This window comes from Burkholderia sp. FERM BP-3421 (assembly GCF_028657905.1).
Taxonomy (GTDB): domain Bacteria; phylum Pseudomonadota; class Gammaproteobacteria; order Burkholderiales; family Burkholderiaceae; genus Burkholderia.
The window spans coordinates 3687758-3798580 of sequence record NZ_CP117782.1; the positions used below are offsets into that span (position 1 = coordinate 3687758).

General features: G+C 69.4%; 100 protein-coding genes, 1 other RNA gene and 3 pseudogenes (2 of these 104 only partly in view). 46 read left to right on the plus strand and 58 right to left on the minus strand.

Annotation, left to right across the window (positions count from 1 at the left end):
• The 4 genes from Bsp3421_RS32870 to Bsp3421_RS32885 all read left to right on the plus strand — a co-directional run.
• Positions 1-59, plus strand: partial view of a glutamate/aspartate ABC transporter substrate-binding protein gene (locus Bsp3421_RS32870; protein WP_274001162.1) — the final stretch only. The gene continues 835 nt to the left of window position 1, outside the view; the window shows 59 of its 894 coding nt (coding positions 836-894); its start codon lies beyond the left edge, outside the window; it ends in the stop codon at positions 57-59.
• An 83-nt stretch (positions 60-142) separates the two neighbouring features.
• On the plus strand, positions 143-883 hold the full coding sequence (locus Bsp3421_RS32875) for an amino acid ABC transporter permease (RefSeq protein ID WP_274001163.1): 741 nt from the start codon (positions 143-145) through the stop codon (positions 881-883).
• The gene (gltK, locus tag Bsp3421_RS32880) at positions 883-1560 is read left to right on the plus strand and encodes a glutamate/aspartate ABC transporter permease GltK (RefSeq protein ID WP_274001165.1); all 678 of its coding nucleotides are present in this window, start codon (positions 883-885) and stop codon (positions 1558-1560) included. The genes Bsp3421_RS32875 and gltK overlap by 1 nt, the downstream gene beginning before the upstream one ends.
• Entirely contained in the window at positions 1557-2282 is a 726-nt protein-coding gene (locus Bsp3421_RS32885; RefSeq protein WP_252982107.1) for an amino acid ABC transporter ATP-binding protein, read from the plus strand. The genes gltK and Bsp3421_RS32885 overlap by 4 nt, the downstream gene beginning before the upstream one ends.
• A gap of 100 nt (positions 2283-2382) precedes the next feature.
• Here Bsp3421_RS32885 and Bsp3421_RS32890 read toward each other — a convergent pair whose 3' ends face one another.
• Positions 2383-3285, minus strand: coding sequence for a class II glutamine amidotransferase (locus Bsp3421_RS32890; RefSeq protein WP_274001166.1), 903 nt, complete (start codon positions 3283-3285; stop codon positions 2383-2385).
• A gap of 193 nt (positions 3286-3478) precedes the next feature.
• Between Bsp3421_RS32890 and pyrC the strand changes: the two genes are divergently transcribed.
• From pyrC to rnpB, 3 genes are all read left to right on the plus strand, one after another.
• Entirely contained in the window at positions 3479-4546 is a 1068-nt protein-coding gene (pyrC, locus tag Bsp3421_RS32895; protein ID WP_274001167.1) for a dihydroorotase, read from the plus strand.
• On the plus strand, positions 4543-5424 hold the full coding sequence (locus tag Bsp3421_RS32900; protein WP_274001168.1) for a DUF3025 domain-containing protein: 882 nt from the start codon (positions 4543-4545) through the stop codon (positions 5422-5424). The genes pyrC and Bsp3421_RS32900 overlap by 4 nt, the downstream gene beginning before the upstream one ends.
• Before the next feature lie 36 nt (positions 5425-5460).
• Positions 5461-5874, plus strand: an RNA gene (rnpB, locus tag Bsp3421_RS32905) — RNase P RNA component class A.
• 68 nt (positions 5875-5942) lie between these two features.
• Here rnpB and Bsp3421_RS32910 read toward each other — a convergent pair.
• Entirely contained in the window at positions 5943-6365 is a 423-nt protein-coding gene (locus tag Bsp3421_RS32910; RefSeq protein WP_252982103.1) for an OsmC family protein, read from the minus strand.
• Positions 6366-6985: 620 nt separating this feature from the next.
• Between Bsp3421_RS32910 and rplM the strand changes: the two genes are divergently transcribed.
• The 3 genes from rplM to erpA all read left to right on the plus strand — a co-directional run bounded on the left by rplM (position 6986) and on the right by erpA (position 8451).
• Complete coding sequence (gene rplM / locus Bsp3421_RS32915) at positions 6986-7414, plus strand: 50S ribosomal protein L13 (protein ID WP_004522094.1); 429 nt, start codon at positions 6986-6988, stop codon at positions 7412-7414.
• Between the two features lie 11 nt (positions 7415-7425).
• Positions 7426-7818, plus strand: a complete 393-nt coding sequence (gene rpsI, locus Bsp3421_RS32920) for a 30S ribosomal protein S9 (protein WP_274001170.1) — start codon at positions 7426-7428, stop codon at positions 7816-7818.
• A 264-nt stretch (positions 7819-8082) separates the two neighbouring features.
• Positions 8083-8451 carry an iron-sulfur cluster insertion protein ErpA gene (gene erpA / locus Bsp3421_RS32925; protein WP_252982101.1) on the plus strand — a complete coding sequence of 123 codons (369 nt, stop codon included), beginning with the start codon at positions 8083-8085 and terminating at the stop codon, positions 8449-8451.
• A 296-nt stretch (positions 8452-8747) separates the two neighbouring features.
• Here the strand turns inward: erpA and Bsp3421_RS32930 are convergent, their stop codons facing one another.
• On the minus strand, positions 8748-9842 hold the full coding sequence (locus Bsp3421_RS32930; protein ID WP_274004436.1) for an anhydro-N-acetylmuramic acid kinase: 1095 nt from the start codon (positions 9840-9842) through the stop codon (positions 8748-8750).
• Between the two features lie 219 nt (positions 9843-10061).
• Here Bsp3421_RS32930 and tyrS point away from each other — a divergent pair, with 219 nt between their 5' ends.
• Genes tyrS through Bsp3421_RS32945 form a run of 3 tightly spaced genes read left to right on the plus strand, consistent with a single transcriptional unit; the run spans position 10062 to position 12479 of the window.
• Positions 10062-11303, plus strand: coding sequence for a tyrosine--tRNA ligase (tyrS, locus tag Bsp3421_RS32935; protein WP_274001173.1), 1242 nt, complete (start codon positions 10062-10064; stop codon positions 11301-11303).
• Positions 11304-11343: 40 nt separating this feature from the next.
• Positions 11344-11802 carry a D-aminoacyl-tRNA deacylase gene (dtd, locus tag Bsp3421_RS32940; protein ID WP_274001175.1) on the plus strand — a complete coding sequence of 153 codons (459 nt, stop codon included), beginning with the start codon at positions 11344-11346 and terminating at the stop codon, positions 11800-11802.
• Positions 11803-11816: 14 nt separating this feature from the next.
• Positions 11817-12479, plus strand: coding sequence for a histidine phosphatase family protein (locus Bsp3421_RS32945; protein WP_274001176.1), 663 nt, complete (start codon positions 11817-11819; stop codon positions 12477-12479).
• A gap of 45 nt (positions 12480-12524) precedes the next feature.
• Here Bsp3421_RS32945 and Bsp3421_RS32950 read toward each other — a convergent pair whose 3' ends face one another.
• From Bsp3421_RS32950 to Bsp3421_RS32995, 10 genes are all read right to left on the minus strand, one after another.
• The gene (locus Bsp3421_RS32950; protein WP_274001178.1) at positions 12525-13643 is read right to left on the minus strand and encodes a ParB/Srx family N-terminal domain-containing protein; all 1119 of its coding nucleotides are present in this window, start codon (positions 13641-13643) and stop codon (positions 12525-12527) included.
• A gap of 111 nt (positions 13644-13754) precedes the next feature.
• The gene (locus Bsp3421_RS32955) at positions 13755-14690 is read right to left on the minus strand and encodes an oxygenase MpaB family protein (protein WP_274001180.1); all 936 of its coding nucleotides are present in this window, start codon (positions 14688-14690) and stop codon (positions 13755-13757) included.
• A gap of 23 nt (positions 14691-14713) precedes the next feature.
• The gene (gene ruvB / locus Bsp3421_RS32960) at positions 14714-15784 is read right to left on the minus strand and encodes a Holliday junction branch migration DNA helicase RuvB (RefSeq protein ID WP_274001182.1); all 1071 of its coding nucleotides are present in this window, start codon (positions 15782-15784) and stop codon (positions 14714-14716) included.
• A 453-nt stretch (positions 15785-16237) separates the two neighbouring features.
• A complete protein-coding gene (gene ruvA, locus Bsp3421_RS32965) occupies positions 16238-16819 on the minus strand; it encodes a Holliday junction branch migration protein RuvA (RefSeq protein WP_274001185.1) in 582 nt (193 codons plus the stop codon).
• A 198-nt stretch (positions 16820-17017) separates the two neighbouring features.
• Entirely contained in the window at positions 17018-17560 is a 543-nt protein-coding gene (ruvC, locus tag Bsp3421_RS32970; RefSeq protein ID WP_274001187.1) for a crossover junction endodeoxyribonuclease RuvC, read from the minus strand.
• A gap of 145 nt (positions 17561-17705) precedes the next feature.
• On the minus strand, positions 17706-19271 hold the full coding sequence (purH, locus tag Bsp3421_RS32975) for a bifunctional phosphoribosylaminoimidazolecarboxamide formyltransferase/IMP cyclohydrolase (protein WP_274001190.1): 1566 nt from the start codon (positions 19269-19271) through the stop codon (positions 17706-17708).
• Positions 19272-19315: 44 nt separating this feature from the next.
• On the minus strand, positions 19316-19549 hold the full coding sequence (locus Bsp3421_RS32980; RefSeq protein WP_252982092.1) for a Fis family transcriptional regulator: 234 nt from the start codon (positions 19547-19549) through the stop codon (positions 19316-19318).
• Complete coding sequence (gene dusB / locus Bsp3421_RS32985) at positions 19546-20610, minus strand: tRNA dihydrouridine synthase DusB (protein WP_274001191.1); 1065 nt, start codon at positions 20608-20610, stop codon at positions 19546-19548. Before dusB ends, Bsp3421_RS32980 begins: the two co-directional genes overlap by 4 nt.
• Positions 20611-20844: 234 nt before the next feature.
• Positions 20845-22035 (minus strand): UbiH/UbiF/VisC/COQ6 family ubiquinone biosynthesis hydroxylase, encoded by a 1191-nt coding sequence (locus tag Bsp3421_RS32990; protein WP_274001193.1) that lies wholly within the window; start codon positions 22033-22035, stop codon positions 20845-20847.
• Between the two features lie 38 nt (positions 22036-22073).
• Positions 22074-23459, minus strand: a complete 1386-nt coding sequence (locus Bsp3421_RS32995; RefSeq protein WP_274001195.1) for an aminopeptidase P N-terminal domain-containing protein — start codon at positions 23457-23459, stop codon at positions 22074-22076.
• 167 nt (positions 23460-23626) lie between these two features.
• Here Bsp3421_RS32995 and Bsp3421_RS33000 point away from each other — a divergent pair, with 167 nt between their 5' ends.
• Together Bsp3421_RS33000 and Bsp3421_RS33005 are read left to right on the plus strand one after the other, a co-directional pair.
• The gene (locus Bsp3421_RS33000) at positions 23627-24238 is read left to right on the plus strand and encodes a glutathione S-transferase family protein (protein ID WP_274001197.1); all 612 of its coding nucleotides are present in this window, start codon (positions 23627-23629) and stop codon (positions 24236-24238) included.
• A gap of 155 nt (positions 24239-24393) precedes the next feature.
• Positions 24394-24726, plus strand: a pseudogene (locus tag Bsp3421_RS33005) (IS4 family transposase); the annotation flags it as partial.
• 44 nt (positions 24727-24770) lie between these two features.
• Here Bsp3421_RS33005 and Bsp3421_RS33010 read toward each other — a convergent pair.
• Positions 24771-26393 (minus strand): FMN-binding glutamate synthase family protein, encoded by a 1623-nt coding sequence (locus Bsp3421_RS33010; RefSeq protein ID WP_274001199.1) that lies wholly within the window; start codon positions 26391-26393, stop codon positions 24771-24773.
• A 20-nt stretch (positions 26394-26413) separates the two neighbouring features.
• Positions 26414-27274, minus strand: a complete 861-nt coding sequence (locus Bsp3421_RS33015) for an NAD(P)H-dependent oxidoreductase (RefSeq protein ID WP_274001201.1) — start codon at positions 27272-27274, stop codon at positions 26414-26416.
• A 74-nt stretch (positions 27275-27348) separates the two neighbouring features.
• Here Bsp3421_RS33015 and Bsp3421_RS33020 point away from each other — a divergent pair, with 74 nt between their 5' ends.
• Positions 27349-27729, plus strand: a complete 381-nt coding sequence (locus Bsp3421_RS33020) for a winged helix-turn-helix transcriptional regulator (protein WP_274001203.1) — start codon at positions 27349-27351, stop codon at positions 27727-27729.
• An 803-nt stretch (positions 27730-28532) separates the two neighbouring features.
• Here the strand turns inward: Bsp3421_RS33020 and mnmA are convergent.
• Positions 28533-29675 carry a tRNA 2-thiouridine(34) synthase MnmA gene (mnmA, locus tag Bsp3421_RS33025; RefSeq protein ID WP_274001206.1) on the minus strand — a complete coding sequence of 381 codons (1143 nt, stop codon included), beginning with the start codon at positions 29673-29675 and terminating at the stop codon, positions 28533-28535.
• Positions 29672-30184: an NUDIX hydrolase gene (locus Bsp3421_RS33030; RefSeq protein WP_274001208.1), complete on the minus strand. Its 513-nt coding sequence runs from the start codon at positions 30182-30184 to the stop codon at positions 29672-29674. Before Bsp3421_RS33030 ends, mnmA begins: the two co-directional genes overlap by 4 nt.
• A gap of 262 nt (positions 30185-30446) precedes the next feature.
• On the opposite strand from Bsp3421_RS33030, the gene Bsp3421_RS33035 reads away from it, so the two are divergent.
• The 3 genes from Bsp3421_RS33035 to Bsp3421_RS33045 are packed head-to-tail and all read left to right on the plus strand — an operon-like array spanning position 30447 to position 33368.
• Positions 30447-31586: a Re/Si-specific NAD(P)(+) transhydrogenase subunit alpha gene (locus Bsp3421_RS33035; RefSeq protein WP_274001209.1), complete on the plus strand. Its 1140-nt coding sequence runs from the start codon at positions 30447-30449 to the stop codon at positions 31584-31586.
• A gap of 13 nt (positions 31587-31599) precedes the next feature.
• The gene (locus tag Bsp3421_RS33040; RefSeq protein ID WP_274001212.1) at positions 31600-31917 is read left to right on the plus strand and encodes an NAD(P) transhydrogenase subunit alpha; all 318 of its coding nucleotides are present in this window, start codon (positions 31600-31602) and stop codon (positions 31915-31917) included.
• The gene (locus tag Bsp3421_RS33045) at positions 31914-33368 is read left to right on the plus strand and encodes an NAD(P)(+) transhydrogenase (Re/Si-specific) subunit beta (protein ID WP_274001214.1); all 1455 of its coding nucleotides are present in this window, start codon (positions 31914-31916) and stop codon (positions 33366-33368) included. Before Bsp3421_RS33040 ends, Bsp3421_RS33045 begins: the two co-directional genes overlap by 4 nt.
• A 14-nt stretch (positions 33369-33382) precedes the next feature.
• On the opposite strand, the gene Bsp3421_RS33050 is transcribed toward Bsp3421_RS33045, so the two are convergent.
• The 9 genes and pseudogenes from Bsp3421_RS33050 to Bsp3421_RS33090 all read right to left on the minus strand — a co-directional run bounded on the left by Bsp3421_RS33050 (position 33383) and on the right by Bsp3421_RS33090 (position 43102).
• Positions 33383-33880: a hypothetical protein gene (locus Bsp3421_RS33050; RefSeq protein WP_274001215.1), complete on the minus strand. Its 498-nt coding sequence runs from the start codon at positions 33878-33880 to the stop codon at positions 33383-33385.
• Positions 33881-34177: 297 nt separating this feature from the next.
• Positions 34178-34939 (minus strand): annotated as a pseudogene (locus Bsp3421_RS33055) (helix-turn-helix transcriptional regulator); the annotation flags it as partial.
• A complete protein-coding gene (locus Bsp3421_RS33060) occupies positions 34929-35321 on the minus strand; it encodes a VOC family protein (RefSeq protein ID WP_274001219.1) in 393 nt (130 codons plus the stop codon). The gene Bsp3421_RS33060 and the pseudogene Bsp3421_RS33055, both read right to left, overlap by 11 nt.
• Positions 35322-35753: 432 nt before the next feature.
• Entirely contained in the window at positions 35754-37049 is a 1296-nt protein-coding gene (locus tag Bsp3421_RS33065; RefSeq protein WP_274001220.1) for a THUMP domain-containing class I SAM-dependent RNA methyltransferase, read from the minus strand.
• Positions 37050-37128: 79 nt separating this feature from the next.
• Positions 37129-39249, minus strand: coding sequence for a site-specific recombinase (locus tag Bsp3421_RS33070; RefSeq protein WP_274001223.1), 2121 nt, complete (start codon positions 39247-39249; stop codon positions 37129-37131).
• Between the two features lie 248 nt (positions 39250-39497).
• Positions 39498-40190: a PqiC family protein gene (locus tag Bsp3421_RS33075; RefSeq protein ID WP_274001226.1), complete on the minus strand. Its 693-nt coding sequence runs from the start codon at positions 40188-40190 to the stop codon at positions 39498-39500.
• On the minus strand, positions 40187-41827 hold the full coding sequence (locus Bsp3421_RS33080) for a PqiB family protein (RefSeq protein WP_274001228.1): 1641 nt from the start codon (positions 41825-41827) through the stop codon (positions 40187-40189). The genes Bsp3421_RS33075 and Bsp3421_RS33080 overlap by 4 nt, the downstream gene beginning before the upstream one ends.
• Entirely contained in the window at positions 41820-42452 is a 633-nt protein-coding gene (locus Bsp3421_RS33085) for a paraquat-inducible protein A (RefSeq protein WP_274001229.1), read from the minus strand. Before Bsp3421_RS33085 ends, Bsp3421_RS33080 begins: the two co-directional genes overlap by 8 nt.
• Positions 42449-43102, minus strand: a complete 654-nt coding sequence (locus Bsp3421_RS33090) for a paraquat-inducible protein A (RefSeq protein ID WP_274001230.1) — start codon at positions 43100-43102, stop codon at positions 42449-42451. Before Bsp3421_RS33090 ends, Bsp3421_RS33085 begins: the two co-directional genes overlap by 4 nt.
• 250 nt (positions 43103-43352) lie before the next feature.
• On the opposite strand from Bsp3421_RS33090, the gene Bsp3421_RS33095 reads away from it, so the two are divergent.
• From Bsp3421_RS33095 to Bsp3421_RS33110, 4 genes are all read left to right on the plus strand, one after another.
• Positions 43353-43910 carry a cytochrome b gene (locus Bsp3421_RS33095; protein WP_274001231.1) on the plus strand — a complete coding sequence of 186 codons (558 nt, stop codon included), beginning with the start codon at positions 43353-43355 and terminating at the stop codon, positions 43908-43910.
• A 9-nt stretch (positions 43911-43919) separates the two neighbouring features.
• Positions 43920-44480 (plus strand): YceI family protein, encoded by a 561-nt coding sequence (locus Bsp3421_RS33100; RefSeq protein ID WP_274001232.1) that lies wholly within the window; start codon positions 43920-43922, stop codon positions 44478-44480.
• A 68-nt stretch (positions 44481-44548) separates the two neighbouring features.
• Positions 44549-45127, plus strand: coding sequence for a YceI family protein (locus tag Bsp3421_RS33105; RefSeq protein WP_252986390.1), 579 nt, complete (start codon positions 44549-44551; stop codon positions 45125-45127).
• A gap of 172 nt (positions 45128-45299) precedes the next feature.
• Positions 45300-46583: an MFS transporter gene (locus tag Bsp3421_RS33110; protein ID WP_274001235.1), complete on the plus strand. Its 1284-nt coding sequence runs from the start codon at positions 45300-45302 to the stop codon at positions 46581-46583.
• Positions 46584-46655: 72 nt separating this feature from the next.
• Here the strand turns inward: Bsp3421_RS33110 and secF are convergent, their stop codons facing one another.
• The 5 genes from secF to queA form a co-directional block, all read right to left on the minus strand.
• A complete protein-coding gene (gene secF / locus Bsp3421_RS33115) occupies positions 46656-47606 on the minus strand; it encodes a protein translocase subunit SecF (protein WP_274001237.1) in 951 nt (316 codons plus the stop codon).
• Positions 47607-47621: 15 nt separating this feature from the next.
• A complete protein-coding gene (gene secD, locus Bsp3421_RS33120) occupies positions 47622-49649 on the minus strand; it encodes a protein translocase subunit SecD (protein WP_274001240.1) in 2028 nt (675 codons plus the stop codon).
• Between the two features lie 93 nt (positions 49650-49742).
• Positions 49743-50069: a preprotein translocase subunit YajC gene (yajC, locus tag Bsp3421_RS33125; protein ID WP_274004438.1), complete on the minus strand. Its 327-nt coding sequence runs from the start codon at positions 50067-50069 to the stop codon at positions 49743-49745.
• Between the two features lie 528 nt (positions 50070-50597).
• Positions 50598-51779 carry a tRNA guanosine(34) transglycosylase Tgt gene (gene tgt / locus Bsp3421_RS33130; protein ID WP_274001241.1) on the minus strand — a complete coding sequence of 394 codons (1182 nt, stop codon included), beginning with the start codon at positions 51777-51779 and terminating at the stop codon, positions 50598-50600.
• A gap of 174 nt (positions 51780-51953) precedes the next feature.
• A complete protein-coding gene (queA, locus tag Bsp3421_RS33135) occupies positions 51954-52994 on the minus strand; it encodes a tRNA preQ1(34) S-adenosylmethionine ribosyltransferase-isomerase QueA (RefSeq protein WP_274001242.1) in 1041 nt (346 codons plus the stop codon).
• Positions 52995-53138: 144 nt separating this feature from the next.
• Here queA and recG point away from each other — a divergent pair, with 144 nt between their 5' ends.
• From recG to ubiA, 8 genes are all read left to right on the plus strand, one after another.
• Positions 53139-55424 carry an ATP-dependent DNA helicase RecG gene (recG, locus tag Bsp3421_RS33140; protein WP_274001243.1) on the plus strand — a complete coding sequence of 762 codons (2286 nt, stop codon included), beginning with the start codon at positions 53139-53141 and terminating at the stop codon, positions 55422-55424.
• Between the two features lie 106 nt (positions 55425-55530).
• Complete coding sequence (locus Bsp3421_RS33145) at positions 55531-56490, plus strand: hydrogen peroxide-inducible genes activator (RefSeq protein ID WP_274001244.1); 960 nt, start codon at positions 55531-55533, stop codon at positions 56488-56490.
• A 165-nt stretch (positions 56491-56655) separates the two neighbouring features.
• A complete protein-coding gene (locus Bsp3421_RS33150; protein ID WP_274001245.1) occupies positions 56656-56793 on the plus strand; it encodes a hypothetical protein in 138 nt (45 codons plus the stop codon).
• Between the two features lie 64 nt (positions 56794-56857).
• Entirely contained in the window at positions 56858-58300 is a 1443-nt protein-coding gene (locus tag Bsp3421_RS33155) for a catalase (RefSeq protein ID WP_274001247.1), read from the plus strand.
• A 68-nt stretch (positions 58301-58368) separates the two neighbouring features.
• The gene (locus tag Bsp3421_RS33160) at positions 58369-58515 is read left to right on the plus strand and encodes a hypothetical protein (protein WP_274001249.1); all 147 of its coding nucleotides are present in this window, start codon (positions 58369-58371) and stop codon (positions 58513-58515) included.
• A gap of 139 nt (positions 58516-58654) precedes the next feature.
• On the plus strand, positions 58655-59143 hold the full coding sequence (dpsA, locus tag Bsp3421_RS33165) for a non-specific DNA-binding protein DpsA (protein ID WP_274001250.1): 489 nt from the start codon (positions 58655-58657) through the stop codon (positions 59141-59143).
• A 176-nt stretch (positions 59144-59319) separates the two neighbouring features.
• Positions 59320-59784, plus strand: coding sequence for a winged helix-turn-helix transcriptional regulator (locus Bsp3421_RS33170; protein ID WP_274001253.1), 465 nt, complete (start codon positions 59320-59322; stop codon positions 59782-59784).
• Between the two features lie 83 nt (positions 59785-59867).
• Positions 59868-60734, plus strand: a complete 867-nt coding sequence (ubiA, locus tag Bsp3421_RS33175) for a 4-hydroxybenzoate octaprenyltransferase (protein ID WP_274001254.1) — start codon at positions 59868-59870, stop codon at positions 60732-60734.
• A gap of 142 nt (positions 60735-60876) precedes the next feature.
• Here ubiA and proC read toward each other — a convergent pair whose 3' ends face one another.
• The 6 genes from proC to Bsp3421_RS33205 form a co-directional block, all read right to left on the minus strand.
• Positions 60877-61689, minus strand: a complete 813-nt coding sequence (gene proC, locus Bsp3421_RS33180; protein ID WP_274001255.1) for a pyrroline-5-carboxylate reductase — start codon at positions 61687-61689, stop codon at positions 60877-60879.
• A gap of 40 nt (positions 61690-61729) precedes the next feature.
• Positions 61730-62428: a YggS family pyridoxal phosphate-dependent enzyme gene (locus Bsp3421_RS33185; protein ID WP_274001257.1), complete on the minus strand. Its 699-nt coding sequence runs from the start codon at positions 62426-62428 to the stop codon at positions 61730-61732.
• A gap of 80 nt (positions 62429-62508) precedes the next feature.
• Positions 62509-63735, minus strand: coding sequence for a glycolate oxidase subunit GlcF (glcF, locus tag Bsp3421_RS33190; protein ID WP_274001260.1), 1227 nt, complete (start codon positions 63733-63735; stop codon positions 62509-62511).
• A gap of 7 nt (positions 63736-63742) precedes the next feature.
• On the minus strand, positions 63743-64831 hold the full coding sequence (gene glcE, locus Bsp3421_RS33195) for a glycolate oxidase subunit GlcE (RefSeq protein ID WP_274001263.1): 1089 nt from the start codon (positions 64829-64831) through the stop codon (positions 63743-63745).
• 290 nt (positions 64832-65121) lie between these two features.
• Complete coding sequence (locus tag Bsp3421_RS33200) at positions 65122-66615, minus strand: FAD-linked oxidase C-terminal domain-containing protein (protein ID WP_274001265.1); 1494 nt, start codon at positions 66613-66615, stop codon at positions 65122-65124.
• 38 nt (positions 66616-66653) lie between these two features.
• On the minus strand, positions 66654-68063 hold the full coding sequence (locus tag Bsp3421_RS33205; protein ID WP_274004439.1) for an FAD-binding oxidoreductase: 1410 nt from the start codon (positions 68061-68063) through the stop codon (positions 66654-66656).
• A 173-nt stretch (positions 68064-68236) separates the two neighbouring features.
• On the opposite strand from Bsp3421_RS33205, the gene Bsp3421_RS33210 reads away from it, so the two are divergent.
• Both Bsp3421_RS33210 and hmpA read left to right on the plus strand, forming a co-directional pair.
• Entirely contained in the window at positions 68237-68788 is a 552-nt protein-coding gene (locus Bsp3421_RS33210) for a cob(I)yrinic acid a,c-diamide adenosyltransferase (RefSeq protein ID WP_274001267.1), read from the plus strand.
• A gap of 109 nt (positions 68789-68897) precedes the next feature.
• Positions 68898-70106, plus strand: a complete 1209-nt coding sequence (hmpA, locus tag Bsp3421_RS33215; RefSeq protein ID WP_274001269.1) for an NO-inducible flavohemoprotein — start codon at positions 68898-68900, stop codon at positions 70104-70106.
• 16 nt (positions 70107-70122) lie between these two features.
• Here hmpA and Bsp3421_RS33220 read toward each other — a convergent pair whose 3' ends face one another.
• The 6 genes and pseudogenes from Bsp3421_RS33220 to Bsp3421_RS33245 form a co-directional block, all read right to left on the minus strand.
• Positions 70123-70389 carry a hypothetical protein gene (locus Bsp3421_RS33220; protein ID WP_274001270.1) on the minus strand — a complete coding sequence of 89 codons (267 nt, stop codon included), beginning with the start codon at positions 70387-70389 and terminating at the stop codon, positions 70123-70125.
• A pseudogene (locus Bsp3421_RS33225) lies at positions 70386-70867 on the minus strand (DUF2778 domain-containing protein). The gene Bsp3421_RS33220 and the pseudogene Bsp3421_RS33225 overlap by 4 nt, the downstream one beginning before the upstream one ends.
• Positions 70868-71168: 301 nt before the next feature.
• Positions 71169-72242 carry a 3-deoxy-7-phosphoheptulonate synthase AroG gene (gene aroG, locus Bsp3421_RS33230; protein ID WP_274001271.1) on the minus strand — a complete coding sequence of 358 codons (1074 nt, stop codon included), beginning with the start codon at positions 72240-72242 and terminating at the stop codon, positions 71169-71171.
• 380 nt (positions 72243-72622) lie between these two features.
• Positions 72623-74089, minus strand: a complete 1467-nt coding sequence (tldD, locus tag Bsp3421_RS33235) for a metalloprotease TldD (protein WP_274001272.1) — start codon at positions 74087-74089, stop codon at positions 72623-72625.
• A gap of 103 nt (positions 74090-74192) precedes the next feature.
• Positions 74193-75020 carry a carbon-nitrogen hydrolase family protein gene (locus tag Bsp3421_RS33240; RefSeq protein ID WP_274001273.1) on the minus strand — a complete coding sequence of 276 codons (828 nt, stop codon included), beginning with the start codon at positions 75018-75020 and terminating at the stop codon, positions 74193-74195.
• Positions 75021-75069: 49 nt separating this feature from the next.
• Positions 75070-79269 carry a YhdP family protein gene (locus Bsp3421_RS33245; RefSeq protein ID WP_274001275.1) on the minus strand — a complete coding sequence of 1400 codons (4200 nt, stop codon included), beginning with the start codon at positions 79267-79269 and terminating at the stop codon, positions 75070-75072.
• Between the two features lie 157 nt (positions 79270-79426).
• Between Bsp3421_RS33245 and glnE the strand changes: the two genes are divergently transcribed.
• Both glnE and Bsp3421_RS33255 read left to right on the plus strand, forming a co-directional pair.
• Positions 79427-82216, plus strand: a complete 2790-nt coding sequence (gene glnE, locus Bsp3421_RS33250) for a bifunctional [glutamate--ammonia ligase]-adenylyl-L-tyrosine phosphorylase/[glutamate--ammonia-ligase] adenylyltransferase (RefSeq protein ID WP_274001276.1) — start codon at positions 79427-79429, stop codon at positions 82214-82216.
• 145 nt (positions 82217-82361) lie between these two features.
• Positions 82362-84608, plus strand: a complete 2247-nt coding sequence (locus Bsp3421_RS33255) for a carbohydrate-binding protein (RefSeq protein ID WP_274001279.1) — start codon at positions 82362-82364, stop codon at positions 84606-84608.
• A 162-nt stretch (positions 84609-84770) separates the two neighbouring features.
• Here Bsp3421_RS33255 and recN read toward each other — a convergent pair whose 3' ends face one another.
• Positions 84771-86420, minus strand: a complete 1650-nt coding sequence (gene recN / locus Bsp3421_RS33260) for a DNA repair protein RecN (protein ID WP_274001280.1) — start codon at positions 86418-86420, stop codon at positions 84771-84773.
• A gap of 23 nt (positions 86421-86443) precedes the next feature.
• A complete protein-coding gene (locus Bsp3421_RS33265; RefSeq protein ID WP_274001281.1) occupies positions 86444-87346 on the minus strand; it encodes an NAD kinase in 903 nt (300 codons plus the stop codon).
• A 116-nt stretch (positions 87347-87462) separates the two neighbouring features.
• On the opposite strand from Bsp3421_RS33265, the gene hrcA reads away from it, so the two are divergent.
• The 3 genes from hrcA (at position 87463) to Bsp3421_RS33280 (ending at position 90023) form a co-directional block, all read left to right on the plus strand.
• The gene (hrcA, locus tag Bsp3421_RS33270; RefSeq protein ID WP_274001284.1) at positions 87463-88473 is read left to right on the plus strand and encodes a heat-inducible transcriptional repressor HrcA; all 1011 of its coding nucleotides are present in this window, start codon (positions 87463-87465) and stop codon (positions 88471-88473) included.
• Positions 88474-88543: 70 nt separating this feature from the next.
• Complete coding sequence (hemH, locus tag Bsp3421_RS33275; protein WP_274001286.1) at positions 88544-89611, plus strand: ferrochelatase; 1068 nt, start codon at positions 88544-88546, stop codon at positions 89609-89611.
• A 4-nt stretch (positions 89612-89615) separates the two neighbouring features.
• The gene (locus Bsp3421_RS33280; protein WP_274001288.1) at positions 89616-90023 is read left to right on the plus strand and encodes an RNA-binding S4 domain-containing protein; all 408 of its coding nucleotides are present in this window, start codon (positions 89616-89618) and stop codon (positions 90021-90023) included.
• On the opposite strand, the gene Bsp3421_RS33285 is transcribed toward Bsp3421_RS33280, so the two are convergent.
• Positions 89995-90156: a hypothetical protein gene (locus Bsp3421_RS33285; RefSeq protein WP_274001289.1), complete on the minus strand. Its 162-nt coding sequence runs from the start codon at positions 90154-90156 to the stop codon at positions 89995-89997. The genes Bsp3421_RS33280 and Bsp3421_RS33285 overlap by 29 nt on opposite strands.
• 367 nt (positions 90157-90523) lie before the next feature.
• On the opposite strand from Bsp3421_RS33285, the gene grpE reads away from it, so the two are divergent.
• From grpE to pabB, 5 genes are all read left to right on the plus strand, one after another.
• Positions 90524-91075, plus strand: coding sequence for a nucleotide exchange factor GrpE (gene grpE / locus Bsp3421_RS33290; RefSeq protein WP_274001291.1), 552 nt, complete (start codon positions 90524-90526; stop codon positions 91073-91075).
• Between the two features lie 11 nt (positions 91076-91086).
• Positions 91087-91479: a thioredoxin domain-containing protein gene (locus Bsp3421_RS33295; protein WP_274001292.1), complete on the plus strand. Its 393-nt coding sequence runs from the start codon at positions 91087-91089 to the stop codon at positions 91477-91479.
• A 143-nt stretch (positions 91480-91622) separates the two neighbouring features.
• Entirely contained in the window at positions 91623-93578 is a 1956-nt protein-coding gene (gene dnaK, locus Bsp3421_RS33300) for a molecular chaperone DnaK (protein ID WP_274001295.1), read from the plus strand.
• 243 nt (positions 93579-93821) lie between these two features.
• Positions 93822-94958: a molecular chaperone DnaJ gene (dnaJ, locus tag Bsp3421_RS33305; protein ID WP_274001298.1), complete on the plus strand. Its 1137-nt coding sequence runs from the start codon at positions 93822-93824 to the stop codon at positions 94956-94958.
• Between the two features lie 22 nt (positions 94959-94980).
• Positions 94981-96846, plus strand: a complete 1866-nt coding sequence (gene pabB / locus Bsp3421_RS33310; protein WP_274001299.1) for an aminodeoxychorismate synthase component I — start codon at positions 94981-94983, stop codon at positions 96844-96846.
• 121 nt (positions 96847-96967) lie between these two features.
• On the opposite strand, the gene panB is transcribed toward pabB, so the two are convergent.
• The 6 genes from panB to hda are packed head-to-tail and all read right to left on the minus strand — an operon-like array spanning position 96968 to position 102024.
• Complete coding sequence (gene panB, locus Bsp3421_RS33315; RefSeq protein ID WP_274001302.1) at positions 96968-97786, minus strand: 3-methyl-2-oxobutanoate hydroxymethyltransferase; 819 nt, start codon at positions 97784-97786, stop codon at positions 96968-96970.
• Positions 97787-97827: 41 nt separating this feature from the next.
• Positions 97828-98511, minus strand: a complete 684-nt coding sequence (locus tag Bsp3421_RS33320) for a deoxynucleoside kinase (protein ID WP_274001305.1) — start codon at positions 98509-98511, stop codon at positions 97828-97830.
• A complete protein-coding gene (gene folK / locus Bsp3421_RS33325) occupies positions 98508-99056 on the minus strand; it encodes a 2-amino-4-hydroxy-6-hydroxymethyldihydropteridine diphosphokinase (protein ID WP_274001306.1) in 549 nt (182 codons plus the stop codon). The genes Bsp3421_RS33320 and folK overlap by 4 nt, the downstream gene beginning before the upstream one ends.
• Positions 99057-99091: 35 nt before the next feature.
• On the minus strand, positions 99092-100594 hold the full coding sequence (pcnB, locus tag Bsp3421_RS33330; protein WP_274001308.1) for a polynucleotide adenylyltransferase PcnB: 1503 nt from the start codon (positions 100592-100594) through the stop codon (positions 99092-99094).
• Positions 100591-101277 (minus strand): HAD family hydrolase, encoded by a 687-nt coding sequence (locus Bsp3421_RS33335; RefSeq protein WP_274001311.1) that lies wholly within the window; start codon positions 101275-101277, stop codon positions 100591-100593. The genes pcnB and Bsp3421_RS33335 overlap by 4 nt, the downstream gene beginning before the upstream one ends.
• 21 nt (positions 101278-101298) lie before the next feature.
• On the minus strand, positions 101299-102024 hold the full coding sequence (hda, locus tag Bsp3421_RS33340) for a DnaA regulatory inactivator Hda (protein ID WP_274001313.1): 726 nt from the start codon (positions 102022-102024) through the stop codon (positions 101299-101301).
• Positions 102025-102244: 220 nt separating this feature from the next.
• On the opposite strand from hda, the gene purM reads away from it, so the two are divergent.
• Entirely contained in the window at positions 102245-103300 is a 1056-nt protein-coding gene (gene purM / locus Bsp3421_RS33345) for a phosphoribosylformylglycinamidine cyclo-ligase (protein WP_274001314.1), read from the plus strand.
• 90 nt (positions 103301-103390) lie between these two features.
• Here the strand turns inward: purM and miaA are convergent, their stop codons facing one another.
• The gene (gene miaA, locus Bsp3421_RS33350) at positions 103391-104371 is read right to left on the minus strand and encodes a tRNA (adenosine(37)-N6)-dimethylallyltransferase MiaA (RefSeq protein WP_274001317.1); all 981 of its coding nucleotides are present in this window, start codon (positions 104369-104371) and stop codon (positions 103391-103393) included.
• The gene (gene mutL / locus Bsp3421_RS33355) at positions 104368-106368 is read right to left on the minus strand and encodes a DNA mismatch repair endonuclease MutL (RefSeq protein ID WP_274001319.1); all 2001 of its coding nucleotides are present in this window, start codon (positions 106366-106368) and stop codon (positions 104368-104370) included. Before mutL ends, miaA begins: the two co-directional genes overlap by 4 nt.
• 178 nt (positions 106369-106546) lie before the next feature.
• Between mutL and Bsp3421_RS33360 the strand changes: the two genes are divergently transcribed.
• On the plus strand, positions 106547-107224 hold the full coding sequence (locus Bsp3421_RS33360) for a DedA family protein (RefSeq protein WP_274001320.1): 678 nt from the start codon (positions 106547-106549) through the stop codon (positions 107222-107224).
• An 84-nt stretch (positions 107225-107308) separates the two neighbouring features.
• Here Bsp3421_RS33360 and Bsp3421_RS33365 read toward each other — a convergent pair whose 3' ends face one another.
• Positions 107309-108124, minus strand: a complete 816-nt coding sequence (locus tag Bsp3421_RS33365) for a mechanosensitive ion channel family protein (protein WP_274004440.1) — start codon at positions 108122-108124, stop codon at positions 107309-107311.
• A gap of 126 nt (positions 108125-108250) precedes the next feature.
• On the minus strand, positions 108251-109087 hold the full coding sequence (locus Bsp3421_RS33370) for a class II glutamine amidotransferase (RefSeq protein ID WP_274001323.1): 837 nt from the start codon (positions 109085-109087) through the stop codon (positions 108251-108253).
• A 668-nt stretch (positions 109088-109755) separates the two neighbouring features.
• Between Bsp3421_RS33370 and Bsp3421_RS33375 the strand changes: the two genes are divergently transcribed.
• The gene (locus tag Bsp3421_RS33375; protein WP_274001325.1) at positions 109756-110082 is read left to right on the plus strand and encodes an H-NS histone family protein; all 327 of its coding nucleotides are present in this window, start codon (positions 109756-109758) and stop codon (positions 110080-110082) included.
• Positions 110083-110155: 73 nt separating this feature from the next.
• On the opposite strand, the gene Bsp3421_RS33380 is transcribed toward Bsp3421_RS33375, so the two are convergent.
• Entirely contained in the window at positions 110156-110584 is a 429-nt protein-coding gene (locus tag Bsp3421_RS33380; RefSeq protein WP_274001326.1) for a hypothetical protein, read from the minus strand.
• 117 nt (positions 110585-110701) lie between these two features.
• A protein-coding gene (locus tag Bsp3421_RS33385) for a hypothetical protein (protein WP_274001327.1) crosses the window boundary here: on the minus strand, positions 110702-110823 show its 3' portion. 172 nt of this gene lie beyond the right edge of the window; only the last 122 of its 294 coding nucleotides appear in the window; the start codon falls outside the window, past its right edge; its stop codon occupies positions 110702-110704.

The following is a 110823-nucleotide window of genomic DNA, read 5'->3' on the forward strand; positions in this document are numbered from 1 at the left end:
CGCTGTCCGATGCGATGAAGAAGCTGTACGCGAACCCGAACGACAAGGCGCTCGACTGATTCCGCGTCCATCCATGCACTGAAAGCGCTGACGAAACGGAAGAGGCACGGCTTCTTCCGTTTCTTTTTGTTGGAGTCTTGCTATGTCTTACCACTGGAACTGGGGCATCTTTCTGAGTCCCGTTTCGACGGGCGAGCCGGCCACCTACCTCGGCTGGCTGATGTCGGGGTTCTGGGTGACGATCAAGGTATCGCTCGTCGCGTGGGTGATCGCGCTGATCGTCGGCTCGCTGTTCGGCGTGCTGCGCACCGTCCCGAACAAATGGCTGTCCGCGCTCGGCACGCTGTACGTGTCGATCTTCCGGAACATCCCGCTGATCGTGCAGTTCTTCATCTGGTACTTCGTGATCCCGGAGCTGCTGCCGAAGGCGATCGGCGACTGGATCAAGCAGCTGCCGCCCGGCACGCAGTTCTTCACCGCCTCGATCGTCTGCCTGGGCCTGTTCACCGGCGCGCGCGTCTGCGAGCAGGTGCGCTCGGGCATCAATGCGCTGCCCAAGGGCCAGCGCGCGGCCGGTCTCGCGATGGGCTTCACGCAATGGCAGACCTACCGGTACGTGCTGTTGCCGGTGGCCTACCGGATCATCGTGCCGCCGCTGACGTCGGAATTCCTGAATATCTTCAAGAATTCGGCGGTCGCGTCGACGATCGGCCTGCTCGACCTGTCCGCGCAGGCCCGGCAGCTCGTCGACTACACCGCGCAGACCTATGAGTCGTTCATCGCGGTGACGCTCGCGTACGTGGTCATCAACCTGGTCGTCATGACGCTGATGCGCTGGATCGAAAGCCGCTCGCGTCTGCCCGGCTACATCGGAGGCAAATGATGCATCAGTTCGACTGGAGTAGTATCCCCGGCGCGCTGCCTACCCTGTGGACGGGCGCCGTGGTGACCTTCAAGATCACGGTGCTCGCGATCGTGATCGGGATTCTGTGGGGCACGCTGCTCGCGCTGATGCGGCTGTCGGGCGTCAAGCCGCTGCAGTGGTTCGCGCAGGGCTACGTCACGGTGTTCCGCTCGATCCCGCTCGTGATGGTGCTGCTGTGGTTCTTCCTGATCGTGCCGCAGGTGCTGCAGGGCGTGCTCGGTCTCGCGCCGACCGCCGACATCCGGCTCGTGTCCGCGATGGTCGCGTTCTCGCTGTTCGAGGCCGCGTACTATTCGGAAATCATCCGCGCCGGGATCCAGGCGGTGCCGCGCGGCCAGGTGAACGCGTCGTTCGCGCTCGGCATGAACTACGCGCAGGCGATGCGCCTCGTGATCCTGCCGCAGGCGTTTCGCGCGATGGTGCCGCTCCTGCTCACGCAGGCGATCGTGCTGTTCCAGGACACCTCGCTCGTGTACGTGATCAGTCTCGCGGACTTCTTCCGCACGGCCGCCAACATCGGCGACCGCGACGGCACCAACATCGAGATGATCCTGTTCGCCGGCGCCTGCTATTTCGTGGTGTGCGTGATGGCTTCCGCATTGGTCAAAGGTCTCCAGAAAAAGGTCACAAGATGATTTCCATTAAGAACGTGTCGAAGTGGTACGGCCAGTTTCAGGTGCTGACCGATTGCACGACGGAAGTGAAGAAGGGCGAGGTGGTCGTGGTGTGCGGTCCGTCGGGGTCCGGCAAGTCGACGCTGATCAAGACGGTCAACGGTCTCGAACCGTTCCAGCAGGGCGAGATCCTGGTCGACGGCCAGTCGGTCGGCGATCGCAAGACCAACCTGTCGAAGCTGCGCTCGAAGGTCGGCATGGTGTTCCAGCATTTCGAGCTGTTCCCGCACCTGTCGATCACCGAGAACCTCACGCTCGCGCAGATCAAGGTGCTCGGCCGCAGCAAGGACGAGGCGAACGACAAGGGCCTCAAGCTGCTCGACCGCGTCGGCCTGAAGGCGCACGCGCACAAGTATCCGGGGCAGCTGTCGGGCGGCCAGCAGCAGCGTGTCGCGATCGCGCGCGCGCTGTCGATGGACCCGATCGCGATGCTGTTCGACGAGCCGACCTCGGCGCTCGATCCCGAGATGATCAACGAGGTGCTCGACGTGATGGTCGAGCTGGCGCAGGAAGGCATGACGATGATGTGCGTGACCCACGAGATGGGCTTCGCGCGCAAGGTCGCCCATCGCGTGATCTTCATGGACAAGGGCGCGATCGTCGAGGACGACCGCAAGGAAGACTTCTTCGCGAATCCGAAATCGGACCGCGCGAAGGACTTCCTCGCGAAGATCCTGCACTGAACATCGGGTGCGCCGCCGCTTCGCGCGGCTGCCCAAGCGCCTGAAGCCTGAATGAAAAACGCCCGGCTTGCCGGGCGTTTGGCGTTGGAGCGGGGCGCGCTCAGTCGCCGAGCGTGTCGTCGGCCAGCTCGATCACGGGCAGCGGCGCCGCGCGGCACGGCGCCGACGCGGAAGGATCGAGCGTGGGATTGCGCAGCTTTTCCAGCACGATCTCGGGCACCGGGAGACGCGTCTTCGCGGCGACCTCGCCGCACTGGAACATCAGCAGCTCGCCGGGCTCGAACGCGGTCCAGACCTCGTCGTCGGTGAGCGGCTGCGTGGCGATCACGGCGACCCGGTCTTCCGGCGTGGTGTACTTCGCGAAGTCGATCGACAGGTCTTCGTCGATCAGGTGCGCGGTCGAGAACGGCCAGCGCCGCACGAGATAGTGCAGGCGCGTCGAGCAGTGCGCGAACAGCGCCTGGCCGTTCGACATCAGGAAATTGAACACGCCGTGCGCGGTGATGTCCGCCGCCAGCTCGCCGACCCGCTCGAACAGCTCGGGCAGCGGCGGCTGCGCACCGGGGAAGGTGCTGCGCAGCCCGTGCATGAGCGCGCAGAACGCGGCTTCGCTGTCGGTGTTGCCGACCGGCTGGTAGACGCTGCCCGAGAGGTCGGGCGCGTAGTGCGGCAGGTCGCCGTTGTGCGCGAAGATCCAGTGCCGCCCCCACAGCTCGCGCAGGAACGGGTGGCTGTTCTCGAGCAGGATGCGCCCTTGAGTCGCCTTGCGGATGTGCGCGATGGTGTTCTTCGACTTGATCGGATAGCGCTTCACCATCTCGGCGATCGGCGAGGTGGCGGACGCCTGGTGATCGATGAACAGCCGGCAGGCCTTGTCCTCGAAGAACGCGATCCCCCAGCCGTCGGCGTGGTGGTCGGTGAGCCCGCCGCGGGCCGCGAAGCCGGTGAACGAGAACGTGACGTCCGTCGGCTCGGCGCAGTTCATTCCGAAGAGTTGGCACATGTTGCTGGAGCAGCGGAGCTGGCAAGGGAACAGACCGGGCGGACCCGGTACAATGACGGCTTCAAGCATATCACCTAGCCCTGAGCGGCAAAAAGCGGAATCCGCGCGTACGCGGCCCCGTGTTGCGGTTTGCCGTCACCGGGCGCCGCGCCGGCGTTCCGCCGCAGCCGCCGCCATCCTCACGATGCCCGCCATGACCGCTTCGAACGCCTCTTCCCCCGCTTCGCTCACGCTCGCCCGCCCCGACGACTGGCACCTGCACGTCCGCGACGGCGACATGCTGGGCGCGGTGCTGCCGCATACGGCCCGCCAGTTCGGCCGCGCGATCATCATGCCGAACCTGAAGCCGCCCGTGACGACCACCGAGCAGGCGCGCGCGTACCGTGGGCGGATTCTCGCCGCGCTGCCGGCGGGCATGACGTTCGAGCCGCTGATGACGCTCTACCTGACCGACAACACGCCGCCCGACGAGATCCGCCGCGCGCGCGAGAGCGGTTTCGTGCATGGCGTGAAGCTGTATCCGGCGGGGGCGACGACCAACTCCGACGCGGGCGTCACCGACCTGCTCGGGCGCTGCGCGAAGACGCTCGAGACGATGCAGGAAGTCGGCATGCCGCTCCTCGTGCACGGCGAGGTCACCGACGCGGCGATCGACCTGTTCGACCGCGAGAAGGTGTTCATCGACCAGGTGATGACGCCGCTGCGCCGCGCGTTCCCGGCGCTGAAGGTGGTGTTCGAGCACATCACGACGAAGGACGCGGCCGACTACGTGCGCGACGCCGACGCGGCGCCGGGCCTGCTGGGCGCGACGATCACCGCGCATCACCTGCTGTACAACCGCAACGCGCTCTTCGTCGGCGGGATCCGGCCGCATTACTACTGCCTGCCGGTGCTCAAGCGCGAGACCCACCGCGTCGCGCTGGTCGAGGCGGCGACCTCGGGCAATCCGCGCTTTTTCCTCGGCACCGACAGCGCGCCGCACGCGAAGGACGCGAAGGAGACCGCATGCGGCTGCGCGGGCTGCTACACGGCGCTGCACGCGCTCGAACTGTACGCGGAAGCGTTCGATCAGGCGGGCGCGCTCGGCCGGCTGGAGGGTTTCGCGAGCTTCTTCGGCGCCGATTTCTACGGCCTGCCGCGCAGCGCCGAGACCGTCACGCTCCAGCGCGAGACCTGGGAGCTGCCGCGCGAGATCTACGCGGGCGACACGCCCGTGGTGCCGCTGCGCGGCGGCGAGCCGATCGGCTGGCGACTCGCGTGAGCGGGCCCGGGCCGGCGCGCGGCGCGTCAGCCGGCCGGGCCGGCGAGGCGTCGGACGGCGGCGCGGCATTTGCGCGGATCGACTGGTCCGCGCGCTGGCTGGCGAGCTTGGCCGAACCCGGGCGGCGCTGGCAGGCGGCCGCGGAGCAGGGTGACGCCGCGTTTGTCGCGGCGCTCGATGCGCACGCCTCTGCCGCGCCCGTGCCGACCGGCCGGGGCCGGCCGCTGCGCTTCGTCGCACAGGCGGCGCTGCCCGCGGGCGTCGCCTACGAAACCCACATCGCCGCGACAGGCGAGGTACCGACCCGGCACAACCTGCACGATTTCTTCAATGCGCTGGTCTGGTGCGCGTATCCGCGCATCAAGGCCGCGCTCAACGCGCGCCAGGCCGCGGCGATCGATGCGCTGGGGGTGGGCGCGGTGCGCGGCGGCGTGCGTGACGCCCTGACCCTGCTCGACGAGAGCGGGGCAGTGTTCGCCACCGCCGATCCGGCGCTCGCCGCCGCGCTGCGCGGTTTCGACTGGCCCGCGCTGATGCTGGCCGGGCGCGCCGCGTGGGGGCGCCGCTGCGAAGCGCGGCTCGTCGGGCATGCGCTGTTCGAGAAACTGGTCGACCCTTACAAGGCTTGCACCGCGCACGCGTGGATCGTCGAGGTGCCCGCCGTCTATTTTGATTGGCCGGACGACGCGCGCCGGGTCTGGCTCGACGCGACGCTGGCGGAGCGCCTCGCGGCGCGGCTGGCCGACGCCGCGTCGGCCAGCCGCGGCTTCTCGCCGTTGCCGGTGCTGGGCGTGCCGGGCTGGTGGCCGGAGAACGAGGATCCGGCGTTTTACGCGGATCCGCGCGTGTTTCGCGCGGGCCGCCGACGAGCGGACTGACGGCGGCGCGCGCGGCGGTGCTAGAATGACGGCCGCAAAGCGGGCCAGGCAGTCGCGGCTTCGCCGGTTCGCGCCGGCGGGGGCGAGGAAAGTCCGGACTCCACCAGGGCAGGGTGATGGCTAACGGCCATCCGTGGCGACACGCGGAACAGGGCAACAGAAAGCAAACCGCCGATGGCCCGGCGCAAGCCGGGATCAGGTAAGGGTGAAACGGTGCGGTAAGAGCGCACCGCGGCTGCGGCGACGCAGACCGGCACGGTAACCTCCACCCGGAGCAATTCCAAGTAGGCAGGCGCGCATCCTCGGATGCAGGACGGTGCCCCCGTCTCGTCTGCGGGTAGGAAGCTTGAGCGCGTCAGCAATGGCGCGCCTAGAGGAATGGCTGCCACGCGCCGCGCGTCTTCGGATGCGCGGCGCGCACAGAATCCGGCTTATCGGCCCGCTTTGCCGCTCCGATCAAGAACAAAGGCCCGCGCCGAACCGGCGCGGGCCTTTTTCGTTCCGGCCGTGCGTGGGCGTCAGACCGCGACGATCTCGAACGAGTGGGTGAGTTCGGCCGTCTTCGCCAGCATGATCGACGCCGAGCAGTACTTGTCGTGCGACAGGTTGATCGCACGCTCGACGGTCGCGGGGTTCAGGTTGCGGCCCGTCACCGTGAAGTGGAAATGGACCTGCGTGAAGACCTTCGGATCTTCGCTCGCGCGCTCGGCCTTGAGCGCGACCGTGCAGCCGACCACTTCCTGACGGCTTTTCTTGAGGATCAGCACGACGTCGTACGCGGTGCAGCCGCCCGTGCCGAGCAGCACCATTTCCATCGGGCGCGGTGCGAGGTTGTGGCCGCCGCCTTCGGGCGCGCCGTCCATCGTGACGAGGTGGCCGCTGCCGGTCTCGGCGGCGAACGCCATGCCGTCCTGCCCCATCCAGCTGACTTTGCATTCCATGCTTGTGCTCCAGCGTTGCCTGATTCAATAGCGAACCGGCATTGTAGCCCGCCGCGCCGGACCCGGCTGATGCGGCGCATGATGCCGCGCGGCGGATACGGGGCGCGCGACGATTCGACCCGCAAATCCGCATCGGCTTTAGGGGTTTCCCTCTAGTCAAGCAAGCGAATTGATTCGGTCGATGATGCTATGCAATTGATTCGTAAAGAAAAATCTCATTTCGAGACATATGTCTCGAAATTTCATATGGTGGTGTGATGTTTCGTAATGCAGTTTTTCTTGTGTGGGCGAGGGCGGGTTCGTATAATCAGCTTCATTGGTTGTCGCGGTGCGGCAACCTCCGCATGTCTCCTCCACCCTCCTCCTTTGGTGGATTAAGCCCGAACAAATGGTTCGGGCTTTTTTTCGTCCCATGCAAGCCCGGACATGCCCGCGCGGCGGCCCCCGCCGCGTTCCAAGCGAAAATTTTGACCGGGTACCCCGAATTCCTTTATAATTCAGGGTTTTCCGCATTCATGCCCGCGGGAAGAAACCAGGGAGAGCCTGCACCGCGCCTTGAAGCGCACATAGCCAAGCAGGAAAAAATACAGGGCACTGAGCATTTCATTTTTGGATCGATCATGAAGACGTTTTCCGCAAAAGCCCATGAGGTGACGCGTGAATGGTACGTGATTGACGCGACGGATAAGGTTCTCGGACGTGTCGCCAGCGAAGTGGCACGCCGTCTGCGCGGCAAGCACAAGCCCGAGTTCACCCCGCACGTCGACACCGGTGATTTCATCATCGTTATCAACGCGAGCAAGCTGAAGGTCACGGGCAACAAGACGCTGGACAAGAAGTACTACCGTCACTCGGGCTACCCGGGCGGTATCTATGAAACGACGTTCGGCAAGATGCAAGAACGCTTCCCGGGCCGCGCGCTCGAGAAGGCGGTCAAGGGCATGCTGCCGAAGGGCCCGCTCGGCTACGCAATGATCAAGAAGCTGAAGGTCTACGCTGAAGCCACGCATCCGCATTCGGCCCAACAGCCGAAGGCGCTCGAGATCTAAGGGGAGCCCACATGATCGGTAACTGGAACTACGGTACGGGCCGCCGCAAGAGCGCAGTCGCTCGTGTCTTCATCAAGGCAGGCAAGGGCGATATCATCGTCAACGGCAAGCCCATCGCTGACTACTTCTCGCGCGAAACGTCGCTGATGATCGTGCGTCAACCGCTGGAACTCACGAACCACGGCCAGACGTTCGACATCAAGGTGAACGTGACGGGCGGCGGCGAAACGGGTCAGGCAGGCGCAGTGCGCCACGGCATCACCCGTGCGCTGATCGACTACGACGCGACCCTGAAGCCGACCCTGTCGAGCGCAGGCTTCGTCACGCGCGATGCGCGTGAAGTCGAGCGTAAGAAGGTTGGTCTGCGCAAGGCACGCCGCGCGAAGCAGTTCTCGAAGCGTTAAGCATTACCGGCCGCTCCGCCTGGCGGAGCCCGGCCGCGAAAAACCGCCAGTGTCCGCACTGGCGGTTTTTTTATGGGCGCGTGGATGATCGCGGCCGGCCCTGGATAGGCCGCCCGGGCGCGTGGGTTTTCCACGGAGTTTCCCCAGGTCTGCTACCATGAGCGGGTTAATTGCCGTTTATTTGCTCGAGATCATGCGGCGCGACTGCCGGTGTGCACGTCCTCCGCTTCGGGCAAGGCCGGCCAAGGCTATTGGAGAGTTCGAATGAACGCAGTCACCGAATCCCCCGTGACGACTGAAATGCCGGTTCCGTTCGTCTTCACCGACGCGGCTGCCGACAAGGTCAAGCAACTGATCGAAGAAGAAGGCAATCCCGAGCTGAAGCTCCGCGTGTTCGTGCAAGGCGGCGGCTGCTCGGGCTTCCAGTATGGGTTCACGTTCGACGAAGAGGTCAACGAGGACGACACCGTGATGGACAAGAACGGCGTCCAGCTCCTGATCGATTCGATGAGCTACCAGTATCTGGTGGGCGCCGAGATCGACTACAAGGACGATCTCAACGGCGCGCAATTCGTGATCAAGAATCCGAACGCATCGACCACCTGCGGCTGCGGGTCGTCGTTCTCGGTCTGATCCCGAACTAGCGGAAGCATCTGGCTGAAAGCCGCCCGGTCATCGACCGGGCGGCTTTTTGTTTTTCCGACCCGACCCGACCCGACCCGACCCGACCCGACCCGACCCGACCCGACCCGACCCGACCCGACCCGACCCGACCCGACCGACCCGACCTGACCCGACCCGACCCGACCCGACCCGACCCGACCCGACCGACCTGACCCGACCCGACCCGACCCGACCCGACCCGACCCGACCCGACCTGGCGGGCTGTGCGACCCGGACTCGCGGATGGGTCCCGCGCGCGGCCGCGCTCAGCGCGGATACAGCGCGCCCAGCACCCGCTCGCCCGCCGCGCCCGTGACCGTCGCGAGGTTGCCCGGCGCGCGCGCGTTGAAGCGGTGCGCGAGCCAGGCGAACGCCAGCGCCTCGACCTGCTGCGGCGGCACGCCGAGCGCGGCCGTGGTGGCGACGCTCGCGCGGCTGCCGTGGCCCGCGAGCGCCGCGCCGAGCGCGTCGAGCAGCACCGGGTTGCGCGCGCCGCCGCCGCATGCGAACACCCGCGTGCAGTCGGGCGCATGCCGCGCCACGTCGCGCGCAACCGTGACGGCGGTCAGCGCGACGAGCGTCGCCTGCACGTCCTCCGGCGCGAGCGCCGCGAAGCCCGCGAGCTTCGCATCGAGCCATTCAGGATTGAACAGGTCGCGGCCGGTGCTTTTCGGCGGCGGCAGGCGGAAGTAGGGTTCGTCGAGCAGCGCGTCGAGCAGCGTGTCGTGCGCCTTGCCGCGCGCGGCGAAGCGGCCGTCGTCGTCGTAGGGCTTGTTCAGGTGGCGATGCACCCAGGCGTCGAGCAGCGCGTTGGCCGGCCCGCAGTCGAAGCCGTGCACCGGCGCGTCCGCGCGGGCGGGCAGGATCGTGATGTTGCTGATGCCGCCCAGGTTGCAGACCACCCGCGTCTCGCCGGGCACGCCGAACACGGTCGCGTGGAAGCCGGGCGCAAGCGGCGCGCCCTGGCCGCCCGCCGCGACGTCGCGGCTGCGGAAGTCCGCGATCACGTCGACGCGCGTGAGTTCGGCGAGCAGGGCCGGATTGTTGATCTGCCGCGTATAGCCGCGCTCCGGGCGATGCCGCACGGTCTGCCCGTGCACGCCGATCGCGCGGACGTGGTCCGGCGCGAGCCGGGCGCTGCGCAGCAGTTCGTGACAGCACACCGCATAGCGCGCGGCGAGCCCGTTCGCGGCGAGCGCCTCGCGCTCGATCTCGTTGTCGCCCGGCTGCTGCAGCGCGAACAGCGCCTCGCGCAGCGTGTCGGCGAAGCCGACGAACGCCTCCGCGAGCACGACGGGCGGCTTGCCGGTCTCGAAACGGGCGGCGATGCCGTCGACGCCGTCCATGCTGGTGCCCGACATCAGGCCGAAGTACACGCCATCCGCGGGATGGCCGGGTTGCGTGCGTTGTGGCGCCACGGGTTCGCTCCGTCAGGTCGGGGTTGGGGCGCCGGCCAGGGTCCGCCGGCGTCATCGCGCCTGATTATCCGCGCAAGCGCGCGCGCCGTTAAGCCCATTGAACGGCTCGCGCGCAACTTATGGGAAAATCGCTCTTTTCGCGACATTCTCCCTTCCGCACCGATGAGCACCGAACCCACCGCCCAGCCCGCTTTCCCGATCACCGACGAAGTCCGGCATGCGCTCGCCGTCACGAAGCGCGGCGTCGACGAGCTGCTGGTCGAGGAGGAATTCGCGCAGAAGCTCGCGAAGAGCGCGGCCACCGGCACGCCGCTGCGCATCAAGCTCGGCCTCGATCCGACCGCGCCCGACATCCACCTCGGCCATACCGTCGTGCTGAACAAGATGCGTCAGCTGCAGGACCTCGGCCACACGGTGATCTTCCTGATTGGCGATTTCACGTCGCTGATCGGCGACCCGTCGGGCCGCAATGCGACCCGTCCGCCCCTCACGCGCGAGCAGATCGAGAGCAACGCGAAGACCTATTTCGAGCAGGCCGCGCTCGTGCTCGACCGCGACAAGACCGAGATCCGCTACAACAGCGAGTGGTCGCTGCCGCTCGGCGCGGACGGCATGATCAAGCTCGCGTCGCGTTACACGGTCGCGCGGATCCTCGAGCGCGAGGACTTCACGAAGCGCTTCCAGGGCGGCGTGCCGATCTCGATCCACGAGTTCCTGTACCCGCTCATGCAGGGCTACGATTCGGTCGCGCTCAATGCCGACCTCGAACTCGGCGGCACCGACCAGAAGTTCAACCTGCTGGTCGGCCGTGAACTGCAGAAGCAGTACGGGCAGGATCAGCAGTGCATCCTGACGATGCCGCTGCTCGAAGGCCTCGACGGCGTCGAGAAGATGTCGAAGTCGAAGGGCAACTACATCGGCATCAGCGAGAAGCCGACCGAGATGTTCGGCAAGCTGATGAGCATCTCCGACACGCTCATGTGGCGCTACTTCGAGCTGCTGTCGTTCCGCAGCCTCGAGGAGATCGCGCAGTTCCGCGGCGAGACCGAGGGCGGCCGCAATCCGCGCGACTTCAAGGTGCTGCTCGCGCAGGAGATCGTCACGCGCTTCCATTCGCAGGCCGGCGCCGAGCGCGCGCTGGAGGATTTCAATCACCGCGCGAAGGGCGGCGTGCCGGACGACATCCCGGCCGTCGCGCTCGCGGGCGCGCCGCTCGCGATCGGCCAGCTGCTGAAGCAGGCGGGGCTCGTGCCGTCGACCAGCGAGGCGCTGCGCAACATCGAGCAGGGCGGCGTGAAGATCGACGGTGCGACCGTGTCCGACAAGGGGCTCAAGGTCGAGGCCGGCGAATTCGTCGTGCAGGTCGGCAAGCGCCGCTTCGCGCGCGTGACGCTGAGCGCATGACGGCCCGCGCCACGCACCGCGCCTGTCCGGCGGGGGCGCGATGATCGCATTGATCCAGCGGGTCCGGCGCGCCGACGTGCGGGTCGGCGAGCGGGTGACGGGCGAGATCGGCCCCGGGCTGCTCGCGCTCGTCTGCGCGGAGCGCGGCGACACCGAGGTGGCGGCCGACAAGCTGCTCGCCAAGGTGCTCGGCTACCGCGTATTCAGCGACGCGGCGGGCAAGATGAACCTGTCCGTGTCGAATCTCGACGGCGAAGGCCGCGCGGGCGGCCTGCTGCTCGTGTCGCAGTTCACGCTCGCGGCCGACACCCAGAGCGGCCTGCGGCCGAGCTTCACGCCGGCCGCGCCGCCCGACGAGGGGCAGCGCCTGTTCGACCACTTCGTGCGCGCGGCGCGCGAGCGGCACCCGATCGTCGCGACCGGCGAATTCGGCGCGGACATGCAGGTGTCGCTCGTCAACGACGGCCCCGTGACGTTCTGGCTCCAGACCAAGCCCTGACTTCGACCGACGCGATGACGACAACCGAAATCCTGTTCATCCGGCACGGCGAGACCGCGTGGAATCAAATCAAGCGGATCCAGGGCCATATCGATATCGCGCTCGCCGACAGCGGCGTCGCGCAGGCGCGGCAACTCGCGGCGCGGCTCGCTCGCGAGGCGCGCGACGGATTGCGCATCGATGCGATCTATTCGAGCGACCTGCAGCGCGCGCAGCAGACCGCGCAGCCGATCGCGGACGCGCTCGGCCTGCCGCTGCACCTGCGCGATGGGCTGCGCGAGCGCGCATACGGCGTGTTCCAGGGGCATGACAGCGCCCAGATCGAGGCGCGCTTTCCGGACGCCTATGCGCACTGGCAGACCCGCGACCCCGGCTTCGCGCCCGAGGGCGGCGAATCGCAGCGGGCGTTCTATCACCGCGTGCTGCATGCATTGGAGCCGATCGTCGCCGCGCATCCGGGCGGCCGCATCGCCTGCGTCGCGCACGGCGGCGTGCTCGACTGCGTGTATCGCTACGCGACCGGTCTCGAACTGGCCGCGCCGCGCCAGTACGTGCTGCTCAACACGAGCATCAACGTGGTCGAGTTCGAGGCGGGCGCGGCGCGCGTGGTGCGCTGGGCCGACATCGATCACCTGAGCGGGACGAGCGACGACGACGGCTACCGCAAGGTGCTGTAAGCGGATATGGAGCGCGGCTCGATCGGGCCGCGCCCCGTCTCCATCTCAGCGCAGGCCGTGACGCGCCTTGTAGTCGAGCGCGTAGGCGAGCTTGCCGGGCTTGTCCGCATCGATGGGCTGGCGCAGCTTGTCGAACTCCCCCTTGCTGTATTTCCTGCCGGCATTGAGCGCGTCGAGGCGGCCCAGGTCGGCGCCCGTCTTGCCGTCGATGATCGGATCGGTGGCCGCGACCATCCGCGTCGAGGCGTTCCAGACTGCGTTCAGGTAGCCCGCATCCGCTTTCGCCGGATCGGGATCGGTCGCGCCGGCGCGCGCCAGGTCGTAGCGCGCGAGGTCGAAGCCCGCCGGCTTCCGGCGCAGCCAGTCGGCCCAGTAGAACTCCAGGTAGTCGGTGGCCTGCGCCGGCTTGCTGTAGCCGATGTCGCGCGTGAAATAGACGAGCGCGCGGAACCGGTCGTCCTGCATCCCGTGTTTCAGCCCGAGTCCGGCCGGCAGCTGCGCCGCGCTGATCGGCCGTCCCTCGCCGTCCTTCAGGCGCGTGTAGCCGCGGCTCTGCATCTGCTGCCAGAACGCGGCGCCCGAGTAATCGCTGAGGTTGTCCTTTACCACCACGTGCACGTGCAGCGCGGCGCCGCCGTCGGGCGTCTCGTAGTAGGTCGACAGCCCGTGATGGCCGTCCGTCACGTACAACGTGTCGCCGTTCGGCCCGATCACCACCGGATTCAGCACGCTGCGGTCGCGCGCGGCCGGATCCGTGGTCGTGCAGGCATAGCTGGTCGGGTCGCCGAGCCGCGAGCGCGGGCCCGAGCCGTTCGGCGCGAGGCCGCCGAGCCCTTCGTCCGCACAGAAGTCGTCGAATTTCTTGTCCGGCTGCAGTTCGTAGCGGCCGAGCTTGTAATAGATCTGGTCGTAGCCGAGCGCGCCCTGGGTCGGATGCAGGTCGCCCAGGGTGATGTCGAGCAGTTCGCCCGTGCGCACGGCGCGCCATTTGCCGGGCGCAGGCGTGGCGGGCGGCGCCGGTTCGGCCGCGATGGGCGTGCTCGCGCCCGGCGCGGGGGCGGCCCCGCGCAGATCCAGGGCGACGGGCGCGGTGCCGTCGCCGCCGCAGGCGGCGAGCAGCGTGAGCAGGCAGGCGGCGGTTAGGCGGGCGAACGGGGTCGGCATCGGGCAGGCGCTCCGGAACGAGAGGGCGATGGGCGCGGCAAGCGCGCCCGCTGATGCGTCAGCTTAGCGAATTCGTATGACAGCCGGTTGAAAGTATTGCCGGCGCGCGGCTCAGCGCTGATCCGGATCGGCGGGGGCGGCCGCGCGCCGGCGCGCGCGCTTCGACGCGCCGTTGACGAGCGCCCAGCGCAGCACCGGCGCGACGGCGCGCACGCTGGGCCGCACCAGCGCGCGGCGCAGCGGCGCGAACGTGGCGACGCCGAGCATCTGCTGCGCCCAGGGCGGCAGCAGGTCGAGGCCGGCGTTCAGGATCAGCGACGCGGCCGGGCGCAGCGCGGGCCTCGGCACGGGCGCGTCGAACAGCACGCGGATCACTTCATGGGTGCGCTCGCTCGCGACCAGCTCGGTGCGCATCGCGCCGAAATAGGCGGCGACTTCCGCGCGCGACGCGGGCACCACGGTCGCGCCGAGCAGCTGCGCGATCCGGGCCGTCTCGGCGTAGTAGCGGTCCTGTTCGGCGCCCGGCAGGCGTGGGTTCACGTAGCGCAGGTGCGCGGCCAGGAAGCTCGACACTTCCGCGACGTGCACCCAGGTCAGCAGGGCCGGGTCGCTCGCGCGGTAGGCGCGCCCGTCCGGGGCGACGCCCGTCACGCCCGCGTGGATCGCGCGGACCCGCTCGATCAGCCGCAGCGCGTCGGCGCGGCTGCCGAACGTGGTGCCGGCGATGAAGGTGGAGGTGCGCCGCAGCCGGCCGAGAATATCGGTGCGAAACGTGGAATGGTCCCACACGCCGGCGAGTGCGAGCGGATGCAGCGCCTGCAGCAGCAGCGCCGAGATGCCGCCCGCCATCATCGAGGTGAAATCGGCATGGACCTTCCAGCACACCGCGTCCGGCCCGAACAGGCCCGGATCGCCCGGCGGAGAGGCAAAGTCGAGGGTCGGGCCGCCGCCGCCCGACGTCAGGTGCGTGATGCCGCCCGCGATGCGGGCGCGCAGGCGGGCGAGGCGGGTCGCCTGCGCGGAAGGGGTATCGGGCGAGGCGGACATCGGTGCGGCGGGCGTCGGTCGGATCAGCGCGGCGGATCCGACGTGTCCCACATGCCGCGCACCGGGCTGGCCGCGTCCGGCGCCGCGAGCCCGAAGTGGCGGTAGGTGAGCAGCGTCGCGACGCGGCCGCGCGGCGTGCGCTGCAGGAAGCCCTGCTGGATCAGGTACGGTTCGAGCACGTCCTCGATCGTGTCGCGCTCCTCGCCGATCGCGGCGGCGAGGTTGTCGACGCCGACCGGGCCGCCGTCGAACTTGTACAGGATCGCTTCGAGCAGCTTACGGTCCATCAGGTCGAAGCCGACCGGGTCGACGTCGAGCATCGCGAGCGCGGCGTCCGCGACCGCGGCGGTGATGTTGCCGTCCGCCTTCACCTCCGCGTAGTCGCGCACGCGGCGCAACAGGCGGTTCGCGATCCGCGGCGTGCCGCGCGAGCGCTTGGCGATCTCGAGCGCGCCGCTCGGGTCGATCTGCGCGTTCAGCAGCGAGGCGGAGCGGCGCACGATGCGCGCCAGTTGCTCCGCGTCGTAGAACTCGAGGCGCGCGACGATCCCGAAGCGGTCGCGCAGCGGGTTCGTGAGCATCCCGGCGCGGGTGGTCGCGCCGACCAGCGTGAACGGCTGCAGGTCGAGCTTCACGCTGCGCGCGGCCGGCCCCTCGCCGATCATGATGTCGATCTGGTAGTCCTCGAGCGCCGGATACAGGATTTCCTCGACGACCGGCGAGAGCCGATGGATTTCGTCGATGAACAGCACGTCGTTGGCTTCGAGGTTGGTGAGCAGCGCGGCGAGGTCGCCCGCGCGTTCGAGCACCGGGCCGGAGGTCTGACGCAGGCTCACGCCCATCTCGCGCGCGATGATGTGCGCGAGCGTGGTCTTGCCGAGGCCGGGCGGCCCGAACAACAGCACGTGGTCGAGCGCTTCCGAGCGGCGCTTGGCCGCCTCGATGAAGATTTCGAGCTGGCCGCGCACCTTTTCCTGGCCGACGTATTCGTCGAGCTGGCGCGGTCGCAGCGCGCGTTCGAACGCTTCCTCGTGCGACGAGGCGGGCGTGGCGGCAATGATCCGCTCGGCGGCGAGTTTGTCGGTTTCGATCATGCGGGCATTGTACCGCGCGCCGGTCGCGCGGCCCGCATGCGCCACCGGGGTGTGGCGCGCTTCGGGGCGGCGGGCGGGGCGATCGTCCGGGCCGTGCTTCGTGCGGTGGAGGCGTGCCCGGCGGACCGGAGAGAGGCCGGAAGCGAGGCGGATCGAGGTGAGGCGGCCTGAGGCGGCCTGATCAAGGCAAGGCGGATCGAGGTAAGGCAGACCGAGGCAAGGCAGACCGAGGCAAGGCAGACCGAGGCAAGGCAGACCGAGGCAAGGCAGACCGAGGCAAGGCAGACCGAGGCAAGGCAGACCGAGGCAAGGCAGACCGAGGCAAGGCAGACCGAGGCAAGGCAGACCGAGGCAAGGCAGACCGAGGCAAGGCGGATCGAGGCAAGGCAGACCGGGGCGCGATAGACGGGACCGCAGCCGATCGGGCGCCCCGGTCTTGGACGGCGCCGCCCGTCAGGCCTTCGACAGCGCCTTCAGCGACAGCTTGATGCCCTCGGACACGCCGGTGCCGGCCGGCACGTTCTTGATCGCGGCGAGCGCTTCCTTCTCCGAATAGCCGAGCGCGAGCAATGCGTTGAGGATGTCCGACGCATGGTCGGACGGCGAGGCGGCACCCGCGAGCGGGCCGAGGTCCGCGCCGAGCTTGCCCTTGAGTTCGAGCAGCAGGCGCTCGGCGGTCTTCTTGCCGATCCCGGGCACGCGCGTCAGGCGCGCGGCGTCCTGCAGCGTGACCGCCTGCGCCAGATCCTGCACGCTCATCCCGGACAGCACCGCGAGCGCCATCCGCGCCCCGACGCCGGTGATCTTCAGCAACTCGCGGAAGGTCGAGCGTTCCTGCGGCGTGAGGAATCCATACAGCAGGTGGGCGTCCTCGCGGACGATCAGCTGGGTCAGCAGCACGACCTGCTCGCCCGTGTGCGGCAGGTTGTAGAACGTGCTCATCGGCACGTCGATCTCGTAACCGACGCCGTTGCAGTCGACGAGGAGGTGGGGCGGGTTCTTTTCGAGCAGGGTGCCCGCGATGCGACCGATCATGGAGGAGCGGAATACGTGACGGAAAGCGCGAGTGTAGCGCACGCCGGCCGACCGGCGCGGCGGCGCGGGCGTGCTCCCCTGCACCCGGCGGGGCGCGCCTGGGCCGGCCGGGTCAGAGCCTCCATGCCGGAGCGGCCGCACCAGGGTTCGTCGAGGCGAGCCGGCTGCGTCCGAGCCGGGCCCAGGTCGCGGCCGCGTCTACCCGACGAGCCGGCCGCGCCGCACGCGCAGCCCGCGCCTGGCGAGCGCCGGCGCGAGTTCGCCCAGCGTGCCGAGCGTGGTGCCGCCGTGCGCATGGCAGATCGCCATGCCGAGCGCGTCGGCCGCGTCCGTGCCCGGCAGGCCGGACAGGCACAGCAGCCGCGCGACCATCTGCTGCATCTGCTCCTTGGTCGCGCGGCCGTAGCCGACCACCGCCTGCTTGAGCTGCAGCGCGGTGTACTCGGCGACCGGCAGGCCGCCCGACACCAGCCCGCAGATCGCGGCGCCGCGCGCCTGGCCGAGCAGCAGCGTCGACTGCGGATTGACGTTGACGAACACCTTCTCGATCGCCGCCTGGTCGGGCGCGTGCTGGCGGACCAGCGTCGATACGCCGTCATAGATCGTGCCGAGCCGGGTGGGGAGGTCGGCGGTGGCGGTCTTGATCACGCCGCTCGCGACGTAGGCGAGCTGATGGCCGCTCACGTCGATCACGCCGAAGCCCGTGACGCGCAAGCCGGGGTCGATGCCGAGGATTCGCATGGAAAAGCCGGAAGAACTGCGTGTTAGCGATACTACAACGATTGCGGCGTGCCGCACGGCACTGCGCCGCCGCCTGCGCGGGCCAATAAAAAACCCGGCAGCGCGGCGGCGGCCGGGTTTCGCAGTGCGCGACGCCGCGCCGGGATCAGTGACGGAAGTGGCGTACGCCCGTCAGGACCATCGCGATGCCGTGCTCGTCGGCGGCGGCGATCACTTCGTCGTCGCGCATCGAGCCGCCCGGCTGGATCACGCAGGTCGCGCCCGCCGCGACCACCACGTCGAGGCCGTCGCGGAACGGGAAGAACGCGTCCGACGCGACCGCCGAGCCGGCCAGCGCGAGGCCGGCGTTCTGCGCCTTGATGCTCGCGATGCGCGCCGAATCGACGCGGCTCATCTGGCCTGCGCCGACGCCGAGCGTCATGCCGTTGCCGCAGAACACGATCGCATTCGACTTCACGAACTTCGCGACGCGCCACGCGAACAGCAGGTCGTCCATTTCCTTCGCCGTCGGCTGGCGCTTCGTGACCACGCGCAGCTCGTCCGGCTGCACGTTCTTCGCGTCGAGCGACTGCACCAGCAGGCCGCCGCCGACCCGCTTCAGGTCGAATGCGTTATGGCCTTCGCCCAGGGCGATTTCCAGCAGACGCACGTTCTGCTTGGCGGCGAACAGCTGCTTGGCGGCGTCGCTGAACGACGGCGCGATCAGCACCTCGACGAACTGCTTCGCGACCGCCTGCGCGGCAGCCTCGTCGACTTCGCGGTTGAACGCGATGATGCCGCCGAACGCGGAGGTCGGATCGGTCTGGAACGCCTTCGCGTACGCGTCGGCCGCATCGGCGCCCACCGCCACGCCGCACGGGTTCGCGTGCTTGACGATCACGCAGGCCGGCGCGTCGAAGGTCTTCACGCATTCCCACGCTGCGTCGGAATCGGCGATGTTGTTGTACGACAGTTCCTTGCCTTGCAGCTGGCGATAGCTCGACAGCGCGCCCGCGGGCGCCGCGAGGTCGCGGTAGAACGCCGCGCTCTGGTGCGGATTCTCGCCGTAGCGCAGGTCCTGCACCTTGTCGAACGCGAGGTTCAGCGTAGCCGGGTAGGGCTTGCGCGACGCGTGCTGCAGCTCGTCGGTCAGGCTCGTCAGGTAGTTCGTGATCGCGCCGTCGTACTGCGCGGTGTGCGCGAACACCTTGGTCGCGAGGCGGAAGTTGGTCGCGTAGCCGACCGTGTTGCCGTTCGCCTTCATCTCGTCCAGCACGACCGCGTAGTCGGCCGGGTCGACGACGACCGTGACGTCGCGATGGTTCTTCGCGGCCGAGCGCAGCATGGTCGGGCCGCCGATGTCGATGTTCTCGATCGCGTCGGCGAGCGTGCAGTCGTCCTTCGCGATGGTCGCGACGAACGGGTACAGGTTCACGACCAGCAGGTCGATCGTCGGGATCTGGTGGGCGTCGAGCGCCGCCATGTGCTCCGGCAGGTCGCGGCGCGCGAGGATGCCGCCGTGCACCTTCGGATGCAGCGTCTTCACGCGCCCGTCGAGCATTTCGGGAAAGCCCGTGTAGTCCGCCACCTCGGTGACGCTCAGGCCGGCGTCGGCCAGCAGTTTTGCGGTGCCGCCCGTCGACAGCAGCTGGACGCCTTGCTGCGACAGCGCTTTCGCGAAGTCGACGATGCCGGTTTTGTCGGAAACGGAAAGAAGCGCTTGCTTGATCATGATGGTGCCACCCATAGCCAGGAAAACGGGGACAGGGCCGCTGTCTACAGCAGGCCGTGCTGCTGCAGCTTCTTGCGCAGCGTATTGCGATTGATGCCGAGGTACTCCGCGGCCAGCGACTGGTTGCCGCCCGCCTGTACGAGCACGACTTCGAGCATCGGCTTCTCGACGCACGACATCACCATTTCATAGACGTCGTGCGGATTGGAGCCGTCGAGATCCCGGAAGTAGCCATCCAGGCTGTCGCGGACGCATTGTTCGATGTTGTGCTTGCTCATGCTGCTAACTGGTTATTGTCGTCCGGCTTGCCGTCGGCGTCGGGCTCGTCGTCCACGTAGATCAGGTGGTCGGACAGGGCTTTTTGCGCGTCGAAGAACGCGTTGACGGCGGCGAGCTGCTCACGGGTGGTGTCGAGCGTGTTCATGCGATGCCGGAACGCATTGGCGCCGGAAAGGCCGCGAGTGTACCAGCCGATGTGCTTGCGTGCAGTACGCACGCCGGTAAATTCCCCGTAGAACGCGTAGTGGTCTTCGAGGTGCTCGTTCATGACCTGCTGGATTTCGTCGATCAGGGGGGGCGGGAGCGGCTCGCCGCAGCGCAGGAAGTGCTCGATCTCGCGGAACAGCCACGGCCGGCCCTGCGCGGCGCGACCGATCATCAGCGCGTCGGCGCCCGTCGCATCGAGCACCGCCTTGGCCTTCGCGGGCGTGGTGATGTCGCCGTTCGCGACCACCGGGATGCGCACGGCGGCCTTCACCGCGGCGATCGTCTCGTACTCGGCGTCGCCGCGGTACAGGTCGGCGCGGGTGCGGCCGTGCACGGTCAGCATCGCGATGCCGGCGTCCTCGGCCAGCTTCGCGACCGAGAGCGCGTTCCGGTGCTCGCGGTCCCAGCCGGTGCGGATCTTCAGCGTGACGGGCACGGCGTCCGGCCCGATGCCGACTGCGCCGACCACCGCCTCGACGATGCGCTGCACGAGCGGCTCGTTCTGCAGCAGCGCCGAACCGGCCGCGACGTTGCAGACCTTCTTGGCCGGGCAGCCCATGTTGATGTCGATGATCTGCGCGCCGTTCGCGACGTTGTAGCGCGCGGCCTCCGCCATCATGGCGGGATCGGCGCCCGCGATCTGCACCGCGATCGGCTCGACTTCGCCCGCGTGGTTCGCGCGCCGCATGGTCTTCTCGCTCTTCCACAGCTGGGCGTTCGACGCGACCATCTCGGACACCGCATAGCCCGCGCCGAGCCGTTTGCACAGCTGGCGGAACGGCCGGTCGGTCACGCCCGCCATGGGGGCGACGAACAGGTTGTTGCGCAGAACGTGAGAGCCGAGGACGGGCATGGCGATATCGGGCAGCCCGCGCGAGGCGCAGGCGGGAAGCGGGCGGAGGGAAAACGGGTATTTTACCGTAAGCGGCCGGATCGACGGATCCGGGGAATTGTCCGCCATGGTTGAATCGTACATCGGCGCGGTGGGGCGGCCGGGCGGGCGCTCGTGCGGGCCCCGCGGACCGGGCGCGGTTCGACGCGCGGCGGCGTCGCGCTCAGGCAACGGCGTCGAGCCGCGCCGCCGACCTCAGCGCCGCTGCCCGAACATCATTTGCCGCGCGATCGCCGTCTTGAGCGGCGGCACGAAATCGAGCGCGGCCAGCGCCGCGCCGCGCAGCGCCGCGAATGGGCGCGAATCGATCGTGAACAGGCGCGCGAGCGTGTCGGTCGCGCCGATGGTCAGCCGGCGGTCGAGCGCGCGCCGCGCATTGAAGGCCGCCAGCGCCTGCGGCGTCGGGCCGTGCTCGGAGAGCGCCTCGGCGAGCGTGTGCGCATCGCGCAGGCCCAGGTTCAGGCCCTGGCCCGCGACCGGATGGAGGGTCTGCGCCGCGTTGCCGACGATCGCGATACGCCCCTGCACGAGCGTGGGTGCCGCGGTGAGCCCGAGCGGAAACGCCGCGCGGCCCGCGATCTTCATGAAGCGCCCCATGCGTTGGCCGAACGCGGCCCCCAGTTCGGCGAGGAAGGCGTCGTCGCTCAGCCGCGCGCGGCGCGCCGCCTCGTCGGGCGCGCAGCACCAGACGAGCGCGTAGTCGGCCTGGCCCGGGCCGCCCAGCGGCAGCAGCGCGAGCGGGCCCTCCGTCGTGAAGCGCTCCCAGGCCACGTGCGGACGCGGTGCGGATGCGGTGACCGTGCCGACGAGCGCGGTCTGTCCGTAATCGCGATTGCGCCGGCTCGCGTCCGGCTGGCGGCGCTGCTCGTGGAACAGCCCGCCTTCGGCGTTGACCAGCAGCCGCGTGCGCAGCGTGCGGGTGCCCTGCGGCGTCTCGAGCAGCACGGTCACGCCGTGTTCGTCCTGCTGCGGCGCGTGCGCGGTGGTCGACGTGAACCACTGCACGGCCGTGCCGCGCACCGCGCGCGCGAGCGCCTGCACGATCGAGCCGTAGCGCACCACGTGGCCGAGCGCCGGCAGGCCGTGCTCGTCGCGGTCGATCAGCGTGCGGCCGAAGTGGCCGCGCTGCGAGACGTGGATGTGCTCGATCGGGGTCGCGTCGTCAGGCCAGCCGAGCGCATCGAGCAGCATCCGGCTGCCTTGCGACACCGCGATCGCGCGCGGGTCGCCGAGGCTCGCTTCGGGATCGCGCGCGTCGATGAGCGCGATCGCGAGCGGCTGCGTCGCGCTGCGCCGCGCGAGCCAGCCTGCGAGCGCGAGCCCGACGGGGCCGGCGCCCACGATCGCGAGGTCGAAGTCGGGAGCGGGCGGGGAGTCGGTCGTCATGGGTGCATCAGGGGCTACGGTGAGTGAAAGGGGGCGGCTCACGCGCGCGTACCGGCGTCGCGCATCAGCGCCTCGATCTCGTCGGCGGCCACCGGCACGCCGCGCGTGATCAGTTCGCAGCCATCCGGCGTGATGAACGCATCGTCCTCGATCCGGATGCCGAGGTCGTGGTACGCGGCCGGCACGTCGTCGGCCGCGCGCACGTACAGGCCCGGCTCGATCGTGAGCGCCATGCCCGCGCGCAGCGTGCGCGAGGGCAGCGCCCCCTGCTCGTCGCGCTGCGCCTGCCGTTCGCGGTAGTCGCCGCAGTCGTGCACGTCCATGCCGAGCCAGTGGCCCGTGCGGTGCATGTAGAAGCGCGCATAGGCGCGCTCGGCGATCACGTCGTCGACGCTCGCGAAACGCGCCTTGGGCAGGATGCCGGTGTCGAGCAGGCCCTGCGCGAGCACCCGCACCGCGGCCTCGTGCGGCGCGTCGATCGACGCGCCCGCGCGGGTCGCGTCGATCGCGGCCTGCTGCGCGGCGAGCACGATGTCGTACAGCGCGCGCTGCGGCCCGCTGAAGCGGCCGTTGGCCGGGAACGTGCGGGTGATGTCGGATGCGTAGCCGTCGAGCTCGCACGCGGCGTCGATCAGGATCAGGTCGCCGTCGCGCGCGATCGCGCCGCCGGCCGGATAGTGGAGCACGCAGGCATTCGCGCCCGCGGCGACGATCGAGCCGTAGGCCGGCCCCTGCGCGCCCTGGCGGCGGAATTCGTACAGCAGCTCGGCTTCCAGCTCGTATTCGCGGATCCCCGGGCGGCACGCGGCCATCGCGCGGCGGTGCGCGCGCGCCGAGATCTCGCCCGCGCGGCGCATGATCGCCTGCTCGTGCGGCTCCTTGACGAGCCGCATGTCGTCGAGCAGCGGCGCGAGGTCGAAGGCCGCGGCCGGCGCGGCGACGCCGGCGCGGCTGCGCGCGCGCACCGCGTCGAGCGCGGTCGCGAGCCGCTCGTCGAAATCGGCGGACGCGCCGAAGCGGTAGTGGACCGCGGAGGCGTCGGCGAGGAGGCGCGGCAGCTCGGCGTCGAGCGCGTCGATCGGGAACGCGGCGTCGAAGCCGAATGCGTCGCGCGCCGCCTCGGGGCCGAAATGGAACCCTTCCCAGGTTTCGCGCTCGGGATTCTTCGCGCGGCAGAACAGGATCGCGCGCGGCGCGTCGCCGGCATCGAGCACGAGCAGCGCGTCGGGCTCGGTGAACCCCGTCAGGTAATAGAAATAGCTGTCGTGCCGATACGGGTAGTCGGTGTCGCGGCTGCGGGGCACTTCGGGCGCCGTGGGCACGAGGGCGATGCCGCCGCCGCCCGCGCGCAGCGCGGCCAGCACGCGTTCGCGGCGCAGGCGGTAGACGTCGGTGGCGATGGCGGGGGAGGTCGGCTTATTCATCGTGCGATTGTAGCGCTGTCTGGCGCGCGGCGTTCGCGCCCGGGCGTGCCGCGGCGCTGTTGCAAACCATCCACAGGCCGGCCGGCCGATTGTCATCGGGCGCGCGCCGGCCGGTTATGATCGGCGACAACGTATACTCTCGGGCGGTGTTTTCCCAACTAAGGCAGATGATGAAATTAATCGGTTCGCTCAGCAGCCCGTTCGTTCGCAAGGCGCGAATCGTGCTCGCTGAAAAGAAGATCGACTACCGGCTGGAGCTTGAGAACGTCTGGGCGGCGGATACCGCCATTCATGCCTCGAATCCGCTCGGCAAGGTGCCGTGCCTCGTGATGGAGGACGGCGCGGCGGTGTTCGATTCGCGCGTGATCTGCGAATACGTCGACACGCTGTCGCCGGTGGGCAAGCTGATCCCGCCGTCCGGCCGGGAGCGCGTCGAGGTGCGCTGCTGGGAGGCGCTCGGCGACGGCGTGCTCGACGCGGCGGTCGCGATCCGTATCGAGCACGTGCAGCGCGAGCCCGCGCAGCGCAGCGACACGTGGCTCGCGCGCCAGCAGCGCAAGATCGACGACGCGCTCGTCGCGATGTCGCAGGGCCTGGGCAGCAAGCCCTGGTGCGTCGGCAACCACTACACGCTTGCCGACATCGCGCTCGGCTGCGCACTGGGCTATCTCGACTTCCGTATGCCCGAGCTGAACTGGCGCGAGCGCCATCCGAACCTCGACAAGCATTTCGCGAAGCTTGCGCAGCGCCCGTCGTTCCTCGACACGCTGCCGCAGTAAGCGCGCGGTCGTCCATGAAAAAGCGTCCCTCCGGGGTAATGCCGTTCAGTTAAGACCTGAACGGCATTTTCTTTTGGGGCTGGAGTTGTAAACGGCGGGCCAAGCTGCTCGCGTTTGACGCGATGCTGACCGACCACCCGATCTTCATGCTGGATCGCAGCCGGACCGTCGACGGCATCTACCAGGAAATCGGGGGAGCGTTGATCGCCTACAACCTGATTCGTCGCGAAATGGCTTGCGCTGCCTTCGAGGCCAAGTGCGAACCGAGCGAACTCAGCGTCGTTCGCTCGCGCCATCTCATCCAGCACGAAATGATGTGGGCCGCGCGTATGCCTGCCTTCGCCAAGCCGCCCGCCGTCCTCAGGCGACTTCGCGCACACCTCAAGCTGCTCATCAACGTAAAACGGCCCGATCGCAAATGCGATCGGGCCGTCAAGTCCCGTCCTGCTCGTTATCCCGTCCGCTTCCTAGGAAAGAACCTTAACTGAACGGCATTACCCCGCCGGGGCGCTTTTTTCGTTGCGGCGGCGGCTCAGCCGAGCGAGGCGTATACGCCTTCGCCGGGCGTGAACGAGTCGCTGCGCGCGAGCGGCCACCATTGCTCGTACAGCGTCAGGCCGCATTGCGCGCCGCCGTCGAGCAGCGCGCCCGGTTTGAGGTACTTGAGCAACTGCGACATCAGTCGCACCTCGTGTGACGAGATGCGCTGCACGATGTGATGCGCGCGCAGTTCGGACGGATGCGCGAGCCCCGTCGCCTGCACCAGCTCCTGCAGCGCGTGCAGCGTGTTGCGATGGAAGTTGTAGACGCGCTCCGCCTTGTCCGGCACCACGAGCGCGTGCTGCCGCACCGGGTCCTGGGTCGCGACGCCGGTCGGGCAGCGGCCGGTGTGGCAGGTCTGCGCCTGGATGCAGCCGACCGCGAACATGAAGCCGCGCGCCGAATTGACCCAGTCCGCGCCGATCGCGAGCGTGCGCGCGATGTCGAACGCGGTGATGATCTTGCCGCTCGCGCCGAGCTTCACCTGGTCGCGCAGGCCGATCCCGACCAGCGTGTTGTGCACGAGCAGCAGCCCTTCCTGCAGCGGCACGCCGACATGATCGGTGAATTCGAGCGGCGCGGCGCCGGTGCCGCCTTCCGCGCCGTCGACGACGATGAAGTCCGGCACGATGCCGGTTTCCAGCATCGCCTTGGCGATGCCGAAGAATTCCCACGGGTGGCCGACGCACAGCTTGAAGCCGGTCGGCTTGCCGCCCGACAGCGTGCGCAGGCGCTCGACGAATTCGAGCAAGCCGCGCGGCGTCGAGAACTCGGAATGCGTGGCGGGCGAGATGCAGTCCTTGCCCATCGGGATGCCGCGCGTCTCGGCGATTTCCCGCGTGATCTTCGCGGCGGGCAGCACGCCGCCGTGGCCGGGCTTCGCGCCCTGCGACAGCTTCACCTCGATCATCTTCACCTGCGGGTCGTTCGCCTGCTTCGCGAACGTGTCCGCGTTGAAGGTGCCGTCGTCGTTGCGGCAGCCGAAGTAGCCCGATGCGATTTCCCAGATGATGTCGCCGCCGTGCTCGCGGTGATACTTCGACAGCGAGCCCTCGCCGGTGTCGTGCGCGAAGCCGCCTTTCTTCGCGCCGAGGTTCAGCGCGCGGATCGCGTTCGCCGACAGCGAGCCGAAGCTCATCGCGGAGACGTTGAAGATCGAGATGTCGTAGGGCTGCGCGCGGGAGCCGCCGACGCGCACGCGGAAGTCATGATCGGGGAGCCGGGTGGGCGCGAGCGAGTGGCTGATCCACTCGTGCGCGACGGCCTTCACGTTCAGCTCGGTGCCGTACGGACGGTTGTCCCCGACGTTCTTCGCGCGCTGGTAGACAAGGCTGCGCTGCGCGCGCGAGAACGGCTTCTCGTCGGTGTCGTCCTCGACGAAGTACTGGCGGATTTCCGGACGGATGAATTCGAACAGGAAGCGCAGGTGACCCCAGAGCGGGTAGTTGCGCAGGATCGCGTGGCGGTCCTGGCGGAGATCGTAGAGGCCGAGCGCGACGAGCGCGGCCGGCGCGATGAGCCACAGCCACGAGATCGCATGGCGGGCGGCGAGGAGTGCGAGCGCCACGCACAGCAGGACGGCGCACCACATCGCAAGATAGCGTCGGGAAAACATGGGGACTCCGTAATCATTTTCTAAGCTTGCCGCGGCGTACGTCGCGTCGCGGGCTTCGACCGCGCGGCCGACGCTGCCCGAGAGTCTACTACGGGAGGCGCGCGGCCCGCGTCGAGGCCGTGTGCGTCAGGCGTCGCGCCGCGCGTGGCGGACGAACGGGCCGTGGGACGGTGCGTCGGGCCTGAGCGCGCCGTCCGGGCCGAAGTCCGTGCCGGGGTTGAACGGCACGCGCGGCCACCCGGCCCAGTCGGCGAGCCGCGCGCGATACGCGTCGCAGCGGCGCGCGCGCCGGCCGCCGCGCCGTCGAGGTCGCCGCGCACGTCGTGGATCAGGTGCGGTTCGAGCACCTCGAAGCCGATGTAGCGGAGCGCATACATCAAGGGCCACAGCAGCAGGCGGGTGTCGCCTTCGCGGCCGCCGGGCGCGCACGCGGCGGCGGACGAGCCGGTTGTCACGCTGAGGAGCGCCGCGCGGCCGCGCAGCGGACCGTGCTCGTGGCGTCGGCTGCTGCCGTAGAGCGCGCCGTAGACGAATACGCGGTCCATCCAGCCCTTGAGGATCGCGGGCGCGCCGAACCACCACAGCGGAAATTGCAGCACCAGCGCATCGGCCGCGCGCAGCAGCGCGAGGTGACGTTCGATGGTCGGCGCGAGCGTGCCGCGCCGCCAGTGATGGCGCTGCTCGCGCTGCGCGTCGAAGCGCGCGGGATCGAGCGGATCGCGATAGTGCCCGCGCGCCTCGCGCGGATCGAAGTCTTCCGCGTACAGGTCGATCACGGTCGCGGTATGGCCGTGGTCGCGCCACGCGGCGGCGGCCGTGCCGGCGAGATGCGCGTTGAAGGACTGGGGTTCGGGATGGGCGACGAGGATCAGCGCGTGCATGAACGGACTCCGGTGAGGAGCGACGATCATGTCGGTCGGCCGACGGCCGCGCAATCACGTACCCGGAGGTAGCCATGGCATGTCCCGGCGATGTCTACGCGGCCGATTGCTCGGCGCGCGACGCGCTTGCGCTGATCGCCGGCAAATGGGCGCTGCTGGTCCTGCCCGCGCTCGCGGCGGGGCCGCTGCGTAACGGCGAATTGCTCGCGCGGATCGGCGGCATCTCGCAGAAGGTGCTGACGCAGAACCTGCGCGAACTGGAGCGGCACGGGCTGATCGCGCGCCGTGATCTCCGGGCGCGGCGCGCGCATGTCGAATACCGGCTGACGCCGGTCGCGGTCTCGCTGGTGGAGACGCTGGCCGCGCTTGACCGCTGGGCCGAGCGGCATTTCCCGGAATTGGACGCGGCGCGCGAACGCTACGACGCGGCGGTGCGCGCGGGAGGGGGCCGGTAGAGGCGCGCGGTGGCGCTTGCGGAGCGCGGTGCGGCGCGTGCGCGTCGCGGGTGCCGTCGTGGTTGGTGGAGCGCCGGCCGTTCGGCCGGACGCGGGGTGCGAATGCGACGACGCGGCCTGGTGCGCAGAGGGGAGCCGGCAGCGGTGAGCGGCGATGCGAATCGAGGGTCGCGGTGCATGCGCTTCGGCAAGCGCGACGCGGGTGGTCGTCTTGGCAGGTGGAGCGCCGGCTGTTCGGCCGGACGCGGGGTGCGAATGCGACGACGCGGCCTGGTGCGCAGAGGGGAGCCGGCAGCGGTGAGCGGCGATGCGAATCGAGGGTCGCGGTGCATGCGCTTCGGCAAGCGCGACGCGGGTGGTCGTCTTGGCAGGTGGAGCGCCGGCTGTTCGGCCGGACGCGGGGTGCGAATGCGACGACGCGGCCTTGTGCGCAGAGGGGAGCCGGCAGCGGTGAGCGGCGATGCGTATCGAGGGTCGCGGTGCATGCGCTTCGGCAAGTGCGACGCGGATGGTCGTCTTGGCAGGTGGAGCGCCGGCTGTTCGGCCGGACGCGGGGTACGAATGCTACGACGCGGCCTTGTGCGCAGACGGGAGCCGGCAGCGGTGAGCCGCGATTCGATCCGTATCGAGGGACGCGGCCATGCGCTTTGGCAAGCGCGACGCGCATGGTCGTCTCGGCAGGTGGAGCGCCGGCTGTTCGGCCGGACGCGGGTTGCGAACACTACGACGCGGCGTTGCGCGCGGGCGCCAGCCGGCGAAGGCGGGCGGCGACGCGCGGCGGATCGCGTCGCCGCTCGGACGCTTCAGCGCGCAAGCGCGAGCGGACGCGGCGCGCTCGCATCGGCAAGCGCGACGCGCTCGGCCGCCGATTCGATGATGCCGCCGCCGAGGCACACGTCGCCGTCGTACAACACGGCCGACTGGCCCGGCGTGACCGCCCATTGCGCGGCGTCGAAGCGCAGCGAGAACTGGCCGTCGCCGTCGGCGGGGCCGACCGTGCACGGCGCGTCGGCCTGCCGGTAGCGCGTCTTCGCGCCGCACGCGAGCCCTTCGGCGGGCGCCTCGCCGGCGACCCAGCTCGGATTGCCGGCGACGAGCGTGGGCGACAGCAGCCACGGATGGTCGTGGCCCTGCACCACGTACAGCGTGTTCGACGGAATGTCCTTGGCGGCGACGAACCACGGTTCGCCGCTGCCGTCCCGGCTGCCGCCGAGGCCGATGCCCTTGCGCTGCCCGAAGGTGTAGAACGCAAGCCCGATGTGCTCGCCGACGATCTTGCCGTCGGGCGTTTTCATCGGGCCGGGCCGGGTCGGCAGATAGCGGTTCAGGAAATCGCGGAACGGCCGCTCGCCGATGAAGCAGATGCCGGTCGAATCCTTCTTCTTCGCGTTCGGCAGGCCGATCTGCGCGGCGATCTCGCGCACCTGCGTCTTCGGGATCTCGCCGAGCGGGAACAGCGTCTTCGACAGCTGGGCCTGGTTCAGCCGGTGCAGGAAGTACGACTGATCCTTCGTGTGGTCGTGCGCCTTGAGCAGCTCGAAGCGGCCGTCGCGCTCGCGCACGCGTGCATAGTGGCCGGTCGCGATCGTTTCCGCGCCGAGCGACATCGCATGATCGAGGAACGCCTTGAACTTGATCTCGGCGTTGCACAGCACGTCCGGATTCGGCGTGCGGCCGGCCGAGTATTCGCGCAGGAATTCGGCGAACACGCGGTCCTTGTATTCGGCCGCGAAGTTCACCGCTTCCACGTCGATGCCGATCAGGTCCGCGACCGAGACGACGTCGATCCAGTCCTGCCGGGTCGAGCAGTATTCGCCGTCGTCGTCGTCCTCCCAGTTCTTCATGAACAGGCCGATCACCTCGTAGCCCTGCTGCTTCAGCAGCCACGCGGTCACCGACGAATCGACGCCGCCCGACATCCCCACCACCACGCGACGCCCGCTCATTTGGCCTCCATCGGATTCAACCCGACGACGTCCGCGCGCGGCGCGACCGAATGGGTGTGCAGGACGTCGAGCGGCACCCGGCGTCCGGCCAGGTAGTCGTCGACGCCGCGCAGCACCGCCGGCGAACGATGCCGGTCGACGCAGGCGCGCAGTTCGCCGGCGTCGAGCCACAGCGTGCGCACGATGCCGTCGTCGAGCCGGTGGCCGGGCAGCGGCTCGCCCGCCGTGCCGCAGAACGTGAAGCGCAGGTAGGTCGCGCCCGCGCTCGCGGGGCGGTCGTAGTGGGCCAGATAGACGCCGACCAGCGCCGACGGCTCGAAGCGGCAGCCGGTTTCCTCGAGGGTTTCGCGGATCACGGCGTCGACGAGGGTTTCGCCGGCTTCGAGATGGCCGGCCGGCTGGTTGATGCGCAGGCCGGCGGAGGTGTGTTCTTCAATCACGAGAAAGCGCCCGTCGCGTTCGACGATCGCGGCGACCGTCACGTGCGGGGTCCAGATTTCGGGTTTCATAGCCGCGCATTTTACCGGTTGCGCGCGGGACCTGCCGGCCGCGTGCCGCCGCATTGCTCTGACCCCATGATGAACGACCAGGCACGGACCGCGCGGTTTGTCCAGAGGGCTGTGGTGCATCAAAGGGTCGGACTCCGGCGCGGCGTACGCTTTCGGTTAAAGTGGCGCGTGAAGAAACCAGCCGTTGCCTCGAGCCGGTCAGTCCGCAGTTGCCGTTCCGGCTCGCTTTCGCAGTCGAATACGAGAAACAGGAGGATCGACGATGCATATCGGAGTGCCTGGCGAGACGCGGGCGAACGAGGCGCGCGTGGCCGCGACGCCTGAAACGGTCAAGAAATACGTGGCCGCCGGCCATCGCGTGACGGTCGAGCGCGGCGCGGGCGAGCGGGCCAGTTTTCCGGACGTGACCTACGAGGCGGCCGGGGCGGCGCTGGGCGATGCGGCGGCCGCGCTGGGCGCCGAGCTGGTGCTCAAGGTCCAGGCGCCCACCGACGCCGAACTGGCGCACGTGACCCGCGGCGCGACCCTGGTCGGCATGCTCGACCCGTTCAATGCCGAGCAGGCGGGGCGGCTCGCGGCGGCGGGCGTGACGGGCTTCGCGCTGGAGGCCGCGCCGCGCACGACGCGCGCGCAGAGCCTGGACGTGCTGTCGTCGCAGGCCAACATCGCGGGCTACAAGGCGGTGCTGGTCGCGGCGGCGCTCTATCCGCGCTTCCTGCCGATGCTGATGACGGCGGCGGGCACCGTGAAGGCGGCGCGCGTGCTGATCCTCGGCGCGGGCGTCGCGGGCCTGCAGGCGATCGCGACCGCGAAGCGGCTCGGCGCGGTGATCGAGGCGTCCGACGTGCGGCCGGCGGTGAAGGAGCAGATCGAGTCGCTCGGCGCGAAATTCCTCGACGTTCCCTACGAAACCCAGGAAGAGCGCGACGCGGCGGAAGGCGTGGGCGGCTACGCGCGGCCGATGCCGCCGTCGTGGCTCACGCGCCAGGCGGCGCTGGTCCACGAGCGCGCGAAGCAGGCGGACATCGTGATCACCACCGCGCTGATTCCGGGGCGGGCCGCGCCGACGCTGATCTCGGCGGAGACGGTGCAGGCGATGAAGCCCGGCTCGGTGCTGGTCGACCTCGCGGCCGGCCGCGGCCCCGAGACCGACGGCCGGCGCGGCGGCAACTGCCCGCTGACGGTGGCCGACGAGGTCACGCGCACGCACGGCGTGACGATCGCGGGCTACACGAATCTCGCCGCGATGGTGCCGGCCGACGCGTCGGCGCTGTACGCACGCAACCTCGTCGATTTCCTGAAGTTGATCATCACCCAGGACGGGGCGCTCCAGATCGATCTGAACGACGACATCGTCGCCGCGACGCTTGTGTGTCGCGACGGCGAGGTCGTGCGCAAATAACGGGGAGGCGGCGATGGAATTGATCAATCACACGGTGATCAACGTGATCATCTTCGTGCTGGCGGTGTATGTCGGCTACCACGTGGTGTGGAACGTGACGCCCGCGCTGCACACGCCGCTGATGGCGGTGACCAACGCGATCTCGGCGATCGTGATCGTCGGCGCGATGCTGGCCGCCGCGCTGACGGTCGGCACGACCGGCAAGGTGTTCGGGGTGCTCGCGGTGGCGCTCGCGGCGGTCAACGTGTTCGGCGGCTTCCTCGTCACGCGGCGCATGCTCGAGATGTTCCGCAAGAAGGAGCCGAAGGGCGGCAAGGAGGGCGCGCGATGAGCATGAACGTCGTCACGCTGCTGTACCTCGTCGCGTCGGTGTGCTTCATCCAGGCGCTCAAGGGCCTGTCGAATCCGAAGAGCGCTAGACGAGGGAATCTATTCGGCATGACCGGCATGGCGATCGCGATCCTCACGACCGTCGCGCTGATCGTCAAGCAGGCCGCCTGGCTCGGCGCCAACCTGCCGCTCGGGCTCGGGCTCGTGCTCGGCGCGCTGGTGGTCGGCGGCGCGGTGGGCGCGGTGGTCGCCGCGCGCGTCGAGATGACGAAGATGCCGGAGCTGGTCGCGGCGATGCACTCGCTGATCGGTCTCGCCGCGGTCTGCATCGCCTACGCGGTGGTGTCGGAGCCCGAGGCGTTCGGGCTCGTGCCGCAGGGCGCGGACGCCGCGAACTTCATCCCGTACGGCAACCGGATCGAGTTGTTCATCGGCACCTTCGTCGGCGCGATCACGTTCTCGGGCTCGGTGATCGCATTCGGCAAGCTGTCGGGCAAGTACAAGTTCCGGCTGTTCCAGGGCGCGCCCGTGGTGTACGCGGGCCAGCACCTGCTGAACCTGCTGCTCGCGCTCGCGATGCTCGGCTTCGGCATCCTGTTCATGCTGACCCAGTCGTGGCTGCCGTTCATCGTGATGACGGCGCTCGCGTTCGCGCTCGGCGTGCTGATCATCATCCCGATCGGCGGGGCCGACATGCCGGTCGTGGTGTCGATGCTGAACTCGTACTCGGGCTGGGCGGCGGCGGGCATCGGCTTCTCGCTGAACAACCCGATGCTGATCATCGCGGGCTCGCTGGTCGGCTCGTCGGGGGCGATCCTGTCGTACATCATGTGCCACGCGATGAACCGCTCGTTCTTCAACGTGCTGCTCGGCGGGTTCGGCGCGGAGCCCGGCGCGGCGGCGGCGAGCGGCGGGCAGGAGCAGCGGCCGGTGAAGTCGGGCTCGGCCGAGGACGCGTCGTTCATGCTCGGCAATGCGGAATCGGTGGTGATCGTGCCCGGCTACGGCCTCGCGGTCGCGCGCGCGCAGCATGCGCTCAAGGAACTGACCGACAAGCTGATCGAGAAGGGCATCGACGTGCGCTACGCGATCCACCCGGTCGCGGGCCGGATGCCGGGGCACATGAACGTGCTGCTCGCGGAAGCCGAGGTGCCGTACGAGATCGTGCACGAGATGGAGGACATCAACGGCGAGTTCGGCCAGGTCGACGTGGTGCTCGTGCTGGGCGCGAACGACGTGGTGAATCCGGCGGCGAAGAACGATCCGAAATCGCCGATCGCGGGGATGCCGATCATCGAGGCGTACAAGGCGCGCACGGTGATCGTCAACAAGCGCTCGATGGCGGCCGGCTACGCGGGGCTCGACAACGACCTGTTCTACATGGACAAGACGATGATGGTGTTCGGCGACGCGAAGAAGGTGATCGAGGACATGGTGAAATCGGTCGAGTGACGCTGGGCGCCCGGCTAGCCGCGACGGCTGGCCGGGCCGCGCAGCAGCAGCACGGCTGCGTATGCGAGCACGCACAGCCCGGGGAACACCCCGAGCGGATACAGCGGAATATCCTCGAGCGGCAGCGCGACGCGGATGCCGGTGTCGTTCGTGATGCCGGTGAAGGCCGTCGCGCGGGCGTGCAGCACCACGAAACACAGCGCGCTCGCGCCGCCCGCGATCAGCGCGAGCCCCAGGTAGGCGTAGAGCGCATCGCGCGCCGCCTGCGCGCGCCGCCGGCAGGCGACCAGCGCCGCGCCCACCGAGAAACCCAGGAATCCGAACGATGCCAGCGTGGCGGAGCGGTGCGCGAACACGCCGTTCGGCTCGTCGGTGATGAACGAGACGCTGCCCGCCTCGGCGTCGATGAGCGCGGCGAGCAGCCCGTCGTACATCAGGTTGCCCGCGAGCGGGAACAGCGCGGCGAGCGCGATCGGCACCAGGGGGGCGATGCTGGGATTCGATTGGGTCATGGCGACGTCGCGGCTTGGTTGGGTGGCGGAAGCGGGCTGCCGGCCGGGCCGCGCGCGCCCGACGCGCACGGCCGGCGCGGCCGGTCGGGAGGCGCGGGCGCGCCGAAGCCCGGCCGCCAGCATACCGTATGCGGAGGGCGGGATCGCGTTGTCGGGACGGGGCGGCAGGGTATGGCCATCGCGATGGGCGTTCGCAAAGGAGCTTTCCTTTTAGGCTCTTGCGCGATCGAGATAAATGGGACCGGTCTTAAATCGTCGCCCGCGCCGGCCGTGCGTGGCCGGTCCGCCGCGCGTGCTTCAGTGCATCGGCGGCGCGTCGGCGGCGCGCAGGAAGTCCGCGAGCCGGCGGCCGGGTTCGTCCGGGTAGGGCTCGTGCACGGTCACGTCGCCCATGCGCGCGACGTCGAAATTGCGGAACGCGCCGCGCAGCTCGCACCACGCGCAGATGGTCCAGCGGCCGCCCCAGTACACGAGCCCGAGCGGCCAGACGCGCCGTTCCGTGTGGGCGCCGAGCCGGTCGCGATAGGGGAAGCTGACCACGCGGCGCCGGTCGACCGCCTCGTGGATCGCGTCGACCTTCTCCGAGAACGCGCGGTCGACGTGGAACGACGGTGCGAACACGGCGAGGCGATCGAGCGCGGCGCGCTTGTCGGCGGGCATCGCCGACGCGATCTTGGCGAGCGCGGACCGCGCGCCGCCCGCGAAGCGCGCGCCGCCCCAGGTTTCGAGCATGCGCGCGCCGGCCGCGAGCGCGGCCAGCTCCTCGGCGGTGAAGGTGAGGGGCGGCAGGCTCGCGGTGCGGTTCAGGCGGTAGCCGATGCCCGCCTCGCCTTCGATCGGCACGCCGGACAGCTGCAGATCCCGCACGTCGCGGTAGACGGTGCGCAGCGAGACCGACAGCCAGTCGGCGAGCTGCTGCGCGGTCGTCAGCCGGCGGCCGCGCAGCAGCTCGGCAATCTGGAACAGGCGGTCGGCGCGGCGCGTCATCGCAACGTCTCGGTGGGGGCGGCGGGGGAACTGCCGCGATGATAGCGCCCGGCGGCGGGGTTCAGCTGCATTTCGGCGCGTGCAGGCCGACGCGGTTGCCTTCCGTGTCGATCAGGTAGCCGATGTAGCCGTACTGGTTCGGCAGCTCGACCACCGCGCCCTGCACGAGGCCGCCCGCGCGCTTCGCGCGCTCGAGCGCGGGCGTGACCGCCGCGCCTGCGTTCAGGTAGATGATCGCGCCGTCCGCGCCGGGCTTGAAGTGCTGCGGGTCGTAGACGATCGAGCCGCCGGTCGTCGCCTCCTCGTGGCCGAACACCGCCATCGGCACGCCGCCGATCACCTCGCGCTGCAGCGTGGTCTGGAGCACGGTCTCGTAGAACCGGATCGCGCGATCGAAGTCGATCGACGGAATATCGAACCAGGCGATCGCGCGTTCGGGGGTGGCTGCTGTCATGGTGAACTCCTTGGAGGTGGGGCGCTCGCCCGGGAAACCCGCTTGGCACGGCGCCGGATGCGCAGTGTGCGTGGGGGCTGCTGACAGCGTGGTGTCAGCAGCATGCGGCCGCGCGTGGGCCGCCCGGACGCGTGGCGTCGACCGTCCGACGGGCGTATGCGACTAACGGGCTAGTGCCGAATCGACGGGATGGCGCTGCGCATGGATTGCAGCAAAGAAAGGCAGGTGTAAGCGAGCGAAAAGTCGCAGGCGGGGCGTGTCCTGGTCGTCGCGCATCGCGCGGCGTCGCGGCCCGGCAGGTGCGCGACGCGGCAAGCGGCGTGCGCTGTCCGGAGGGGGCCGGAGCGGCGGTTTCGCGCGAAACCGCCGCCGGGAGAAGGCGGGCTTGGCCGTGCGCCGCTCACGTCCCGAGGACGCGCGGCGCGCGCGCCGTTACGCCTCGCTGCTGGCCGCGGGCCGTTGGCGCACGCTGCCCGCGATCAGGTCGAAGCGGAACAGCCGGCATTCGAGCGCGCCGTTGAAGAGCGGCGTCTTCGCCGATTCGCGCAGGCGCAGCTGGCCCGGCAGCGTCCGGTCGGAGCTCAGCAGGAAGGCGCGCCAGCCCGTGAAGCGCTGCTTGAGCGCGTCGCCGAGCGCCTGGAAGAACTCGGCGTCGGGTTGTTCCTCGTGCGTGCGGCGGAACGCGTCGTCGCTGCCGCGATTGCGGCCGGTCTCGCGTGCATCGCCGCGCGGGCCGCGGCCGCGCACCTCGATCCGCTCGCCGTACGGCGGGTTCGCGATGATCAGGCCGGCGTCCGCGCACGGCGGCGTCATGCCGCGCGCATCGACCTGCTTGAGCCACAGCGACGGCACGCCGGCCCGCTCGATGTTCGCGCGCGCCTTCTCCAGCATGTCGCCCGAGATGTCGCTGCCGAAGATCGGCACGCTGTCGCGCCGCCCGCGCGCCGCGCGCTTGGCGTCCTGCGCGGCGACCTTGAGGCCCTGCCACGCGCCGATGTCGTACTGCTTGAGCTTCTCGAAGCCGAAGCGGCGCTCGACCCCCGGCGCGACATCGAGCGCGATCTGCGCCGCCTCGGCGAGGAAGGTGCCGCTGCCGCACATCGGGTCGTAGAGCGGCGTGTCGGGCGTCCAGCCCGCGATCCGCAGGATCCCGGCCGCGAGGTTCTCGCGCAGCGGCGCCGCACCCTTGTCGAGCCGCCAGCCGCGCTTGAACAGCGGCTCGCCCGAGGTGTCGAGGTACAGCGTGCACTCGGTCGCGGTCAGGAACGCGAACACGCGCACGTCGGGCTGCGCGGTGTCGATGCTCGGGCGCGCGCCGGTCTTCTCGCGCAGCCGGTCGCAGATCGCGTCCTTGACGCGCAGCGTGGCGAATTCGAGGCTCTTGAGCGGCGACTTGATCGCGGTGATGTCGACCCGCAGCGTCTGGGTGGCCGCGAACCAGCGCTCCCACGGCTGCTCGAGCGCGAGGCCATAGATGTCCTGTTCGCTCCGGTAGGGCCGGTGGGCGATCTTGAGCAGGACCCGGCTCGCGATCCGCGAATGCAGGTTGGCGGCCATTCCGGCCGCCCAGGTGCCGCGGAAATGGACGCCGCCCGGCACCTGGGCGCCCGCCTCGAACGGCGCGCCGCCGAGGCGGCGCGCGCCGATCTCGGCGATCTCGGCGGCAAGCACCGCTTCGAGCCCGCGCGGGCAGGGGGCGAAGAAATCGAACAGGGAAGGGGAGGACATAGGAGGGGACGGGACGGACAAAAGTACGCCATTGTACGCGGGGCGGCGGCCGTCCCCGCGCCGCCGCCCCGCCGCCCGCTCAATGCGAGCCGGATTCGCGCGCGGGCGCGCCGCGCGGGCCGGTCGGCCAGACGAGGCTCAGCGGATTCGCGAGCACGGCGCGGCCGACCGCGGCGACGAGCGCGCGCACCTTGGTCGGGCGCAGCGCGCGCGAACGCACGGCCATCGTGAAGGCGAGCGCGAAGCTCACCGCGACGTTCAGGATCGCCATGCTGAACACGCCGGCCACGGCCCACCACAGTTCGGCCGTGTGCAGCGTGTTCTTGCCGAGCACGCCGAGCGCGACGCCGATCGAGCCCGCGCTCAGCGTCACGTGGCGCACCTCGAACGAGAACGCGAAGGCGCTGATGATGGCCGGCACGAGGCCGAGCATCAGGCCGAGGCCGACGTTGCCGATCACGCCCGCGACGTTCGAGCGGCAGAAGTGCGCGAGCTTCGCCGCGCCCGCGACCCCGAGGGTCATGCGCAGGCGGCGGTTGTAGGTCAGCGCGTCGCCGACGCGGTGCAGCACGAACCAGTTGTCGGCCCAGCCGGCGAGCAGGCTCGACGCCCACAGCAGCACGCCGGTGAGCGCCGCGTAGATCGGCGTCGGGCCGAACAGCGAGAACGACTGCAGGGTCGCGTGCGCCTTCTGCGGCGAGATCACGTTCGCGTGCAGCACCGTGCTCGCGAACATCTGCACCGCGAAGCACACGGGCAGCACCACCAGCACGTTGCCCGAGATCGCGGCCGCCTGGGTGCGGATCAGCGCGACCACCGACGCGACGAACTGGCGGATCCCTTCCTCATGGCCGATGTCGTCGAGTTCGCGCGCGATCGTCGGCGCGGTCATCGCGGGCTGCTTGGTCGCGAGCGAGAAATGCAGGAAGTGCATGAGGATGAAGCTCGCCGCGTAGTTGATGCCGGCCAGCATGCCCTCGAGCATCGACTGCAGGTGCGCGCCCGTGATCCAGAACTTGATGCACACCGTCGCGACCGTCACGAGGCCGCCGCCCGCCGCCATGCGCAGCATCTTCAGGTACTCGTCGCGGCCGCGCGAGATGTAGTGTTCGCCCGTGTCGGCATTGGTCTCGACCAGCTTGCGCGCGAACAGCGAGAAATTGCTGCGCACCAGATGCGAGACGCTCTGGCTGTTCTGGTTCGCGTCGACCAGCTCCGCGGTCAGGTGCGCGAGCCCGCGCAGATCCTCGCGCGCCATCCACGCGTTGAGCAGCGATTCGGCGCGCTGGATCCGCATGCGCATGCGCTCGACCTGGAACACGATGTCGACCGACACGCCGTTGCGATACAGGTGCGCGAACACGTTGTCGACCGCGCGCCGGCAGTCGTCGAGCAGCACCCGCAGATAGTTCACCTCGTGCAGCAGCTTGCTCGCGTCGCCGCCTTCCTCGACGGTCGCATGCGCGGTCTCGACCGCGAGCATCGCGCGGGTCAGGCGGTAGAACGGCTGGGCTTCGAGCGGCGTCTGGTCGTCGTCGTCGGACAGCCGGCTGCGCACCGTCTGCGACAGCCCGGTCGAGCTGATCTGGCAGGTCAGGTTGTGCAGCGCGGTCAGCAGATCGCGCGAGAACGAGCCCGGCTGGTGGCGCTCCTTGTCGGTCACGTCGTGCTCGAACAGCTCGCGCAGGCGTGCGAGCAGGTCGTCGGGCAGCGCGTCGATCCACGCGGCGTCGTCGGGCGCGGGGAACATCAGCGTGAACAGCGCGGACAGTTCGCGCCGGTTCGGCGCGGGCGGGATCAGCGATGAGTCGATCCGCTCGAACAGCGCGCCGAAGAAGCCGGAATGCACGGGCATGCCGGCGTCGCACAGCAGCGCGATGCCGTCGCTTTCGCGCAGCGCCGCGCGAAGGATGCGCGCGACATTGCTCTTCCATTCGGGATTGCGGTCCAGCACGTGGAACACGTAGCGTAGCCGCGCGTGCGCGACGTAGCTGCGCTCGGCGTCGTCGCCGGCGCCGGACGCGGCGGACGGCGTGCCGCCGCTGCTGCGATGCAGCCAGTGCGCCAGCTCGATCAGCCATTCGCTGCGTTCCGCGTAGGCCGCGTCGGCGTTCGCGGTGGCGAGGAGCGCATCCAGCTGGTGGCCGGCATTGCGCGACGCGCGCCACTTCTTGATCAGGGTCGTCAGGGAACGAAACATAAACGGGAGAGGTCGGGGGCCCCGGAGGGCGGGATGCTTCGGACGTCGCGCCGGGCGTGGCCGGCGCGGTGGGGCGGCGTCGCGGCCCGGCCGGGGGCCGGATCGTGCGCGGGCGTCGACGGATTGTCGCCCCAAGGCGCGTAGGATCGTCAATCGCGCCGAAAAACGCAAGGCGACTGTTTGGCCGCGCATGCGTTCGGCGTCAGTCCGAAAAAATTGCAGAACATGGACGCCGGCGCGTCCGGGCGTCATTGCGGCGCGGCGGGGCCGCCTTCGGGCGCCGCCGGGCAAGCGGCGCGGGGCGCGGCCGAAGCGCTCTTCGCGGGCGTCGGCGCGGCCGCGAGCGTGCGCACTCCGAGCGCGATCTGCGCGGCCAGCGCGCCGAGCGCCTGCCGATGGCCGCCGACGAGCGCGTCGAAGCCCGGCTTCACCGGCTCGGCGAACACGCTGCGGCAGGTCATGACCGCCTGGCCGGGCAGCGCGCGCACGCTCCACACCGCATCGAGCACGGTCTGCTCGCCGGGCCACGATTCGAAGCGCTGCACGTCCAGGCTGACGCGGTAGACCGGCACGCCGGGCGGGGCCGCCGAGCCGGCGACATCGATCGTGCCGAGCCGCGCGGTGAGCGCCGCCGACAGCGCGCGCCGGATCTCGTCGGCGGGCGGCGACGCCCAGCGTTCCTGTTCGAGCACGTCGACCTGCGCGACGCTCTTCTGCACCACGAACTGGCTGCGCGCCACCTGCTCGGGCACGTTGACGGCCGGCACCTGGATCAGGAGCGGCGGGTTCGCGGGCAGGCTGCGGCCCGCCGTGACGGTGTCGGGCGTCAGCGTATAGAAGCGCGCGGGCGGCGAGGAACAGGCCGACAGCGCCGCGCCGAGCGCGGCGGCGGCGAGGGCGCGCGCGGCGCCGCGGGCAAGCCGGTCAGGATGGCGGATCATTTCTTGTCTCCGGGTTTGCCTTGCAGCAACGATTCGGGGTGCCGTTCGAGGTAGTCGGACAGCGCGTTCAGCGATTGCAGCGTGCGCGTCAGCTCCTTCAGCGCGCCGCGCACGTCGGACTGCAACGGCGAATCCTGCTGCAGCGTCGCCTCGGCGGTCGCGAAGGTCTGCTTGGCGGCCGACAGCGTGTCGCGCGCCTCGGGCGCGACCTGCGTGTCGAGCTGCTTGAACAGCTTGTCGGCGTTCTTGAGCGTCTCGTTCAGGTTGTTGCCGATCTGGTCGAACGGCACCTTGTTGAGCTTCTTCGCGATGTCGGCGACCTGCAGCTGCAGCTCGTCGAGCGTGTTCGGCACGGTCGGCAGTTCGACCGGCTGGCGCGTCGGATCGATCTTCACGGGCGCGGCCTTCGGGAAGAAGTCGAGCGCCACGTACAGCTGGCTCGTCAGCAGGTTGCCGGTGCGCAGCTGCGCGCGCAGGCCGTGCTGGATCAGCCGCCTCAGGATCTCGCCGCGCTCCGCCTCGCCGCGCTTCTGGATCGCATCGCGGAAACGCTTGCCGAGCCGCTCCGGATAGAGATTGAGCGTGACCGGCATCATGAACGACCGGGTGGCCGGATCGAAGTCGATCCCGATGCTGGTCACCTGGCCGAGCTCGATACCGCGGAAGTCGACCGGCGCGCCCACCGCGAGCCCGCGCAGCGACTGGTTGAAGTTCAGCACCACCTGGACCGGCGCGCCGTCCGGGGCGCGCATCGCGTCCGCCTCGTCGGAGCCGAGCCGGAAGGTCGTGTTGTTCGGCGCGTTCGCGCCGGCCGTCTGGTCCGCGGGCGCCTGGAACGCGATGCCGCCGAGGATCACGGTCGCGAGCGACTGCGTGTTGAGCTTCAGGCCGCTCGAATCGAGCCGCAGGTCGACGCCGCTCGCCTGCCACCAGCGCGAGTTCAGGCCGACGTACTGATCGTACGGCGCGTTCACGAACACGTTGAAGGTCACGCCCGTGCCTTCCTTGTCGAGCGAGAAGCCGACCACCTGGCCGACCTGCACGCGCCGGTAGTAGACGGGCGAGCCGATGTCGATCGAGCCGAGCGAATCGCCGCGCAGCACATAGGAGGTGCCCTTCTGGTCGCCCGTGACGGCGGGCGGGGATTCGAGCCCGCTGAAGTTCTTCTCGGTGTCCTGCGAGCGGCCCGCGTCGACGCCGATGTAGGCGCCCGACAGCAGGGTGCTGAGACCCGACACGCCGCTCGCGCCGACCCGCGGCCGCACGACCCAGAAGCGCGAGCCCTTCACCGCGAAATCTTCCGACTCCTTCTTGAGCTGCACGTCGACGAGCACGTGCGACAGGTCTTTCGACAGCGTGATCGCCTTGACCATGCCGATCTCGACGTCCTTGTACTTGACCTGGGTCTTGCCGGGTTCGAGGCCCTCGGCGTTGCGGAAGCTGATCGTGATCTCGGGGCCGCGTTCGAGGACCGACTTGACGACGAGGCCGATGCCGATCAGCGCGGCGACGAGCGGCACGAGCCAGACGAGCGACGGCAGCCAGCCGGAGCGGTGCGTGATGACGGGCTCGGGCGGGGGCGTCGGTTGGCCGCCCCCCGCATTCGGCGCCTGGTGCGGGTCTTGCGGACTATTCATGATGATTCCCTGAGGTTTCGACGGGGTCCCAGATGAGGCGGGGATCGAACTGCATCGAGGCGAGCATGGTCAGGATCACGACCGCGCCGAAGGCGAGCGCGCCGGGGCCGGCGGTGATCACGGCGAGCGAACGGAAGTGGACCAGCGCGACGGTCATGGTGACGACGAAGACGTCGAGCATCGACCAGCGGCCGATGCGTTCGACGAGCCGGTACAGCTTGATGCGCTGCATCGGCCGCCACGCCGAGCGGCGCTGCGCGGTGGTCGCGAGGATCACGAGCACGCCGAGCTTGAGCATCGGCACGAGCACGCTCGCGACGAACACGATGACGGCGAGCGGCCACTCGCCGGACACCCAGAAATAGACGACGCCGCTCATGATCGTGTTGTCCTGCACGCCGACGATCGAGGTGGTGCGCATGATCGGCAGCAGGTTCGCGGGGATGTAGAGGATCACCGCGGCGAGCAGCAGCGCCCAGGTGCGGTTGATGCTGTTCGGGATCCGCAGGTGCAGCGCGGCGCCGCAGCGCGCGCAGGGCTCGCCGGCGGGGTTGCGCAGCTTTTGCACGTGGCCGCACGCATGGCAGCTCGCGTGGCCCGAGCGGGCGGCGCTCAGCGGGCTCACCGGACGGCTGCCTTGCCGCCGCCGGCGGCGGGCGCGGCGCGGCGCGCGTCGAGGTCGTCGGCGAGATCCCACAGGGTGCGCGGGTCGAACATCACGACGACGGCGAGCATCAGCGTCAGCGCGGCGAAAGCAAACAGCGCCGCTTCGGGGATCACGCGCGCGAGGCTCACCATCTTGACGATGGTGACGAGAACGCCGAGCATGAAGACCTCGATCATCCCCCACGGGCGGACGAGCTGGATCGCGCGCAGCACGCGGTTGAAGCCGGGCGGCACGTAGCCCGCGCGCAGCGGGAACAGCAGATAGAGCAGCGCGGCCAGCTCGATCAGCGGGAACAGCAGCGTCGAGCAGAACACCATCGCGGCGACGATCCGCATGTCCTGGTTCCACAGCGTCTCGAGCGCGCCCATCAGCGTGGTGCGCACGCGCATGCCGTTGAGATCCATCTCGAGAATCGGGAAAGCCTGCGCGATCAGGAAGGTGATCAGCGCGCCGAGCGTGAGCGCGCAGATCTTTTCGATCTGTGTCGAGGTGTTGCGGTAGAGCAGCCCGTCACAGCGCGGGCAGCGCGCGATCTGTTTGCCGCTCAGGCGCGGTTTGTGCAACAGTGCGTCGCATTCGTGACAGGCAATCAGGTCGTTTCTATCCATATGGAGCATGGTTGCGCGGTGTCGTGGGCGACGGGCGGGCAGGCTGGAACCCGCGCCAATCTTACCAAATGGCGCTTTTCGCGGGGCTGGAGGCGTGCTTCGGCCGCCCGCCCGGGCAGCGGCCTGGATGACAGAATCGTCATTTTTGCATGCCTGCTGCTGCCCGCAGGTTGAGGTAGCATGGCGGCCTTGACCTTGTGCGGCGCGGCTGCGCTCCGCCGGTCCGGCTTTTCGCTCACCTGAGGAACCCATGGCATCGAGTCCCGTCCCCGCGCCGACATCGTACACGCGCACCGCGATCGCGCTGCACTGGCTGATCGCGCTCCTGATCGTCTGCGGCTTCGCGCTCGGCTGGGTGATGACGGACATTCCCGGCTTCACGCCGACCAAGCTCAAGTACTACTCGTGGCACAAGTGGCTCGGCGTGACGGTGTTCGCGCTCGCGATCCTGCGGCTGCTGTGGCGCGCGACCCATGTGCCGCCGCCGCTCGCGAACACCATCCCGGCGCTGCAGCGGTTCGGCGCGCATGCCGTGCACGTCCTGCTGTACCTGCTGATGTTCGCGATCCCGCTGAGCGGCTACCTGTACAGCTCGGCGTCGAACATCCCGGTGGTGTACCTCGGCATCGTCCCGCTGCCGCGCCTGATCGACCCGGATCCGGCGCTCAAGGAACTGCTGAAGACGCTGCACGTGACGCTCAACTACGGCCTGCTGGCGCTCGTCGCGCTGCACGCGGCGGCGGCCGTCAAGCACCAGTGGCTCGATCGCGACGGCGTGCTGTCGCGCATGCTTCCCTTTCTCAAGTAAGGATCGTCCATGAAAACTCCGTTCGTCCGCCCCCTGGCCGCGCTGTTCGTCACCGCCGCGCTCGTCGCCTCCGCCTCCGCGCTCGCGCAGGTCGACCTGGCGAAGAGCAAGGTTTCCGCCGTGTCGAAGCAGATGAACGTGCCGACCGAAGGCGTGTTCAAGAAGTTCAGCGCGCAGATCAAGTTCGACCCGGCCAAGGCCGCGCAGGGCAGCGCGCAGGTGACGATCGACGTCGCGAGCTATGATCTCGGCGACAAGATGTACAACGATCAGGTCGCGGGCAAGGAGTGGTTCGACGCGAAGACGTACCCGCAGGCGACCTTCGCGTCGTCCGCGATCGCGCCCGCGGGCGGCAACAAGTACAACGTCACGGGCAAGCTGACCATCAAGGGTCACGCCGAGACGATCACGGTGCCCGTGACCGTCACGCAGAACGGCGCGACGCAGACCTTCGACGGCGTGCTGCCGATCAAGCGCTCGGCGTACGCGATCGGGACGGGCGAATGGAAGGACACGTCGGTCGTCGCCGACGAGGTGCAGATCAAGTTCCACATCGTTGCCGCGAAGTAATCGCGCGGCGCGCATTTGCAGCAACCGTTGCGCCGTTCGAGAGGCGGCGCCGTCACAAGGAGAGAGAGTTGAAGAAACATCTGATGATCGCGGCCGGTGCGCTCGCCGCTGCGCTGTCGTGCTCGGCGTTCGCTGAATCGGCCACCTACCAGTTCGATCCGAGCCATACGTATCCGAGCTTCGAGGCCGATCACTTCGGCGGCCTGTCGGTGTGGCGCGGCAAGTTCGACACCTCGAGCGGCACCGTGACGCTCGATCGCGCGGCGAAGACGGGCACCGTCGAGGTGACGACCAAGATCGCCTCGATCCATACCGGCAGCGCCAAGCTCGACGAGCATCTGCAGACCGCGGACTTCTTCGATGCCGCGAAGTACCCGGACGCGGTCTACAAAGGCACGATCAAGTTCGAGGGCGACAAGCCGTCGAAGGTGGTCGGCAACCTGACGCTGCACGGCGTGACCAAGCCGCTCACGCTCGACATCGAGTCGTTCAAGTGCATGCCGCATCCGATGCTCAAGCGTGAAGTGTGCGGCGTCGACGCGGAAGGCGAATTCAACCGCGACGACTTCGGTCTCGATTACGGCAAGCAGTACGGCTTCAAGATGAAGACGAAGCTGCTGATCACGGCCGAGGCGGTCAAGCAGTAAGCCGCATCGCGCCCGCCCAGCGCCGCCGCGTCCGGATCCGGACGCGGCGGTTTGCTTTTGGGGCGCGGAATATTGCCGCTCGGCCGGCGTGGGGCGCCCTTATAATTTTTGCGCGGCGCGATCCGCCACGACACACCCAACGACACACCCATACACGATCCAGGAGACCCGCATGCGCGTTACGCCCGTCGCTGTCCCATCCGTCGTTGCCGTTTCGCCGCGCGTGTGGCGCGCCGTCGTGGCCGCGTCGATCGGCAATGCGCTCGAATGGTTCGATCTCGTCGTGTACGGTTTCTTCGCCGTCACGATCGCGAAGCTGTTCTTCCCGACGGGCGACGACACCGTATCGCTGCTGCTGACGCTCGGCACCTTCGGCGCGTCGTTCGTGATGCGCCCGCTCGGCGCGATCGTGCTCGGCGCCTACGCGGACCGCGTGGGCCGCAAGGCGGCGCTCACGCTGTCGATCCAGCTGATGATGGCGGGCACCCTGATCATCGCGGTGCTGCCGACCTACGCGACGATCGGCATCGCCGCGCCCCTGATCCTGGTGTGCGCGCGGCTCTTGCAAGGCTTCTCCGCCGGCGGCGAGTTCGGCAGCGCGACCGCGTTCCTCGCCGAACACGTGCCGGGGCGGCGCGGCTTCTTCGCCAGCTGGCAGATCGCGAGCCAGGGCCTGACGACGCTCCTGGCCGCGCTGTTCGGCACCTTCCTCAACGCCGGGCTGTCGGGCGCGCAGATGATGGCGTGGGGCTGGCGGGTGCCGTTCTGCTTCGGGCTGCTGCTCGGGCCGGTCGCGTACTACCTGCGCAGGCGGGTCGACGAGACGCCGGAATTCCTCGCGGCGGCCGGCAGCGCGCGGCCGCTGCGCGATACGCTGGCGTCGCACAAGGCGCGGCTCGCGACGGCGGTCGGCGTGATCGTGCTCGGCACCGTGGCGACCTACCTCGTGCTGTTCATGCCGACCTACGGCGTCAAGGAGCTGAAGCTCGCGCCGTCCGCCGCGTTCGCGGCGATTCTCGTCGTCGGCGTGATCCAGACCGTGCTCGCGCCGCTCGTCGGCCACTGGTCGGATCGCCACGGCGCCGTGACCGTGATGCTCGCGCCCGCGTGCGCGCTCCTCGTGCTGATCTATCCGGCGTTCGCGTGGCTCGTCGCGCGGCCGTCGTTCGCCACGCTGATCGCGGTGCAGGCGGGGTTCGCGGTGCTGATGACCGGCTATTTCTCCGCGCTGCCGGGGCTGCTGTCCGAACTGTTCCCGGTCGAGACGCGCACCACCGGGATGTCGCTCGCGTACAACCTCGCGGTCACGCTGTTCGGCGGCTTCGGGCCGTTCATCATCGCCTGGCTGATCGGCGCGACGGGCCTGCCGACCGCGCCGAGCTTCTACCTGATGTTCGCGGCGGTCATCAGCATCGCGGCGCTCGCGGTGCTGCGCAGGCGCTTCGGCATGCGTTGAGCGCGGGGCGGGTCAAAGAAAAAGGCCGGTTCGCATCGAACCGGCCTTCGGGGACCCGGGTGGGGGCGGCGCTTAAACCTGCGCGCCCGCGTTCGGATCGTTCGGATCGTGCGCGGACTTCCTGTCCTTCACGAGATCCTCGCGGCGGATGCCGAGCCACATCGCGAGCGAGCCCGCGACGAACACCGACGAGTAGATGCCGAACATGATGCCGACCGTCAGCGCGAGCGCGAAGTAGTGCAGCGTCGGGCCGCCGAAGAAGAACATCGACAGCACCATCATTTCCGTCGAGGTGTGCGTGATGATGGTGCGCGACATCGTGCTCGTGATCGCGTGGTTGATCACTTCCGGGACCGTCATCTTGCGCTCGCGGCGGAAGGTCTCGCGGATCCGGTCGAAGATGACGACCGACTCGTTGACCGAGTAGCCGAGCACCGCGAGGATCGCGGCCAGCACCGACAGCGAGAACTCCCACTGGAAGAACGCGAAGAAGCCGAGAATGATCACCACGTCGTGCAGGTTCGCGATGATGCCGGCGACCGCGTACTTCCATTCGAAGCGGAACGACAGGTAGATCACGATGCCGATCACGACGCAGAGCAGCGCGAGCATGCCGTCGGTCGCCAGCTCCTTGCCGACCTGCGGGCCGACGAACTCGACGCGCTGCAGCTGCACGTCGGCGTTCTGCGCCTTCAGGCCCGCCATCACCTGATCGCTCTGCTGCGCGGACGTGAGCCCCTGCTTGAGCGGCAGGCGGATCAGTACGTTGCGCGAGGTGCCGAAGTTCTGCACCTGCGCGTCCGGGTAGCCGAGCGAGCCGAGCGTCGCGCGCACCGGTTCGAGCTGCGCGGTCTGCTGGTACTGCACTTCGATCACGGTGCCGCCCGTGAACTCCACGGACAGGTGCAGGCCGCGATGGAACAGGAAGAACACGGCGGCCAGGAACGTCACGAGCGAAACCACGTTGAAGACCAACGCGTGCCGCATGAACGGAATGTCTTTACGGATGCGGAAAAATTCCATGTGCGTCTCCGGCGCTTATTGGGGCGAACCCGGTTTCTTCGGCGGCAGGCCGGCCTCGGTGCGGCGCCGGGCGACCGGCTTGCCGGCGCGCGGCGCGCTCTTGCGGGCGGCGTCGGCGAGCGCGTTCACCGCCTCGGCGGCGTCGCTGTTCGCGTCCTGGCCGAGATAGGGGGCGGCGCCCGCCGCGTCGGCCGGCTTCCACACCTGGCCGATCGCGAGCGACTTGAGCTTCTTGCGGCCGCCGTACCAGAGGTTCACGAGGCCGCGCGAGAAGAACACCGCGGAGAACATCGAGGTCAGGATGCCGAGGCAGTGCACGATCGCGAACGCGCGGACCGGGCCCGAACCGAACGCGAGCAGCGCGAGGCCGGCGATCAGCGTCGTGACGTTCGAGTCGAGAATGGTCGCCCACGCGTGCGCGTAGCCCTGCTGGATCGCGATCTGCGGCGATGCGCCGGCGCGCAGCTCCTCGCGGATCCGCTCGTTGATCAGCACGTTCGAGTCGATCGCCATGCCGAGCGCGAGCGCGATGGCGGCGATGCCGGGCAGCGTGAGCGTGGCCTGCATCATCGACAGCACCGCGATCAGCAGCAGCAGGTTCACCGACAGGCCGATCACCGACACGATGCCGAACAGCATGTAGTAGGCGGCCATGAACACGGCGATCGCGACGAAGCCCCAGATCACCGAATGGACGCCCATCTTGATGTTGTCGGCGCCGAGGCTCGGGCCGATCGTGCGTTCCTCGATGATCTCCATCGGCGCGGCGAGCGAACCGGCGCGCAGCAGCAGCGCGAGGTCGGCCGCGGCCTGCGGGGTCGGCTGGCCGGTGATCTGGAAGCGGTCGCCGAGTTCGGACTGGATCGTCGCGACCGTCAGCACCTCGCCCTTGCCCTTCTCGAACAGCACCATCGCCATCGGCTTGCCGATGTTGTCGCGCGAGGTCGAGCGCACCGAGCGGCCGCCCGCCGCGTCGAGGCGGATATTGACGGCGGGGCGCTGGTGATCGTCGAAGCCGGCCGACGCGTCGATGATGCGGTCGCCGGTGAAGATCACCTGCTTGCGCAGCAGCACGGGCGTCTGGCCGTTCTGCATGAACAGCTCGTCGCCCGGCGGGACCGGATCGGTCGCGCTCTTCGGATAGGTGTTGAACGGATCGGCGAGGCGCGCCTCGAGGGTCGCGGTACGGCCGATGATGTCCTTCGCCTTCGCGGTGTCCTGCACGCCCGGCAGCTCGACCACGATGCGGTCGGCGCCTTGCTGCTGCAGGATCGGCTCGGACACGCCGAGTTCGTTCACGCGGTTGTGCAGCGTGGTCAGGTTCTGCTTGAGCGCGGCGTCTTCGACCGCCTTCTGCACCGCCGGCGCGAAGGTGCCGACCACCTGGTAGCTGCCGTTGCCCGAGCGGGTCGCCCATTGCAGTTCGCTGACCGACGAGGCGAGCAGCTTGCGCGCGTCCTCGGCCGTGTCCTGGTCGGCGAAGTTCGCGACCACCGACTGATCGACGCGGTTCACGCCGCCGTCGCGCAGGCCCTTGTCGCGCAGCAGCGTGCGGGCGTCGGAGGCGTCGGAGTCGAGCTTCTTGGTGAGCGCGCCGGTCATGTCGACCTGGAGCAGGAAGTGGACGCCGCCGCGCAGGTCGAGGCCGAGATACATCGGCAGCGCGTGCAGGGCGGTCAGCCAGCGCGGCGACGCGCTTTGCAGGTTCAGCGCGACGACGTATTGCGGATCGCTGGGATCGGCATTGAGCGTCTTTTGCAGCAGATCCTTCACGCGCAGCTGGGTATCGGTGTCCTTGAGCCGCACGCGGATGTTCGCGTTGCTCGAGCTCGTGTCGAACGTGATGTCGTCGGGGGTGACCTGGTTGGCCTGAAGCGCCGCTTCAACCTGGGCGAGCGTGCCCGCGTCGAGCTTGATCGTGGCCTTGCCGCTCGACACCTGCACCGCCGGCGCTTCGCCGTAGAAATTGGGCAATGTGTACAGAAGGCCGATGGCGAGCGCCACGACCATCACGACAAATTTCCAGAGTGGGTAACGATTCATGAGGGACCCGGACGGGATGTTGGCTGGAAAGCATCGCGTCCGGCGCCGCGGCGCCCGGTGGGGCGGCGCGAGGGCCGGACGCTCGGGAAGGGCTTACAGCGCCTTGATCGTGCCCTTCGGCAGGATGGTCGTGACCGCGGCCTTCTGCACCGTGATCTCGGTGCCTTCGGCGATCTCGACGCCGATATATGCGTCGGTGACCTTCGTCACCTTGCCGACCAGGCCGCCGCTCGTCACGACTTCATCGCCCTTGGCCATCGCGGAGAGCATGTTGCGATGCTCCTTCTGACGCTTCATCTGCGGGCGGATCATGATGAAGTAGAGCACCGCGAACATCAGGATGAGCGGCAGGAAGCTCATCAGGCTCGATTCGGCGCCGCCTGCGGCGCCTTGCGCGTAGGCGTTGGAAATGAACGACAAGGACACGTTGGTCTCTCCGTTAGGGAAGATCTGAAAAATAAGCCGATTATTCTACCACCGGCCCCTACCGCGACGAACCCGCAAATGGGCTTGCGGATCAAGCTGTTAATGCCTCGAACGCCGCAGTAAGTGCTTGCGTAGAAAGCATATTGTAATATTCGGCCGGGTCGGCGGTGGAAGGTTTCCCATCAAAAATAGTACAAGTCTGAAATTTCAATGGGATGGCGGGCGGGACGGCATGCGCGAGGGGCGCGGCGCCTCGGATGAGGCGATGCCGGATGCCGCGGGCGGGGCGGCTACGGTCCGGGGTCAAGGTCGATTCAGGGGGAACGGGGCGAAGCGTCGCGGGCCGCCCGCGCGGCGGGTGATCGAGGCCGTTGAAGTGGAATTCCCGCGCCGTCGCTTCGGGCGGTCGATGCGGCCCGGCCCGGCTTGACGGCCGCGCATCCCGAGCAACAGGAACGGAACAGTCTCGAAACACGGAAGGGGCATGCCCCTCCGTCTCCCGCGCGAGGCGTCCGGGCCCCGTCAGTCGACCCCTCTCGCCCGATCCTCCGCGAAGCGCCGGCGGAACGCGTCGAACGTGTGCGTCTCGATCGCCTCGCGCATCTCGCGCATCAGTTCGAGGTAGTAGTGCAGGTTGTGGATCGTGTTCAGCTGCGCGCCGAGGATCTCGCCGACCCGGTGCAGGTGATGCAGGTAGCCGCGCGAGAAGTTGCGGCACGTGTAGCAGCCGCAGGTCGCGTCGAGCGGCTTCAGCGAATTCTTGTGCGTCGCGTTGCGGATCTTCACGTCGCCGAAGCGCGTGAACAGCCAGCCGTTGCGCGCGTTGCGGGTCGGCATCACGCAGTCGAACATGTCGACCCCGGCCGCGACGCCCGCGACCAGATCCTCCGGCGTACCCACGCCCATCAGGTAGTGCGGCTTGTCGGCGGGCAGCTTCGGCGCGACGTGCTGCAGCACGCGCATCATGTCCTCCTTCGGCTCGCCGACCGAGAGCCCGCCGATCGCGAGGCCGTGGAAGCCCAGCTCGGACAGCCCCGCCAGCGATTCGTCGCGCAGGTCCTCGAACATCCCGCCCTGCACGATGCCGAACAGCGCGTTCGGATTGCCGAGGCGCTCGAACTCGTCGAGCGAGCGCTTGGCCCAGCGCAGCGACATCCGCATCGAATCGGCCGCTTCCTGGTGCGTGGTCGGCACGCCGTCGGTCGCGTAGGGCGTGCACTCGTCGAACTGCATCACGACGTCCGAGTTCAGCACCTTCTGGATCTGCATCGACACTTCCGGCGACAGGAACAGCCGGTCGCCGTTGATCGGCGACGCGAAAGTCACGCCGTCCTCGGTGATCTTGCGCAGGTCGCCGAGCGAGAACACCTGGAAGCCGCCCGAATCGGTCAGGATCGGCCGGTTCCAGCCCATGAAGCGATGCAGGCCGCCGTGCGCCTCGATGGTTTCGAGGCCCGGACGCAGCCACAGGTGGAACGTGTTGCCGAGGATGATCTGCGCATGCATCTCTTCCAGTTCGCGCGGCTGGGTCGCCTTCACCGTGCCGTAGGTGCCGACCGGCATGAAGATCGGCGTCTCGACCACGCCGTGATTGAGCGTGACGCGGCCGCGGCGCGCGTGGCCGTCGGTCGTCAGCAGTTCGAACTTGAGGCCGTTGTGCGGACGGATGTCCGCGGACGTATCGTGGGATGAACCTTCGGTCATCGCTGGAACTCCTTGCCACCGGAAGATGCTTTGCATGGGACCGGAGTATGCGCTGAAGCGCCCACTCCGGATCGACACGTCCGGCGCAGTTTGAGGAACGCCGCCGGCGGACCGGCGGCGGGGAAAGCGGGATGGATCGGGCGACGCGCGACACGCGCCGTCCGGCCCCGGATATCAGGCCGGCTCCGCGCGCGTGAGCAGCATCGCGTCGCCGTAGCTGAAGAAGCGGTAGCGCTCGGCGATCGCGTGGCGATACGCCGCGCGGATCGTCTCGACGCCCGCGAACGCGGACACCAGCATCATCAGCGTCGACTTCGGCAGGTGGAAATTCGTCACGAGCCGGTCGACCACGCGGAACCGGTAGCCGGGCGTGATGAAGATGTCGGTCTCGGCGCGCACCGGCGCGAGCGGCCGGCCGGCCGCCTCGGCGTCGCGCGCGGCCGATTCGAGCGCGCGCATCGAGGTGGTGCCGACCGCGATCACCTTGCCGCCGCGCGCGCGCGTGGCGGCGAGGCGGTCGACGAGCGGCTGGCCCAGCTCGTACCACTCGCTGTGCATCTTGTGCTCGGCGATGTTGTCGACGCGCACCGGCTGGAACGTGCCCGCGCCGACGTGCAGCGTCAGCGTCGCGTGCTCGACGCCCAGCGCGTCGAGCCGTTCGAGCAGCGCGGCGTCGAAGTGCAGGCCGGCGGTGGGCGCGGCGACCGCGCCCGGCTGGCTCGCGAACACCGTCTGGTAGCGCGTCTCGTCGGTCGCGTCCGGGTCGTGCTCGATGTAGGGCGGCAGCGGCAGCCGGCCGTGGCGCTCGATCAGGGTCAGGCAGTCCTCGGGGAAGTGCAGCGTGAAGAACGGCTCGACCCGCTCGCCGACCGTCACGTCGAACGCGTCGGCGAGCCGCAGCGTGGTGCCGGCGGCCGGGCTCTTGCTCGCGCGGATCTGCGCGAGCGCCGTGCGCGCGCCGGTGATGCGCTCGACCAGCACCTCGATCCGGCCGCCGCTCGCCTTGTGGCCGAAGAAGCGCGCTTTCAGCACCTTGGTGTCGTTGAACACGAGCAGGTCGCCCGGCGCGAGGCACGACGGCAGCTCGGTGAAACGGCGGTCGACGAGGCGCGGGGGCGCCACCTCCAGCAGGCGGCTGGCGCTGCGCTCGGGCAGCGCGGTCTGGGCGATCAGCTCGGGCGGCAGATCGAAATCGAAATCGGAAAGCGTGAACATACGGACTGGTTCGAGGCGGCCGGGCGCGCCGCGCATGGGGCGGGCGCCGCGCGAGCCGCTATGATGGCGGGGTTGCGCGGTTTGCCGGCGTCGCTCGTTCGGACGACGGGAAAGCCGCTATTGTACTTGCAAGCGATCTGCCCGATGCCCGTATCCGCCCGCCGTTCCGCCACCGCTGTCGATGCCGCCGATGCCGTCGCGCCCGCCGAGGCCGACGGACCCGCCGACCTGGCCGGGTCCGCGGCGACGGATCCGCCCGCCGCGCCCGCACCCGCGCCGCGCCGCCGGCGCACCGCCGACGGCCGCCTGGAGCCCGCCGCCGCAGCCGTTCCCGCGAAGAAGGCGAAGAAGGCGGCCCCCGCCAAGCCGGTGCGCACCGCCGACAAGCTCGCCAAGCTCGGGCTCACGCGCTCGATCGACCTCGTGCTGCACCTGCCGATGCGCTACGAGGACGAGACCACGCTCACGCCGATCGGCGAGCTGCTGCCGGGCGAGATCGCCCAGGCGGAAGGCGTCGTGGTCGACAACGAGATCACCTACCGGCCGCGTCGCCAACTGGTCGTGAAGCTGCGCGACGACGCGGGCGCGGAACTGGCGCTGCGCTTCCTGAATTTCTACGGCTCCCAGGTCAAGCAGATGGCGGTCGGCCAGCGGCTGCGCGTGCGCGGCGACGTGCGCGGCGGCTTCTTCGGGCTCGAGATCGTGCATCCGGCGGTGCGCGTCGTCGACGAGGACGCGCCGCTGCCGCAGGCGCTCACGCCCGTCTATCCGAGCACGGCGGGGGTGTCGCAGGCGTATCTGCGCAAGGCGATCGACAACGCGCTCGACCACACGCCGCTGCCCGAGCTGCTGCCCGCCGCGGTCGCCGACGCGTACCTGAAGCCGCTCGCGGTGCCGCCGCTCGCGGACGCGGTGCGGATGCTGCACCACCCGGGCGTGGACGCCGACGAGACCGCGCTCATCGACGGCACCCACCCGGCCTGGGTGCGGATCAAGTTCGACGAGCTGCTCGCGCAGCAGCTGTCGCTCAAGCGCGCGCACGAGGAGCGCCGCACGCGCGCGGCGCCGGCGATGCCGACGCGCGCGCGCGACGACGCGGCGTCGCTGAGCGCGCGCCTGTACGCGGCGCTGCCGTTCTCGCTGACGAACGCGCAGGAGCGCGTGGTCGCGGAGATCGGGCGGGACCTGACCGAGCCGCATCCGATGCAGCGGCTGCTGCAGGGCGACGTCGGCAGCGGCAAGACCGTGGTCGCGGCGCTCGCGGCGGCGCAGGCGATCGACGCGGGCTACCAGGCCGCGCTGATGGCGCCGACCGAGATCCTCGCGGAACAGCACGCGCGCAAGCTGCGCGCGTGGCTCGAACCGCTCGGCGTGTCGGTCGCGTGGCTCGCGGGCAGCCTCAGGGCGCGCGACAAGCGCGCGGCGATCGAGGCGGCCGCGCTCGGCACGGCGCAGCTCGTGATCGGCACCCACGCGATCATCCAGGACAGCGTGACGTTCGCGCGGCTCGGCCTCGTGATCGTCGATGAGCAGCATCGCTTCGGCGTCGAGCAGCGCCTCGCGCTGCGGGCCAAGGCGGCCGGCGCGGCCGACGGCGCGCAGGGCTTCCAGCCGCACCAGCTGATGATGTCGGCGACGCCGATCCCGCGCACGCTCGCGATGACCTATTACGCGGATCTCGAGGTCTCGACGATCGACGAGCTGCCGCCCGGCCGCACGCCGATCATGACCCGGCTCGTCGGCGACGCGCGCCGCGAGGAGGTGATCGGCCGGGTGCGCGAGGCGGCGCTGGCGGGCCGCCAGGTGTACTGGGTGTGCCCGTTGATCGAGGAAAGCGAGACCCTGCAGCTGCAAACCGCGGTCGAGACCTTCGAGACGCTCGTCGCGGCGCTGCCCGAGCTGCGCGTCGGCCTCGTGCACGGGCGGCTGCCGCCCGCCGAGAAGGCGGCGGTGATGGACGCGTTCTCGCGCAACGAGGTGCAATTGCTGGTCGCGACCACGGTGATCGAGGTCGGCGTCGACGTGCCGAACGCCTCGCTGATGGTGATCGAGCACGCCGAGCGCTTCGGCCTCGCGCAGCTGCACCAGCTGCGCGGGCGGGTCGGGCGCGGCACCGCCGCGTCGGTGTGCGTGCTGATGTACAGCGGCCCCTTGTCGCTCGCCGGCCGCGCGCGGCTGAAGACGATGCGCGAGACCACCGACGGCTTCGAGATCGCGCGGCGCGACCTCGAAATCCGCGGCCCGGGCGAATTCCTCGGCGCGCGCCAGTCGGGCGCGGCGATGCTGCGTTTCGCCGACCTGGAGCAGGACGGCTGGCTGATCGAGCCGGCCCGCGAGGCGGCGGCGCGGCTGATCGCCGCTCATCCCGAGGTCGTCATCCAGCACCTCGCGCGTTGGCTCGGCGCGCGCGAACAGTACCTGAAGGCCTGATCGGCATGCGCGCCGCAACAGCGCTTTTCGTCGTGGAAGGTTGGCGAATCGGCTCAACCGGTGTATAAATTAAATCTATCGCTCGTTTATTATTGATTGACCCACAATGACGCTTACTGAATTGAAGTACATCGTCGCGGTTGCGCGCGAGCGGCATTTCGGCCGCGCGGCCGAGGCCTGCTTTGTCAGCCAGCCGACACTGTCGGTGGCGATCAAGAAGCTCGAGGACGAGCTCAATGTGCAGATCTTCGAGCGCGGCGCCAGCGAGGTCAGCGTCACGCCGATCGGCGACCAGATCGTCACCCAGGCGCAGCGCGTGCTCGAGCAGACCTTCGCGATCAAGGAGATCGCGAAGCAGGGCAAGGACCCGCTCGTCGGCCCGTTCCGGCTCGGCGTGATCTATACGATCGGGCCCTATCTGCTGCCGACGCTCGTCAAGCAGATGATCCACAGCGTGCCGCAGATGCCCTTGATGCTGCAGGAGAACTACACGCTGAAGCTGCTCGAACTGCTCAAGCAGGGCGAGATCGACGCGGCGATCATGGCGCTGCCGTTCCCCGAGACCGGCCTGATGGTGCGGCCGCTGTACGACGAGCCGTTCGTCGTCGCGCTGCCGTCCGGGCATCCGTGGGAAAAGCGCCATACCATCGACGCAGCCGATCTGAAGCAGGAAACCATGCTGCTGCTCGGCAACGGGCACTGCTTCCGCGACCACGTGCTCGGCGTCTGCCCCGAGTTGATGCGCTTCTCGCAGACGGCCGACGGGATCCAGAAGACCTTCGAGGGCTCGTCGCTGGAAACCATCCGCCACATGGTCGCGAGCGGCGTCGGGATCACCGTGCTGCCGCGCATGTCGGTCGCCGAGGTGCGCCCGCATACCCGCGCGCAGGATGCCGACCTGCTGTCCTACGTGCCGTTCGACGAGCCCGCGCCGGACCGGCGCGTCGTGCTGGTCTGGCGCAAGAGCTTCACGCGCATGCCGGCGATCGACGCGATCAGCGATGCGATCGTCGCGTGCGGGCTGCCGGGCGTGACGAAACTCGACATGCCCGCGACGCTCAACTGAGCGCGTCGTGCGACCGGGGTCCGCCCCGGTTTTATTTTGCCTATTTGATAGATAAATTTTATAGATTTGAGTGTATCGATAGTTTTATATAAGATGCCTGACATGTTCCAACCCACGGCGACCGGCAGCGAAGGCCGCCCGACCACGACAGAGAGGAGGGGTGCCATGACCGACATCATGACCTGGGCCGCGCGGCGGAACCCTTGGCCGCGTTCGACGCTCGTCATCCAGGCGAAGCGCGCGATGCGGGGCTGGGAGCCGATCGCCTGCGCCTTCCTCGCGGATCGCGCGCTGGCCCACTGAGCCCGCGCACCGCCGCGCTCCCCGATACCGTTTGCCCATTGAGCCTCATGAAAGGAGTACCAGGATGACCGACAACAAGACCCTCACGAGCGCCGCGGGCGCCCCCGTTGCCGACAACCAGAACTCGCTGACGGCGGGCCCGCGCGGCCCGGTTGCGCTGCAGGACGTATGGCTGCTCGAAAAGCTCGCCCACTTCGACCGCGAGGTGATTCCGGAGCGGCGCGTGCACGCGAAGGGCTCGGGCGCGTTCGGCACGCTGCGCGTCGAGCACGACATCTCGAAGTACACGAAGGCGAAGCTGTTCGCGCAGGTCGGCAAGGAAACGCCGCTGTTCATGCGCTTCTCGACCGTCGCGGGCGAGCGCGGCGCGGCCGACGCCGAGCGCGACGTGCGCGGCTTCTCGATCAAGTTCTACACGGAAGAGGGCAACTGGGACGTGGTCGGCAACAACACGCCGGTGTTCTTCATCCGCGATCCGCTCAAGTTCCCGGACTTCATCCACACGCAGAAGCGCGATCCGTACACGAACCTGCGCAGCAACGTGGCGGCGTGGGACTTCTGGTCGCGCCATCCGGAAGCGCTGCACCAGATCACGATCCTGATGAGCGATCGCGGCATCCCGAAGAACTACCGGCAGATGCACGGCTTCGGCTCGCACACGTTCTCGTTCTACAACGCGGACAACCAGCGTTTCTGGGTGAAGTTCCATTTCAAGTCGCTGAACGGCATCGAGAACTACACCGACGCCGAGGCCGCCCAGGTGGTCGCGGGCGACCGCGAGAGCGCGCAGCGCGACCTGATCGATTCGATCGACGCGGGCCGCTTCCCGAAGTGGGCGTTCCGGATCCAGGTGATGCCCGAAGCCGACGCGGCGAAGCTGGCGTACAACCCGTTCGACATCACCAAGGTGTGGCCGCACAAGGCGTACCCGCTGATCGACGTCGGCACGATCGAACTGAACCGCAACGCGGCGAACTATTTCGCGGACGTCGAGCAGGCCGCGTTCACGCCGGCCAACGTGGTGCCGGGCATCGGCTTCTCGCCGGACCGCCTGCTGCAGGGCCGCCTGTTCTCGTACGGCGACACGCAGCGCTACCGGCTCGGCGTGAACCATCACCAGATCCCGGTGAACGCGCCGCGCTGCCCGTTCCACGCGTCGCACCGCGACGGCGCGATGCGCACCGACGGCAACCTCGGCGGCACGGTGAACTACGAGCCGAATCGCTTCGGGCAGTTCGCGCAGGATCGCAACGCACTGGAGCCGGCGCTCGCCGCGGGCGCGGTCGATCACTACGACCACCGCGAGGACGGCGATTACCACAGCCAGCCGGGCGCGCTGTTCCGCCTGTTCGACGCCGCGCAGCGCGAGCGCCTGTTCGGCAACATCGCCCGCCACATCAACGGCGTGCCGGCCGAGATCATCGAGCGGCAGCTCGAACACTTCGCGAAGGCCGACCCGGCCTACGCGGCGGGCGTGAAGGCCGCGCTCGCGAAGCTGGCGAAATAAGCGCCGCGCGGCGGGGCCGCATGGCGACGCGGCGCGGCCCCGCCGCGCAGCCTGACGGAGAAACGACCATGACTGAACTGATACTCGAACGCCGCGCGCTCGCCGCGCAAGCCCTGCCGGCCGTCGCGCTGCGTCGCCTGGTCGGCTTCGCGGTGGTCGGCGGCGGCGCGGTGGTGCTGCTCGCGCAACTGGCCCGGCTGCTGGCGGGCGGCTGAGCGCGGCAGCGTGCCGCACGCCGCCGCATCCGGCGGCGCGGCGCGCGCACGCTACACTGCGCAGGCTCGCGACGCGCGCCCGCCGGCCGCGTCCGAGGCGTGTTCCCTGGTTCAACCGATTGCTCAAGGAGTCCGGAAGATGGCCAAGAAAGGCACCGCAACGCAGATCAACATCGGCATCAGCGACAAGGATCGCAAGAAGATCGCGGACGGTTTGTCGCATCTGCTCGCCGACACGTACACGCTCTATATGAAGACGCACAACTTCCACTGGAACGTGACGGGCCCGATGTTCAACTCGCTGCATCTGATGTTCGAGACGCAGTACAACGAACTGTGGCTCGCGGTCGACCAGGTGGCCGAACGGATCCGCACGCTGGGCGTGGCCGCGCCGGGCACCTATCGCGAGTTCGCGAAGCTGTCGTCGATACCCGAGGCGGAGGGCGTGCCGGCCGCGGAAGACATGATCCGCCAACTGGTCGAGGGCCACGAGGCGGTGGTGCGCACCGCGCGCGCGATCTTCCCGACCGCCGACGCCGCCAGCGACGAGCCGACCGCCGACCTGCTCACGCAGCGTCTGCAGATTCACGAGAAGACCGCCTGGATGCTGCGCTCGCTGCTCGCGTGACGCGCGGATTCCCACGCCACGCCTCCCGCGTTCCGGGAGGCGTTTTTGCAGGTCGCGACGCGCGCGCCTTGGCGTCGCGCTTCGACAGTTTTAAAATGCAACCGATATGGGCGCGTGGTCCGGCCCGTCCCGGCCGGCTGCGACCCGACCGCATCCCTTCGACGAGCGAAACCGGTATGGCACAACGTAGAGACATGAGCGGCGAAACCTGTCCGGTGGCGCGCACCGTGGACGTGGTGGGCGACCGCTGGTCGCTGCTGATCCTGCGCGATGCGTTCGACGGGGTACGCCGCTTCGGCGAATTCCAGCGCAATCTCGGCATCGCGCGCAACATGCTGACCGACCGGCTGCGGATGCTGGTCGATGCGGGCGTGCTCGCGGTCGCGCCCGCCTCCGACGGCTCGGCGTACCAGGAGTACGTGCTGACGGCGAAGGGCGGCGAGCTGTTCCCGATGATCGTCGCGATGCAGCAATGGGGCGAGGCGCACCTGTTCGGGCCCGGCGAAGCGCATTCGACCCTGGTCGAGCGGCGCAGCGGCCGGCAGGTGGGCGCGATGACGCCGCGCACCCACGGCGGCCGGCCGTTGCGACACGAGGACACGGCCGTGCGGAAAATCGGGTCGGACGATCTCGGGGGCTGAGCGGCCGCCGATTTTGCCGGCGGCGGCGCGCGGTTCTACAATGCCGGGGTTATCCGTTCCCGCGCGAACTCTCGCCCGTTTCCATGCTCGCCCGTTTCCCTCTCTACTGGCGGCTCGTCCGGATGGACAAGCCGATCGGCACGCTGCTGCTGCTGTGGCCCACGCTCAACGCCCTGTGGATCGCGTCGGACGGCCATCCGCCGCCCGCGTATGTGTTCATCTTCGCGCTCGGCACGCTGCTGATGCGCTCGGCCGGCTGCGCGATCAACGACTACGCGGACCGCGACTTCGACCGCCACGTGAAGCGCACGGCCGACCGGCCGCTGACCTCGGGCAGGATTCGCGGCTGGGAGGCGCTCGCGATCGCGGTGGGCCTCGCGCTCGTGTCGTTCCTGCTGATCCTGCCGTTCAACGGGCTCACGAAGGCGCTGTCGGTGGTCGCGGTGTTCGTCGCCGCGAGCTATCCGTTCATGAAGCGTTTCTTCGCGATTCCGCAGGCGTATCTCGGCATCGCGTTCGGCTTCGGCATCCCGATGGCGTTCGCCGCGGTGCAGGACACAGTGCCGCCGCTCGCCTGGGTGATGCTGGTCGCGAACATATTCTGGTCGGTGGCGTACGACACCGCGTACGCGATGGTCGATCGCGACGACGACCTGAAGATCGGCATGCGCACCTCGGCGATCACGTTCGGCCGCTATGACGTGCTGGCGATCATGCTGTGTTATGCCGCGATGTTCGCGATCTACGCCTGGCTCGGCGTGCGGCTCGGCTTCGGGGCGCTGTACTGGCTCGGCTGGGCGGGCGCGGTGGGTTGCTCGATCTACCACTACACGTTGATCAAGGACCGCGAGCGCATGCCGTGCTTCGCGGCGTTCCGCCACAACAACTGGCTGGGCGGCGTGCTGTTCGCGGGGATCGCCGCGCATTACTACGCGGCGGCGTCGTTCTGATCCGCGCCCGGCGCTGACGCCGGTCACGCACCCCGGCAGGCCGCGCGCCTCCCGGGGTGTTTTTTTGCATCGGGCATCGGGCATCGTGACGTCGGGCGTTTCCACGCCGGGCGTCGCTATGCCCGGCGTCATGCCGCACGCGTCACGCCGCGCCCAGTTCGTCGCCCATTTCCTGCGCGCGCGTGCGCGCCGCGAGTACGCCGCGCACGATCGCTTCCTGCACGTGCTGCGCGTCGAACGACGCGAGCGCGGCGGCCGTGGTGCCGCCCTTCGAGGTCACGCGCTCGCGCAGCACGCCGGCCGGTTCGCCCGACTGCGCCGCCAGTTGCGCGGCGCCGGTGAAGGTCGCGACCGCGAGCGCGCGGCCCTGCGCCTCGTCCATCCCGAGCTGGCGCGCGGCTTCCTGCAGCGCTTCGATGAAATAGAACACATAGGCGGGCCCGCTGCCCGAGATCGCGGTGACCGCGTCGAGCTGCGCCTCGTCGTCGAACCAGACGATCTCGCCCACCGCGCCGAGCACCTGCCCGGCCAGCGAGCGGCCGGCCGCGTCGACGCCCGCGAGCGCGGCGAGGCCGGTCACGCCCATGCCGACGAGCGCCGGCGTGTTCGGCATGGCGCGCGCCACGCGCGGATAGCCGCCGAGCCAACGCGACAGGTCCGCGCCGCGGATGCCGGCCGCGATGCTGATCACGAGCTGCCCGGACAGATGCGGCGCGAGCGCCTGCGCGACGTCCTTCAGCACCTGCGGCTTCACCGCGAGCACGAGCGCGTCGTAGCCCGCCAGCGTCGCGTCGATCGCGGCGCCGGTGCGTGCGCCCAGCTCGGCCGCGAGGCGCGCGCGCGCCGCTTCGTTGGGGTCGACGGCGTACAGGTCGTGGGCCGCGACGCCGCGCTTGACGAGGCCGCCGAGCAAGGCGGCCGCCATGTTGCCGCCGCCGATGAATGCGATTTTCATGATGAAGGTCGGAAGTGGAAGAGATCGGGAAAAGAGGGGCTCAGTGCGCGTAGTCGCGCGCGCCGAAGATCGCGGTGCCGATGCGCACGATCGTCGCGCCTTCGTGGACCGCGGCCTCGAGGTCGGCCGACATGCCCATCGACAGCGTGTCGAGCGCGAGACCGTCCGCGCGCAGCTGCTCGAACAGCGCGCGCAATGCGCGATGCGGCGCGCGCTGCGCGTCGGCGCCGCCGGCGGGCTCGGGGATCGCCATCAGCCCGCGCAGCCGCAGCGTGGGCAGCGCGGCGACCGCGTGTGCGACCTCGGCAAGCCGGCCCGGCGCGACGCCGCTCTTCGAGGCCTCGCCGCTGATGTTGACCTGCACGCACACGTTGAGCGGCGGCAGGTGGGCGGGGCGCTGCTCGGCGAGCCGTTGCGCGATCTTCAGGCGGTCGACCGAATGCACCCAGTCGAAGCGCTCGGCGACCGGGCGCGTCTTGTTCGATTGCAGCGGGCCGATGAAATGCCATTCGAGCGACGCGCGCAGATCGGCGAGCGCGTCGATCTTGTCGAGCGATTCCTGCACGTAGTTTTCGCCGAACGCGCGCTGGCCTGCCGCATGGGCGGCGCGCACGTCGTCGGCCGGGAAGGTCTTGGAGACGGCCAGCAGCGCGACCGTGTCCGGCGCGCGGCCGGCCGCGCGCGCGGCGGCGTCGATGCGTTGATGGACGGAGGCGAGGCGGGCGGCGAGATCGGGCATGGCAGGCGGAAACGGAAGCGCCGCGCGCGGGCGGCGGATCGTCTGGATTATACGGACCGCGCGCGGCGGCTGTCGCGCGCTCAGCCGTACAGCAGATGCTCGACGAGCTGGATCCAGTGCGCGACGGGCACTGCCGCGCCGCTTTGCAGATGAGCGATGCAGCCGACGTTGCCCGACACGATCATCTGCGGTTCGAGCGCCTGCAGCTGCGCGAGCTTCTGCTTGCGGAGCCGGTACGACAGCGACGGCTGGGTCAGCGAGTAGGTGCCCGCCGAGCCGCAGCACAGGTGGCTGTCGACGGGCAGGTGCACCTCGATGCCGAGCGTCTCCAGCAACTGCTCGACCTTGCCGCGCGACTGCTGGCCATGCTGCAGCGTGCAGGGCGGATGGTAGGCGACGGTATGCACCGCGCGCCGCCGCGCGAGCGCGGCCAGCTCGCGCTCGAAACCCGTGAGCAGATCCGACAGGTCGCGCGTGAGCGCGACGATGCGGCGCGCCTTGTCGGCATAGGCGGGATCGTCGCGCAGCAGGTGCGCGTATTCGAGCACGGTCGCGCCGCAGCCGGTGGCGTTCATCACGATCGCCTCGGCGCCCTGTTCGATGTGCGGCCACCAGGCGTCGATGTTGCGGCGCGCGTCGTCGAGCGCGTCCGCGTGATAGTTCAGGTGCAGCCGGATCGCGCCGCAACAGCCGGCCTCGGGCGCGATCACGGCCTGCACGCCGAGCGCGTCGAGCACCCGCGCGGTCGCGATGTTGACGTTGGGCAGCATCGACGGCTGCACGCAGCCGGCCAGCATCAGCATCTTGCGCGGATGCTGCGCGGTCGGCCACGCGAGCGGCCGGGTCTTGGCTGGCACCTTGTCGCGCAGCCGCTTCGGCAGCAGCGGGCGCACCTGCTGGCCGAGCCGCATCACGGGCGAGAACAACGTGGCGTTCGGCACGAGGCTCGCGAGCGCGCGGCGCATCAGGCGCTGCGACGCGGGGCGCGGCACCTTCGCGTCGACGTGGCGGCGGCCGATCTCGACGAGCCGCCCGTACTGCACGCCGGACGGGCAGGTGGTCTCGCAGCTGCGGCAGGTCAGGCAGCGGTCGAGGTGCTGCTGGGTGCTGCGCGTGACGGGCGCGCCCTCGACCATCTGCTTGATCAGGTAGATCCGGCCGCGCGGGCCGTCGAGCTCGTCGCCGAGCAGCTGGTAGGTCGGACAGGTGGCCGTGCAGAAGCCGCAGTGCACGCACTTGCGCAGGATCGCGTCGGCTTCGTCGCCGTCGGGGGTGCCGCGGATGAAATCAGCGAGATTGGTCTGCATCGCGCATTCAGAGATCGAGATAGAGCCGGCCGCGGTTGAAGATGCGCGCGGGATCGAAGGCCGCCTTCAGGCCGCGGTGGATTTTCATCTGCGGAGCGGACAGCGGCGTGAACACGCCCGCGCTGCGATCGTAGCCGTGATCGGCGCGGAACAGCGTCGCATGGCCGCCCGCCTGCTTCGCGCTCATGCGCACGGTTTGCGCGTCGGCGTCGGTGATCCACCAGCGCTGCGCGCCGCCCCATTCCATCATCTGGCTGCCGGGCAGCAGCAGCGGCTCGGTGATCGACGGCATCGACAGGCGCCACAGCGCATGGCCCGCCGGGATCGCGGAGAAGAACGGATCGTTCTGCTCGCGCACGCCGGCCCAGAAGCGCTCGGCCTCGACCGCGTCGACCACCTCGCCGCCGAGCACCATCTTCGCGCTCTTGATCGCGGCCTCGGCGCCCGACACGCGCAGCACCAGCGTGCCGTTGCGCCACGCGCTCGCGCTCACGGGCAGGGGCCGGCCCGCCCATTCGTTGAGCTTGCGCACCGCGTCGGTCGCGCTCATGTCGAAGCGCAGCGTGATCTCGGCGACGGGGCGCGGCAGCACCTTCACCGACAGCGACAGGATCAGTCCGAGCGTGCCGAGCGAGCCGGCCAGGAGGCGCGACACGTCGTAGCCGGCGACATTCTTCACCACCTGCCCGCCGAAGCGCAGCACTTCGCCGCGGCCGTTCATCAGGGTGGCGCCGAGCACGAAGTCGCGCGGCGCGCCGGCGCTCGCGCGGCGCGGGCCGGCGAGGCCGGCCGCGAGCGCGCCGCCGAAGGTGGCGTCGCGTCCGAAGTGGGGCGGTTCGAACGGCAGCATCTGGCCGCACTCGGCGAGCGCCGCCTCGACCTGCGCGAGCGGCGTGCCGGCGCGCGCGGTCACGACCAGCTCGGCCGGATCGTAGGAGGCGATGCCCTGATAGGCGCGCGTATCGAGGATCTCGCCTTCCAGCGCCTGGCCGTACCAGTCCTTCGTGCCGCCGCCGCGGATCCGCAGGGCGCGGCCGTCCGCGCTGGCCTCGCGGATCCGTTCGGCCCAACCGGCGACGATGTCGTCCTCTTCCATGCGTTCTGTCTCGTTGTGTTTTTCTGTCCGGTCGATTGTACCGGCGCGGCGGCGCCGCACATCCCCGGCTATCCCTAGGATTGGCTTACGGCAGGGACGCGAATCGCGCATTCATGCCGGGGAAATGCCCGAAATCGCCCGCATGGCGGCGGCGCGCGCCGTTTGTCCGGCCCGGCGGGGCGCCGAGCCGGGTGCTCCGCGCCCCGCAGGAAGCCGCTCGGAGGCGCGCCGTGCCGTGCCGTGCCTTCGCAGGCGCGTTCCATAGGTAAACAGCGTCCGGGCCGCGCGCCTCAGAAGCGCGGCAGGTCGGGGTGCGGCAGCAGGCCGCCGCGTACGTGCAGGCGGCCGTATTCGGCGCAGCGCGCGCGGGTCGGGATGCCCTTGTCGGGATTGAGGAGCCCGGGCGGATCGAAGGCCCGCTTGACCGCGAAGAACGCATCGCGCTCCTGCGGCGAGAACTGCACGCACATCGAGTTCAGCTTTTCCGTGCCGACGCCGTGCTCGCCCGTCACCGTGCCGCCGAATTCGACGCAGGTCTCCAGGATGTCCGCGCCGAACAGCTCGGCGCGGTGCAGCTCGTCGGGATCGTTGGCGTTGAACAGGATCAGCGGGTGCATGTTGCCGTCGCCCGCATGGAACACGTTGATGCACCGCAGCCCGTAGCGCCCCTCCAGCTGCTCGATGCGCGCGAGCAGCGGCCCGATCGCGCGGCGCGGCACGGTGCCGTCCATGCAGTAGTAGTCGGGCGAGATCCGGCCCGCCGCCGGGAACGCGTTCTTGCGCCCGGACCAGAAGCGCAGCCGCTCGGCCTCGGTGCGCGACACCTGGATCCGCGTCGCGCCGTGCTCGCGCAGCACCGCGGTCACGCGCACGACCTCCTCCGCGACCTCCTCGGGCGTGCCGTCCGATTCGCACAGCAGGAGCGCCGCCGCGTCGAGGTCGTAGCCCGCGTGCGTGAACGACTCGACCGCCTGCGTCGCGGGCTTGTCCATCATCTCGAGGCCGGCCGGGATGATGCCGGCCGCGATGATCGCGGCGACCGCCTCGCCGCCCTTCACGACGTCGTCGAAGCTCGCCATCACGAGCTGGGCGGTCTGCGGCTTCGGGATCAGGCGCACCGTGACCTCGGTGATGATCGCGAACATGCCTTCGCTGCCGATCGTCACGGCGAGCAGGTCGAGGCCGGGCGTGTCGAGCGCGAGCGAGCCGAACTCGACGATCTCGCCGTCGATCGTCACCGCGCGCACGCGCAGCACGTTGTGGACGGTCAGCCCGTACTTGAGGCAATGGACGCCGCCCGAATTCTCCGCGACATTGCCGCCGATCGTGCAGGCGATCTGCGACGAGGGATCGGGCGCGTAGTAGAGGCCGTAGGGTGCGGCGGCCTCGGAGATCGACAGGTTGCGCACGCCGGGCTGCACGGTGGCCGTGCGCGCGTACGGGTCGACCTCGACGATCCGCTTGAAGCGCGCGAGCGACAGCACGACGCCGAGCGCGATCGGCAGCGCGCCGCCCGACAGGCTCGTGCCCGCGCCGCGCGGCACGATCGGCACGTCCATGCGCCGGCAGATCTGCACGATCCGCTGCACCTGCGATTCGGTTTCGGGCAGCGCGACCGCGAGCGGCAGGCGGCGGTAGGCCGACAGTGCGTCGCATTCATAGGCGGCGGTGTCCTCGTCGCGGTACAGCAGACAGTGCGTCGGCAGCACCGCCATCAGGGCCTGCACGACTTCGCGCTGGCGCTGGGCGCGCGCGTCGGCCGGCAATGCGTCGGGGGCGTTCATGTCTCCTCCTGGGTGGGCGCGGCGCGGGCCGCGGCCCGTCATGCGTCGGTCGTGAAGATCTTGCCGGGGTTCATCAGGTTGTGCGGATCGAGCGCGAGCTTGATCGCGCGCATCGCGTCGAGCGCGTTCTCGCCGTGCTCGAGCGCGAGGAAGCGCATCTTGTGCAGCCCGACGCCGTGCTCGCCGGTGCAGGTGCCGCCCATCCGCAGCGCGCGCTCGACGATCCGCTGGTTGAGCGCCTCCGCCTCGGCCAGTTCCTCGGGCCGCGCGGGATCGATCAGGATCGCGACATGAAAATTGCCGTCGCCGACGTGACCGACGATCGGGCACGGCAGCGACGAGGCGCGCAGGTCGAGTTCGGTTTCCTCGACGCAGGCGGCGAGCTGCGAGATCGGCACGCAGACGTCGGTGGTCACGGCGCGGCAGCCGGGCTTCAGTTGCAGCATCGCGAAGAACGCGTTGTGGCGCGCGGCCCAGAGCCGGCTGCGCTCCTCGGGGCGCGTCGCCCAGGCGAAATCGCGGCCGTCGTGCTGGGCGGCGAGCGTCTGCACGGTCTCGGCCTGCTCCTTGACGCCGGCCTCGGTGCCGTGGAATTCGAAGAACAGCGTGGGCGCCTCGGCGAGCGACAGGTGCGCGTGGCGATTGATCGAGCGGACCGCGAGCGCATCGATGAATTCGACGCGCGCGATCGGCACGCCGAGCTGGATGGTTTCGATCACGGTGCGCACCGCCGCGCCCATCGACGGGAACGCGCAGACCGCGGCCGATACGGCTTCGGGCAGCGGGTGCAGGCGCAGCGTGATCTCGGTGATCACGCCGAGCGTGCCCTCGGAGCCGACGAACAGGCGCGTCAGGTCGTAGCCGGCCGACGACTTGCGCGCGCGCGTGCCGGTTCGCACCACGCGGCCGTCGGCGAGCACCGCGGTGAGCCCGAGCACGTTTTCACGCATGGTGCCGTAGCGCACGGCGTTGGTGCCGGACGCGCGGGTCGCGGTCATGCCGCCGATGCTCGCGTCCGCGCCCGGATCGATCGGGAAGAACAGGCCGGTGTCGCGCAGCGCGTCGTTGAGGGTCTTGCGGGAAATGCCGGGCTCGACGGTGACGGTCAGGTCCTCCGCGTCGATCGACAGCACCCGGTCCATGCCGGACACGTCGAGCGACACGCCGCCGCGCACCGCGAGCAGGTGGCCTTCGAGCGACGAGCCCGCGCCGTACGGAATCACCGGCACGCCGTGCCGCGCGCACAGCCGCACCACCTCGCGGACCTCGTCGGCGCTGCGGGCGAACGCGACGGCGTCGGGCGGCACCGGATCGAACGGCGATTCGTCGCGGCCGTGCTGGGTGCGCACCGCCTCGGCGGTCGACACGCGTTCGCCGAGCGTCGCGACGAGCGCGTCGAGGAGGGCGGGCGGGAACGGAGGGCGGGGCCGGGCCGGGGGCGGGGTGATTCAATCGAGTCTCCTGTCCAGCTTGTAGGCGTGCACCGCGGCGAGGCGGCCGGGTCATTCTACGCCGGAAAGCCGCGCGCCCGTCGCGCCGCGGGCTGCGATAATCGGCGTCTGCCGCGCCCGCGCATCGCGCGCCGCGGCCATCTGCAGCCATGCTTACCAAGGGGACAGGGATGGGCAACCGCCTGAGCAAGATCGCCACCCGCACCGGCGACGACGGCACCACCGGCCTCGGCGACGGTCGCCGGGTGCGCAAGAGCGACGCGCGGATCGCCGCGATCGGCGACGTCGACGAGTTGAACTCGCAGCTCGGCGTGCTGCTCGCGGAGCCGCTGCCGGACGACGTGCGCGCGGCGCTGGAGACGATCCAGCACGACCTGTTCGACCTGGGTGGCGAGCTGTGCATCCCCGGCCACCGGGTCGTCGGCGATACGCATCTCGCGCGCCTCGACGCCTGGCTGGCCGACTACAACGGCCGGCTGCCGCCGCTCAAGGAGTTCATCCTGCCGGGCGGCGCGCGCGCGGCGGGGCTCGCGCACGTGTGCCGCACCGTGTGCCGGCGCGCCGAGCGCGCGATCGTCACGCTCGGCGAGACCGAGGCGCTCGACGCCGCGCCGCGCCGCTACGTGAACCGGCTGTCGGACCTGCTGTTCGTGCTGGCCCGGATCCTGAACTGCTCGGCGGGCGGGACCGACGTGCTGTGGGTGCGCGGCCGCGCCGATTAGGCGCGCGGCGGACCGGGGTCCGCCATTATTTTGAGATGCGACAATTTGCCCGGGACAAGCCACGCCTTTAAACATGTACTGTGTGTGCATCTTTAAAGGAGAAAGAATCATGACGCAGATCACGACAGAGCAGATGGCGCGGGTGAAGGCGACCGCACCGGTTCTCGCGGAGCACGGCGCGACCATCACGCGGCATTTCTACCAGCGCATGTTCGAGCGGCATCCCGAGCTGAAGAACCTGTTCAACCAGACCCACCAGAAGACCGGCAGCCAGCCGGAGACGCTCGCGAAGGCGGTGTATGCCTACGCGGCGAACATCGACAACCTGGGCGTGCTGGGCGGCGCGGTGACGCGGATCGCGCACAAGCACGCGAGCCTGAACATCCGGCCCGAGCACTATCCGATCGTGGGCGAGAACCTGCTCGCCTCGATCGTCGAGGTGCTCGGCGACGCGGTCGATCCGGAGACGCTCGAAGCGTGGCGGGTGGCCTACGGGCAGCTCGCGCAGCTGCTGATCGGCGTCGAGGCCAATCTCTACGAAGGGGCGGCGTGGAGCGGCTACCGGCCGTTCCGGGTCGCGCGCAAGGTGCGCGAGAGCGACGTGATCACGTCGTTCTACCTGAGCCCGGCGGACGGCGGCGCGGCGCCCGGCTTCGAGCCGGGCCAGTACGTGACGGTCAAGCGTTTCGTCGGCGAGCTGGGCGTCGATCAGCCGCGCCAGTACAGCCTGTCCGACGCGCCGCACGGCCGCTGGCTGCGGATCTCGGTGAAGCGCGAGGCGGGGCAGGGCGAGGCGGTGCCGGCGGGGCGGGTGTCGACGCTGCTGCACGACGGCGTCGAGGAAGGTGCGATCGTCGAGGTGACCGCGCCGATGGGCGATTTCACGCTGGCGCGCGACCGCGCGACGCCGGTCGTGCTGATCTCGGCGGGGGTGGGGATCACGCCGATGGTGTCGATGGCGCAGACGCTCGCGGACGAGGGCAGCGCGCGCGAGGTCCGCTTCGTCCACGCGTGCCGCTCGGGGCGCATGCATGCATTCCGCGACTGGCTCAACGCGCTGGCCGCTGCGCATCCGAACGTCACGCGCACGGTGTTCTACGAGCTGGTCGGGCCGGACGACCGCGCGGGCGTCGAGCACGACGCGGAAGGGCGGCTCACGCTGGCGCGGCTCGAGCGGCATGCGCTCGTGGCGGACGCCGATTACTACATCTGCGGGCCGGTGGGATTCATGAAGATGCAGCGCGATGCGCTCGTCGCGCTCGGCGTGGCGCCGGCACGCGTGCATACCGAGATCTTCGGTTCGGGCGCGCTGGAGTGAGAGGGTGGGCGACGGCTCAGGGGCGCGCCCCGCGCCGTCGCCAGCGCGTGGCCAGGCCGACGGCCAGGGCGATCACGAAGCTGAGCAGCAGCCAGACCGTGGTGATGATGTCTTCGTGCTGCTCGCCGCCGACCGAGTTCAGGGCGCGAAACAGCGGCTGGAACGCGGCGTAGGATGCGTTGCTGGCAGACCAGGCGCGCACCGGCTCGCTCGTGACGAGCAAGAGATAGACGGGGACGCTCATCAGGAGCCCCGGCAGCAGGCACGCCCATGTTTTCTTCATCGTACGATCACCCGACCGTAGTATCGGATCGAGGTGCCTGGAACCGTGCCGGTAGTCTGAGCCTTCAGGTCAGTCCGCAGCCGGGAGAATTGGACGTGGCTCGGCAGAGTGATGCAGCCCTCACTGACGCTCTGGTCCCGGTTGGGTGAAGGCGAAACGCGCCTTGCTTTACCCCGTTGATAAAGGTGTGATCATCTATTTTTCCATCGATTCGATAGAGTGCGAACCATTCCGCGCGATGCGTGCCGGCACGCACATCTTTGAAGAAATCCCAGAGCATGCCGAGATGCCCGCCACTTTGGCGATCCACGATGTAATAAGTCCCATGGGGAATGGGACCTTTGTCTACAACTGAAACTGCAGATGGGTCGTTTTTGTAGGGGTGGCTGCCAGAAAATGCAGGGACACTACCGAATCCCGGGCAAATGAACGATGAAATGCTACGCCTGTTTAACGTATAGGTGCACTCTACTGGCAAGATAACCTCCGGGGAAATAATCCGCCGTGGTTTTCAATAACGCAGACATTGAAATGTCTGGTGAAAGACTTTCTGCGGAGACGGAGTGGGGCTATCGATGCAACGAGATCCCTGTATATGAGAATGGTCTCAAATGAAAACAGACTCTTTTTCGGGATGAAGGACGGATGACCCGTCCTTCATTTTTGCGTGAGTCAATTCGTGACCCGCTCGAACGCACAAAGCGTGTTCCAACTTGCCGGCTCCGGCGCACGGACATCGTCTCGATCGACGACCTCCGTGCGCATCGCCCGCCCCCGTGTCAGTTCCCGCTGCCGCGCGCGACGCGGCGCGCCTTCACCGCTTCCGCGAGGCCTTCGAGCACCTTCACGCTCTCGTCCCAGTCGATGCAGGCGTCGGTGATGCTCTGGCCGTAGGTCAGCGTGCAGCCTTCCTGCAGGTCCTGGCGGCCGGCCACCAGATGCGACTCCACCATCACGCCGACGATCCGCTCGTCGCCGGCCGCGAGCTGGCGGCCGATGTCCGCGCACACGGGAATCTGGTTCTCGTGCCGCTTCGAGCTGTTCGCGTGGCTCGCATCGATCATCAGGCGCGCGGCGAGGCCCGCCTTGCCGATGTCGCCGCACGCGGCGTTCACGCTGTCCGCATCGTAGTTCGGGGTCTTGCCGCCGCGCAGGATCACGTGGCAATCCTCGTTGCCCGCCGTCGACACGATCGCTGAATGGCCGCCCTTCGTCACCGACAGGAAATGGTGCGGCTGCGACGCCGCCTTGATCGCGTCGACCGCGATCTTCACGTTGCCGTCGGTGCCGTTCTTGAAGCCGACCGGACACGACAGCCCCGACGCCAGCTCGCGATGCACCTGCGACTCGGTGGTGCGCGCGCCGATCGCGCCCCACGAGATCAGGTCCGCGATGTATTGCGGGCTGATCATGTCGAGGTATTCGGTGCCGGCGGGCAGGCCCATCTCGTTGATGTGCATCAGCAGCTCGCGCGCGATGCGCAGGCCGTCGTTGATCTTGAAGCTGTTGTCGAGGTGCGGATCGTTGATGAGCCCCTTCCAGCCGACCGTGGTGCGCGGCTTCTCGAAGTACACGCGCATCACGATCTCCAACTCGCCCGCGAAGCGCTGGCGTTCCTTGGCGAGCCGGCCCGCGTATTCGAGCGCCGCCTGGGTGTCGTGGATCGAGCACGGCCCGATGATCACGATCAGGCGGTCGTCCATGCCGTGCAGGATCCGGTGCAGCGATTGACGCGCGTTGTAGATCAGCTCGGACGCGGCCTCGCTGCACGCGAACTCGCGGATCAGGTGGGCGGGCGGCGTCAGTTCCTTCAGTTCGCGGATACGGACGTCATCGGTATTGTGCGGGGGCATGCTAGTTCTCCAGGACGGGGCGCCACGGGGGCGGCTATCGATCAGTTCTGCAATTCGGGTTGCGTCAATTCGGTTGTGCGGGCGGCCGGTTCGTCGGGGCAAAAAAAAACCGCCGGGTTTGCCGGCGGTTTTTCAGGAATTTCGTGTGCGCTTGGTGCGCCATCACTCCTCTCGATCCGCCAGGGGTCTGAGATGCCAGAAAAAGTAAAAGTAAAACTTGGCGGACATGACGGAGGGGTTCGGTGCGTTGAAAACGTGATTGCAATTTATACCCCGACCTGGCGCGCTTGGCAATCCGGCTGGGTCAAAAATGCGGACAATCCGCATATCTCGATGAAGATGTGCAGACTATCCGCGTAACTATCTCAATGACCATGCACTCAGACGGTGCCGCCGACCGTCATCCTGTCGATCCGCAGAGTCGGCTGGCCGACGCCCACCGGCACGCTCTGGCCTTCCTTGCCGCAGACTCCGACGCCGCTGTCGAGGCGCATGTCGTTGCCGATCATGCTCACGTACTTGAGCGATTCCGGGCCGCTGCCGATCAGCGTCGCGCCCTTGACGGGGTAGGTGATCTTGCCGTCCTCGATCATGTAGGCCTCGGACGCCGAGAACACGAACTTGCCGTTGGTGATGTCGACCTGGCCGCCGCCGAAGTTCACCGCGTACAGCCCGTGCTTGACCGATTCGATGATCTCGCGCGGATCCTTGTCGCCGTTCAGCATGTAGGTGTTGGTCATGCGCGGCATCGGCAGCGCCGCGTACGATTCGCGGCGCGCGTTGCCGGTGACGGGCATTTTCATCAGGCGCGCGTTCAGCGTGTCCTGGATGTAGCCCTTCAACACGCCGTCCTCGATCAGCGTCGTGCACTGGGTCGGGTTGCCTTCGTCGTCGATGTTGAGCGAGCCGCGGCGGTTCGGCAGCGTGCCGTCGTCGACCACCGTCACGCCCTTGGCCGCGACCCGCTCGCCGATCCGCCCGGCGAACGCCGACGAACCCTTGCGGTTGAAGTCGCCCTCGAGCCCGTGGCCGATCGCCTCGTGCAGCAGCACGCCCGGCCAGCCCGAGCCGAGCACGACGGTCATCGCGCCCGCCGGCGCGGGGCGCGCGTCGAGGTTCACGAGCGCCGCGTGCACCGCGTCGTCGACATAGCGCGCGAGCACTTCGTCGGTGAAGTAGCCGTAGTCGAAGCGGCCGCCGCCGCCGCCCGAGCCGATCTCGCGGCGGCCGTTCTGCTCGGCGATCACCGTGACGGACACGCGCACGAGCGGGCGGATGTCGGCCGCGAGCGCGCCGTCGCTGCGCGCGACCAGCACGACGTCGTATTCGCCCGCGAGGCCCGCCATCACCTGCGTGATGCGCGGATCGCGGCCACGCGCCATCTGCTCGACGCGTTCGAGCAGCTTGACCTTGGCGGTCGCGTCGAGCGACGCGAGCGGATCGGCGGGCAGGTACAGGTCGCGGCCCGAGATGCCCTTCAGCGTCGAGGCGACCTGCACCTTGTGCTTGCCGCCGCCCGCGCGGGCGATCGCCTTGGTCGCGGCCGCGGCCTGCGCGATCGCTTCCGGCGACAGGTCATCGGAGTACGCGAACGCGGTGCGTTCGCCCGCCACGGCGCGCACGCCGACGCCCTGGTCGATGCTGAAGCTGCCCGACTTGACGATGCCTTCCTCGAGGCTCCAGGCTTCGCTGCGGGTGGCCTGGAAATACAGGTCGGCGTAGTCGACCCGGTGCGTGAAGATATCGGCGAGCGTGCGCGTCAGCAGGGTTTCGTCCAGGCCGTACGGCGTGAGCAGGATGTCTTTCGCGAGCGCGAGGTTGCGGATGCCGGGTTCGATGATGTTCATTCAGGTATCGGGGAATCTCTAAAAAGCGGTTAGCGAACGCGCGTGACAGGGTATCCGGTCAAATCAGATGGTGGGCGGCGGGCCGGTTTTCAAGCGGGCGGGCTCAGGCCAGCACGCGGTGGCGCCAGGCGGGCAGGCTCTCGCGCACCTCGGCGAGCCGGGCGGGATCGAGCGCGCCGCTCACGACCCCGGCGCCCTCGTCGCGCACCGCGACGATCTCGCCCCACGGGTCGATCAGCATGCTGTGTCCCCAGGTGCGGCGGCCGTTGCCGTGCTTGCCGCCCTGCGCGGCGGCGAGCACATAGCACTGATTCTCGACCGCCCGCGCGCGCAGCAGCGTTTCCCAGTGCGCGCGGCCCGTCGTATACGTAAACGCCGACGGCACGACGATCAGCGCGCAATCGCCCATCCGCCGGTACAGCTCCGGAAAGCGCAGATCGTAGCAGACCGACAGCCCGACGCGCCCGAACGGCGCCTCGAAGGTGCGCACGGCATCGCCGGGGCGGATCGTGCGCGACTCGTCGAACGACTCCTCGCCCTTCTCGAAGCTGAACAGGTGGATCTTGTCGTAGCGCGCGGCCTCGCGGCCCTGCGGATCGAACACGAGCGTGGTGTTCAGCACGCGCGACGGCTCCGGCGCGCGCAGCGGCAGCGTGCCGCCGATCACCCAGACGCCGTGACGCCGCGCGGCGTCCGCGAGGAAGCGCTGCAGCGGGCCGTCCTGGTGCGGTTCGGCGAGCGCGAGCTTGTCGGTGTCCTTGAAACCCATGAAGCAGAAGTACTCGGGCAGCAGCACGAGGCGGGCGCCGTCGGCGGCCGCCTCGGCGATCAGCCGGTCGGCCTCGGCGAGGTTGGCGGCGACGTCGGGCGCGCTCACCATCTGCAGCGCGGCGACCCGGAAGGGGGAGGCGGAAGCGGATCGGTCGGTCATCGCAAGTCCGGTTGCCTGGAAAAAGGGTGCGGGCCCATCGGCGGCCGAATCAGTGACCGGCCGCATCGGCGGGCGCGTGGATCATCTTACCGCGATCGCCGCGCACCCGCTCGATGTGGGGATGCGCCCACGAACCGGTGATCGCGTAGTCGACCGCGAACGCGCGCGAGAGGGTCTGCGACAGCGCGACGTCGGCGGCCAGCACGCCCAGGCCGAGCAGCGGATTGATCACGGCGGCCGCGATCGCGGCCGCGCCGGCGCTGACCTTGGGCGCGACGTGCGCGTGCAGGTCCTGGGTCTCGTGCGCGAGATCGACCGCGCCCGCGAGCGTGACCCGGGCCGGCGCGGTGACCATCTCGAAGTCGCCGAGGCGGGCGATGCCGTTCGCGATCTGGCCGTTGCCGCTGATCTTCTCGAACGGCAGGCCCTTGCCGATCACGTCGCGGAAATCGAGCGTCAGGAAGCGCGCGAGGCTTTGCAGGCTCAGCACGCCGAGCAGCTTCGCCGCGCCCGGGTCGACCTTCAGGATCTGGCCGTGCTGCAGGTCGAGCGACAGGACGCCGCCGAGCGTCGGGTAGTCGATCGCGGTCGGGCCGCCGCGCCAGCCGACCTTGCCGGTCAGCGTGCCTTTGCCGTCCGCGATGGTGCGCGGCAGCCCGACCCGGTCGAGCAGGGCGCCGGCATTGTCGATGTCGAGCCGGAAGTCGAACACGGTGCGGCGCGGCGCGTCGTCCTCGTCGACGCCGCGCGCGAGCGCGCGGCGCGAGGTGCGCCAGTTCGCGGTCGCGGTCAGCTTGGCCGCCGGGTTCGCGAGTTCGAGCTTGTCGAGCTGCCAGACCGGCACGCCGTTCTCGTCGAGGTTGCGCGCGTTGACTTCGAGCCGGCCGATGTCGTGGCCGCGCGCCACCACCTGATCGACCACCAGGTCGATGGCCGGCATCGCGTGGTCGGCGGGCGTCGGCAGGTCCATCGCGCGGCCGACCAGGTCGTGCTCGGCGCTGTCCGGGATCACGAGCTTCGCGAGCCGCGCGTTGAGCACGCCGGCCGCGTGGGCGCCGCTGCCCGGCGCCCACGACAGGTAGCCCGACACCTGGTTCGAGGCGATGTTCGCCTGCCACAGGTCGTCGACGTGCGAGGCGCCGACGATCACGTTTTCCCAGTTGCGCTTGAGCAGCTTGAGCGTGCCGAAGTGCAGCGCGAAGCGCTTCGGCGCGAAGCTCGCGAGGTCGACCCGCGGTTGCGCCTGCGGGGCCGGCGCGCCCGAACCGGTGCGCAGCGTCTTGGCGAACGCGAGCCACGCGTCGGCGTCGAGTTCCGGCACGTCGACGGCGGCCGTCACGCCGTCGTGCGGCAGGTCGGGCATGCGGTTCATGCCGAGCGCGCCGCGCACCGCGCTGACCGGCTGGTCGCGCGTGAGGTCGAGCACGTAGCGCGCGCCGATCGGCCCGAGCTTCAGGTCCGCGCGCACGCGCTGGCGGTCGCCCGGCTCCGCCTCGGGCGCGAGCGTGAAGTCGAACGGCAGCGGCTCGCCCGCGGGCTTCGCGAACGGCGCGGGAAAGTGCAGCGCGACATCGGTCAGGTCGGCGTGCGCGGTGATCTCGGGCGGGCCGTCCTTCTTCATGCCGCGCACCGTGATCTGGTAAGGCGCGTCGCCCACCACCCGGCCGAGCAGGGTCGCCGCCGCGCCGCGCAGGCCCAGGTTGCGCGCGGCGTCGAGCGCGATCCGGCCATCGACGTCGAACGCGTAGCGGCCGTCCGCCTCGAGCCCGCCGCGCGCGCTCAGGTCGCCGCCGAGGAAGCGGCCGGTCAGCCGCTCGGCGGCGAGCGTGTGCTGGGTGAAGCGCAGCTGGCCGTGCAGGCGCGACAGCGGCGGCAGGCCGTCGGTTTCGAGCGTGTTGCCGGCGAGCCCGATCGTGCCTTCGACATCGGTGTGCGGATGCGCGACGTGCTGCGGGATCGTCAGTTTCAGCGCGAGCGTCGCCGGGCCTTGCGCGCGGAGCCGTTCGCCGAGGCGGCCGGTCATCCCGCCGACCGCGCTGCGGTTCGCGTAGTCGAGCAGGTCGGCGAGCGGGCCGCGCGCGCGGCCCTCGATCACGAGCGGCGAATGCAGCGGGTTGCCGAGGTCGGCGATGTGGCCGCGGACCGGATCGAGCACGACCCCCTTGTAGTGCGCGCGGCCGATGTCGAAGCGCAGCTTGTTCTGTTCGATCTCGAACACGCCGTCGATGCCGTCGAGCGCCGGCCACACGTTCGGCGTGCCGTTCGCGAGCGTGTGCAGCGGCTGCGGCGTGGGTTCGAAGCGCCCGCCCGTGAACGGCGCGACGATGTGGAACACGCCCGCCTTCGGATCGTGCTCGTACGGGAAGGTCTCGAGCGGCCCGCGCGCGACGATCGTCGCGCCGCGCTTGACCTGGCCCGCCTGCAGCGCGTGGCCCAGGTACAGGCGCAGGTGATCGGACAGGCTGGTCGGCAGGTAGCGGACGATCCGGGCGACCGCGGCGCGCTCGAAGTCGGCCTTCAGGTCGAGTTCGCCGCGGCCGTGCCCCGGGTTCGTATAGCGGCCCGCGACCGTGATCGACGCGTCCGGATTGTCGACGTGGAACTCGGGCACCGCGACCTCCACGCGCGCGTGCGGCGTGCCCGCGGCTGGCGTGATGGTCCAGTTCGCGCGGCCGCGCAGCCGGTCGAACGCGAGGCGCGGCTCGTCGAACACGCCGGGCACGGTCACGGCCGCGTTCACTGTGTCGAGGCTCGCCGTGCCCTGGCGCTCGTTGGCGTCGACGTGGCCCCACAGGTTCTCGACGCCGGGAATCCCGGCGCGCGGATGGCCGTGCACGGACAGGCCGGGCGGCGGCTCCTGCGCCTCGATGCTGATGCCTTGCAGGTCGCCCTGGAAGCGGTAGCGGATGATCGGCGCGGCGCCGTTCTGGCGTTCCTCGTCGGCGAGTTCGTTGCTTGCCGGGCGCGCGCGCTCGACTTCCATCGCGTAGTTGGCGACGAGCCCGCGCGGATCGAAGCGCACCAGTTCGTTGCGCAGCCGCGCGGGCAGCGGCAGCCCGCGGATGAATTCCGCGAGGATGCCGAGGTCGACGCGGTCGCCCGCGACGCTCAGCAGCTGGCCGTGCTCGAGGGTCGGCACGCGGTAGCGGGCGGTCAGGGTCGAGAACGCGAGCGAGCGCGACAGCGGCGTGCCGTCGTCGAGCGGCGGCTGGCCCAGCTCGGCGTGCAGGCGCGTGAGGTGCAGCGTGTAGTCGCGCTTCGGCTCGATCGCGAGGTCCCAGCCGAAGCGCGCGACGGGGATGTCGAGGCGCGGCTGGGTCGGGCGCACCCGCAGCGCGACGTCGTAGCCGTGCAGGCTGCCGCGCGCGCCGGTCAGGTGGCCGTCGCGGAAGTTCGCCCAGATCGCATTGTCGATGCGGCCCGCGTAGGCGGTCAGCGGGATGTTGGTGTAGCGCGCGAGGGTCGGCAGGTCGACGGGGCCGGTCGACACGTAGGCGTCGCCGCTCCAGTTGGCGGGCTTGCCGATCGCCACGAGCGGCTTGTGGGTGAAGCGGGCGCGGAAATCGAGCGGGCCGAGGAACAGCGTGCCGTTCGCGGGCGCCTGCAGCGCGAGCCGGTGGCTGGCGCCGTCGTTGAGCACGGCGACCCGGATCCCGGTCAGCGCGAGTTCGGGCGCCGCGCGCTGCGCGTCGCGCCAGCGCAGCGTGCCGCCGCGCAGCACGATCGCCTCCTGCTTGAGCAGCCAGGTGCTGAAGGTGTCGTCGCCGCCGCGGCGGGTGGTCGGCACCGCCACGCCCGCCACCGACAGCGAGCCGTCCGCGTGACGCTCGGCGAGCAGATCCGGCTCGTCGACGATCAGGCTCGACAGCGTGGGGGACAGCCTGAGCAGCGAGCGCCACGACAGCGCGGCGCTCGCGTGCGGCACCGACAGCGCAAGCCGGCCGTCGCGGCCGCGGATCGTCAGGCGGCTGACCTCGACGCCCGGCTGCAGCCCGGACCACGAGGGCGCGAGCCGGCCGATCCGGACGTCGGCGTGCAATTTTTGAGATACGAAGGTTTCGACGCGCGGGCGGAATTCGTCGACGCGCGGCAGCAGGAGATAGCGCAGGCCGAGGAACAGGATGGCCGCGATGAAATACGCGGCGATGCCGAGCACCAGGACCGCCTTGAACACGCGACGCAGGACCGGGTGATCGTGATGCGGAGGCCCGGCTTCGTGCGGCGCGGCGGATTCCTGGCGGTCGGACATGCGGCGAAGGGGCGGCGATATGGTAGTTTTGCGAACTGACGTTGAAATGTATCACAGGGGGTCGCGCGGGCGGCCGCCGGGCGGCCCGCGCGGGCCGCCCGGCCGGCTCCGCGCCCGCGCCGCGCGACCCGCCCCTTCCCATTGCGCAGCGCTTGCCATGACCGACGCTTCCCCGCTCCTCAGCACGTCCTATTCCCACTACCTCGCGCGCGCGGTGGCCGCGCGCCCGGCGCTGGCCGGGCAGATCGCCGCCTGGGCGGACGCGCCCGTCACGCGTGCGCGGCTCGATGCGCGCCTGTCGGCGCTGCTCGAGGCCGCCGCGTCCGGGGCCGCCGCGCCGTCCGAGGACGCGCTCAAGCGGGCGCTGCGGCAGCTGCGCGCCGAGGCCTTCGGCGCGGTCGCGGAGCGCGATCTCGCGGGCCGCGCCGACGTCGCGGAGGTCACGGGCACGATGACCGATCTGGCCGAGCTGGCCGTGCAGCGCGCGCTCGCGCTGCTGTCGGCCGACCTGGAGGCGCTCTACGGCGAGCCGCGCGGCCCGTCCGGCGAGCGGCTCGCGCTCGGCGTGGTCGGCATGGGCAAGCTGGGCGGCCGCGAACTCAACGTGTCGTCCGACATCGACCTGATCTTCGTCTACGAGGACGACGGCGATACCGCGGGCGGCAGCCGCGCGGCGATCACCAACCAGGAATTCTTCACGCGGCTCGGCAAGCGCCTGATCGGCGTGCTGTCGGAGGTGACGGGCGACGGCTATGTGTTTCGCGTCGATATGCGGCTGCGCCCGAACGGCGATTCGGGGCCGCTCGTCTGCAGCCTCGGGATGCTCGAGGAATACTTCTACGTGCAGGGCCGCGAGTGGGAGCGCTATGCGTGGATCAAGGGGCGGCTCGTGTCCGAGCCCGACAGCGAGGCGGCGGGCCGGCTCGCGAAGCAGCTCGACGCGCTCGTCAAGCCGTTCGTCTACCGGCGCTACCTCGATTTCGGCGTGATCGGGGCGATCCGCGCGCTGCACCTGCAGATCCGCCAGGAGGCGCAGCGCCGCGCGATGATGCGGCCGGACAAGGCCGACGACATCAAGCTCGGGCGCGGCGGGATCCGCGAGATCGAGTTCAGCGCGCAGGTGTTCCAGCTGATCCGGGGCGGCCAGGACGCCGGGTTCCGGATCCGGCCGACGCTCGCGGTGCTCGCGCACGCGCAGGCGGGCGGGTTGATCGCGGACGAGGTCCGGGCCGGGCTGGCCGACGCCTATCGCTTCCTGCGCGTGCTGGAGCACCGCCTGCAGTACCGCAACGACGCGCAGACCCACGCGATGCCGGTGGATCCGGTCGAGCGCGCGGCGCTCGCGGCGTCGCTCGGCTACGCCGACTACGCGGCGCTGCTGGCCGAGCTGGACCGGCATCGCGGCTTCGTCGAGGCGCAGTTCGACCAGATCTTCGCGGACAAGGAAGGCGCCGAGCCGGGCTGCGGCGCGGCGGACGACGGCGCGGCGGCCTGGATCTGGAGCAGCGCGCTGGCCGACGACGGCGCGGACGACGCGCTGGCCGCGCGGCTCGCGGGCCTCGGCTTCGCCGATCCGGCTGCGATGCGCGCGCGGCTGCGCGCGATCTGGCAGTCGTCGCGCTACGGCGGGCTGCCGGAGAAGAGCCGGCAGCGCTTCGACCGGGTCGCGCAGCGCGCGCTCGAGGCGGCGCCGACGCTCGACGCCGCGCAGCGCGACGAGACCATCGCGCGCTGTTTCGACCTGCTGGAGACGGTGAGCCGCCGCGGCGTGTACCTCGCGCTGCTGACCGAGTACCCGGCCGCGCTCGAACGGGTGCTGTCGGTGCTCGGCGCGACCCGCTGGGGCGGCGGCTACCTGATCCGCCATCCGCAGCTGCTCGACGAGCTGCTCGACGACGAGGCGATCGCGAGCCCGTTCGACTGGCCCGCGTTCAAGGCGGGGCTGCGCGCGCGGCTCGCGGCGGCGGACGGCGCGGAGCAGCAGATGGACCTGCTGCGCCACGCGCAGCACGCGGAGGTGTTCCGGATCCTGCTGATCGACCTGGCGGGCACGCTGTCGGTCGAGCATGTGAGCGACCGGCTCTCGGAGCTGGCCGACGCGGTGCTCGACGTGACGATCGAGGTCGTGTGGTCGCAGCTCGCGAAGCGGCACCGCGACACGCCGTGCTTCGCGGCGATCGCGTACGGCAAGCTCGGTGGCAAGGAGCTGGGCTATGCGTCCGATCTCGACCTGATCTTCCTGTACGACGATCCCGACGAACGCGCGGCCGATGTCTACACGACTTTCACGCGGCGCCTGATCACCTGGCTCACGACCGCGACCGGCGCGGGCGCGCTGTTCGACCTCGACCTCCGGCTGCGGCCGAACGGCGAGGCGGGGCTGCTCGTCACCGATCTCGACGCGTTCCGCCGCTATCAGCTGCGGGAGGGCGACGCGGCGAACACGGCCTGGGTCTGGGAGCATCAGGCGCTGACGCGGGCGCGCTACAGCGCGGGCGACGTGCGGATCGGCGAGGCGTTCGAGGCAATCCGCGTGCAGGTGCTGGCCACGCCGCGCGACGCGGCGCTGCTTGCCCCGGAAATCGTCGGGATGCGCGACAAGGTGTTCGCCGGCCATCCGAACCACACGGCGCTGTTCGATCTCAAGCACGATCGCGGCGGAATGGTCGACATCGAATTCCTGGTTCAGTACTGGGTGCTGCTGCACGCGCCGCATCACCCGGCGCTGATCCGCAACACCGGCAACATCGCGCTGCTGCGCGAGGTCGCGCGGCTCGGGCCCGTGAGCGACGCGGAGGCCGAGACGGTCGGCGCCGCGTATCGCACCTACCGGCGCTTGCAGCATCGGGCGCGTCTCGATGGGATGGAGAAGGCGCGCGTCGAGCCTGGGCGGATCGAGGCCGAGCGCGCGGCGGTCAGCGCGCTATGGGCGCGGGTGTTCGGCTGAGCGGGACGGGCGGGGGCCTGGACCGGACGCCCGCCGCGTATTGAGAATCGATTGAGATTGTTTGAACGGAACCGCGCGTCTCGCAAGAATGCGGGCATCCGTTCACCAGGCGTCGCTGTGCGCCGCAACCGATCTCGAGCCCATCTTGACGTCCACCCGACACTCGCTTTCCACGACCGCGCTGGCTGCCGCCGTCATGGGACTGTTCTCCCTGGCCGCGCCGGCGGCGTCCCAAGCAGCGCCGACTCCTCTCAAGAATGTTCTGCACGGCAATGACCGGTGCCTCGCGTGGCAGCCGGGTGGCGAAACGGTGACGTTTGCCGCGTGCGACGGCGGCGCGGCGCAGGACTGGGTGTTCCAGAAGCAGAATGACGGCACGCATCTGATCCGTAACCGGGCGGCCATCGAGCAGGGCGCGGAGCGCTGCCTGCGCACGCACCCGGACGGCAGTACCGGCCGCGTGGCGCTGGGGACCTGCAAGGGAGACGGCTATACCTCGATGCGCAGCTGGCGCGTCAACGCCGGCCTCGGCGACCAGCTCGCGTTGAGCAACAAGTATCGCGCCGACGCCGGCCGCACCGAGTTGCTGAGCGCCTCGACCGATGCGCCCGGGGTGACGATGCGCGCCGATGCGGGGGGCACGGCTGCCGCCACCTTCACCTATCCGCTGCCGCTGCCCCTGCCCGATCGGCCGTATGCCGGCGACAAGTCGGCCCTGCTGCTGGTGGCGCATTTCTCGGATTCGAAGCCGGCCGACGCCGAGACGGTGCGCAAGGCCGTATTCGGCGACGGCGACGAGTATGCGTCGCTGCGCCGCTATCTCGAGGTGGCGTCGCACGGCAAGCTCAGGCTGCGCGGCGAGACACTCGACAGTGTCGATCTCGGCAAGCGGCCCGCGACCTGCGATTCGAGTGCGATTCTGGCCGCCGCGCGCGACGCGGCCCGCATCCGCGGCGTGAACCCGGACAAGTTCGACCATCTGTTCGTCGACCTGCCGAAGATGAGCAATTGCGGCTGGGCGGGGCTCGCGGCGACGCCGGGCAACTGGATCCTGTCGAACAACAGCGGCTCCGGTTACTGGATGTGGACGCACGAGTTCGGGCATAACCTCGGCGCGAACCACCCGGTTTCGCTGATCGACTGCCCGACGCCGGGCGGCACGGTCGAGGTCGGCGCCGCATGTCGCGTGGGCAAGGTCGATGACCCGTCCGATACGATGGGCGGCGGCGGCCGGCGCTTGTATCCGGGCAGCTACCAGTTGTTCACCGGTTGGCTCGGGGCGAACGACGTGCCGGAGATTCGCGATGCCGGTGCGTATACGCTTGCGCCGTTGTTCGGCGACCGGCCGGGCGCGCGCGGTTACCGGATCAAGCGTAGCGACGGCACGCTGCTGTGGCTCGAGTTCCGCCAGCCGCTGCGGGGTTTCGACGACTGGAAGGCGAACGATCCGTTCGTCAACGGTGTGATCGTGCGGATCGTCGAGCACAAGAGCGGCAAGGTGCTCAACACGCTGGTCGACGCGACACCGGGCAGCGCCAACGGAATGAAGGACGCACCGCTGATGCCGGGCCACTCGTTGCACGATACGCTGTCGGGCAAGATCATCACGGTGAGCTCGCTCGGACCGGATGGCGCTGTGGTGGAGGTGAGGAACGATGGCTTGTTGCTGCCGGAGGCGTCGATCACGGGCCCGCAGCAGGCCGATGCGAACGCGACGGTCACGCTGTCCGGCGCGGCGTCGGTGGGCGAGCGGCTGCAATACCAATGGCGCGCGCCGGTGGGCATCACGCTGAAGCCGGCTGGCAGCAGCGCGAGCTTCGTCGCGCCGGCGGCCGACAAGGAGCGCGACTACGCGTTCGGATTGACCGTGACCAATGACAAGGGCTATGCGGCCAACGCGACACATGTGGTCAAGGTGAAGGCGCAGGAGACGGTCGCGCCGCCGCGCGCGGCGATCAGCGGGCCGGCGAACGCCGCGGGCGGCGAGCGTGTGACGCTGTCGGGCGCGCAGTCGACCGGCAAGGGGCTGGGCTATGCATGGACCAGCCTGTCGGGCGTCGCGCTGACGCAGAACGGCGCAAACGCGAGCTTTGTCGCGCCGAAGGCCGAGGTCGAGCGCAACCACGATTTCCGCCTGACGGTGACCGATGAGCTGAACCGCAAGTCGGAAGCGGTACACCGCGTGACGGTGCGGGCCGATGCCGGGCAGGCCGTGCCCGCGTGGGAGGCGAAGCGGACCTACGCGACGCCGTGCGAGAAGGTTGCGTATGGCGGCAAGACCTGGATGAACGGCTGGTGGGTGCTCGGCGACGTGCCTGGCCAGGGCGGCGAATGGGGCCCATGGCGTGAGTTGGGCGTGGCCAACATGCACGGGCAATGCAAGGGTAAGTAAGGATGCGCTGAAGACGCGACGCGACGGGGCGGCCGGGCGCGCCGGCCGCGTCGCAGCGGGGCGCCTGGATTGGGTATGGCCGGTCGGTTGCGCGGGTAGTGGCGGTGCGGCTGGTCACAGGCACGGCCGGTCGGAAACACGGCCCGTGTCGCGGGCCCATCCTCAGGCGGCGAGCATTTCCTTCGCGTGCTTGCGCGTGGTCGCGGTGATCTCCAGGCCGCCCAGCATCCGCGCGATTTCCTCGATCCGGTTCGCCTTGTCGAGCGGCACGACGGTCGACACGGTGCCGCCGTTCGCGTCCGCACCCTTCGCGACCTGATGGTGCTGGTCGCCGCGCGCGGCCACTTGCGGCAGGTGGGTCACGCACAGCACCTGGCGGATCTGGCCGAGCTGGTGCAGCAGGCGGCCGACCACTTCGGCGACGCCGCCGCCGATGCCGGTGTCCACTTCGTCGAAGATCAGGGTCGGCGTCGGGCTGGCCGCGCTCGCGATCACCGCGAGCGCGAGGCTGATCCGCGCCAGCTCCCCGCCCGAGGCGACCTTCGCGAGCGGCCGCAGCGGCACGCCCGAGTGGCCGGCGACGCGGAACTCGACCTGTTCGAGCCCGTGCGCGCCGCCGTCCGCGAGCGGCACGAGCGCGACCTCGAAGCTGCCGCCCGCCATCGACAACTCCTGCATGCCGGTGGTGACGGCCGCGCCGAGCGCCTTCGCGGCCTGCGCGCGCGCCTTCGACAGCCGTTTCGCATCGACCAGGTAGGCGTCGTGCGCTTTCGCGGCGACGGCCTCGAGCGCGCCGAGGTCGGCGGCCGCGTCGAGCGCGGCGAGCTGCGCGCGGCGCGCGGCGTGCTCGGCGTGCAGCGTGTCGGGCGGCAGGCGGAACTTGCGCGCCGTCGAATGCAGCGCGTCGAGGCGGGTCTCGACCTGGGCGAGCCGGTCGGGATCGAGGTCGAGCCGCTGCGCGTAGTGCGACAGCGAATACGCGGCTTCCTGCAGCTGGATCTCCGCCGGTTCGAGCGAGGCGAGCGCGTCGTGCAGCGCGGCGTCGTATTCGGCGAGCCCGCGCAGCTTCGAGACGATCGCGCCGAGCTGGGTCAGCATCGCGTCGTCCGACTCGGACAGCGCGCCGAGCGCCGCCTGCACGCCGTCGATCAGGTTCGCCGAGTGCGACAGGCGGCGATGCTCGGCGCCGATCTCCTCCCATTCGCCGGGCTGCGGCGCGAGCTTGTCGAGCTCGGCGAGCTGCCATGCGAGCTTCTCGCGTTCGAGCTGGCGCTCGCGCTCGTGCGCGCGCGCGGCGTCGATCGCCTGGGTCGCGTCGCGCCACACGCGCCAGCCGCGCGCGACGGCGGCCGCATCGGCGACGAGGCCCGCGTGCGTGTCGAACAGCTCGCGCTGCGCTTCCGGCCGCATCAGCAACTGGTGCGCGTGCTGGCCGTGGATGTCGACCAGCATCTCGCCGACCTCGCGCAGTTGGGCGAGGGTCGCGCTGGTGCCGTTGATGAAGGCGCGCGAGCGGCCGTTCGCGTCGACCACGCGGCGCAGCATCACGACGTCGTCGGCGACGAACGCATGCTCGTCGAGCCAGCGCACGACCCGGTCGTGCGGGGTGAATTCGGCGCTGATGTCGGCGCGCGTGCAGCCCGTCCGCACGACGCTCGCGTCGGCGCGTTCGCCGAGCGCGAGCGCGAGCGCGTCGATCAGGATCGATTTGCCCGCGCCGGTCTCGCCGGAGAAGACGGTGAAACCGCGCTCGAATTCGAGGTCGAGCGCGGCGACGATGACGAAGTCGCGGATCGAGAGATGACGAAGCATGAGGGGCTGTGCGGGAGAAGGCGTCAGGACGCCGGGTCGTCGTCGAGCGACGGATGTTCGTTCCAGTGCAGCTTCTTGCGCAGCGTCGCGTAGTAGCTGTAGCCGACCGGATGCAGGAACGGCACGGTGTGCTTCGAGCGGCGCACCTCGATCGAGTCGTTCAGCTCGAGCGCGGTGAACGACTGCATGTCGAAGTTCACGTTCACGTCGCGCCCGCCGATGATCTGGATCCGCACCCGGGAGTCGTCGGGCAGCACGATCGGCCGGTTCGACAGCGCGTGGGGCGCGATCGGCACGAGCACGATGCCCTGCAGCTGCGGATGCAGGATCGGGCCGGACGAGGACAGCGCGTAGGCGGTCGAGCCGGTCGGCGTGGCGACGATCAGGCCGTCGGAGCGCTGGTTGTACATGAAGCGGCCGTCGACCGACACGCGCAGCTCCGCCATCCCGGAGAAGCCGCTGCGGTTGACGACCACGTCGTTGAAGGCGAGCGCGTGGTAGATCGGCTCGCCGTCGCGCATGATGCGGGCCTCCAGCAGCGTGCGCTCCTCGCGCTCGAAGCTGCCGGTCAGCATCATCGGCACCAGCTCCTGCATGTCCGACGCGGAAATGTCGGTGATGAAGCCCAGCCGGCCGTGGTTGATGCCGATCAACGGGGTCTTGTAAGGTGCGAGCTGGCGGCAGATGCCGAGCATCGTGCCGTCGCCGCCCAGCACCACCGCCACGTCGGCGCGCGCGCCGATCTCGGCCGGGGTGAGGGCCGGGTAGCCGGTGATACCGGTTCCGTGCGCGGTGTCGGCCTCGAACACGACCTCGAAGCCGCGCTTCGCGATGCAGGCGGCGAGCGCGGCGAGCGGCTCGACGATGCCGGGCGTGTTGCTGCGCCCCACGAGCGCGACGGTATGGAACTGATTGCCGGTTTTCATGCCGGCATTACACCATAGCTCGATGACGAAAAGAACCGCTCGGCGCGCCGGCGCGCCGTTCGGCCGGGTTGCGCCGCGCTCGCGGCCGAGGCCGGGTTGCGCTAGAATTTTTCCCCATGCTAGATCCCCGCGCACGAACTCTCCTCAAGACGCTGATCGAACGGTATATCGCCGACGGTCAGCCGGTCGGCTCGCGCACGCTGTCGCGGCATTCAGGGCTGGAACTGAGCCCGGCCACGATCCGCAACGTGATGTCGGACCTGGAGGAGCTGGGGCTGGTCTCGAGCCCGCATACGTCGGCCGGCCGCGTGCCGACGCCGCGCGGCTACCGGCTGTTCGTCGACACCATGCTGACGGTCGAGGCGCCGGACGCGGTCACCCGGCTCGTGCAGGCCACGCTGCAGGCGGGCGAGCCGCAGAAGGTGGTGGCGGCCGCGGCGGGCGTGCTGTCGAGCCTGTCGCAGTTCGCCGGGGTCGTGCTGACCCCGCGCCGCAGCCACGTGTTCAAGCAGGTCGAGTTCATGCGGCTGTCGGACAAGCGGATCCTGCTCATCATCGTCACGCCGGAAGGCGACGTGCAGAACCGCATGATGGCGACCCAGCGCGACTACTCGCCGGCCCAGCTGACCGAGGCGTCGAACTACATCAACGCGCATTTCGCGGGTTTGTCGTTCGACGAGGTGCGGCGCCGGCTGCGCGAGGAGATCGACCAGCTGCGCGGCGACATGACCGCGCTGATGCACGCGGCCGTCACCGCGAGCACCGAGGTGCCGGACGAAGAGGATACGGTGCTGATTTCCGGCGAGCGCAACCTGCTGGAAGTGGCCGACCTGTCGTCCGACATGGCGCGGCTGCGCAAGCTGTTCGACGTGTTCGACCAGAAGACGAGCCTCCTGCAACTGCTCGACGTGTCGAGCCACGCGCAGGGGGTGCAGATCTTCATCGGCGGCGAATCGACGCTGGTGCCGATCGAGGAGATGAGCGTCGTGACGGCGCCGTACGAGGTCAACGGCACGATCGTCGGCACGCTCGGCGTGATCGGGCCGACCCGGATGGCCTACAACCGGGTGATTCCGATCGTCGACATCACCGCGCGGCTCCTGTCGCTGACCCTGAGCCAGCAGTAGCCGGGCGCCCGCCCGAGCCGGCCCGCTATAATGTGTTTCGTTCGATTTGGTGCTCCGGCACGTCCTGCCCATGCGTTTTGATCTCGAACCGCCGTCGCACGCCGCGGCGGCCCATCGCGTCGCGGTGCTGCTGATCAACCTCGGTACGCCCGACGAGCCGACGCCCCGCGCGGTGCGCCGCTACCTCGCCCAGTTCCTGTCCGACCCGCGCGTGGTCGAGATTCCCCGGGCCGTCTGGCAGGTGATCCTGCGCACGCTGGTGCTGCCGCTGCGCGGCCGCGCGTCGGCGAAGAAATATGCGTCCGTCTGGCTGCCCGAGGGCTCGCCGCTGCGCGTCCATACCGAGCGCCAGGTCGAGGGCCTGCGGCCGCTGTTCGCCGCGAACGGCTATCAGGTGCTGGTCGACTACGCGATGCGCTACGGCACCCCCTCGATCGGCACGGTGCTGTCGCAGCTGCGCCGCGCGGGCGCCGAGCGCGTGCTGCTGCTGCCCCTGTACCCGCAGTATTCGGCCTCGACCACCGCCACCGCGTTCGACGACGCGTTCGTCGCGCTGCGCCGCATGCGCAACCAGCCCGAGGTGCGCACGGTGCGCCACTACGCGGACCATCCGGCCTATATCCACGCGCTGGCCGAGCAGGTGCGCCACTACTGGGACGCGCACGGCCGCCCCGATTTCGCCGCCGGCGACAAGCTCGTGCTGAGCTTCCACGGCGTGCCGAAGCGCACGCTCGACCTCGGCGATCCCTATCACGACCAGTGCCAGCAGACGGCCGCGCTGCTGATCACGGCGCTCGGGCTCACCACGCTCGAATGCCGGGTCACGTTCCAGTCGCGCTTCGGCAAGGCGGAATGGCTGCAGCCCTATACGGAGCCGACGCTGCGCGAGCTGGGCGAGGCCGGGGTGCGCCGCGCGGACGTGTTCTGCCCGGGCTTCACCGCCGATTGCCTGGAGACGATCGAGGAGATCGGCATGGAGGTGCGCGACGCGTTCCTCGGCGCGGGCGGCAAGGCGTTCCACCGGATCCCGTGCCTGAACGCGTCGCCCGCGTGGATCGCGGCGCTCGGCGAGATCGCGGCGGAAAACCTGCAAGGCTGGCCGGTGCGGCCGGTCGCGCACACCGAGGCGATGGCCTGACGCGATGAACTACCGGATCTCGACCGAACCCGGCGCGCGGCTGCGCATCGACAAGTGGCTGTGGGCCGCGCGTTTCTTCAAGACCCGCTCGCTCGCGGCCGACGCGGTCGACAAGGGGCGGGTGCGGATCGGCGGGGCGGCCGTCAAGCCGTCGAAGGAAGTGCGGGTCGGCGACCAGGTGGAGATCGCGATCGAAAGCGTGGTCTGGCAGGTCGACGTGCTCGGGGTGTGCGACACGCGCGGGCCGGCGAGCGTCGCCCAGCAGCTCTACGCGGAAACCGCGGCGGGCCGCGAGCGCAGGCTCGCCGAGCAGGAGCGCCGCCGGAACTTCCGGGAACCCGCGGCGGAACTGCACGGGCGGCCGACCAAGCGCGACCGGCGGATCATCGACAAACTTTCGGGTGAGCGCTGAACATCTGGTCGAAGGTGGCGCGCGCGCTGCCGTATTCGGTGGTGCGCTCGGTCACGGCGCCGGACAGGCAGATGGTCGTGGTGCCCGCAATGAGTACCAGGGCGACCATCGAGATGGCAAAGGTCAGTTTCACGGTACTCCCCTCGAGAAGACGGGTGAAAACGCGGCCACGGGATCGATGTCAGGCATTCGTCAGGGCAGGGCATCCCTGCTCTTCAGGCTGCCTGACTGGAGTGTAGTGCAGGGGCCCGCCCGGCTGCTAGAGGCGGCCGCGTAAGGGTTGTTACCGCGGGTTTCCGCCCGCCGCACGGGCGTTCGGTCGCGCACCGGCGCGGTGACGGGCTGCCGGGAAACGGTGCGTCGCGCGGACAAAGACCCTCTTGAAATTGTTGTCTTGGGCCCCATTTGCACTATCGTTGTGCGGCCTCCGGCCGGCGTGGCTCGAACCGCGCGGCGGGACGCCGTTTTGGCTTTAACCTCTAACACGACTTTTCAGCGACATGGAAAACACGCAAGAGAACCCGGCTGGCCAGACGGCCGACGAAACCGGCCGCGACCCGGCCGCCGCCGAGGCCGCCCAGGCCGCCGACGCCGCGCCCGCTGCCGAAGCCGCGCTCGCCGAGGCCCAAGCCAAGATCGTCGAGCTGCAGGAAGGCTTCCTGCGCGCGAAGGCCGAGACCGAGAACGTGCGCCGCCGTGCGCAGGACGACGTGTCGAAGGCGCACAAGTTCGCGATCGAGAGCTTCGCGGAGAACCTGCTGCCCGTGCTCGACAGCCTCGAAGCCGCGCTCGGCGACACCTCGGGCGACCTCACGAAGGTGCGCGAGGGCGTCGACCTGACGCTGCGCCAGCTCCAGAGCGCGCTCGAGAAGGGCCGCGTGACGGCGATCAACCCGGTCGGCGCGAAGTTCGATCCGCACCAGCACCAGGCGATCTCGATGGTGCCGGCCGAGCAGGAGCCGAATACCGTCGTCGCAGTGTTGCAAAAAGGCTACACGATTGCCGACCGCGTACTGCGTCCGGCACTCGTGACCGTCGCCCAGCCGAAGTAAGCGCGGACGCAATGGCGGGCGTGGACGTCGACGCGACGGCATTTGCGGTGTTCGGCATGGCGCCGCTCGACGCCGCGAACTTCGACGCCGGCCTCGCCGCCGCGGGCGATGCGCTCGCGGTCGTGTTTTTCTGGGGCGTCGACTGCTTCAACTGCGAGATCGCCAAGAAAGCGATGCTCGCGCAGCCCGACGCGATCCGCGCGCTCGACCTTAAATGGTTCCAGAGCAATGTCTACGAACACCGCGAGCTGGCGCGCCGCTTCGTGCTGCACGGCGTGCCGACCTGGTTCTTCTTCCATCGCGGCAAGCGGCTCGGGCGGGCCACCGGCTGGCACGGGCTCGCGCAGTTCGAGGCCGCGACGGCCGCGGCGCGGGCGAAGGTCGCGGCCGCGGGCGGCGATTGAAAAAATAAATAGCCGCATCGGTTTCAGGGTCTTGAAAACGGCGCGGCAGCACTTATTTCGAGTGCAGAGTTGAATTTGGCGTGGGGAATCGGGTAAAAAGGCCGGTTTTCCGCAGCGATCAAGATTTCTGGAGATTGAAGAAAATGGGAAAGATCATCGGTATTGACCTCGGCACCACGAATTCGTGCGTGGCCGTGATGGAAGGCAACCAAGTCAAGGTCATCGAGAACTCGGAAGGCGCGCGCACCACGCCGTCGATCATCGCCTACATGGACGACAACGAAGTCCTGGTCGGCGCGCCCGCCAAGCGTCAGTCGGTGACCAACCCGCGCAACACGCTGTTCGCGGTCAAGCGCCTGATCGGCCGCCGCTTCGAAGAGAAGGAAGTGCAGAAGGACATCGGCCTGATGCCCTACGCGATCATCAAGGCCGACAACGGCGACGCATGGGTCGAGGCGCACGGCGACAAGCTCGCGCCGCCGCAGGTGTCGGCCGAAGTGCTGCGCAAGATGAAGAAGACGGCCGAGGACTACCTCGGCGAGCCGGTCACGGAAGCCGTGATCACGGTGCCCGCGTACTTCAACGACAGCCAGCGCCAGGCGACCAAGGACGCCGGCCGCATCGCGGGCCTCGAAGTGAAGCGGATCATCAACGAGCCGACCGCGGCCGCGCTCGCGTTCGGCCTCGACAAGGCCGAGAAGGGCGACCGCAAGATCGCCGTGTATGACCTCGGCGGCGGCACCTTCGACGTGTCGATCATCGAGATCGCGGACGTCGACGGTGAAATGCAGTTCGAAGTGCTGTCGACCAACGGCGACACCTTCCTCGGCGGCGAAGACTTCGACCAGCGCATCATCGATTACATCATCGGCGAGTTCAAGAAGGAGCAGGGCGTCGACCTGTCGAAGGACGTGCTCGCGCTGCAACGCCTGAAGGAAGCGGCCGAGAAGGCGAAGATCGAGCTGTCGTCGGGCCAGCAGACCGAAATCAACCTGCCGTACATCACGGCCGACGCATCGGGTCCGAAGCACTTGAACCTGAAGATCACGCGCGCCAAGCTGGAAGCGCTGGTCGAGGAGCTGGTCGAGCGCACCATCGAGCCGTGCCGCATCGCGATCAAGGACGCGGGCGTCAAGGTCTCGGACATCGACGACGTGATCCTGGTCGGCGGCCAGACCCGCATGCCGAAGGTCCTGGAGAAGGTGAAGGAGTTCTTCGGCAAGGATCCGCGCCGTGACGTGAACCCGGACGAGGCCGTCGCCGTCGGCGCGGCGATCCAGGGCCAGGTGCTGTCGGGCGACCGCAAGGACGTGCTGCTGCTCGACGTGACCCCGCTGTCGCTCGGCATCGAGACGCTCGGCGGCGTGATGACGAAGATGATCAACAAGAACACCACGATCCCGACCAAGCACGCGCAGGTGTACTCGACCGCGGACGACAACCAGGGCGCGGTGACGATCAAGGTGTTCCAGGGCGAGCGCGAGATGGCGGCGGGCAACAAGCTGCTCGGCGAATTCAACCTGGAAGGCATCCCGCCGGCGCCGCGCGGCGTGCCGCAGATCGAAGTGACCTTCGACATCGACGCGAACGGCATCCTGCACGTCGGCGCGAAGGACAAGGCGACCGGCAAGGAAAACAAGATCACGATCAAGGCGAACTCGGGCCTGTCCGAAGCCGAGATCGACCAGATGATCAAGGACGCGGAAGCGAACGCGGCGGAAGACCACAAGCTGCGTGAGCTGGCCGATTCGCGCAACCAGGGCGACGCGCTCGTCCACAGCACGAAGAAGGCGGTCGCCGAGTACGGCGACAAGCTGGACGCGGGCGAGAAGGACAAGATCGAGGCCGCGCTGAAGGAGCTGGAGGACGTGCTGAAGAACACGTCGGCCGACAAGGCGGCGATCGATGCGAAGATCGAGGCGCTCTCGACGGCGTCGCAGAAGCTCGGCGAGAAGATGTACGCCGACATGCAGGCGCAGCAGGCCGGCGCGGCGGGTGCGGCCGGTGCGGCCGGTGCGGCGGAAGGCGCGGCGCACGGCGGCGCGCAGCAGGCCGACGACGTGGTCGACGCGGACTTCAAGGAAGTGAAGAAGGACTAAGCCGGGTTGCAGTTGAACCGCGAGCCGCGCGCGGCGACGCGCGCGGCGCGGCTGACTCGGATCCGTCTCCGTCGCCGGAAGCACGGATCACCCCTAGCCTGGCGGGCCTCGCGGCCCTCCGGGCGCATTTGTTTTATGGCGGGCGGCGCCGGCACGACGTGTCGGCGCCGCTCAACAAGTCGCAAGACTTTACTGGAAGCGAGAGGAGCCGCCGCGCGCGTTGAGCGGCGGTATTGAACCGATATGGCGAAACGGGATTACTACGAGGTTCTGGGCGTCGCGAAGAATGCGAGCGACGACGAAATCAAGAAGGCATATCGCAAGCTCGCGATGAAGTACCACCCCGACCGCAATCCGGACAGCAAGGATGCGGAAGAGCATTTCAAGGAAGTGAAGGAAGCCTATGAAATGCTGTCGGACGGCCAGAAGCGCGCGGCGTACGATCAGTACGGCCACGCCGGCGTCGATCCGAACGTGGGCGGCGCGGGCGCGCAGGGCTTCGGTGGTTTCGCCGATGCGTTCGGCGACATCTTCGGCGACATCTTCGGCCAGGCCGCGGGCGGCGCCGCGCGCGGCGGCCGCGGCGGCCCGCAGGTGTATCGCGGCGCGGACCTGCGCTACAGCATGGAAATCACGCTGGAGCAGGCGGCGCACGGCTACGACACGCAGATCCGCGTGCCGAGCTGGGCGTCGTGCGACATCTGCCACGGCTCCGGCGCGAAGCCGGGCACCAAGCCCGAAACCTGCCCGACCTGTCACGGCCAGGGCACGGTGCGGATGTCGCAGGGTTTCTTCAGCATCCAGCAGACCTGTCCGAAGTGCCACGGCACCGGCACCTACATCCCGGAACCGTGCGTGCATTGCCACGGCTCGGGCAAGGTGAAGGAAAACAAGACGCTCGAGGTGAAGATCCCGGCGGGCATCGACGACGGCATGCGGATCCGCTCGGCCGGCAACGGCGAGCCGGGGATCAACGGCGGGCCGTCGGGCGACCTGTATGTCGAGATCCACATCAAGCCGCACGCGGTGTTCGAGCGCGACGGCGACGACCTGCACTGCCAGATGCCGATTCCGTTCACGACGGCGGCGCTCGGCGGCGAGATCGAGGTGCCGACGCTGGCGGGCCGCGCGAGCTTCACGGTGTCGGAAGGCACGCAGTCGGGCAAGACGTTCCGGCTGCGCGGCAAGGGCATCAAGGGCCTGCGTTCGAGCATCGCCGGGGACCTCTACGTGCATGTGCAGGTGGAAACGCCCGTGAAGCTCACCGAGCAGCAGCGCGACCTGCTCAAGCAGTTCGAGAAGTCGCTGGCGGAAGGCGGCGGGCGCCACAGCCCGCAGAGCAAGAGCTGGTTCGATCGCGTGAAGAGCTTCTTCGAGTGACGGGCCGATAAGGTGAAGCGGGATGGCTGAGCTTGACGGGAGCGCGGTCTTCGCGCTCCTCGACGATTGCGACTCGACCGCGGCGACGCGGTCGAGTCGCTTGTATACCGGGTTCTCGCACGAACGCATGTGCACCGATCCGGCGACGCTCGATGCGGTCTGCGACGCGGTCGCGGCCGATGCGCGGCGCGGGCTGCACGCGATCGTGCTCGGCGACTACGGGTTCGGGCGGAATCTGCAACTGGCGCAGCCAGGCGATGCGCCGCTGCGTTTTCTGTTGTTCGACCGGGTCGAGCGCTTGTCGCGCGAGGAGGCCGACGGCTGGCTCGCGCAGCGCGACGGCGGCGCGGCGACGCCGTCGGTCGCGGGCGTCGCGCGGGTGCGCAAGAGCGTCACGCGCGCGGCATTCGACGCGGCGCTCGCGGCGGTGCAGCGCGCGCTGCGCGACGGCGATTCGTATCAGGTCAACTACACCTACCGGCTCGATTTCGATGCGTTCGGCGCGCCGCTCGCGCTGTATCGGCGGCTGCGCGCGCGTCAGCCGGTGCGCTACGGCGCGCTGATCGCGCTGCCGGACGACGGCTGGATCGTGTCCTGCTCGCCCGAGCTGTTCATCGAGAAGGCGGGCGCCCGGCTGCGCGCGCGGCCGATGAAGGGCACCGCGCCGCGCGCGGCCGAGCCCGCGGCCGATGCGGCCATGGCGCGGCTCCTCGCGAACGATCCGAAGAATCGCGCGGAAAACGTGATGATCGTCGATCTGCTGCGCAACGACGTGTCGCGCGTCGCGCGCACCGGCAGCGTCCGGGTGCCCGCGTTGTTCTCGGTGGAGCCGTATGCATCGGTATGGCAGATGACCTCGACGGTCGAGGCCGAGCTGCGCGACGGCGTGCGCTTCGCGGACGTGCTGCGCGCGCTGTTCCCGTGCGGCTCGATCACGGGCGCGCCGAAGCACGAGACCCTGAAGCTGATCGACGCGCTCGAGAGCACGCCGCGCGGGCTGTATACGGGCGCGCTCGGCTGGCTCGACGCCGCGTCGGACGACGGCGCGCATCCGTGCGGCGACTTCTGCCTGTCGGTCGCGATCCGCACGCTGACGCTTGCCCCGGCCGACGCCCAGGGGCGACGGCGCGGCGTGATGGGCGTGGGCGCGGGGATCGTGCTCGACAGCGTCGCGGCGGACGAATACGCGGAGTGCGAGCTGAAGGCGCGCTTCCTCACGGGCGCGGAGCCGGGCTTCGCGTTGTTCGAGACCATGCAGGCGACGCGCGCCGACGGCGTGCGCCATCTCGATCGCCACCTCGCGCGGCTGCGCGCGAGCGCGGACGCATTCGGTTTCGCGTACGACGAGGCCGCCTTGCGGGCGGCGCTCGCGGCGCGTTGCGCGGCGTTCGACGAACCGGGCGCGCATCGCGTGCGACTCGCGCTGGCCAAGGACGGCGCGCTCGAACTCACGGGCGCGCCGCTCAAGCCGCTCGCGGACGGGCCGGTGGGCGTGATGCTCGCGTCGGAGCACGGTTTCGCGGCGGTGCCGTCGGGCGATGCGCTGCTGCTGCACAAGACCACGCGGCGCGCGCACTACGATCGCGCGTGGCAGCAGGCGGAGCAGCAGGGCTGCTTCGACATGCTGTTCGTCAACGAGCGCGGCGAGCTGACGGAAGGCGGGCGCTCGACGGTGTTCGTCAAGTTGGATGGACGCTGGTATACGCCGCCGCTCGCATCGGGCGTGCTGCCGGGGGTGATGCGCGGAGTGCTGCTGGAGGATCCGCTGCTCGCCGCGAGCGAGCGGGTATTGACGCAGGACGACCTGCTGCGCGCGGAAGCGCTGATGCTGAGCAATGCGTTGCGCGGCGCGGTCGCGGCGCGGCTGGCGCGCGCGCCCGGGGGCTGAGCGGGCCGCGTCGTCGGCGGGGGCGTTCCGGTCGCAGTCGCCCGCCGCGCGGGCCGCGATCACGTTGCTCGTTTGCGGACGGCGCGTTCGCGCCCGCCCGCATCACCCGCCGTTCAGGCGTTCAGAACGAATGCTCGGGCCCCGGGAAGCTCCCGTCCTTCACCGCGTGCACATACGCCTCGACCGCGGCAAAGATGCCGCCCGGCTGGCCGTGCATGAAATCCTTCACGAAGCGCGGCCGCTTGCCGGGGAACACGCCCAGCATGTCGTGCAGCACCAGCACCTGTCCCGAGCAGTCGACGCCCGCGCCGATGCCGATCGTCGGCACCCGCAGCAGCTGCGTGACCTCGGCCGCGACCAGCGTCGGGATCGCCTCCAGCACGACGAGCTGCGCGCCCGCCGCTTCGATCGCGCGCGCGTCGCGCAGCAGCTGCGCCGCGCCCGCCTCGGTCTTGCCCTGCACCTTGAAGCCGCCGAACGCATGCACCGATTGCGGCGTGAGGCCGAGGTGCGCGCACACCGGCACCGAGCGCTCGACCAGGAAGCGCACCGTCTCCGCGAGCCATTCGCCGCCCTCCAGCTTGACCATCTGCGCGCCCGCGCGCATCAGCTTGACCGCGCTCGCGAACGCGTCGGCCGGCGTGCCGTAGGTGCCGAACGGCAGGTCGGCGACCACCAGCGCGCGCGGCTGCGCGCGCGCGACGCTGGCCGTGTGGTACGCGATCTCGTCGAGCGTGACGGGCAGCGTCGTGGTCTGCCCTTGCAGCACGTTGCCGAGCGAATCGCCGATCAGCAGCACGTCGACGCCCGCGCGGTCGAGCAGCGCGGAAAAGCTCGCGTCGTAGCAGGTGAGCATCGCGATCTTCTCGCCGGCGTCGCGCATGGCCTGCAGCTTGGGGACCGTCACGGCCGGCCGGCTCGATTCCTGGAGATAGGTCATGGGTGTTCCGATTCGATGGGTGAAGGAAAGGGCGCGCCGCCTCAACGGGCGGCGCCGCCCTTGACGAAGTATTCCTTGCGGCCGCGCATCGTCTCGATCCGGTCGACGAGCAGCGCAAGGTCTTCGGGGGATTCGAGCGGATTCAGGTGTTCCGCCGCCACGGTCAGCACGGGGGTGCGATCGTAGTGATAGAAGAATTCGTTGTACGCGTCGGAGAGCGCGCGCAGATAGCTGTCGCTGATCTGCTGCTCCATCGCCACGCCGCGCTTCTGGATCCGCGCGTACAGCACCTCGGGCGTCGCCTGCAGGTAGACCACGAGGTCGGGCGCGGGCGCGCTCGTATCGACCTGCGCGGCCAGCGCGCGATACAGCTGCCACTCGTCGTCGGGCAGCGTGAGCCGCGCGAAGATCTCGCTCTTCTGCAGCATGAAATCGGTGACGAGCGGCGTGCCGGCCGCGTAGGCGGCGGTGATCTCGCGCGCCTGCTGCGCGCGCTGCAGCGTGAACGACAGCTGCGCGGGCAGCGCGTAGCGCGCGGTGTCGCGATAGAAGCGTTCGAGGAACGGGTTGTCCTGCGGGCGTTCGAGCAGCGGCTGGGTCGACCAGCGCGCGGCGAGCCGCTTCGCGAGCGAGGTCTTGCCCACGCCGATCGGCCCCTCGATCACGAGGTGGCGGCACGGCGGCCGCGAGTCGGGCGGCGTGACGGTCAGGGGTGCGGCGTTCATTGGCAGGTGGGTTTGCCGGGCTGCGCGCCCGCTTCGTCGGCGAGCGTGCGCAGCAGTTGGCATTGGCAGGACTGGACCTTCTCGATGCGCTGCGACGCGACGGCGGCGAGGAAGGCGTCGGCGCGGCCGAGCGCGGGGATCTCGAGCGCCGGGTCGATCTCGACGAGCGGCACGAGCGCGAACGCGCGTTCGGTCAGGCGCGGGTGCGGCACCACCAGGTCGGGGCTGTCGATCCGGTGCGCGCCGTACAGCAGGAGGTCGATGTCGAGCGTGCGCGGGGCGTTGCGGTACGGGCGCTCGCGGCCGAAGTGATGCTCAATCTTCTGGCACAGCGCGAGCAGCTCGTGCGCGTCGAGCGGCGTGTCGATCTTGACGACGCAGTTGTAGTAGTCGTCGCCGCCGGCGTCGATGGGCGCGGTGCGGTACAGGCTCGACTTGCCGCACACGGTGACCGTGTGCTGCTGCGCGAGACAGACGACCGCGTCCTTCAGCGCCTGGCGCGCGTCGCCCAGATTGGCCCCCAGTCCGAGATAAGCAACCGTCATGGCATCACTTCCTGCATCGTTCGACCGCGTGCGCGTCAGTCGCCTTGCTGCGGCGTCTGTTCCGTGCCGTCGTCCGGCGTGCGATTGCGCGCGCCGCCTCGGCGGCGACGCTTGCGCGGTGATTTCTCCTTGGTGCCGCCCTGCGTGAGCAGCGCTTCACGCTGCGCGATGTCGCCGTCGATGAAATCCGTCCACCATTGGCCGACCTCGCCGTCCAGCTCGCCGGACTCGCAGCGCAACAGGAGGAAATCATACCCCGCTCTGAATCTTTGGTGTTCCAGCAGCCGCAGCGCGCCGCGGCCCGAGCGTTTCTCGAGGCGCAGCTGCAGCCCCCAGATCTCGCGCATGTCGGCCGAGAAGCGCTTGTGGATCGCGAGCTTCTCGGTCTGCATGTCGAGCACGTCGTCCATCGCGCGGTTGAGCGCCGGCACCGGGAATTCGCCCTCGGCCACGTATTGCTCGTAGCGCTGGCGCATGTCGTGCCACAGCAGCGTCGCGAACAGGAAGCCCGGCGACACCGGCTTGCCCGCGCGCACGCGCGCGTCGGTGTTGTTGAGCGCGAGGCGGATGAATTTTTCGCCCTGCGGCTGTTCGAGCACGACGTCGAGGAGCGGCAGCAGCCCGTGGTGCAGCCCTTCGGCGCGCAGCCGCGTGAGGCAGGCGAGCGCGTGGCCGGACAGCAGCAGCTTCAGCATCTCGTCGAACAGGCGCGCGGCCGGCACGTTGTTGATCAGGTCGGCCAACTCCTGGATCGGCGCGCGCGTATGCGGCTCGATCTCGAAGCCGAGCTTCGCCGCGAAGCGCACCACGCGCAGCATCCGCACCGGATCCTCGCGGAACCGCGTGGCCGGATCGCCGATCATCCGCAGCAGGCGCGCGCGCATGTCGGCCATGCCGTCGTGGTAGTCGAGCACGGACTGCGTGGCCGGGTCGTAGTACATCGCGTTGATCGTGAAGTCGCGGCGCGTCGCGTCCTCGTGCTGCTCGCCCCAGACGTTGTCGCGCAGCACGCGGCCGCTCGCGTCGACCGCATGGGTGCGGCGGTCGAGCTCGTCGCGCTTGAGGCGCTTGGCGGGCGGCGGCGGCGCGTCGCCGGCGGCCTGCGGGTCGACCAGCGCGCGGAACGTCGACACCTCGATCAGTTCCTGGCCGAACTGCACGTGCACGATCTGGAACCGGCGGCCGATCAGGCGGGCGCGGCGGAACAGGCGCTGCACCTCGGTCGGCGTCGCGTCGGTGGCGACGTCGAAGTCCTTCGGCGCGATCCCGAGCAGCAGGTCGCGCACCGCGCCGCCGACGATGAACGCGCGGAAGCCCGCCTGTTGCAGCGTGTCGGTGACGCGCACGGCGTTCTTCGAGATCAGCGCGGGATTGATGCCGTGCACGCCGGCCGGCACGATGGTCGGCTCGGTCCGGCGGGCCGGGGCGGCGGCGCGCGCGGCTTGGGCGCCGCGCGGGGCACGGGCGGGGGTGTCGGTTGCCTGGGCCGCGTCGGCGGCCTCTTGTCCGAGCAGCTTGCGGATGAGTTTTTTGATCACGACGGTTGGAAAAGATCGAGGATGCGCCAGCCATGCGTTTGCGCATGCGCGCGCAGGGTGGCGTCGGGGTTGGTCGCGATCGGGTCGGTGACCTGTTCGAGAAGCGGGATGTCGTTGTGCGAGTCGCTGTAGAAGTAGCTGTGCTCGAAATCGCCGAGCTGCTTGCCGAGCGACGCGAGCCAGGCCTGCGTGCGGACGATCTTGCCTTCGCGATAGCTCGGCGTGCCCGTCGGGCGGCCGGTGAACGCGGAGTCGGGATGGCCGTCGACGGTCTCGACCTCGGGCGCGATCAGCGCATCGATGCCGAATGCGGCGGCGATCGGCCGCGTGATGAATTCGTTGGTCGCGGTGACCAGGCAGCACAGGTCGCCCGCGTCCTGGTGGCGGCGCACGAGTTCGAGCGCCGCCGGCAGCATCGCCGGCCGGATCACCTCGTGCATGTATTGCGCGTGCCATTGCGCGAGCTGCGCGCGCGAATGGCGCGCGAGCGGCGTCAGCATGGCGATCAGGTAAGCGTGGATATCGAGTTTGCCCGCCTTGTAGTCGGCGTAGAAACGATCGTTCTGCCGCGAGAAGCTGTCCGCGTCGACGATGCCGAGTTTCACCATGAAACGACCCCATTCGTGGTCGCTGTCGGTGGGGATCAGCGTGTGATCCAGGTCAAAGAGTGCCAGATTAGTCATGGAAGCGCATTTTACTTGAAGCTACTTGAGCCGGCCGGAAGCGCCGTCGTCGTGCTCGGGCGTGGCCAGCATCGTGCGCAGCAGCGGCAGCGTGACCGCGCGCTTTTGCGCGAGCGAGAACCGGTCGAGCGCGTCGAGCAGCGCCATCAGGCTTGGCATGTCGCGGCGGAAATGGGTGAGCAGGTAGGCGGGCACGTCGTCGGCGAGCGCGATGCCGCGTTCCTTCGCCGCCCGCTTGAGTACGGCCGCCTTGCCCTCGTCGGACAGCGGCGCGAGATGGAACACGAGCCCCCAGCCGAGCCGGGTGCGCAGGTCTTCGCGCACGTCGAGCGCGAGCGGCGCGGCAGGGCCCGTCGCGACCAGCGCGCTCGACGGATGCGCGCGCACCTCGTTGAACAGGTTGAACACCGCGATCTGCTGGGTGTCGCTGAGCGCGTCGCAGTCGTCGACCGCGTACAGCGACACGCGCGGCTCGAAGGTGAAATCGCCAAGCCCGCTTTGCGGGCCCAGGTAGCGCGCGCAACCGTACGAGGTGTCGTGCACGAGCGCCTGCAGCAGGTGGCTGCGGCCGCTGCCCGGTTCGCCCCAGACGTAGAACGTGCGGTCGGCCACCGGGCCGGCCGCGAGCGCGAGATCGAGCCGGCGCAGGCGCGTGACCAGTTCGTCGTTCGCGCCGATGTAGAAGTTGTCGAACGTGGAGGGCGGCGGGGTGCCGAGATCGAGCGTCAGTTGCCGGGTAACAGTCACGGTTCGAATCGGGTCGGGTGAAGCGGGCCGGGCATGCCGCGTCCGGCCGCCCGACGCGCGCGGCCGGACGCGGCGCGAAGCCGGGCCGGGCGCGGAGCGGGCGTCAAAATCGGGGACGAATTCGGCAAGATGCTTTCCCTGGTGGATCGGTGCGGGGAATTCCGGCCGGGCGTCCGGCTTCGGGTAAAATCGCATTTTACCGACCTTCTTGCCTTTCCCCATGAATCCTCCGAAATCCGCTCCTGGCGCCCAGGGTCTCTCCTATCGTGACGCGGGCGTCGACATCGACGCGGGCGACGCGCTCATCGACAAGATCAAGCCGTTTGCGAAGAAAACCCTGCGCGATGGCGTGCTGGGCGGCATTGGCGGATTCGGCGCGCTGTTCGAGGTACCGAAGAAGTATCGCGAGCCCGTGCTCGTGTCGGGCACCGACGGCGTCGGCACCAAGCTCAAGCTCGCGTTCCACCTGAACCGCCACGACACGGTCGGCCAGGATCTCGTCGCGATGAGCGTGAACGACATCCTCGTGCAGGGCGCCGAGCCGCTGTTTTTCCTCGACTATTTCGCGTGCGGCAAGCTCGACGTGGACACGGCGGCCACCGTCGTGCAAGGCATCGCGACCGGCTGCGAGCTCTCGGGTTGCGCGCTGATCGGCGGCGAGACGGCGGAAATGCCGGGCATGTATCCGGACGGCGAGTACGACCTCGCGGGCTTCGCGGTCGGCGCGGTCGAGAAGAGCAAGATCATCGACGGCAGCACGATCGTGCCGGGCGACGTGGTGCTGGGCCTCGCGTCGAGCGGCATTCATTCGAACGGCTTCTCGCTGGTGCGCAAGATCATCGAGCGCGCGAACCCCGACCTGTCGGCGGATTTCCACGGCCGTTCGCTGGCCGACGCGCTGCTCGCGCCGACCCGCATCTACGTCAAGCCGCTCCTCGCGCTGATGCAGAGCCTCGCGGTCAAGGGCATGGCGCACATCACGGGCGGCGGGCTCGTCGAGAACATCCCGCGCGTGCTGCGCGACGGCCTGACCGCCGAACTCGACCAGGCGGCCTGGCCGCTGCCGCCGCTGTTCAAGTGGCTGCAGGAGCACGGCGGCGTCGCCGACGCGGAAATGCACCGCGTGTTCAACTGCGGGATCGGCATGGCCGTGATCGTCTCGGCGGCGGATGCCGACGAGGCGGTGCGCCAGCTGAGCGCGGCAGGCGAGCAGGTGTGGAAGATCGGCGTCGTGCGCGAGAGCCGCGAAGGCGAGGCGCAGACCGTCGTGGTCTGACGCGCCGCGCGGGCCCGTGCGGTCCGCTTCCATATCAAAAAAACCCGGCTGTATCAGCCGGTTTTTTTTGCGTGCGCAATTCGCGCTGATTCACGCGCGCCGGTCGGGCGGCGCGTCGAGCAGCCGTTCGAGCGCATCCACTGCGCGCGCGGTCGCATCGTCGGCGCAGCAGTCGACCACCACGCGCTCCGGCATCGAGCGCAGCCACGTGAGCTGGCGCTTGCACAGCTGGCGCGTGGCGAACACGCCCTTGTCGCGCATGGTCCGGTGGTCGGTGAGCCCGTCGAGGAATTCCCAGGCCTGCCGGTAGCCGACGCAGCGCATCGACGACAGCCCGAGATGCAGGTCGGGCCGCCGGCGCAGGTGTTCGACCTCGTCGATGAAGCCCGCCTCCAGCATCGCGTCGAAGCGCTCGGCGATGCGCGCATGCAGCACCGCGCGGTCGGACGGTTCGAGCGCCACCGGCATGAAACGGTAGCGGGCGGCGTCCGCATCCGCGCGCGGCGGGACGGCGAGCAGCGCCGACAGCGGCTGCCCCGTCAGCATCAGCACCTCCAGCGCGCGCTGGATCCGCTGCGCGTCGTTCGGCGCGAGCCGCGCGGCCGTGACCGGATCGGCGGCCGCGAGCCGCGCGTGCAGCGCCGGCCAGCCGTCGCGCGCCGCCTCGGCGTCGAGCGTGGCGCGCAGGTCGGGATCCGCGCCGGGCAGGTCGTTCAGGCCCTGGGTGAGGGCCTTGTAGTAGAGCATCGTGCCGCCCGCGAGCAGCGGCGTGCGGCCGCGCGCGATGATCGCGTCGACGAGCCGCAGCGTATCCGTGCGGAATTCGGCGGCCGAGTACGCGTCGGCCGGGTCGAGGATGTCGATCAGGTGGTGCGGGACCTGCGCGCGCTCGGCGCGGCTCGGCTTCGCGGTGCCGATGTCCATGTCGCGGTAGACGAGCGCCGAATCCACGCTGATGATCTCGACCGGCCGCCGCGCCGCGAACGCCAGCGCGGCGGCCGTCTTGCCCGATGCGGTCGGGCCGAGCAGGCAGGCGACCGTGCGCGGCGCGGCGAGAGGCGGCGCGCTCATTGGCCGCGCATGAAGAGACGATCGAGGTCGCCGAGCGTGAGCTGGTACCAGGTCGGCCGGCCGTGATTGCACTGGTCCGCGCGCTCCGTCGCCTCCATCTGGCGCAGCAGCGCGTTCATCTCGTCGAGCGTGAGGCGCCGGTTCGCGCGCACCGCGTGATGGCAGGCGAGCGTGCCGAGCAGTTCGTGCTGGCGCTCCGTCAGCACGCGCGAGCCGCCGAACTCATGCAGGTCGGCGAGCACCGCGCGGGCCAGCGCCGTCAGATCGGCGTCCTTGAGCAGCGCCGGCACCGCGCGGATCGCGAGCGTGGTCGGCGACAGCACGGCCAGATCGAAGCCGAGCGCATCGAGCGTGTCGCGTTCCTCCTCGACCGTGCCGATCTCGACCGCCGTCGCGTTCATCGACACCGGCAGCAGCAGCGCCTGCACCGCGATCGACCGGTCCGCGAGCGCGCGCTTGAATTGCTCGTAGAGGATCCGCTCGTGCGCGGCGTGCATGTCGACGATCACGAGGCCGTGGGCGTTTTGCGCGAGCACGTAGATGCCGTGGATCTGGCCGAGCGCGAAGCCGAGCGGCTGAGCGTCGTGGGCGTCCTGCGCGGCCGCGCCTTCGCCTTGCCAGGCCGGCGGCGCGGCGAACGGCGCGCGTTCGCCGGCATCGGGCGCCGCCTCCGCGCCCGTCGTGCCGGGCAGCGTGCCGGCGCCGCTGTCCTTGCGGCCGAACAACGCGTCGTACAGCGCGAGCGGCTGCGCGACCGGCAGCGTGCCCTGGGTCATTCGCGACTGGCGCTGCCAGAGGCTGCCGCCCGCGCCGCCGCCCGACAGCCCGCCGCCGCCCGTCGGTCGCGCGAAGCCGCCGGACTGGCCGAGCGGCGTGGCCTGGAACGAGGCCGGCGCGGCGCCGGGCGCGAGCTGCGCGGCGTGGCCGCCCGCCGTGGTGTCCGGCGAGGCGCCCGCGTGCCGCGCGAGCGAGCGCTGCACCGCGTGGAACACGTATTGGTGGATCGAGCGGGAATCGCGGAAGCGCACCTCGATCTTCGACGGATGGACGTTCACGTCGACCGCCTCGGGCGGCAGGTCGAGAAACAGCACGTAGGACGGGTAGCGATCACCGTGCAGCACGTCCTCGTAGGCGGCGCGCACCGCGTGGGTGAGCAGCTTGTCGCGCACGAAACGGCCGTTCACGAAGAAATACTGCTGGTCCGCGCGGCCGCGGCTCGCGGTCGGCAGGCCCGCGCAGCCGTAGACCGCGAGCGGCCCGGCGCGTTCGTCGAGCGGCAGGTGGGCGGTCGCGAACGCGTCGCCGAGGATCTTCGCGACGCGCTGCGCGGGTTCGCTCGCGTTCCAGTGCTCGACGGCCTTGCCGTTGTGAAGCACCGAGATCGCGACGTCCGGCCGCGCGAGCGCCGCGCGGCGGATCATTTCGAGGCAATGGCCGAATTCGGTCTGCTCGCTTTTCAGGAACTTGCGGCGCGCGGGCGTGTTGAAGTACAGCTCGCGGACCTCGATCGTCGTGCCGCGCGTGCCGGCGGCGGGCGACAGCACGCCCGTCTGCGCGTCGATCCGGGTCGCGTGCGCGGCTTCCTCGGTGCGGCTCGTGATGAACAGCTCCGCGACCGAGGCGATCGACGCGATCGCCTCGCCGCGGAACCCCAGCGTCGCGACCGCCTCCAACTCCTCCAGCGAGCGGATCTTGCTGGTCGCGTGGCGCATCAGCGCGAGCGGCAGCTCGTTTTCCGGGATCCCGCAGCCGTCGTCGGTGATCGCGATGCGCTTCACGCCGCCTTCCTCGAGCACGATGCGCAGCGTGCGCGCGCCGGCGTCGAGCGCGTTCTCGAGCAGCTCCTTGACGACCGACGCGGGCCGTTCGACCACTTCGCCCGCGGCGATCTGGCTGATCAGCTGGTCGGGCAGCGGCTCGATCGCGCGCAGCGGGCGCGGGGCGGAGGGCGGGTCGCCGGGCAGGTCGCCCGCGGCAGTTTCGGAGATATCGGACATGACGGAATTATAACGAGGCCGCGCGTCGGCCGCGGAGCGCGCGAACGTGGGCCGGCTCACGCCGCGCGCCAAAATTTCACGGCCGCGCAGAGTACTTTCTGTATGATTACGCGTGGTTTTTTGCCGTCGGGCGCGGTGCCCGGCGGGCGCACACATCCCCTGGAAAGAAGGAAACGCATTGGATACGCTGCTTCATTTCGTCAATCTTGTTCTGCATATCGATGCATTCCTCGGTGATTTCATCCGGCAATACGGCGCCTGGGTCTACGTGGTGCTGTTCCTGATCGTGTTCTGCGAAACCGGGCTCGTGATCTTCCCATTCCTGCCCGGCGATTCGCTGCTGTTCATCGCGGGCGCGTTCGCCGCGACGGGGGAGATGGAACTGGCCGCCCTGATCCTGTTGCTGCTGGTCGCGGCGATCGGCGGCAACACGGTGAACTACCTGATCGGCCGGAAGATCGGGCCGAAGGTCTTCAATACGCATATTCCGGGGCTGGAACGCTTCCTGGATCGCGCCGCGCTGCAGAAAACCCACGATTTCTACGAAAAGCACGGCGGCAAGACCCTGGTGCTCGCGCGCTTCATCCCGGTGGTGCGGACCTTCGCGCCGTTCGTCGCGGGCGCGTCGTCGATGGAAGTCGGCAAGTTCCAGCTGTTCAACGTGGTGGGCGCGCTGATCTGGGTGCTGCTGCTCGTGTTCCTCGGCTACTTCTTCGGCAACATCCCGTTCATTCGTCACTACCTGAACGTGATCGTGCTGGTGGGGATCGGCGCGGCGATCATCCCGCTGCTGCTCGGCGGGCTGTGGAAGCTCGTGCGCGGCAAGGGCCAGAGCGGCAAGGTCGAACGCCGCTGAGCGATCGGCCTCGCCAGGCTGAATCCGGCGTGACCCGCGGGCCGCGCTTTTTACGTGCGCGGCCGACCGTGCGATCGAGGTCGGTTACGACGCCGTGCGATGTGCGACCGGCGTTTCCGGCGTCGGATAGTGCGCGTCGCGGAACGTGTCGAGGATCACGCGGTTGGTGTCGCAATACACCTGCCAGTAGTTGGCCGGTTGCGTCGACGGCCGCACGAACAGCAGCGGGCCTTCCGGCGTGAACTGCAGCACGCCGACGTCGGGCGCCGGTTCGGCGATGACGTTCGGGACCTGCGCGATCGCGGTTTTCAGGCGCGCGATCGCGTCGACCGCGTCCACCCCGTTGGCGATCTTCGCGGTCAGGTCGACACGCCGGTACGGCATGATGCTGTAGTTGGTGATGTTGTCGGAGAAGATCTTGTTGTTGCCGACCAGCGTGACCAGGTTGTCGGGCGTCAGGATCGTCGTGCCGAACAGGCCCAGCTCCTGCACCGTGCCCGTCACGCCGCCCGCCGAGATCACGTCGCCGACCTTGAACGGGCGCAGCACCTGCATGAACACGCCGGCTGCGAAATGCGCGAGCAGGCCGCCCCACGCGGTGCCGACCGCGAGGCCGAGGCCGGCGAGCAGCGCGGCGAACGAGGTGGTCTGCACACCGAACACCTGCAGGATCGCGAGGACCAGCAGCATGGTGAGCAGCACGCCGACCACCGAGGTCAGGTAGCGCGACAGCGTCGGATCGACCTTGCCGCTGCGGTTCACGATGCGGCCGAGCAGATGGGTGACGAGCTTGATCGCCCAGCGGCCGATGATCCACAGCGCGATCGCGGCGAGGACCTTGAGGCCGAAATCGAGGCCGCGGGTCAGCAGGAATTCATGAACGGAAGCCAGATCCAAGATGGGTTCTCCGAAGTGAGGGGAAAGAGGGCGATGCGGTTGCCCGCGGCACAGGCGCTGCGCCGGATGCGGCCGGGGCGCGCTGCAAGGCTTCGGCCGGGCGCGGCCCGATTCGTTCCCGCGGGCACGCTACACGCGGTGCTGCGGGGCAAAGGCGTGCTGGGTGATGACGCCGCGATGCGCGATGATCGCCGTGCCTTCCGGCACTTCCTCCCACGCTTGCGGCAGGTCGACGAGCGGCTCGGACAGCACGAGGAACGCGTCGTCGCCGACGGCCGCGATGCGCGGATCGTGCGGGTAGAGTTCGTGCAGATGGCGGAACGACGTGCTGTGAAACAGCGTGCGGGATTGCCGCTCGCTCGAATAGCGGACCGCGACGATCCGCTCGCCGTCGGTCGCGCAGACCGTCATGTTGAGCGGTGCATCGACGCCGTGCTTCGCGGCGGTTTCCTCGATCGTCGCGACCATGCGTTCGAGCGCGCGCACCGGATCCTGGGTGAGCCCGAAGGTCAGCGCGAGATGGAACATCACCTCGGAATCGGTGGAGCCCTCGATCGACGCGAACAGCGCGGGATCGATGCGCATCATGAGGTCGCGCCGCAGCGTCTGATAGCGGCGGATCAGGCCGTTGTGCGCGAACAGCCAGCGGCCGTGGCGGAACGGATGGCAGTTGGTTTCCTGGACCGGCGTGTCGGTGGCCGAGCGGATGTGCGCGACGAACAGCGGCGCATGGATCGCGCGCGCGGCTTCATGCAGGTTGCGGTCGTTCCAGGCCGGGTTGACCGAGCGGTAGCGGAACGGCAGTTCGTTCGGACGGCCGTACCAGCCGATGCCGAAGCCGTCGCCGTTGGTGGTGGTCGCACCCAGGCGCGCGTGAAGGCTTTGATCGATCAGCGAATGCTTCGCGCGGAACAGCACGGTTTCGAGCTGGATCGGGTTGCCGGTGTAGGCGAGCCAGCGACACATGGTGCGCCTCCGGAGGCGGTGAGGTCTGCCAAGGATAGCGGATTTCGGCACGGGCATACGAAAGCGGAAGTTGCCGTGCCGCGCACGCGGGGCGACCGCGATCGTCTGCGTCATGAACCCGCGACGCATCGTCGGCTGGCATGCGACGCGCATGGAACCGGTAAGCTGTGCGGATGCGCGTATTCGCCGAGCAAACATGGGTGGGGCAAACGCGGGCGGCGAATTCGTCGGGATACGCCGGCCCCATGGCAGCCGGTCCGCGTGTGCGGCGCCCTCGTCTGCGTGCGTGCCGGCCGCGTCGACGGCCGGGCCGTGTATCGTGGGGAGATTGCGCCGGCAATGCATGCCCCGTGGATACGCTAATTGAGCCGCGCCGAAATCAACGGGTAGCCTTTATGCATCCGGGATACGGCGCAATGCGATCGGCAGGTCGGATATCGATATGATTATTCGCATGCGCGCGCATCCATAAAGCTGAAATGCCGGCGCGTTCGTTGAACCGCTTGAAATCGTGCCGGCCTGGAATTGCATATCGTGATAAAGGCTGGAAGAACAGGTTGCGCGACGCGATATAGGTGAATCGGCCTACCTGCGAATACGCGTCATTTTCGCGAGAAAACCTGTCAAGTCACTGTAAAATTCCCCCACTCTCTGTCCATCGAATCACTATGAGTACCAACAACATTCGCGACCTCCAGAAACAGCTTGGTGAGGTCAACCTGATGCTGGCCGAGGCCAAGAAGAAGGAACGGGTGACCGCGCTGGTCGCCATCAAGGAACTGGTTGCGGAACACGACATCACCGAACTGGAATTGCTGCGCGCCGGTGGTTTCCTGAAGGAAAAGAAGAAGCGTCTGCCCGCGAAGTATTACGATCCGTCGTCAGGCAAATCGTGGTCGGGTCAGGGCGCGTGCCCGAAGTGGCTCGCCGACAAGAATCGCGACGATTTCCTGATCCGCGACGAACCGAAGGCGTGGTGGCCCGGGGAGGATTGAGCGTCGTCCGGCCCGTGCGGCCGCGCGGGCGGGAAGGGCCGTGGGTTCGCCGCCGTGTGCAGCGTACGCGTGCTCAATGCTCCACGCAGGCGGGCCACGACAGCGCCGCGTCGCACAGCCCGACGCCGAGCGGGGCGGAAATGTCCGGCGGATAGGCGTACTGCGTCATCAGCATCCACGGCAGGCCATAGCGGCCGCCGTTGTCCCATTCGTAGATATCGAACAGCGAGCCCGTGAACGTACCGGTCACACGGTCGTCGTCGTCGGTTTCGCGGACCAGCTCGCGCGTCGTGCCGGGCAATTCGCCCCACAGGATGCGGTTGCCGTGCTCGTCGAACAGGGACAGCAGCACGAAGCCGTCGTCGAGCGTGCGCTGCTCGCAGCGCTGGATGCCTGAGCCTGCCGCGCGCCCGTCCTGGGTCGCGAGGTCCTGAATGTGGTGAGCCGCGAAAATCTCCGATTGTTCGCCGACCCAGAAAAAGCGTACGCGTTCGCTGTCCATCGATGCCTCTGAGGTAAAAAACACCGGCCCGTACTGGCACCGGCCAAAAATGCCGCGATCCGAGGTTAATGCCTTCGCGGCTTAGGCTGAACCGTGACGACGCTGCGCGCCGTCACGTCAATCCGTGATCCTGATCGCCGCCCGTACGGCGGCGAGGCGGATCGGGTCATACCCGTGCGTCTCGATGACGGCGGCGTCCGCCGCGCGCCGTCTCCGGCTCGCCCGTCGCGAAGCCGGCC

What these genes read in the sequence shown, in the direction of transcription:
- Bsp3421_RS33035 (WP_274001209.1), top strand. Translation starts at nt 30,447, where the DNA reads ATGCATATCGGAGTGCCTGGCGAGACGCGGGCGAACGAGGCGCGCGTG.
- Bsp3421_RS33040 (WP_274001212.1), top strand. Translation starts at nt 31,600, where the DNA reads ATGGAATTGATCAATCACACGGTGATCAACGTGATCATCTTCGTGCTG.
- Bsp3421_RS32950 (WP_274001178.1), bottom strand. Translation starts at nt 13,643, where the DNA reads ATGCCGACCCCGTTCGCCCGCCTAACCGCCGCCTGCCTGCTCACGCTG.
- ubiA (WP_274001254.1), top strand. Translation starts at nt 59,868, where the DNA reads ATGCTCGCCCGTTTCCCTCTCTACTGGCGGCTCGTCCGGATGGACAAG.
- dnaJ (WP_274001298.1), top strand. Translation starts at nt 93,822, where the DNA reads ATGGCGAAACGGGATTACTACGAGGTTCTGGGCGTCGCGAAGAATGCG.
- Bsp3421_RS33100 (WP_274001232.1), top strand. Translation starts at nt 43,920, where the DNA reads ATGAAAACTCCGTTCGTCCGCCCCCTGGCCGCGCTGTTCGTCACCGCC.
- Bsp3421_RS33095 (WP_274001231.1), top strand. Translation starts at nt 43,353, where the DNA reads ATGGCATCGAGTCCCGTCCCCGCGCCGACATCGTACACGCGCACCGCG.
- Bsp3421_RS33045 (WP_274001214.1), top strand. Translation starts at nt 31,914, where the DNA reads ATGAGCATGAACGTCGTCACGCTGCTGTACCTCGTCGCGTCGGTGTGC.
- purH (WP_274001190.1), bottom strand. Translation starts at nt 19,271, where the DNA reads ATGATCAAGCAAGCGCTTCTTTCCGTTTCCGACAAAACCGGCATCGTC.
- tyrS (WP_274001173.1), top strand. Translation starts at nt 10,062, where the DNA reads ATGAGCACCGAACCCACCGCCCAGCCCGCTTTCCCGATCACCGACGAA.
- dpsA (WP_274001250.1), top strand. Translation starts at nt 58,655, where the DNA reads ATGGCCAAGAAAGGCACCGCAACGCAGATCAACATCGGCATCAGCGAC.
- aroG (WP_274001271.1), bottom strand. Translation starts at nt 72,242, where the DNA reads ATGCCCCCGCACAATACCGATGACGTCCGTATCCGCGAACTGAAGGAA.
- miaA (WP_274001317.1), bottom strand. Translation starts at nt 104,371, where the DNA reads ATGAGCGCGCCGCCTCTCGCCGCGCCGCGCACGGTCGCCTGCCTGCTC.
- erpA (WP_252982101.1), top strand. Translation starts at nt 8,083, where the DNA reads ATGAACGCAGTCACCGAATCCCCCGTGACGACTGAAATGCCGGTTCCG.
- pyrC (WP_274001167.1), top strand. Translation starts at nt 3,479, where the DNA reads ATGACCGCTTCGAACGCCTCTTCCCCCGCTTCGCTCACGCTCGCCCGC.
- Bsp3421_RS33020 (WP_274001203.1), top strand. Translation starts at nt 27,349, where the DNA reads ATGGCATGTCCCGGCGATGTCTACGCGGCCGATTGCTCGGCGCGCGAC.
- Bsp3421_RS32930 (WP_274004436.1), bottom strand. Translation starts at nt 9,842, where the DNA reads ATGTCGGGCACCAGCATGGACGGCGTCGACGGCATCGCCGCCCGTTTC.
- Bsp3421_RS33265 (WP_274001281.1), bottom strand. Translation starts at nt 87,346, where the DNA reads ATGAAAACCGGCAATCAGTTCCATACCGTCGCGCTCGTGGGGCGCAGC.
- Bsp3421_RS33015 (WP_274001201.1), bottom strand. Translation starts at nt 27,274, where the DNA reads ATGCACGCGCTGATCCTCGTCGCCCATCCCGAACCCCAGTCCTTCAAC.
- Bsp3421_RS33280 (WP_274001288.1), top strand. Translation starts at nt 89,616, where the DNA reads ATGAACTACCGGATCTCGACCGAACCCGGCGCGCGGCTGCGCATCGAC.
- gltK (WP_274001165.1), top strand. Translation starts at nt 883, where the DNA reads ATGCATCAGTTCGACTGGAGTAGTATCCCCGGCGCGCTGCCTACCCTG.
- Bsp3421_RS33050 (WP_274001215.1), bottom strand. Translation starts at nt 33,880, where the DNA reads ATGACCCAATCGAATCCCAGCATCGCCCCCCTGGTGCCGATCGCGCTC.
- Bsp3421_RS33185 (WP_274001257.1), bottom strand. Translation starts at nt 62,428, where the DNA reads ATGCCCGATCTCGCCGCCCGCCTCGCCTCCGTCCATCAACGCATCGAC.
- rpsI (WP_274001170.1), top strand. Translation starts at nt 7,426, where the DNA reads ATGATCGGTAACTGGAACTACGGTACGGGCCGCCGCAAGAGCGCAGTC.
- secF (WP_274001237.1), bottom strand. Translation starts at nt 47,606, where the DNA reads ATGGAATTTTTCCGCATCCGTAAAGACATTCCGTTCATGCGGCACGCG.
- Bsp3421_RS33170 (WP_274001253.1), top strand. Translation starts at nt 59,320, where the DNA reads ATGGCACAACGTAGAGACATGAGCGGCGAAACCTGTCCGGTGGCGCGC.
- Bsp3421_RS33295 (WP_274001292.1), top strand. Translation starts at nt 91,087, where the DNA reads ATGGCGGGCGTGGACGTCGACGCGACGGCATTTGCGGTGTTCGGCATG.
- Bsp3421_RS32890 (WP_274001166.1), bottom strand. Translation starts at nt 3,285, where the DNA reads ATGTGCCAACTCTTCGGAATGAACTGCGCCGAGCCGACGGACGTCACG.
- Bsp3421_RS33070 (WP_274001223.1), bottom strand. Translation starts at nt 39,249, where the DNA reads ATGTTTCGTTCCCTGACGACCCTGATCAAGAAGTGGCGCGCGTCGCGC.
- Bsp3421_RS33000 (WP_274001197.1), top strand. Translation starts at nt 23,627, where the DNA reads ATGATGAAATTAATCGGTTCGCTCAGCAGCCCGTTCGTTCGCAAGGCG.
- Bsp3421_RS33380 (WP_274001326.1), bottom strand. Translation starts at nt 110,584, where the DNA reads ATGGACAGCGAACGCGTACGCTTTTTCTGGGTCGGCGAACAATCGGAG.
- recG (WP_274001243.1), top strand. Translation starts at nt 53,139, where the DNA reads ATGCCCGTATCCGCCCGCCGTTCCGCCACCGCTGTCGATGCCGCCGAT.
- hrcA (WP_274001284.1), top strand. Translation starts at nt 87,463, where the DNA reads ATGCTAGATCCCCGCGCACGAACTCTCCTCAAGACGCTGATCGAACGG.
- dnaK (WP_274001295.1), top strand. Translation starts at nt 91,623, where the DNA reads ATGGGAAAGATCATCGGTATTGACCTCGGCACCACGAATTCGTGCGTG.
- secD (WP_274001240.1), bottom strand. Translation starts at nt 49,649, where the DNA reads ATGAATCGTTACCCACTCTGGAAATTTGTCGTGATGGTCGTGGCGCTC.
- ruvB (WP_274001182.1), bottom strand. Translation starts at nt 15,784, where the DNA reads ATGATCGAAACCGACAAACTCGCCGCCGAGCGGATCATTGCCGCCACG.
- Bsp3421_RS33245 (WP_274001275.1), bottom strand. Translation starts at nt 79,269, where the DNA reads ATGTCCGACCGCCAGGAATCCGCCGCGCCGCACGAAGCCGGGCCTCCG.
- Bsp3421_RS33080 (WP_274001228.1), bottom strand. Translation starts at nt 41,827, where the DNA reads ATGAATAGTCCGCAAGACCCGCACCAGGCGCCGAATGCGGGGGGCGGC.
- Bsp3421_RS33010 (WP_274001199.1), bottom strand. Translation starts at nt 26,393, where the DNA reads ATGTTTTCCCGACGCTATCTTGCGATGTGGTGCGCCGTCCTGCTGTGC.
- folK (WP_274001306.1), bottom strand. Translation starts at nt 99,056, where the DNA reads ATGACGGTTGCTTATCTCGGACTGGGGGCCAATCTGGGCGACGCGCGC.
- ruvA (WP_274001185.1), bottom strand. Translation starts at nt 16,819, where the DNA reads ATGATCGGTCGCATCGCGGGCACCCTGCTCGAAAAGAACCCGCCCCAC.
- ruvC (WP_274001187.1), bottom strand. Translation starts at nt 17,560, where the DNA reads ATGCGAATCCTCGGCATCGACCCCGGCTTGCGCGTCACGGGCTTCGGC.
- Bsp3421_RS33375 (WP_274001325.1), top strand. Translation starts at nt 109,756, where the DNA reads ATGAGTACCAACAACATTCGCGACCTCCAGAAACAGCTTGGTGAGGTC.
- panB (WP_274001302.1), bottom strand. Translation starts at nt 97,786, where the DNA reads ATGACCTATCTCCAGGAATCGAGCCGGCCGGCCGTGACGGTCCCCAAG.
- Bsp3421_RS32875 (WP_274001163.1), top strand. Translation starts at nt 143, where the DNA reads ATGTCTTACCACTGGAACTGGGGCATCTTTCTGAGTCCCGTTTCGACG.
- hmpA (WP_274001269.1), top strand. Translation starts at nt 68,898, where the DNA reads ATGACGCAGATCACGACAGAGCAGATGGCGCGGGTGAAGGCGACCGCA.
- Bsp3421_RS33090 (WP_274001230.1), bottom strand. Translation starts at nt 43,102, where the DNA reads ATGGATAGAAACGACCTGATTGCCTGTCACGAATGCGACGCACTGTTG.
- Bsp3421_RS32910 (WP_252982103.1), bottom strand. Translation starts at nt 6,365, where the DNA reads ATGGAATGCAAAGTCAGCTGGATGGGGCAGGACGGCATGGCGTTCGCC.
- Bsp3421_RS33060 (WP_274001219.1), bottom strand. Translation starts at nt 35,321, where the DNA reads ATGACAGCAGCCACCCCCGAACGCGCGATCGCCTGGTTCGATATTCCG.
- mnmA (WP_274001206.1), bottom strand. Translation starts at nt 29,675, where the DNA reads ATGAGCGGGCGTCGCGTGGTGGTGGGGATGTCGGGCGGCGTCGATTCG.
- Bsp3421_RS33240 (WP_274001273.1), bottom strand. Translation starts at nt 75,020, where the DNA reads ATGACCGACCGATCCGCTTCCGCCTCCCCCTTCCGGGTCGCCGCGCTG.
- Bsp3421_RS33030 (WP_274001208.1), bottom strand. Translation starts at nt 30,184, where the DNA reads ATGAAACCCGAAATCTGGACCCCGCACGTGACGGTCGCCGCGATCGTC.
- tldD (WP_274001272.1), bottom strand. Translation starts at nt 74,089, where the DNA reads ATGAACATCATCGAACCCGGCATCCGCAACCTCGCGCTCGCGAAAGAC.
- Bsp3421_RS33155 (WP_274001247.1), top strand. Translation starts at nt 56,858, where the DNA reads ATGACCGACAACAAGACCCTCACGAGCGCCGCGGGCGCCCCCGTTGCC.
- Bsp3421_RS33150 (WP_274001245.1), top strand. Translation starts at nt 56,656, where the DNA reads ATGACCGACATCATGACCTGGGCCGCGCGGCGGAACCCTTGGCCGCGT.
- glcE (WP_274001263.1), bottom strand. Translation starts at nt 64,831, where the DNA reads ATGGAAGAGGACGACATCGTCGCCGGTTGGGCCGAACGGATCCGCGAG.
- grpE (WP_274001291.1), top strand. Translation starts at nt 90,524, where the DNA reads ATGGAAAACACGCAAGAGAACCCGGCTGGCCAGACGGCCGACGAAACC.
- mutL (WP_274001319.1), bottom strand. Translation starts at nt 106,368, where the DNA reads ATGTCCGATATCTCCGAAACTGCCGCGGGCGACCTGCCCGGCGACCCG.
- pabB (WP_274001299.1), top strand. Translation starts at nt 94,981, where the DNA reads ATGGCTGAGCTTGACGGGAGCGCGGTCTTCGCGCTCCTCGACGATTGC.
- dtd (WP_274001175.1), top strand. Translation starts at nt 11,344, where the DNA reads ATGATCGCATTGATCCAGCGGGTCCGGCGCGCCGACGTGCGGGTCGGC.
- purM (WP_274001314.1), top strand. Translation starts at nt 102,245, where the DNA reads ATGAATCCTCCGAAATCCGCTCCTGGCGCCCAGGGTCTCTCCTATCGT.
- Bsp3421_RS33065 (WP_274001220.1), bottom strand. Translation starts at nt 37,049, where the DNA reads ATGTCCTCCCCTTCCCTGTTCGATTTCTTCGCCCCCTGCCCGCGCGGG.
- Bsp3421_RS33335 (WP_274001311.1), bottom strand. Translation starts at nt 101,277, where the DNA reads ATGACTAATCTGGCACTCTTTGACCTGGATCACACGCTGATCCCCACC.
- Bsp3421_RS33220 (WP_274001270.1), bottom strand. Translation starts at nt 70,389, where the DNA reads ATGAAGAAAACATGGGCGTGCCTGCTGCCGGGGCTCCTGATGAGCGTC.
- tgt (WP_274001241.1), bottom strand. Translation starts at nt 51,779, where the DNA reads ATGACCGAAGGTTCATCCCACGATACGTCCGCGGACATCCGTCCGCAC.
- proC (WP_274001255.1), bottom strand. Translation starts at nt 61,689, where the DNA reads ATGAAAATCGCATTCATCGGCGGCGGCAACATGGCGGCCGCCTTGCTC.
- Bsp3421_RS33075 (WP_274001226.1), bottom strand. Translation starts at nt 40,190, where the DNA reads ATGATCCGCCATCCTGACCGGCTTGCCCGCGGCGCCGCGCGCGCCCTC.
- Bsp3421_RS33370 (WP_274001323.1), bottom strand. Translation starts at nt 109,087, where the DNA reads ATGTGTCGCTGGCTCGCCTACACCGGCAACCCGATCCAGCTCGAAACC.
- recN (WP_274001280.1), bottom strand. Translation starts at nt 86,420, where the DNA reads ATGCTTCGTCATCTCTCGATCCGCGACTTCGTCATCGTCGCCGCGCTC.
- Bsp3421_RS32995 (WP_274001195.1), bottom strand. Translation starts at nt 23,459, where the DNA reads ATGAATAAGCCGACCTCCCCCGCCATCGCCACCGACGTCTACCGCCTG.
- queA (WP_274001242.1), bottom strand. Translation starts at nt 52,994, where the DNA reads ATGTTCACGCTTTCCGATTTCGATTTCGATCTGCCGCCCGAGCTGATC.
- Bsp3421_RS32980 (WP_252982092.1), bottom strand. Translation starts at nt 19,549, where the DNA reads ATGAGCAAGCACAACATCGAACAATGCGTCCGCGACAGCCTGGATGGC.
- Bsp3421_RS33160 (WP_274001249.1), top strand. Translation starts at nt 58,369, where the DNA reads ATGACTGAACTGATACTCGAACGCCGCGCGCTCGCCGCGCAAGCCCTG.
- Bsp3421_RS33145 (WP_274001244.1), top strand. Translation starts at nt 55,531, where the DNA reads ATGACGCTTACTGAATTGAAGTACATCGTCGCGGTTGCGCGCGAGCGG.
- Bsp3421_RS32955 (WP_274001180.1), bottom strand. Translation starts at nt 14,690, where the DNA reads ATGTCCGCCTCGCCCGATACCCCTTCCGCGCAGGCGACCCGCCTCGCC.
- Bsp3421_RS32945 (WP_274001176.1), top strand. Translation starts at nt 11,817, where the DNA reads ATGACGACAACCGAAATCCTGTTCATCCGGCACGGCGAGACCGCGTGG.
- hemH (WP_274001286.1), top strand. Translation starts at nt 88,544, where the DNA reads ATGCGTTTTGATCTCGAACCGCCGTCGCACGCCGCGGCGGCCCATCGC.
- Bsp3421_RS32990 (WP_274001193.1), bottom strand. Translation starts at nt 22,035, where the DNA reads ATGACGACCGACTCCCCGCCCGCTCCCGACTTCGACCTCGCGATCGTG.
- dusB (WP_274001191.1), bottom strand. Translation starts at nt 20,610, where the DNA reads ATGCCCGTCCTCGGCTCTCACGTTCTGCGCAACAACCTGTTCGTCGCC.
- Bsp3421_RS33210 (WP_274001267.1), top strand. Translation starts at nt 68,237, where the DNA reads ATGGGCAACCGCCTGAGCAAGATCGCCACCCGCACCGGCGACGACGGC.
- glnE (WP_274001276.1), top strand. Translation starts at nt 79,427, where the DNA reads ATGACCGACGCTTCCCCGCTCCTCAGCACGTCCTATTCCCACTACCTC.
- rplM (WP_004522094.1), top strand. Translation starts at nt 6,986, where the DNA reads ATGAAGACGTTTTCCGCAAAAGCCCATGAGGTGACGCGTGAATGGTAC.
- glcF (WP_274001260.1), bottom strand. Translation starts at nt 63,735, where the DNA reads ATGCAGACCAATCTCGCTGATTTCATCCGCGGCACCCCCGACGGCGAC.
- Bsp3421_RS33320 (WP_274001305.1), bottom strand. Translation starts at nt 98,511, where the DNA reads ATGAACGCCGCACCCCTGACCGTCACGCCGCCCGACTCGCGGCCGCCG.
- Bsp3421_RS33110 (WP_274001235.1), top strand. Translation starts at nt 45,300, where the DNA reads ATGCGCGTTACGCCCGTCGCTGTCCCATCCGTCGTTGCCGTTTCGCCG.
- Bsp3421_RS32885 (WP_252982107.1), top strand. Translation starts at nt 1,557, where the DNA reads ATGATTTCCATTAAGAACGTGTCGAAGTGGTACGGCCAGTTTCAGGTG.
- Bsp3421_RS33200 (WP_274001265.1), bottom strand. Translation starts at nt 66,615, where the DNA reads ATGAACGCCCCCGACGCATTGCCGGCCGACGCGCGCGCCCAGCGCCAG.